Source organism: Robertmurraya sp. FSL R5-0851, assembly GCF_038002965.1.
Classification (GTDB): Bacteria; Bacillota; Bacilli; order Bacillales; family Cytobacillaceae; genus Robertmurraya_A; species Robertmurraya_A beringensis.
This window is the reverse complement of record NZ_JBBOOE010000001.1, coordinates 3,281,072-3,396,414: the sequence shown is the minus strand read 5'-3', so window position 1 is coordinate 3,396,414 and position 115,343 is coordinate 3,281,072. Positions and strand designations below refer to the sequence as shown.

116 protein-coding genes, 1 other RNA gene, 2 pseudogenes and 4 other annotated features (2 of these 123 running past the window's edge) are annotated in these 115,343 nt (G+C 38.5%); of the genes and pseudogenes, 106 read left to right on the top strand and 13 right to left on the bottom strand.

The features are described 5' to 3' along the window. On the bottom strand, nt 1-267 hold the 5' portion of the coding sequence (locus tag MKX65_RS17535; protein WP_160546707.1) for a LiaI-LiaF-like domain-containing protein. Its footprint begins 219 nt before the window's first position; the window shows 267 of its 486 coding nt (coding positions 1-267); it begins with the start codon at nt 265-267; the stop codon falls past the left edge of the window. Between the two features lie 252 nt (nt 268-519). On the opposite strand from MKX65_RS17535, the gene hemA reads away from it, so the two are divergent. The 8 genes from hemA (at nt 520) to ysxE (ending at nt 9,527) form a co-directional block, all read left to right on the top strand. Further along, the gene (gene hemA, locus MKX65_RS17530; protein WP_340904787.1) at nt 520-1,866 is read left to right on the top strand and encodes a glutamyl-tRNA reductase; all 1,347 of its coding nucleotides are present in this window, start codon (nt 520-522) and stop codon (nt 1,864-1,866) included. A 14-nt stretch (nt 1,867-1,880) separates the two neighbouring features. Continuing rightward, a complete protein-coding gene (locus tag MKX65_RS17525; RefSeq protein WP_119709290.1) occupies nt 1,881-2,714 on the top strand; it encodes a cytochrome C assembly family protein in 834 nt (277 codons plus the stop codon). Between the two features lie 23 nt (nt 2,715-2,737). After that, entirely contained in the window at nt 2,738-3,673 is a 936-nt protein-coding gene (gene hemC / locus MKX65_RS17520; RefSeq protein ID WP_160546709.1) for a hydroxymethylbilane synthase, read from the top strand. Further along, nucleotides 3,670-4,455 carry a uroporphyrinogen-III synthase gene (locus MKX65_RS17515; protein ID WP_160546710.1) on the top strand — a complete coding sequence of 262 codons (786 nt, stop codon included), beginning with the start codon at nt 3,670-3,672 and terminating at the stop codon, nt 4,453-4,455. The genes hemC and MKX65_RS17515 overlap by 4 nt, the downstream gene beginning before the upstream one ends. Further along, nucleotides 4,452-5,429, top strand: coding sequence for a porphobilinogen synthase (gene hemB, locus MKX65_RS17510; protein WP_160546711.1), 978 nt, complete (start codon nt 4,452-4,454; stop codon nt 5,427-5,429). Before MKX65_RS17515 ends, hemB begins: the two co-directional genes overlap by 4 nt. 24 nt (nt 5,430-5,453) lie before the next feature. Then, nucleotides 5,454-6,740, top strand: coding sequence for a glutamate-1-semialdehyde 2,1-aminomutase (hemL, locus tag MKX65_RS17505; protein WP_340904785.1), 1,287 nt, complete (start codon nt 5,454-5,456; stop codon nt 6,738-6,740). Nucleotides 6,741-6,885: 145 nt separating this feature from the next. Next, complete coding sequence (spoVID, locus tag MKX65_RS17500) at nt 6,886-8,406, top strand: stage VI sporulation protein D (RefSeq protein WP_340904784.1); 1,521 nt, start codon at nt 6,886-6,888, stop codon at nt 8,404-8,406. Between the two features lie 65 nt (nt 8,407-8,471). Beyond that, complete coding sequence (ysxE, locus tag MKX65_RS17495) at nt 8,472-9,527, top strand: spore coat protein YsxE (protein WP_340904783.1); 1,056 nt, start codon at nt 8,472-8,474, stop codon at nt 9,525-9,527. Between the two features lie 8 nt (nt 9,528-9,535). On the opposite strand, the gene MKX65_RS17490 is transcribed toward ysxE, so the two are convergent. Next, entirely contained in the window at nt 9,536-9,748 is a 213-nt protein-coding gene (locus MKX65_RS17490; RefSeq protein WP_119709283.1) for a hypothetical protein, read from the bottom strand. Nucleotides 9,749-9,908: 160 nt separating this feature from the next. Then, nucleotides 9,909-10,143, top strand: a binding site (T-box leader). Between the two features lie 42 nt (nt 10,144-10,185). Here MKX65_RS17490 and MKX65_RS17485 point away from each other — a divergent pair. The 23 genes and pseudogenes from MKX65_RS17485 to pheA all read left to right on the top strand — a co-directional run bounded on the left by MKX65_RS17485 (nt 10,186) and on the right by pheA (nt 32,729). Then, nucleotides 10,186-12,831 (top strand): valine--tRNA ligase, encoded by a 2,646-nt coding sequence (locus tag MKX65_RS17485; RefSeq protein WP_340904781.1) that lies wholly within the window; start codon nt 10,186-10,188, stop codon nt 12,829-12,831. Nucleotides 12,832-12,891: 60 nt separating this feature from the next. Further along, nucleotides 12,892-14,202, top strand: coding sequence for a bifunctional folylpolyglutamate synthase/dihydrofolate synthase (locus MKX65_RS17480; protein ID WP_160549790.1), 1,311 nt, complete (start codon nt 12,892-12,894; stop codon nt 14,200-14,202). An 85-nt stretch (nt 14,203-14,287) separates the two neighbouring features. Then, nucleotides 14,288-16,003, top strand: a complete 1,716-nt coding sequence (locus MKX65_RS17475; RefSeq protein ID WP_340904778.1) for a sensor domain-containing diguanylate cyclase — start codon at nt 14,288-14,290, stop codon at nt 16,001-16,003. Between the two features lie 131 nt (nt 16,004-16,134). Next, nucleotides 16,135-17,217, top strand: coding sequence for a hypothetical protein (locus tag MKX65_RS17470; protein ID WP_340904777.1), 1,083 nt, complete (start codon nt 16,135-16,137; stop codon nt 17,215-17,217). Between the two features lie 193 nt (nt 17,218-17,410). After that, a complete protein-coding gene (locus MKX65_RS17465; RefSeq protein ID WP_340904775.1) occupies nt 17,411-17,968 on the top strand; it encodes a Maf family protein in 558 nt (185 codons plus the stop codon). Nucleotides 17,969-18,013: 45 nt separating this feature from the next. Beyond that, a pseudogene (gene radC / locus MKX65_RS17460) lies at nt 18,014-18,562 on the top strand (RadC family protein); the annotation flags it as partial. A 511-nt stretch (nt 18,563-19,073) separates the two neighbouring features. After that, nucleotides 19,074-20,303: a hypothetical protein gene (locus MKX65_RS17455; protein ID WP_340904774.1), complete on the top strand. Its 1,230-nt coding sequence runs from the start codon at nt 19,074-19,076 to the stop codon at nt 20,301-20,303. Nucleotides 20,304-20,407: 104 nt separating this feature from the next. Next, a pseudogene (locus tag MKX65_RS17450) lies at nt 20,408-20,548 on the top strand (JAB domain-containing protein); the annotation flags it as partial. Nucleotides 20,549-20,725: 177 nt separating this feature from the next. Next, complete coding sequence (locus tag MKX65_RS17445; RefSeq protein ID WP_160547628.1) at nt 20,726-21,748, top strand: rod shape-determining protein; 1,023 nt, start codon at nt 20,726-20,728, stop codon at nt 21,746-21,748. Nucleotides 21,749-21,826: 78 nt separating this feature from the next. Continuing rightward, the gene (gene mreC / locus MKX65_RS17440) at nt 21,827-22,708 is read left to right on the top strand and encodes a rod shape-determining protein MreC (protein WP_160547629.1); all 882 of its coding nucleotides are present in this window, start codon (nt 21,827-21,829) and stop codon (nt 22,706-22,708) included. Continuing rightward, entirely contained in the window at nt 22,705-23,223 is a 519-nt protein-coding gene (mreD, locus tag MKX65_RS17435; RefSeq protein ID WP_340904771.1) for a rod shape-determining protein MreD, read from the top strand. Before mreC ends, mreD begins: the two co-directional genes overlap by 4 nt. Nucleotides 23,224-23,365: 142 nt before the next feature. After that, nucleotides 23,366-24,046 carry a septum site-determining protein MinC gene (gene minC, locus MKX65_RS17430; RefSeq protein ID WP_160547630.1) on the top strand — a complete coding sequence of 227 codons (681 nt, stop codon included), beginning with the start codon at nt 23,366-23,368 and terminating at the stop codon, nt 24,044-24,046. A gap of 1 nt (nt 24,047) precedes the next feature. Then, nucleotides 24,048-24,851 (top strand): septum site-determining protein MinD, encoded by an 804-nt coding sequence (gene minD / locus MKX65_RS17425; protein ID WP_119709270.1) that lies wholly within the window; start codon nt 24,048-24,050, stop codon nt 24,849-24,851. Between the two features lie 124 nt (nt 24,852-24,975). Beyond that, entirely contained in the window at nt 24,976-25,752 is a 777-nt protein-coding gene (locus MKX65_RS17420) for a M23 family metallopeptidase (protein WP_340904770.1), read from the top strand. Further along, a complete protein-coding gene (locus tag MKX65_RS17415; protein WP_340904769.1) occupies nt 25,745-26,611 on the top strand; it encodes a M50 family metallopeptidase in 867 nt (288 codons plus the stop codon). Before MKX65_RS17420 ends, MKX65_RS17415 begins: the two co-directional genes overlap by 8 nt. A gap of 45 nt (nt 26,612-26,656) precedes the next feature. Further along, nucleotides 26,657-28,102: an Rne/Rng family ribonuclease gene (locus MKX65_RS17410; RefSeq protein WP_340904767.1), complete on the top strand. Its 1,446-nt coding sequence runs from the start codon at nt 26,657-26,659 to the stop codon at nt 28,100-28,102. 69 nt (nt 28,103-28,171) lie between these two features. Next, nucleotides 28,172-28,249, top strand: a sequence feature (ribosomal protein L21 leader region). A 13-nt stretch (nt 28,250-28,262) separates the two neighbouring features. Continuing rightward, the gene (gene rplU, locus MKX65_RS17405) at nt 28,263-28,571 is read left to right on the top strand and encodes a 50S ribosomal protein L21 (RefSeq protein ID WP_340904766.1); all 309 of its coding nucleotides are present in this window, start codon (nt 28,263-28,265) and stop codon (nt 28,569-28,571) included. A gap of 11 nt (nt 28,572-28,582) precedes the next feature. Further along, nucleotides 28,583-28,915, top strand: a complete 333-nt coding sequence (locus MKX65_RS17400; protein WP_160547635.1) for a ribosomal-processing cysteine protease Prp — start codon at nt 28,583-28,585, stop codon at nt 28,913-28,915. A 13-nt stretch (nt 28,916-28,928) separates the two neighbouring features. Further along, nucleotides 28,929-29,219 (top strand): 50S ribosomal protein L27, encoded by a 291-nt coding sequence (gene rpmA / locus MKX65_RS17395; RefSeq protein WP_160547636.1) that lies wholly within the window; start codon nt 28,929-28,931, stop codon nt 29,217-29,219. A gap of 135 nt (nt 29,220-29,354) precedes the next feature. Continuing rightward, the gene (locus MKX65_RS17390) at nt 29,355-29,900 is read left to right on the top strand and encodes a Spo0B C-terminal domain-containing protein (protein ID WP_160547637.1); all 546 of its coding nucleotides are present in this window, start codon (nt 29,355-29,357) and stop codon (nt 29,898-29,900) included. A gap of 90 nt (nt 29,901-29,990) precedes the next feature. Then, nucleotides 29,991-31,283, top strand: coding sequence for a GTPase ObgE (gene obgE / locus MKX65_RS17385; protein ID WP_340904763.1), 1,293 nt, complete (start codon nt 29,991-29,993; stop codon nt 31,281-31,283). 33 nt (nt 31,284-31,316) lie between these two features. Then, the gene (locus MKX65_RS17380) at nt 31,317-31,775 is read left to right on the top strand and encodes an ACT domain-containing protein (RefSeq protein WP_160547639.1); all 459 of its coding nucleotides are present in this window, start codon (nt 31,317-31,319) and stop codon (nt 31,773-31,775) included. A 99-nt stretch (nt 31,776-31,874) separates the two neighbouring features. Next, on the top strand, nt 31,875-32,729 hold the full coding sequence (gene pheA / locus MKX65_RS17375) for a prephenate dehydratase (protein ID WP_160547640.1): 855 nt from the start codon (nt 31,875-31,877) through the stop codon (nt 32,727-32,729). A 48-nt stretch (nt 32,730-32,777) separates the two neighbouring features. Here pheA and MKX65_RS17370 read toward each other — a convergent pair whose 3' ends face one another. Beyond that, entirely contained in the window at nt 32,778-33,317 is a 540-nt protein-coding gene (locus tag MKX65_RS17370) for a transcription repressor NadR (RefSeq protein ID WP_160547641.1), read from the bottom strand. Nucleotides 33,318-33,349: 32 nt separating this feature from the next. Continuing rightward, nucleotides 33,350-34,507, bottom strand: a complete 1,158-nt coding sequence (locus tag MKX65_RS17365; protein ID WP_340904759.1) for an IscS subfamily cysteine desulfurase — start codon at nt 34,505-34,507, stop codon at nt 33,350-33,352. Between the two features lie 106 nt (nt 34,508-34,613). Between MKX65_RS17365 and nadB the strand changes: the two genes are divergently transcribed. The 13 genes from nadB (at nt 34,614) to yajC (ending at nt 46,903) form a co-directional block, all read left to right on the top strand. Next, a complete protein-coding gene (gene nadB / locus MKX65_RS17360) occupies nt 34,614-36,182 on the top strand; it encodes an L-aspartate oxidase (RefSeq protein ID WP_340904757.1) in 1,569 nt (522 codons plus the stop codon). After that, nucleotides 36,151-36,987 (top strand): carboxylating nicotinate-nucleotide diphosphorylase, encoded by an 837-nt coding sequence (gene nadC, locus MKX65_RS17355; RefSeq protein WP_160547644.1) that lies wholly within the window; start codon nt 36,151-36,153, stop codon nt 36,985-36,987. The genes nadB and nadC overlap by 32 nt, the downstream gene beginning before the upstream one ends. 19 nt (nt 36,988-37,006) lie before the next feature. Next, on the top strand, nt 37,007-38,110 hold the full coding sequence (gene nadA, locus MKX65_RS17350) for a quinolinate synthase NadA (RefSeq protein WP_340904756.1): 1,104 nt from the start codon (nt 37,007-37,009) through the stop codon (nt 38,108-38,110). Between the two features lie 159 nt (nt 38,111-38,269). Next, a complete protein-coding gene (gene safA / locus MKX65_RS17345; protein ID WP_340904755.1) occupies nt 38,270-39,949 on the top strand; it encodes a SafA/ExsA family spore coat assembly protein in 1,680 nt (559 codons plus the stop codon). Continuing rightward, entirely contained in the window at nt 39,933-40,919 is a 987-nt protein-coding gene (locus MKX65_RS17340; RefSeq protein WP_160547647.1) for a phosphotransferase, read from the top strand. The genes safA and MKX65_RS17340 overlap by 17 nt, the downstream gene beginning before the upstream one ends. Before the next feature lie 93 nt (nt 40,920-41,012). Continuing rightward, the gene (locus tag MKX65_RS17335; RefSeq protein WP_340904753.1) at nt 41,013-41,762 is read left to right on the top strand and encodes a YhcN/YlaJ family sporulation lipoprotein; all 750 of its coding nucleotides are present in this window, start codon (nt 41,013-41,015) and stop codon (nt 41,760-41,762) included. Nucleotides 41,763-41,894: 132 nt separating this feature from the next. After that, nucleotides 41,895-42,416, top strand: coding sequence for an intercompartmental signaling factor BofC (locus MKX65_RS17330; RefSeq protein WP_340904751.1), 522 nt, complete (start codon nt 41,895-41,897; stop codon nt 42,414-42,416). Between the two features lie 109 nt (nt 42,417-42,525). Next, a complete protein-coding gene (ruvA, locus tag MKX65_RS17325) occupies nt 42,526-43,137 on the top strand; it encodes a Holliday junction branch migration protein RuvA (protein ID WP_160547650.1) in 612 nt (203 codons plus the stop codon). A gap of 24 nt (nt 43,138-43,161) precedes the next feature. Further along, complete coding sequence (gene ruvB / locus MKX65_RS17320) at nt 43,162-44,163, top strand: Holliday junction branch migration DNA helicase RuvB (protein WP_160547651.1); 1,002 nt, start codon at nt 43,162-43,164, stop codon at nt 44,161-44,163. Beyond that, nucleotides 44,160-44,366 carry a DUF2905 domain-containing protein gene (locus MKX65_RS17315; protein ID WP_160547652.1) on the top strand — a complete coding sequence of 69 codons (207 nt, stop codon included), beginning with the start codon at nt 44,160-44,162 and terminating at the stop codon, nt 44,364-44,366. The genes ruvB and MKX65_RS17315 overlap by 4 nt, the downstream gene beginning before the upstream one ends. A gap of 31 nt (nt 44,367-44,397) precedes the next feature. After that, entirely contained in the window at nt 44,398-45,426 is a 1,029-nt protein-coding gene (gene queA / locus MKX65_RS17310) for a tRNA preQ1(34) S-adenosylmethionine ribosyltransferase-isomerase QueA (RefSeq protein ID WP_160547653.1), read from the top strand. A 24-nt stretch (nt 45,427-45,450) separates the two neighbouring features. Beyond that, the gene (gene tgt / locus MKX65_RS17305; protein ID WP_340904746.1) at nt 45,451-46,590 is read left to right on the top strand and encodes a tRNA guanosine(34) transglycosylase Tgt; all 1,140 of its coding nucleotides are present in this window, start codon (nt 45,451-45,453) and stop codon (nt 46,588-46,590) included. A gap of 31 nt (nt 46,591-46,621) precedes the next feature. Further along, nucleotides 46,622-46,903: a preprotein translocase subunit YajC gene (gene yajC, locus MKX65_RS17300; protein ID WP_160547655.1), complete on the top strand. Its 282-nt coding sequence runs from the start codon at nt 46,622-46,624 to the stop codon at nt 46,901-46,903. A 53-nt stretch (nt 46,904-46,956) separates the two neighbouring features. On the opposite strand, the gene MKX65_RS17295 is transcribed toward yajC, so the two are convergent. Continuing rightward, the gene (locus MKX65_RS17295; RefSeq protein WP_340904744.1) at nt 46,957-47,427 is read right to left on the bottom strand and encodes a TIGR04086 family membrane protein; all 471 of its coding nucleotides are present in this window, start codon (nt 47,425-47,427) and stop codon (nt 46,957-46,959) included. A 66-nt stretch (nt 47,428-47,493) separates the two neighbouring features. Here MKX65_RS17295 and MKX65_RS17290 point away from each other — a divergent pair, with 66 nt between their 5' ends. Then, nucleotides 47,494-48,144, top strand: a complete 651-nt coding sequence (locus MKX65_RS17290; RefSeq protein WP_160547656.1) for a YetF domain-containing protein — start codon at nt 47,494-47,496, stop codon at nt 48,142-48,144. Nucleotides 48,145-48,162: 18 nt separating this feature from the next. Here the strand turns inward: MKX65_RS17290 and spoVB are convergent, their stop codons facing one another. Then, nucleotides 48,163-49,725 carry a stage V sporulation protein B gene (gene spoVB / locus MKX65_RS17285; protein WP_340904742.1) on the bottom strand — a complete coding sequence of 521 codons (1,563 nt, stop codon included), beginning with the start codon at nt 49,723-49,725 and terminating at the stop codon, nt 48,163-48,165. A 130-nt stretch (nt 49,726-49,855) separates the two neighbouring features. On the opposite strand from spoVB, the gene MKX65_RS17280 reads away from it, so the two are divergent. From MKX65_RS17280 to dtd, 7 genes are all read left to right on the top strand, one after another. Further along, the gene (locus MKX65_RS17280) at nt 49,856-50,152 is read left to right on the top strand and encodes a post-transcriptional regulator (protein WP_160547658.1); all 297 of its coding nucleotides are present in this window, start codon (nt 49,856-49,858) and stop codon (nt 50,150-50,152) included. Between the two features lie 120 nt (nt 50,153-50,272). After that, on the top strand, nt 50,273-52,537 hold the full coding sequence (gene secDF, locus MKX65_RS17275) for a protein translocase subunit SecDF (RefSeq protein WP_340904740.1): 2,265 nt from the start codon (nt 50,273-50,275) through the stop codon (nt 52,535-52,537). 99 nt (nt 52,538-52,636) lie between these two features. After that, nucleotides 52,637-53,551 (top strand): cation diffusion facilitator family transporter, encoded by a 915-nt coding sequence (locus MKX65_RS17270; RefSeq protein WP_340904739.1) that lies wholly within the window; start codon nt 52,637-52,639, stop codon nt 53,549-53,551. Between the two features lie 108 nt (nt 53,552-53,659). Continuing rightward, nucleotides 53,660-56,014 (top strand): single-stranded-DNA-specific exonuclease RecJ, encoded by a 2,355-nt coding sequence (gene recJ, locus MKX65_RS17265; RefSeq protein WP_340904737.1) that lies wholly within the window; start codon nt 53,660-53,662, stop codon nt 56,012-56,014. Continuing rightward, complete coding sequence (locus MKX65_RS17260; RefSeq protein WP_160547662.1) at nt 56,014-56,526, top strand: adenine phosphoribosyltransferase; 513 nt, start codon at nt 56,014-56,016, stop codon at nt 56,524-56,526. Before recJ ends, MKX65_RS17260 begins: the two co-directional genes overlap by 1 nt. A 219-nt stretch (nt 56,527-56,745) precedes the next feature. Beyond that, nucleotides 56,746-58,941, top strand: a complete 2,196-nt coding sequence (locus MKX65_RS17255) for a RelA/SpoT family protein (protein WP_160547663.1) — start codon at nt 56,746-56,748, stop codon at nt 58,939-58,941. A 25-nt stretch (nt 58,942-58,966) separates the two neighbouring features. Then, nucleotides 58,967-59,407 (top strand): D-aminoacyl-tRNA deacylase, encoded by a 441-nt coding sequence (gene dtd, locus MKX65_RS17250; protein ID WP_160547664.1) that lies wholly within the window; start codon nt 58,967-58,969, stop codon nt 59,405-59,407. A 148-nt stretch (nt 59,408-59,555) separates the two neighbouring features. Here dtd and MKX65_RS17245 read toward each other — a convergent pair whose 3' ends face one another. Then, the gene (locus tag MKX65_RS17245; protein WP_340904736.1) at nt 59,556-61,310 is read right to left on the bottom strand and encodes an SH3 domain-containing protein; all 1,755 of its coding nucleotides are present in this window, start codon (nt 61,308-61,310) and stop codon (nt 59,556-59,558) included. 210 nt (nt 61,311-61,520) lie between these two features. On the opposite strand from MKX65_RS17245, the gene MKX65_RS17240 reads away from it, so the two are divergent. The 5 genes from MKX65_RS17240 (at nt 61,521) to MKX65_RS17220 (ending at nt 66,320) form a co-directional block, all read left to right on the top strand. Continuing rightward, nucleotides 61,521-61,697, top strand: coding sequence for a hypothetical protein (locus MKX65_RS17240; protein ID WP_162927792.1), 177 nt, complete (start codon nt 61,521-61,523; stop codon nt 61,695-61,697). A 64-nt stretch (nt 61,698-61,761) separates the two neighbouring features. Beyond that, nucleotides 61,762-62,004 (top strand) — a binding site (T-box leader). A gap of 79 nt (nt 62,005-62,083) precedes the next feature. Further along, nucleotides 62,084-63,364 carry a histidine--tRNA ligase gene (gene hisS / locus MKX65_RS17235; RefSeq protein ID WP_340904734.1) on the top strand — a complete coding sequence of 427 codons (1,281 nt, stop codon included), beginning with the start codon at nt 62,084-62,086 and terminating at the stop codon, nt 63,362-63,364. A 5-nt stretch (nt 63,365-63,369) separates the two neighbouring features. Next, nucleotides 63,370-65,148, top strand: coding sequence for an aspartate--tRNA ligase (aspS, locus tag MKX65_RS17230; RefSeq protein ID WP_340904733.1), 1,779 nt, complete (start codon nt 63,370-63,372; stop codon nt 65,146-65,148). 49 nt (nt 65,149-65,197) lie between these two features. After that, nucleotides 65,198-65,380: non-coding RNA, 6S RNA (ssrS, locus tag MKX65_RS17225), on the top strand. A 172-nt stretch (nt 65,381-65,552) separates the two neighbouring features. Further along, the gene (locus MKX65_RS17220; protein ID WP_119709233.1) at nt 65,553-66,320 is read left to right on the top strand and encodes a tRNA threonylcarbamoyladenosine dehydratase; all 768 of its coding nucleotides are present in this window, start codon (nt 65,553-65,555) and stop codon (nt 66,318-66,320) included. Nucleotides 66,321-66,354: 34 nt separating this feature from the next. Here the strand turns inward: MKX65_RS17220 and MKX65_RS17215 are convergent, their stop codons facing one another. Beyond that, the gene (locus MKX65_RS17215) at nt 66,355-67,623 is read right to left on the bottom strand and encodes an AAA family ATPase (protein ID WP_160547668.1); all 1,269 of its coding nucleotides are present in this window, start codon (nt 67,621-67,623) and stop codon (nt 66,355-66,357) included. Between the two features lie 150 nt (nt 67,624-67,773). On the opposite strand from MKX65_RS17215, the gene MKX65_RS17210 reads away from it, so the two are divergent. The 32 genes from MKX65_RS17210 to MKX65_RS17055 all read left to right on the top strand — a co-directional run bounded on the left by MKX65_RS17210 (nt 67,774) and on the right by MKX65_RS17055 (nt 97,099). Continuing rightward, nucleotides 67,774-68,466: a YitT family protein gene (locus MKX65_RS17210; protein ID WP_160547669.1), complete on the top strand. Its 693-nt coding sequence runs from the start codon at nt 67,774-67,776 to the stop codon at nt 68,464-68,466. Beyond that, nucleotides 68,463-68,882, top strand: a complete 420-nt coding sequence (gene cymR, locus MKX65_RS17205; RefSeq protein ID WP_160547670.1) for a cysteine metabolism transcriptional regulator CymR — start codon at nt 68,463-68,465, stop codon at nt 68,880-68,882. Before MKX65_RS17210 ends, cymR begins: the two co-directional genes overlap by 4 nt. A 51-nt stretch (nt 68,883-68,933) precedes the next feature. Then, nucleotides 68,934-70,076 (top strand): IscS subfamily cysteine desulfurase, encoded by a 1,143-nt coding sequence (locus MKX65_RS17200; protein ID WP_160547684.1) that lies wholly within the window; start codon nt 68,934-68,936, stop codon nt 70,074-70,076. A gap of 23 nt (nt 70,077-70,099) precedes the next feature. Further along, nucleotides 70,100-71,215: a tRNA 2-thiouridine(34) synthase MnmA gene (gene mnmA / locus MKX65_RS17195; RefSeq protein WP_340904728.1), complete on the top strand. Its 1,116-nt coding sequence runs from the start codon at nt 70,100-70,102 to the stop codon at nt 71,213-71,215. Between the two features lie 109 nt (nt 71,216-71,324). Beyond that, on the top strand, nt 71,325-71,975 hold the full coding sequence (locus MKX65_RS17190; RefSeq protein ID WP_160547671.1) for a tetratricopeptide repeat protein: 651 nt from the start codon (nt 71,325-71,327) through the stop codon (nt 71,973-71,975). A 40-nt stretch (nt 71,976-72,015) separates the two neighbouring features. Continuing rightward, complete coding sequence (gene recD2, locus MKX65_RS17185; protein WP_340904725.1) at nt 72,016-74,415, top strand: SF1B family DNA helicase RecD2; 2,400 nt, start codon at nt 72,016-72,018, stop codon at nt 74,413-74,415. An 84-nt stretch (nt 74,416-74,499) separates the two neighbouring features. Further along, nucleotides 74,500-74,979: a PRC-barrel domain-containing protein gene (locus MKX65_RS17180; protein ID WP_160547673.1), complete on the top strand. Its 480-nt coding sequence runs from the start codon at nt 74,500-74,502 to the stop codon at nt 74,977-74,979. A gap of 40 nt (nt 74,980-75,019) precedes the next feature. After that, complete coding sequence (locus MKX65_RS17175; protein WP_066049968.1) at nt 75,020-75,211, top strand: hypothetical protein; 192 nt, start codon at nt 75,020-75,022, stop codon at nt 75,209-75,211. 21 nt (nt 75,212-75,232) lie between these two features. Next, entirely contained in the window at nt 75,233-75,364 is a 132-nt protein-coding gene (locus tag MKX65_RS17170; protein ID WP_119709224.1) for a YrzQ family protein, read from the top strand. A gap of 87 nt (nt 75,365-75,451) precedes the next feature. Next, on the top strand, nt 75,452-76,531 hold the full coding sequence (locus MKX65_RS17165) for an AI-2E family transporter (RefSeq protein ID WP_340904719.1): 1,080 nt from the start codon (nt 75,452-75,454) through the stop codon (nt 76,529-76,531). Between the two features lie 60 nt (nt 76,532-76,591). After that, nucleotides 76,592-76,801 (top strand) — a binding site (T-box leader). 48 nt (nt 76,802-76,849) lie between these two features. Next, entirely contained in the window at nt 76,850-79,483 is a 2,634-nt protein-coding gene (gene alaS, locus MKX65_RS17160; protein ID WP_340904718.1) for an alanine--tRNA ligase, read from the top strand. A gap of 134 nt (nt 79,484-79,617) precedes the next feature. Beyond that, entirely contained in the window at nt 79,618-79,887 is a 270-nt protein-coding gene (locus MKX65_RS17155) for an IreB family regulatory phosphoprotein (protein WP_119709221.1), read from the top strand. Between the two features lie 3 nt (nt 79,888-79,890). Beyond that, nucleotides 79,891-80,307 carry a Holliday junction resolvase RuvX gene (gene ruvX, locus MKX65_RS17150; protein ID WP_119709220.1) on the top strand — a complete coding sequence of 139 codons (417 nt, stop codon included), beginning with the start codon at nt 79,891-79,893 and terminating at the stop codon, nt 80,305-80,307. Nucleotides 80,308-80,324: 17 nt separating this feature from the next. After that, nucleotides 80,325-80,612 carry a DUF1292 domain-containing protein gene (locus MKX65_RS17145; protein WP_340904716.1) on the top strand — a complete coding sequence of 96 codons (288 nt, stop codon included), beginning with the start codon at nt 80,325-80,327 and terminating at the stop codon, nt 80,610-80,612. 171 nt (nt 80,613-80,783) lie between these two features. Beyond that, nucleotides 80,784-81,908: an endolytic transglycosylase MltG gene (mltG, locus tag MKX65_RS17140; protein ID WP_340906299.1), complete on the top strand. Its 1,125-nt coding sequence runs from the start codon at nt 80,784-80,786 to the stop codon at nt 81,906-81,908. A gap of 165 nt (nt 81,909-82,073) precedes the next feature. After that, complete coding sequence (locus tag MKX65_RS17135) at nt 82,074-82,712, top strand: O-methyltransferase (RefSeq protein WP_340904715.1); 639 nt, start codon at nt 82,074-82,076, stop codon at nt 82,710-82,712. A gap of 7 nt (nt 82,713-82,719) precedes the next feature. Continuing rightward, on the top strand, nt 82,720-83,649 hold the full coding sequence (locus tag MKX65_RS17130; protein ID WP_160547677.1) for a peptidase U32 family protein: 930 nt from the start codon (nt 82,720-82,722) through the stop codon (nt 83,647-83,649). Nucleotides 83,650-83,677: 28 nt separating this feature from the next. Then, on the top strand, nt 83,678-84,949 hold the full coding sequence (locus MKX65_RS17125; RefSeq protein WP_160547678.1) for a peptidase U32 family protein: 1,272 nt from the start codon (nt 83,678-83,680) through the stop codon (nt 84,947-84,949). A 6-nt stretch (nt 84,950-84,955) separates the two neighbouring features. Beyond that, nucleotides 84,956-85,591, top strand: a complete 636-nt coding sequence (gene udk, locus MKX65_RS17120) for a uridine kinase (protein ID WP_160547679.1) — start codon at nt 84,956-84,958, stop codon at nt 85,589-85,591. A gap of 169 nt (nt 85,592-85,760) precedes the next feature. Then, complete coding sequence (greA, locus tag MKX65_RS17115; protein ID WP_160547680.1) at nt 85,761-86,237, top strand: transcription elongation factor GreA; 477 nt, start codon at nt 85,761-85,763, stop codon at nt 86,235-86,237. Nucleotides 86,238-86,289: 52 nt separating this feature from the next. Then, nucleotides 86,290-88,068, top strand: a complete 1,779-nt coding sequence (locus tag MKX65_RS17110) for a peptidoglycan D,D-transpeptidase FtsI family protein (protein WP_340904713.1) — start codon at nt 86,290-86,292, stop codon at nt 88,066-88,068. A gap of 104 nt (nt 88,069-88,172) precedes the next feature. Then, the gene (locus MKX65_RS17105) at nt 88,173-88,835 is read left to right on the top strand and encodes a YrrS family protein (protein ID WP_340904712.1); all 663 of its coding nucleotides are present in this window, start codon (nt 88,173-88,175) and stop codon (nt 88,833-88,835) included. A gap of 24 nt (nt 88,836-88,859) precedes the next feature. Beyond that, a complete protein-coding gene (gene mtnN / locus MKX65_RS17100) occupies nt 88,860-89,561 on the top strand; it encodes a 5'-methylthioadenosine/S-adenosylhomocysteine nucleosidase (RefSeq protein ID WP_340904710.1) in 702 nt (233 codons plus the stop codon). Nucleotides 89,562-89,649: 88 nt separating this feature from the next. Further along, complete coding sequence (locus tag MKX65_RS17095; protein WP_340904709.1) at nt 89,650-89,901, top strand: YrhC family protein; 252 nt, start codon at nt 89,650-89,652, stop codon at nt 89,899-89,901. Between the two features lie 339 nt (nt 89,902-90,240). After that, nucleotides 90,241-90,381: a YrzI family small protein gene (locus MKX65_RS17090; protein ID WP_340904708.1), complete on the top strand. Its 141-nt coding sequence runs from the start codon at nt 90,241-90,243 to the stop codon at nt 90,379-90,381. A 723-nt stretch (nt 90,382-91,104) separates the two neighbouring features. Then, the gene (locus MKX65_RS17085) at nt 91,105-91,620 is read left to right on the top strand and encodes a DUF6431 domain-containing protein (protein ID WP_160549921.1); all 516 of its coding nucleotides are present in this window, start codon (nt 91,105-91,107) and stop codon (nt 91,618-91,620) included. Between the two features lie 44 nt (nt 91,621-91,664). Beyond that, nucleotides 91,665-93,020, top strand: coding sequence for a DDE-type integrase/transposase/recombinase (locus MKX65_RS17080; RefSeq protein WP_160549919.1), 1,356 nt, complete (start codon nt 91,665-91,667; stop codon nt 93,018-93,020). After that, entirely contained in the window at nt 93,013-93,813 is an 801-nt protein-coding gene (locus tag MKX65_RS17075; RefSeq protein ID WP_340902837.1) for an ExeA family protein, read from the top strand. Before MKX65_RS17080 ends, MKX65_RS17075 begins: the two co-directional genes overlap by 8 nt. Then, nucleotides 93,810-94,046 (top strand): DUF5348 domain-containing protein, encoded by a 237-nt coding sequence (locus MKX65_RS17070; RefSeq protein WP_169102663.1) that lies wholly within the window; start codon nt 93,810-93,812, stop codon nt 94,044-94,046. Before MKX65_RS17075 ends, MKX65_RS17070 begins: the two co-directional genes overlap by 4 nt. Before the next feature lie 155 nt (nt 94,047-94,201). Further along, the gene (sigK, locus tag MKX65_RS17065; RefSeq protein ID WP_340904706.1) at nt 94,202-94,927 is read left to right on the top strand and encodes an RNA polymerase sporulation sigma factor SigK; all 726 of its coding nucleotides are present in this window, start codon (nt 94,202-94,204) and stop codon (nt 94,925-94,927) included. Between the two features lie 124 nt (nt 94,928-95,051). Further along, nucleotides 95,052-95,195 (top strand): hypothetical protein, encoded by a 144-nt coding sequence (locus MKX65_RS17060; protein ID WP_340904705.1) that lies wholly within the window; start codon nt 95,052-95,054, stop codon nt 95,193-95,195. Between the two features lie 107 nt (nt 95,196-95,302). After that, nucleotides 95,303-97,099: a M3 family oligoendopeptidase gene (locus MKX65_RS17055; protein ID WP_340904703.1), complete on the top strand. Its 1,797-nt coding sequence runs from the start codon at nt 95,303-95,305 to the stop codon at nt 97,097-97,099. Between the two features lie 32 nt (nt 97,100-97,131). Here the strand turns inward: MKX65_RS17055 and pssA are convergent, their stop codons facing one another. Then, entirely contained in the window at nt 97,132-97,671 is a 540-nt protein-coding gene (gene pssA / locus MKX65_RS17050) for a CDP-diacylglycerol--serine O-phosphatidyltransferase (RefSeq protein ID WP_160547471.1), read from the bottom strand. A 116-nt stretch (nt 97,672-97,787) separates the two neighbouring features. Between pssA and MKX65_RS17045 the strand changes: the two genes are divergently transcribed. Further along, nucleotides 97,788-98,573: a phosphatidylserine decarboxylase gene (locus MKX65_RS17045; protein WP_340904701.1), complete on the top strand. Its 786-nt coding sequence runs from the start codon at nt 97,788-97,790 to the stop codon at nt 98,571-98,573. Between the two features lie 44 nt (nt 98,574-98,617). Here the strand turns inward: MKX65_RS17045 and MKX65_RS17040 are convergent, their stop codons facing one another. Further along, nucleotides 98,618-98,752 (bottom strand): sporulation histidine kinase inhibitor Sda, encoded by a 135-nt coding sequence (locus MKX65_RS17040; protein WP_119709206.1) that lies wholly within the window; start codon nt 98,750-98,752, stop codon nt 98,618-98,620. Between the two features lie 279 nt (nt 98,753-99,031). On the opposite strand from MKX65_RS17040, the gene MKX65_RS17035 reads away from it, so the two are divergent. The 8 genes from MKX65_RS17035 to MKX65_RS17000 all read left to right on the top strand — a co-directional run bounded on the left by MKX65_RS17035 (nt 99,032) and on the right by MKX65_RS17000 (nt 104,111). Next, nucleotides 99,032-99,547 (top strand): YqeG family HAD IIIA-type phosphatase, encoded by a 516-nt coding sequence (locus MKX65_RS17035; protein WP_340904699.1) that lies wholly within the window; start codon nt 99,032-99,034, stop codon nt 99,545-99,547. Nucleotides 99,548-99,549: 2 nt separating this feature from the next. Beyond that, nucleotides 99,550-100,653: a ribosome biogenesis GTPase YqeH gene (yqeH, locus tag MKX65_RS17030; RefSeq protein WP_340904698.1), complete on the top strand. Its 1,104-nt coding sequence runs from the start codon at nt 99,550-99,552 to the stop codon at nt 100,651-100,653. Between the two features lie 74 nt (nt 100,654-100,727). Then, nucleotides 100,728-101,558, top strand: a complete 831-nt coding sequence (gene aroE, locus MKX65_RS17025; protein WP_160547467.1) for a shikimate dehydrogenase — start codon at nt 100,728-100,730, stop codon at nt 101,556-101,558. 2 nt (nt 101,559-101,560) lie between these two features. Further along, nucleotides 101,561-101,851: a ribosome assembly RNA-binding protein YhbY gene (gene yhbY / locus MKX65_RS17020; RefSeq protein WP_160547466.1), complete on the top strand. Its 291-nt coding sequence runs from the start codon at nt 101,561-101,563 to the stop codon at nt 101,849-101,851. 15 nt (nt 101,852-101,866) lie between these two features. Then, nucleotides 101,867-102,454, top strand: a complete 588-nt coding sequence (locus MKX65_RS17015; protein ID WP_160547465.1) for a nicotinate-nucleotide adenylyltransferase — start codon at nt 101,867-101,869, stop codon at nt 102,452-102,454. Continuing rightward, on the top strand, nt 102,423-102,989 hold the full coding sequence (gene yqeK, locus MKX65_RS17010; RefSeq protein WP_160547464.1) for a bis(5'-nucleosyl)-tetraphosphatase (symmetrical) YqeK: 567 nt from the start codon (nt 102,423-102,425) through the stop codon (nt 102,987-102,989). Before MKX65_RS17015 ends, yqeK begins: the two co-directional genes overlap by 32 nt. A gap of 4 nt (nt 102,990-102,993) precedes the next feature. Continuing rightward, nucleotides 102,994-103,350, top strand: a complete 357-nt coding sequence (rsfS, locus tag MKX65_RS17005) for a ribosome silencing factor (RefSeq protein WP_160547463.1) — start codon at nt 102,994-102,996, stop codon at nt 103,348-103,350. Further along, nucleotides 103,347-104,111 carry a class I SAM-dependent DNA methyltransferase gene (locus tag MKX65_RS17000; protein ID WP_340904695.1) on the top strand — a complete coding sequence of 255 codons (765 nt, stop codon included), beginning with the start codon at nt 103,347-103,349 and terminating at the stop codon, nt 104,109-104,111. The genes rsfS and MKX65_RS17000 overlap by 4 nt, the downstream gene beginning before the upstream one ends. A gap of 40 nt (nt 104,112-104,151) precedes the next feature. On the opposite strand, the gene comER is transcribed toward MKX65_RS17000, so the two are convergent. Beyond that, a complete protein-coding gene (comER, locus tag MKX65_RS16995; RefSeq protein ID WP_340904694.1) occupies nt 104,152-104,991 on the bottom strand; it encodes a late competence protein ComER in 840 nt (279 codons plus the stop codon). Nucleotides 104,992-105,076: 85 nt separating this feature from the next. Between comER and MKX65_RS16990 the strand changes: the two genes are divergently transcribed. The 3 genes from MKX65_RS16990 to MKX65_RS16980 all read left to right on the top strand — a co-directional run bounded on the left by MKX65_RS16990 (nt 105,077) and on the right by MKX65_RS16980 (nt 108,618). After that, nucleotides 105,077-105,709, top strand: a complete 633-nt coding sequence (locus MKX65_RS16990) for a helix-hairpin-helix domain-containing protein (RefSeq protein WP_340904693.1) — start codon at nt 105,077-105,079, stop codon at nt 105,707-105,709. A gap of 66 nt (nt 105,710-105,775) precedes the next feature. Further along, nucleotides 105,776-106,273 (top strand): ComE operon protein 2, encoded by a 498-nt coding sequence (locus tag MKX65_RS16985; protein WP_160547459.1) that lies wholly within the window; start codon nt 105,776-105,778, stop codon nt 106,271-106,273. Between the two features lie 26 nt (nt 106,274-106,299). Then, complete coding sequence (locus tag MKX65_RS16980) at nt 106,300-108,618, top strand: DNA internalization-related competence protein ComEC/Rec2 (RefSeq protein ID WP_340904692.1); 2,319 nt, start codon at nt 106,300-106,302, stop codon at nt 108,616-108,618. 47 nt (nt 108,619-108,665) lie between these two features. Here MKX65_RS16980 and MKX65_RS16975 read toward each other — a convergent pair whose 3' ends face one another. After that, on the bottom strand, nt 108,666-108,800 hold the full coding sequence (locus MKX65_RS16975) for a YqzM family protein (RefSeq protein WP_084361972.1): 135 nt from the start codon (nt 108,798-108,800) through the stop codon (nt 108,666-108,668). A gap of 300 nt (nt 108,801-109,100) precedes the next feature. Here MKX65_RS16975 and holA point away from each other — a divergent pair, with 300 nt between their 5' ends. Continuing rightward, nucleotides 109,101-110,123: a DNA polymerase III subunit delta gene (holA, locus tag MKX65_RS16970; RefSeq protein WP_340904690.1), complete on the top strand. Its 1,023-nt coding sequence runs from the start codon at nt 109,101-109,103 to the stop codon at nt 110,121-110,123. A gap of 56 nt (nt 110,124-110,179) precedes the next feature. Here holA and rpsT read toward each other — a convergent pair whose 3' ends face one another. Continuing rightward, nucleotides 110,180-110,446: a 30S ribosomal protein S20 gene (gene rpsT, locus MKX65_RS16965; protein WP_119709192.1), complete on the bottom strand. Its 267-nt coding sequence runs from the start codon at nt 110,444-110,446 to the stop codon at nt 110,180-110,182. 226 nt (nt 110,447-110,672) lie between these two features. On the opposite strand from rpsT, the gene gpr reads away from it, so the two are divergent. The 4 genes from gpr to lepA form a co-directional block, all read left to right on the top strand. Further along, entirely contained in the window at nt 110,673-111,797 is a 1,125-nt protein-coding gene (gpr, locus tag MKX65_RS16960) for a GPR endopeptidase (RefSeq protein WP_340904689.1), read from the top strand. A gap of 76 nt (nt 111,798-111,873) precedes the next feature. Continuing rightward, entirely contained in the window at nt 111,874-113,073 is a 1,200-nt protein-coding gene (gene spoIIP / locus MKX65_RS16955; RefSeq protein WP_340904687.1) for a stage II sporulation protein P, read from the top strand. A gap of 20 nt (nt 113,074-113,093) precedes the next feature. Beyond that, a complete protein-coding gene (locus MKX65_RS16950) occupies nt 113,094-113,423 on the top strand; it encodes a DUF3679 domain-containing protein (RefSeq protein WP_160547456.1) in 330 nt (109 codons plus the stop codon). Nucleotides 113,424-113,559: 136 nt separating this feature from the next. Beyond that, nucleotides 113,560-115,343, top strand: partial view of a translation elongation factor 4 gene (lepA, locus tag MKX65_RS16945; RefSeq protein ID WP_160547455.1) — the 5' portion only. It continues 52 nt past the right edge of the window; the window shows 1,784 of its 1,836 coding nt (coding positions 1-1,784); the start codon lies at nt 113,560-113,562; its stop codon lies beyond the right edge, outside the window.

Sequence of the window (115,343 nt, the reverse complement as noted above, 5' to 3'; positions counted from 1 at the left end):
GATAAATGTTCCAATATGATTTGGCCATAGTTGAAAATGGTTAATGATATGGAAATGAAGACCAAATCCGGTAAGAATGACACCAGGCAGAATAGCTTCATAATCCTTCGCCCCATACCCTTGAGAGAGAAAGGAAACGCCAACGATTACTAGCAGAGTTGGCCATGTGTAAAACTGTTGAAAAAGAGCGATGTTCGCCTGTTGTAAAAAGAAATAAACACCAAAACCAATAAGGATGATTCCAGGAAAGATTCGTTGATTTTTCATTAGCACCACTTCCAGTAAGGATTACTTGATAATCATTCTAATTTTTGTTACTGTACATATGGAGGCTTGTCATATTATGACGAGCAAGTAAGGTTTACCAATTAATTATAATAGCATATTTGCATCACAGATGATTAGATTTTGTTCACATTTTATACAAATATGGTCATAATTCATTTTCTTCTATAAAAATGGAACATGTTATAATTACTACTAGCAAACATGCAAATATTCTGGGGGATGTATTTCTGTATGCATATATTAGTGATCGGTCTTAATTATAAAACTGCCCCTGTTGAAATTCGTGAGCGTTTGACATTTAACCCTTCGCAGTTAGGGGAAGCAATGAACGCTCTTAAAGAAAAAAAGAGTGTGTTAGAGAATGTAATTGTCTCTACTTGTAACCGAACAGAAATCTATGCGGTTGTTGATCAACTACACACAGGCAGATATTATATAAAAGAATTTCTTTCAGAATGGTTTTCAATTGAGCAAAGCGAATTTTCACCATACTTATTTATATACGAACATGACGGTGCAATGGAACACTTATTTAGTGTAACTTGCGGATTGAACTCAATGGTATTAGGTGAGACACAAATCCTTGGTCAAGTTCGTACAAGCTTTTTATTAGCTCAAGAACATGCAACCGTTGGTACAGTTTTTAACCAGCTTTTTAAACAAGCAGTAACCTTAGCTAAAAAAGCACATTCAGAGACTGATATTGGTGCGAATGCGGTTTCGGTAAGTTATGCAGCGGTAGAATTAGCGAAGAAAATCTTTGGTTCCTTAAATAAAAAGAATGTGTTAATTCTTGGTGCAGGTAAGATGGGGGAACTCGCCATACAACATCTACATGCAAATGGAGCTAGTAAGGTAACGGTTATTAATCGCACGTATGAAAAGGCTCAGAATTTAGCTGATCGTTTCGAAGGTGAAGCTAAAACACTAGAAGAGCTTCAGTGTTCTTTAATCGATGCAGATATATTGATAAGTTCAACCGGTGCAAAGGAATTTGTTATTACAAAAGATATGATGACTCAAGTAGAAAAGCTGCGTAAAGGAAAGCCTTTATTCATGGTTGATATTGCGGTTCCACGTGATTTGGACCCAGCATTAGCTGAGCTTGAGAGTGTCTTCTTATATGATATAGATGATTTGGAGGGAATCGTTGAAGCGAACCTTCAAGAACGAAAACGTGCAGCTGCACAAATAATGATGATGATTGAAGAAGAAATTGTTGACTTTAAACAATGGCTAAATTTACTTGGAGTTGTCCCTATTATTTCTGCTCTACGTGAAAAGGCACTTACAATTCAGTCCGGGACAATGGAGAGCTTAGAACGAAAGCTTCCTCATCTGTCTGACCGTGATTTTAAAGTATTAAATAAACATACGAAAAGTATTATAAATCAAATGCTAAAAGATCCAATCCTTCAAGCAAAGGAATTAGCCGCTCGAAAAGATTCAGAACAAGCGTTAGATTTGTTTGTGAAAATTTTTAATATTGATGAACTTGTAAAAGAGCAACAAGTTCTGAGAGAAGCGGAACCAAATCGAGTGGTTTTAACAAACCAACAGCCTTCCTTTCAATCATAAACGAGGAGAAGCGAATGTTTGACTACTATATGACGAGGCTGCATGAGCTGACCGTTGTCCTGTATGCTTTCTGCGTGCTCTTATATTTTATTGATTTCTTACACCATAACCGGAAGGCAAATCGTGTTGCCTTCTGGTTACTTGCATTTGTGTGGTTACTTCAAACAATGTTTTTATTTTTGTACATGTTAAAAACCGGTCGTTTCCCGGTGCTTACTATATTTGAAGGGCTCTACTTTTATGCATGGGTGCTAATTACATTGTCACTAGGAATCAATCGGTTACTACGTGTGGATTTCATTGTGTTTTTTACAAATGTATTGGGGTTTATTATTCTAGCTATCCATACATTTGCACCTGTACAATTTGAATCTCATGTGATGGCCGAGCAACTCATCTCAGAGCTTTTATTGATTCATATAACACTTGCCATTCTTTCTTATGGAGCTTTTTCCCTTTCTTTTGTCTTCTCTTTTCTTTATTTGATTCAGTACAACTTACTAAAGAAAAAGAAGTGGGGAGCTAGACTGTTAAGAATTACTGATTTATCTAAGCTTGAGCATATGTCATATGTTTTAAATGTCATTGGTGTGCCTATGCTAATGCTAGCAGTGATATTAGGAATTCAATGGGCATACTTAAAAATTCCTGAGATGTTTTGGTTAGATGCAAAGGTCATTGGTTCATTTGGTGTCCTGATTGCATATAGCATTTATTTATACTTACGTGTTAGCAAGGAGCTGTACGGAAGGTCATTGGCTCTTTGGAATATTGCTTCATTCTTAATTGTTTTAATCAATTTCTTTTTAATAGGCAACTTATCATCCTTCCACTTTTGGTACACTTGAGGATACATACATAGGAGGTTTACATGCGGAAAATAATAGTTGGCTCTAGACGAAGTAAGCTTGCACTTACACAAACAAACTGGGTGATTGACCAGTTGAAGAAATTAGATCCGTCCTTTGAATTTGAGGTGAAAGAGATTGTTACGAAGGGGGATAAAATCCTTGATGTAACACTGTCTAAAGTTGGTGGGAAAGGTCTATTTGTAAAGGAAATTGAGCAGGCAATGCTCGATGAGGAAATAGATATGGCAGTACATAGTATGAAAGACATGCCAGCTGTTCTGCCGGAAGGTCTAGTGATTGGTTGTATTCCATTTCGAGAGGATCATCGAGATGCGTTAATTTCTAAAAATCACATTCCAATTAACGAATTAAAATCAGGTTCTGTTGTTGGCACGAGCAGTCTTCGTCGTAGTGCACAGCTGCTTGCGATTAGACCAGACCTTGAAATAAAGTGGATACGAGGAAATATTGATACTAGACTAGCTAAATTAGAAGCGGGAGAATATGACGCGATCATACTAGCCGCTGCGGGACTATCCAGAATGGGTTGGGCTAGCGAGGTAGTATCAGAGTTTATTGATGATGAAATATGTATCCCAGCAGTTGGTCAAGGTGCATTATCGATAGAATGCCGAGAAAGTGATGAACAGCTACTTAACTTATTATCTCGTTTTACTTGCATGAAGACCAAACAAGCAGTGACAGCTGAGAGAGTTTTTCTCCAAAAGATGGAAGGCGGCTGTCAGGTCCCGATTGCTGGTTATGCAAAAGTTGAAGAAAACGGTGATATCTCGCTTACAGGGCTGGTAGCAACTCCAGATGGGAAAACCATAATAAAGGAATCAGCAAGTGGACAAGATCCTGAAAAGTTAGGACTGCAAGTGGCAGACATGCTGATTGCAAACGGAGGAAAGGCACTAATTGACGCGGTGAAAGTGGAGCTTGATAGTGAATGAGTGATGAGTACTCTCTCAACGGAATGAAGGTTCTTATTCCTAGAGGAAAAAAGCATGCCAAACCATTTTCAGATTTAGTCAAGAAATACGGGGGGATTCCAGTGGAAATCCCTCTTATTTCCTTTCGACCCGTTGCTTCAACCAGTCTGCCTATCCTCCTGGATAAAAAACTACATAAATATGATTGGATTATTTTTACTAGTAATGTGACAGTTGAAACATTCTTTACCTTTGATATTAACCCGACCGTTCTCAACAATATAAAGATTGCTGTTATCGGTGAAAAAACAGAGGAAGCCTTAGTGAGAAAAGGGGTAACAGTTGATTTTAAGCCCAAAGAATATGTGGCTGAAGCATTTGTTGAAGAATTCTCCCCTTATATTAGTGAAGGAACGACCGTTTTCATTCCTAAAGGGAATTTAGCTAGAGAACTTATTTCTACCAACCTTGAAAAAAAGGGAGCCCATGTGGATGAACTAGTTATATACGAAACGTTTTTTCCAGACAGTAGTCGGGACGCGTTGGTGAAGGCGCTAACAGAAAAGAAGTTAGATATCATAAGTTTTACTAGCCCTTCAACAGTGGATCATTTTATGGCTGTAGTGAATGAAATGAATTTATTATCAACTATTGATCATTGTTTGATCATTTGTATTGGACCTGTTACTCTTCAACGGGCTAATGCTTTTGGGTTACGTGTAGATGCCATGCCAGATACATACACAATTGATCAGATGTTACAAAGTGTTATGAAACTAATAAGAAAGAGGGAGAACAAATGAATCAATCATTTTCTCGTCACCGTCGTTTACGATCTTCTGCAACATTACGCACAATGGTTCGCGAAAACCACTTACACCTTGAAGATTTGGTATATCCAATTTTTGTAGTAGAAGGTGAAAATATAAAAAATGCCATTCAATCTATGCCAGGGGTTTTTCAACTATCATTAGATCAATTGAAAATTGAAATGGATGAAGTAGCAGCACTTGGGATTCCAAGCGTCCTTTTATTTGGAATCCCAAATGAAAAAGATGAGTGCGGTACGGGTGCATTCCATGATCATGGAATTGTACAAGAAGCGACTAGAGTGATTAAAGAACAGTATCCTCATATCGTTGTTATTGCGGACACCTGCTTATGTGAATATACTAGTCATGGCCACTGTGGAGTGATCGAGGGTGGGAAAGTATTAAATGATCCATCACTAAAATTATTAGCTGATACCGCAGTTAGCCAAGCAAAAGCAGGAGCAGATATTATAGCTCCTTCAAATATGATGGATGGATTTGTTGCGGCCATAAGAGCAGGATTAGATGAGGCAGGGTTTGAGGATATACCTATTATGTCATATGCTGTGAAATATGCTTCTTCTTTTTATGGACCATTTCGTGAAGCGGCTGAGAGCACACCTCAATTTGGGGACCGTAAAACGTATCAAATGGATCCAGCCAATCGAATGGAAGGCTTAAGAGAAGCAAATTCAGATGTTCAGGAAGGAGCAGACTTCCTTATTGTGAAGCCTGGAATGCCATACTTGGATATTGTACGTGATATAAAAAACAATTTTCACTTGCCTGTTGTGGTTTATAATGTGAGTGGGGAGTATTCCATGGTTAAAGCTGCGGCTCAAAACGGGTGGATTGATGAAAAAAATATTGTAATGGAAATGCTAACAGGTATGAAAAGAGCAGGTGCGGACCTTATTATCACTTATCATGCCAAAGATGCAGCAAGATGGTTAAAAGAAAAATAATACTTGATGAAACGAGGGATACTTATGCGCTCTTATTCTAAATCTATTGAAGCTTTCGCTGAAGCAAAAACACTCATGCCTGGTGGAGTAAACAGTCCTGTTCGTGCGTTTAAATCCGTTAAAATGGATCCTATTTTTATGGAGAGAGGAAAAGGCTCTAAAATTTATGATATAGATGGAAACGAATATATTGACTATGTGTTGTCTTGGGGACCATTAATCTTGGGGCATGCAAATGATCGTGTTGTTGAAGCGATTAAAAAGGTCGCAGAACTTGGTACAAGCTTCGGTGCTCCTAGTTTAATTGAAACGAAATTAGCAAATTTAGTGAAAGAAAGAGTGCCGTCTATTGAAATCGTTCGTATGGTTTCCTCAGGAACGGAAGCTACCATGAGTGCATTGCGCCTAGCTCGTGGATATACGGGGAGAAATAAAATCTTAAAATTTGAAGGTTGTTACCATGGTCACGGTGATTCTTTATTAATTAAAGCAGGATCCGGTGTGGCAACTTTGGGTCTTCCTGATAGCCCTGGGGTTCCAGAAGGGGTCGCAAAAAATACCATTACAGTTCCTTATAATGATTTGGAAAGTGTTCGCTATGCGTTTGAGCAATTTGGGGATGATATTGCTGGAATCATAGTAGAACCTGTTGCAGGAAATATGGGGGTGGTTTTACCACAACCTGGATTTTTAGAGGGGCTTAGAGATATTACTACGCAATATGGAGCACTTTTGATATTTGATGAAGTAATGACTGGTTTTAGGGTGGGTTACAACTGTGCACAAGGGTATTTTGGCATCACTCCTGATTTAACATGTCTTGGAAAAGTTATCGGTGGTGGGCTACCTGTTGGAGCTTATGGAGGAAGGGCAGAAATCATGGAGCAAATTGCACCAAGTGGCCCGATCTACCAGGCTGGAACACTTTCTGGAAATCCTCTTGCCATGACTGCAGGATTAGAAACACTTAGCCAACTTACACCTGAACATTATGAGGAGTTTGCGCGTAAAGCAGCACTGCTTGAAGAAGGAATAAAAGCAGCGGCACAAAAACATGGTATTCCCCACACCATCAACCGAGTTGGATCGATGGTCGGATTTTTCTTTACTAACGAAGCGGTTACAAACTACGAACAAGCCAAAACTTCAAATCTTGATTATTTTGCTTCTTATTACCAAGAAATGGCGAATCAGGGTGTTTTCTTACCACCTTCCCAATTTGAAGGAATGTTCCTATCCACAGCACACAGTAACAAAGATATTGGAAAAACGATTCAAGCAATCGACATTGCCTTTTCAAAGCTAAAATGATTATTTTAAAAAGAGACTCAAATGAGTCTCTTTTTTATGTAAACACGCTCTTTGCGATTACTTTTATTCATAAAAATATTCACTAGTTCATAGAGTGATAATGACATAGTGATTAAACGTATAGGAAATGAAAGGAGGAGTCGCTTTGTCTCAAGGTAACGAGTCGTGTTTACGATTTTCATTGGAAGAATCGGTGTGGTTTCAAAAGGGACAGGAAGTAGAGGAGTTAGTTTCTATTTCGCTTGCTCCAAATATTACGATTCATGAAAACGAACAATATGTCACCATTCAAGGTGCATTAGAATTAACAGGTGAATATCAACGTTACAATGATGGTTCTAGTGAGGAGGAGGATTTGTTTACTGCTCCGAAGTTTGTTCATCATGTGGAGGAGAGGGAAGAGGGACTCTATGAGTTCTCACATCGTTTTCCAGTAGATATAACCATTCCTAATAACCGTATTCAAAGCATAAATGACATCTATGTAGAAGTGGAAAGCTTTGATTATCTTTTTCAAGAAAGAAGCTGTATGAAATTAACTGCCGATTTAACAATAACAGGTCTTTATGGAGATCAGCAGCATAAACCTGCACATGAAGAAACAGAAGTGGAAGAATTTCAACTTGAGGTTGCAAACCGAGAAGCAACAGTTGATGAGATAGAAGACCATATTGAATGGTCACATGAGCAACGTACAGAAGAACAAGAGGAACCAATCATATTAGATCATGAGTATGAACCTTTCGCTGTGGAAGCGAGAAAATCAGCGGATGATACAGAGGAAAAAGTGGTTTCTATAAATAAGTCAACTGAATTATTTGAAGCTCCACAACTTCCTGTAAACGAAGCAAAGGAACCTGAAATTACTTTTTCAGCAGCTCGAAGTGAAGCACCCCAAGAGGTTGTTGAAGAAGTGGTGGAAGAGGCAGCAGAGGTTGAGCTTCAGCCTGTTCCAGAAGCCGAGATACAGCCACAAGTAGAAACCCAACCAGAAGTGGAAGAATTTCAACTTGAGGTTGCAAACCGAGAAGCAACAGTTGATGAGATAGAAGACCATATTGAATGGTCACATGAGCAACGTACAGAAGAACAAGAGGAACCAATCATATTAGATCATGAGTATGAACCTTTCGCTGTGGAAGCGAGAAAATCAGCGGATGATACAGAGGAAAAAGTGGTTTCTATAAATAAGTCAACTGAATTATTTGAAGCTCCACAACTTCCTGTAAACGAAGCAAAGGAACCTGAAATTACTTTTTCAGCAGCTCGAAGTGAAGCACCCCAAGAGGTTGTTGAAGAAGTGGTGGAAGAGGCAGCAGAGGTTGAGCTTCAGCCTGTTCCAGAAGCCGAGATACAGCCACAAGTAGAAACCCAACCAGAAGTGGAAGAAGAATCTTCTTCTTCACCACCTCAGCCTAAGGTAAAGAAAAAGAAGTCTTCAAAAAAGGGAATGTCTTTAACTGAGTTTTTTGCTCGAAAAGAGGAGACGGAAGATTTAACAAAACTTCGTGTAGCCATCGTCCAAAGCGGAGAAACGATCGAACAATTAGCGTCACGTTACGAAGTACCTGTACAACAATTACTTAAGGTAAACCATCTTGAGTTAAATCAAGATATATACGAAGGGCAAGTTCTTTATATACCTATTCCTATTGCCCATAAATAGAAGAACAACCATTGGGCAGGTGAATACTCCTGCCCTTGTTGTTTTTATGGAAGGGTTGAGCCTCCTTGTCGAATATTAATTATTTGCAGCAAATGGAGCCGGTGTTAAAAAATTATGGAGTTAAGCCACACTTTATTGAGCGATTTGGGAAAATTTTTCGTATTTATAGTGATAAAGGAATTTTTGCTTTAAAAAAGATATCTCCTAAACATGGAACGGATTTTATTCGCCATATCCAATACTTATATCAGAAAGGCTACAATCGTATTGTTCCTGTTTATCCAACGGTTGATGGGCGCTATGCGGTTTTGCATAATCAAGAATTATATTACCTGATGCCTTGGTTGCCAAATGAAGAGAAAGAAAACAGAAATGAAAGAAATCAACAGCTTTTTCGGGAGCTAGCAAGGCTTCATACATTGTCCCTTCACGAAGTGACTATTGATCCTAAAGAAAAAGAAGAACATTATAGTACCATTTCTTCGCTTTGGGAAAAAGAAACGGAATTTATTGAAGGATATGTTGAGGCGTGTGAGGGGAAACAATATATGTCCCCTACCGAACTTTTGTTTTGCTTGTATTATAATAACATTCGGCTAGCGCTTACTTATTCCAAAAACAAGCTAAAAGAATGGTTTGAGCAAACAAAGGAAGAAACAAAAGCCAGGGCGGTCGTGGTTCATGGAAAGATCTCCTCTGAGCATTTTCTTTATGATGATAGAGGATATGGATATTTTACTAACCTCGAAGACAGTAGAGAAGGAGCGGCCATTCATGATATATTACCTTTCTTATCAAGACTGTTAAATACATTCCCAAAACATTGTGATGACTGCATAGACTGGTTATATGTGTATTTAAAGTACTTTCCATTAAAAGATGACGAAATACTTCTATTACTAAGTTATTTTGCCCATCCCGGTCCCATATTAAGGGTAGTGGAAGAGTATTATAAGTCAAAAGAAAGAAATGAAAGAAAGTTTGTTCAAAGACTACAGAAGCAATTTTGGTTATTAAAAAATTCTGAGTACGTCGTTACACGTATAGAGGAAATTGAAAGACAAAAAAAACAAGCTGCAGCGGCAGCCGCAGCTCAAAGTAACGAGGGAGCCCAAAGCTAATGGGCTCCCTATATAAATTCAAAGTGAAAAGCAATAGCAAGAGCAATGAGTATGGCTAGAAACAAAACATCAAATGTTGTTGGAAGAAAGATGGTTCGAATTCCTTGAAAGATACAAAAAGGGAGAATGAATTGTCTGCATACTCCTCTCACAGTCCTCAACCATGGTGGCAATGTATAAGGATTATACCTTCTTTTCACACCAATCCCTCCTAAGTTCATAATGTAAACCAAAAGAAGTTGTAAAAAAATGCTTCTTCCACTACTCTATGTATGGTAATAAAAAAATATGGGTATCCTTATTGACGTTAACGTACTTTTTTATGTAGTATATGGAGTATAAAATGAAGGCATATTTTTAGTCTTACATAAATCAATACAGAAATCTGCTTTGATAGGGAAGAGTAGATTGGTTACTCGCTTAAAGAGAGGAAAACTCGTGTCTGAAAAGTTTTCTAAGCGCTCCAATTGAAGGTCGCCCTTGAGCATCTTTTACGAACAGTTATGCTTTGTAGTGAAAGACGGGAAGTCCGTTATCTATTTTAAGAGCCAATCATGGTTTATTTATTGATTGGAAAAAAGGTGGTACCGCGAAGCAAACTCCATTCGTCCTTTTAGACGATTGGAGTTTTTTTGTATTAGCTTAGGAGGGAACATAAATGGAAACAAATGAATTAACCATGCCAACCAAATACGACCCAAATACGATTGAACGTGGTCGATACGAATGGTGGCTAAAGGGAGAATACTTTCAAGCGCTTAATGACCAAAAGAAAGAGCCATATACAATTGTTATTCCACCACCAAATGTAACCGGAAAGTTACATTTAGGGCATGCTTGGGATACCACTTTGCAGGATATTCTTACGAGAATGAAACGTATGCAAGGGTATGATGTATTGTGGTTACCAGGAATGGATCATGCGGGTATTGCCACACAAGCAAAGGTGGAAGAAAAGCTTCGTGCAGAAGGAAAGAGCCGATATGATCTTGGTCGTGAGACTTTTGTGGAAGAAACTTGGAAATGGAAAGAAGAGTATGCGAGTCATATTCGTGAGCAGTGGTCAAAGCTAGGTCTCGGTCTAGACTACAGTAGAGAGCGTTTTACGCTAGATGAAGGATTATCGAAAGCAGTAAGAGAGGTTTTCGTTTCATTATATAAAAAGGGACTTATCTATCGTGGAGAGTATATCATCAACTGGGATCCAGCTACGAAAACGGCACTTTCTGATATTGAAGTTATTTATAAGGATGTTCAAGGTGCTTTCTATCATATGAAGTATCCATTAAGTGATGGCTCAGGATTCATCGAAGTAGCAACTACGAGACCAGAAACCATGCTTGGAGACACAGCAGTTGCTGTACACCCTGAGGATGATAGATATAAGGACTTGATTGGAAAAACAGTTATATTGCCAATTGTTGGCCGTGAAATACCAATCGTTGGTGACGACTATGTAGATATGGAATTTGGTTCAGGAGCAGTTAAAATAACCCCGGCACATGACCCGAATGACTTTGAAATCGGAAATAGACATCATCTTGAACGTGTGCTTGTAATGAACGAAGACGGTACGATGAATGGAAATGCCGGTAAATATCAAGGGTTAGATCGATTTGAGTGTCGTAAGCAAATCGTTAAAGACCTACAAGCAGATGACGTATTATTCAAAATTGAAGAGCATATGCACTCGGTTGGGCACTCAGAAAGAAGTGGTGCAGTAGTTGAACCATATTTATCAACACAGTGGTTTGTTAAAATGCAACCTCTAGCTGATGAAGCAATTGCTCTACAAAAGAAAGATGAAAAAGTGAATTTTGTTCCTGACCGATTTGAGAACACGTACCTTCGCTGGATGGAAAATATTCGTGACTGGTGTATTTCTCGTCAGCTTTGGTGGGGCCACCGTATTCCAGCGTGGTATCACAAACAAACTGGAGAGGTACATGTTGATCATGAGCCTCCTGCAGATATTGAAAACTGGGAACAGGATAAGGATGTATTAGATACATGGTTTAGTTCTGCTCTTTGGCCGTTTTCGACGATGGGCTGGCCAGATATCGAATCAAGTGATTATAAGCGTTACTACCCAACCGATTGTCTTGTAACTGGTTACGATATCATCTTTTTCTGGGTTTCAAGAATGATCTTCCAAGGCTTGGAATTCACAGGACAACGTCCATTTAAAGATGTTCTTATCCACGGACTTGTTCGAGATGCTGAAGGGCGCAAAATGAGTAAGTCACTTGGCAACGGTGTTGATCCGATGGAAGTAATTGATAAGTATGGCGCAGATTCATTACGTTATTTCTTATCAACAGGAAGCTCTCCGGGACAAGATTTACGTTATAGCACGGAAAAGGTAGAAGCTACTTGGAACTTTGCTAATAAAATCTGGAATGCCTCACGCTTCGCATTAATGAATATGGACGGATTAACGTATGAACAAATTGACTTGAGTGGTGAAAAGTCTGTAGCAGATAAATGGATTTTGACAAGATTAAATGAAACCATTGAAACGGTAACAAGACTATCCGATCGATATGAGTTTGGTGAAGTTGGTCGTGTGCTATACAATTTCATTTGGGATGACTTCTGTGATTGGTATATTGAAATGGCAAAGCTTCCACTTTATGGTGAGGATGAAGCGGCAAAGTTAACAACAAGATCTATATTAGCTTACGTACTTGATCAAACGATGAGACTTCTACACCCATTCATGCCTTTTATTACAGAGGAAATTTGGCAGAACCTTCCTCATAAAGGAGAGTCAATTACGGTTGCGACATGGCCTGTAGTAAACGAGGAGTTAACTGATCATCAAGCTGCTTCCGATATGAAGCTATTGGTTGAGATTATCCGTTCTGTTCGAAATATCCGTGCAGAAGTAAATACTCCTTTAAGCAAAAAGATCAACATGATTGTAAAAGGTAAAGATGACAATATCTCTGCTGTGTTAGAAAAGAACCGTGCGTATATTGAACGTTTCTGTAATCCGGAAGAATTAGTCATTGGAACGGTAGTTGATGAGCCAGAGAAGGCGATGACAGCTGTTGTAACAGGAGCAGAAATTATTCTTCCGCTAGCTGGGCTGCTAAATATAGAGGAAGAAATTGCTCGACTAGGAAAGGAATACGCTAAGCTCACCCAGGAGGTTGAACGTGTTCAAAAGAAACTCAGCAATGAAGGCTTTGTAAAGAAGGCACCTGAAAAAGTAATTAATGAAGAGCGTGCAAAAGAGAAAGACTACATGGAAAAACGAGCGCTAGTAGAAGCGCGTTTAAATGAATTAAAAGGACTGTAATGTTAGTAGGACGAATCTACAATAGATTCGTCCTCACTCTATTATGAAAGGTGAATCATCATGTTTTTGACTTATGAAGAAGCAGTGGCATGGATTCATGCTAGATTAAGGCTCGGAATCAAGCCGGGGCTTTCAAGGATGGAATGGATGATGGACAGGCTTGGTCATCCAGAGAAACATTTTCACTCCGTACATATTGGGGGGACGAACGGAAAAGGTTCGACCGTTACTTTTTTAAGATCCATTTTAGAAGAGCAGGGTTATTCGGTTGGCACTTTTACTTCACCGTATTTTGAGCAATTTAATGAACGAATTAGTGTGAATGGTAAGCCTATATCTAATGATGATATTGTACGTTTAGTCAATGTTATAAAACCTTTAAGTGATGAACTTGAGCAAACGGAACTTGGGGGACCAACGGAGTTTGAGGTTATAACTGCTATGTCGCTCGTATTTTTTGGTCAGTTAAGCTCTGTTGATATCGTGCTATATGAAGTTGGCCTCGGTGGACGGTTTGACTCAACAAACATAATAAACCCTCTTCTGTCCATTATTACAAGTATTGGTCTTGACCATACTGCCATCTTAGGTGATACGCATGAGAAAATCGCCTTTGAAAAAGCGGGAATTATTAAATCCGGTGTTCCCATCATTACAGCTGTTCATCAATCGGAAGCGTTACAAGTAATAAAAAAGAAGGCTTCAGTAGAGAATGCAGATTGTTTTGTATTAGGGGAAGAGTTTCTTGTTTTAAATCATCAATCAATAGCAAATGGTGAAGAGTTTGATTGGAAGATGGGTGATCAAAACTGGTCTTGTATTCAAATATCGATGATAGGTAAACATCAAATCGAAAATGCGTCTTTAGCGATTATGGCCGCTCATCTATTAAATGATAAAAGCCAATTTGTTATTGACTCCACGTCCATTAGGAAGGGCATCAAAAAAGCCTATTGGCCAGGGAGATTTGAAGTGATAAATAACTACCCGACGGTTATTATTGATGGAGCTCATAACGAAGAGGGAATTCACACATTGGTCCGTGAAGTGAAAAAACGCTACCATGATAAGGAAATTCACATCGTTTTTGCCGCATTAAGAGATAAAAAACTAGATGGAATGATTCAAGAGCTTGATGCTATCGCCTCACAAATCACTTTCGTATCCTTTGATTTTCCACGCGCAGCAACTAGTAAGGAACTCTATTCGATTAGTTTGTCTGAAAATAAAACTGAAAATATGAATTGGGAGACAAGTATTGAAGAGCAATTAGTCCATCTGAGGGAAAACCAAGTACTTATCATTACAGGTTCTCTATACTTTTTAGCAGAGGTAAAACCAAAATTACTAAAACTACTAGAAACGATGTAATATAAATCTATGACAAATATCTGAATCTTTGATAAACTTAACATAAAGTAAGTCTTTTCGCCCATTAATAAAGGAGGGGGAGGAAATGGAACCAAAAGCAAAAAAAATCATATGGATATTATGGCTATCAATTGTTCCAATTGGGTTTTATTTAGCATATTCCTTTTTCCCACCATTTATAAGTGGGGTAGATTTTGATTTATTTGCCTTTTTTTTGTTAATCTCTTTCGTTGCATCCGTTCCGATGGTCGTAAATAATACGCCTATTTTTCTTATTCAATGGGTTTCATTGGCGGTGTTTTTAACTTTTGGTTTATTTTATGAAATGATTCTTGTGCAATTGGGGATCATTGTCCTATTAATTAAACTTCGTGTTACCAAACAGCAATTATATCGCTTTCCCCTTAATTCACTTATGTTTTTTGTTTGTTCGGTTCTCAGTGGAATGATTTATTATGCATTAGGTGGCGTACACGGCCTTACTTTGGTAGAGAATCCGAAGCTTTTACTGATAGCAATCATTTACGCTGTCGTAAATTATGCTCTCAATCAGTTGATTCTATCTGGTATTAGATATGCCTTGTTTAAGCAAAAACAGCAGTACTTTGGTAAGGATTTTATTTGGGAGACGATTACATCTATTCTTACTTTGCCTATAGGGCTCGTTCTCTACACGTTATATATCGAGGTTGGCGTTGTGGCTCTACTATTTGTTGGAGTGCCGTTTGCTAGTCTTTCAATCATATTAAACCTCTACTACTCCACTGAAAAGGTGAATAGTTATCTCCAAAAAGCGGCTGAGATTGGGCATGAGCTTGCGGAAAGACTTGATGTGGATGGGGTGCTGAAACTTTTTTTACAAAAATTAAAGACCCTTCTTCCAGTGGATGAAGCATATGTGTTGGATAAAGAGAATGGTCAATTGCATATTATTCGGATGGAAAGTAATCATGGTGAATTCCGAACCTTCGAAACCATGAAACCTTTAAAAAAAGAGGAAGGAATTGGTGGGAAGGTTTGGGCAGATAAAAATGCCCTTATTTTCTCGAGCAGCAAAGAATGGAAACCTATATCAAAGGAACCTTTATCCTCTGATATGGAAAGTGTACTTTGCGTTCCGATTGTTAAAAGCAACGAAGTAGTTGGGGTTTTATTGCTAGCTTCATCTGAAAAAAGGGCATACGAAAAGTCCCAGCTTATGATTCTTGAAATTTTATGCTCTTACTTAGCTGTAGCTGTGGAGAATGCGAGACATTATGAGAAGACAAAAGAAATAAGTGAGCGATGCGCACTTACCAATCTATACAACTATCGATACTTAGATAATGAGCTGCAAGCAGAGTACAAGAAGTTGATGGCTGCTGAAAGGAAGAAAATCTCTCTCATTTTATTAGATATCGACCATTTTAAGTCAGTAAACGACACATATGGTCACCAAAGTGGAAATGAAATATTAAGAGAATTAGCTACTCGATTAGAGAATTTGGTTGGAAAAAAGGGAACAGTTGCGAGATATGGTGGAGAGGAATTTACAATTCTATTACCTGATGTTGATAAGCAAGAGGCATTCAAGCTAGCTGAGATTGTACGATTAACCATTGCTAATTGGCCATTTACCCTCGAACAACATATTTCGGAGAATAATAAAAAATTGCTAGTAAACATTACAGCATCTATTGGAGTAGCTACATCCCCAGATGATGCAGACGATCCTCAATCATTAATACGACACGCGGACCGTGCGTTATATGTAGGAGCAAAGCGCGCGGGGAGAAATAGAGTAGCTCAATACGTAAAATAAAATAGAAATTACAAAAATAACCAAGAAATTTGGCGAAATCATTCCATGACAAGACGACAAAAGTCTTGTTATTTTTTTTGTACTCTATGATAGGATGAAACAAGCACTCATCTTCGAAGGAGGCAAATGTAGTGGAAAACCAGAAAAAAAATACTATCACGATAAAAATTGATGGTAAATCAAGAACGTATCAAGAGAATAAGCAGAAATCAAAACCAGAAAAAATGACTTCTAGTAAAACTTTTGTCGAAGATGATGGTCGAAAACTAGAATTCGATAGACGGCCAGTAGAAAAGCCAAGTATTAAGGAACCGAATTATGAAGAAGTAGCAGCGGCTTCTGCTGAAAAGGATGAGGAAGACTTTGACTGGATCCTACCAGACACAAGTGAGGAACCAGAACTAGAGGAGTACAAGATTGCTAGCTATACAAGCAAACCAACTAAGGGAAAGAGCGTGATCAAATCCCTTAAGAAAAATAAAAATAATCTCTCTCCTTCTATTTTCTTTGCCCTCTTTTTTGCCGTTATCATAGGGATGAGCTTTGGATTTATCCTCTTGAGACTTGTCATTACTGACCAGACCCTTGGAGGACAAGAAGTAGTTACGACGGTTCCCCCTACTGAACAACAAAGCGAACAGGCGAATGTAGTCAGTTATACATTACCGGTTGTTTCTACTTTTGTTGTCCAAGAAAGTGCTTATTCTTCAGTTGAAGCAGCAAATGAAGGCAAGAAAGTTCTAGATCAAAAAGGAATTCCCACATCAGTCGTGACAACTGATAGAAGTTATCTTCTAGTTGGCATTAGTGTTACGAAGGAAAGTGGTAAAGCAATTGGTGAGCGTTTAACGGAAAAAGGCATTGATATTTATGCAAAAGAAATACAAGTCGGTGGCATTCAACTAAACGAGATCACCAGTATGGAGCAAAAGCTACTTGAGCAGGCATCACAATTATATGCACCACTAGTGACAATTAGTACAAGTCTTACGCTGGAACAAACCATTCCTGAAGAAGCTTCAACCAATGTCACACAAATGAAAGTCGAGTGGGATAAGATTAATAATAAGGATCTTAAAAGTGAAAGAATGATTCAGATCAAAGAAGAATTAGACAAAGCTATTACTATTGCTTTAAACCCATCAAAAGAAAAGAGCACGGAGCTTCAGGAGCATTTATTAAGCTTTTTGTCCTTATACCAATCAGAAAAATAAAAATATCGACATTTTCGGATATTTTCCGGGAAATGGCGAGAAAATAGCAGAGTCTTGTCAATCCATTGACAAGCTCTGTTTTTTTATATTTTTTTAGAAAAAATGTCCATTTAAAAAATGACTGACTTCCTATTTTTTGTTACGATATAAAGGTATCTCCCCAATGATCCAAATTAAAAGGTAAGGTGATCTTATGCAAAACCTCATTTTAGCCTCTTCCTCTCCTCGACGAAAGGAACTGTTATCCATTCTTCAAATCCCGTTTGAGGTAAAAGCAAGTGATGTGGATGAAACCTTTCATTCCGAACTTGCACCACATGAAGTAGTAATTAATTTAGCAGACCGTAAGGCAAAGCATGTGTCAAAAAATCATTCTTCATCAATTGTCATTGGTGCAGACACGATTGTTGTTGCAGATGGTGAAGTTTTAGGAAAGCCTAAAACTCCAACCGAAGCTTTTGAGATGTTAAGGAAATTATCTGGAACCACACATTCTGTTTATACAGGAGTAGCGATTGTATCAGCTGCTCGTACCACGACTTTTTATGAACAGACTGATGTAACATTCTGGGAGTTATCTGACGAAGAAATTCACTCCTATATAAGTACTGGAGAACCGTTCGATAAGGCAGGTAGCTACGGTATACAGGGATTCGGTAGCACATTAGTGAAACGAATTGCAGGTGATTATTTTACGGTCGTAGGATTACCGGTAGCACGCCTTGTCCGCGAATTAAAACCTTTTAGGTGATGAAGGTTCGACGTCGACCTCCCATAAAATATTAGGAGGTACGAAATGCGAACAGAAACACTAATGATTAAGGATTATCCCCATGAAGAACGTCCCCGGGAGCGCTTTGTTCAAAGTGGTCCTGAAAGCCTTTCAAACCATGAACTACTTGCTCTTCTTTTGAGAACGGGAACAAAAGAAGAGTCCGTTCTTCAATTGGCTAATCGATTATTAAATCATTTTGAAGGACTTAGGCTCCTAAAAGAAGCAACCTTAGATGAAATGACCCAGATAAAGGGGATAGGTATGGCAAAAGCTGTTCAAGTACTTGCTGCCGTAGAAATAGGGAGGCGAATAACAAACTTGAATTATGATGATCGGTATGTCATTCGTTCACCTGAGGATGGTGCTAAGTATGTGATGCAGGATATGAGATTCCTTAGTCAAGAACATTTTGTTTGTCTCTATCTTAATACCAAAAATCAAGTCCTCCACAAAAAAACTGTCTTTATTGGGAGCTTAAATGCTTCCATCGTTCATCCTCGCGAGGTGTACAAGGAAGCATTAAAACGTTCAGCGGCTTCTGTAATTTGTGCACATAATCACCCATCAGGAGTGCGCCTGTAAGGTGCCGCATAATAGCATTCTAAAAGAATTAGAACTCCTTACATGGTTCTATGGTCAGCATCTTACCTGAAAGGGAAACCTGTAAAGGGAAAAAAGCATGATGTGAAAAGGGAAAGAGACGATTAGCTATCATATCGAGTCAGTTTCTCAGACCAAGTGGTGTATGGTAAAGGCTAGACTGCTTGAATCCTAGACGGAGGAGCGAAGGGTACGCCGTTACTTATGATAGCTAAAAGGTAACGAGGACAATATCGGAGAAGTTCTCCTGACTTTTTATGATTGTAAGGATTGTCCTTCTATACTCAGGTAAAGAGTAAAACGTCAAAAGGGGTACCTAACCATCACGCTCTATTATGCTGCATAATTCAGGGATTGCCTAAGTGCAACTAAGGTTGTATAAGGTAACGGAGTCACCATATTACTCAACGTTTGCCTGTAATGGGCTTAGCAAGGGGAAGGGTGACAGGCTACTATTCGTCCATTGAAAGGTGTCATGAACATGGCAATTAATCCATTTCAACAATTAGACGTTTTGAAAAAGGCTTTACAAAAAGGGAAACAAATTACTGATTGCTATCGTCTTATGTATAAGAGTGATTTATGGATAAAGGCTCATAAACAATTATATGATTTGAAAACTTTAAATGAAGTTCATATACAAGAAGTGGATGAAATCATTTTAAAACTTAAAAAGGGAACGTTTCGATTCGAAAATCATAGGGATAGGTTGCAGCCTCCCTCTTATAGAGAGTTAATGGTCCTCGAGGTGATTAAGGTCATTCTTACAACCATATTTAAAGAAACTCACCTTAATAAGGATGTTCTGAATCAATCTCTCAAAGAGGTAAAAAGAAATTGGAATGACCAAACCTGGTTGATTTATGGGGGTATAAATCAAAAGAAGACTTCTGTTTGGTACCATCTACTCCTGAAAAATATTGAAAATAAGGTGAGTGACCGACGTTTCTTACTCCTCCTTCATCATGCAATATTCTCCGGGATAATCGATAAAACTACTTCAAATAAAGGTGCAACTCTCATATCAATTCTTTACTCTATTTATTTTCAAGAAGTGGATTTATTTTTGAGGTTGAAGTTGAATAAAGGAAAAAAGGCAAATACTAGCATAGGAACGTTCAAGTATATACAAGAGGTTGACCATTTCTTGATGACATTTAAGGGATCTAAAGACGAAGCAGTTCATGCTTTTAATGAGATTCAACTATTTTTCAGCTCAAAACTTTTATACGCAAACAAAGAATATTCCCTTTACCTTTCCAATCTTGAGAAACCGGTTTTAGTATGTGGTTATGAGATGAAAAGGTGTAAACAGACTAACACTCTTCTTTTCAAAATACCTGACGTTACACTAAAGAGACTGTCCAAAAAATATGGAGAGATTGAAGCCTTTCTTCCTATGCCTCGCCCAGGATTGATCAACCTCTCTGAACGAAAAATCATGCGGGTCTACCATGCCGAATTAAGCAAGTTCGTTTTGGATTATCGAGGAGCAAATAATTGGCATGACTTTTCGAAACTATTCTCATTAGCTAGAGGCAGTTATATTAGGACAATAGCAATGAAAAGAAAGTGCTCCATTAACAAAGTTAGTCTTGAAATGAAATCATATAAACAAGGAGATCTTTGTATAAAAGTGAAAGCAGAAGGAGAAGTAGAAAGTTTATATCCATTTATTAAATTATCTGAGTTTTCCTTTTTGAGATATTAAGCCTTGTAGCTGGCGAGCCGTATACGCTAAAAGGTGTACGTACGGTTCTGCGGGAGGAGAGAAGAAACCGTAGCTACTTGGATGGCGCTTTTCTCCTACCCTACGATCCTACTCCTAGCAAGGAGGATATTGAGGTTACGAAAAGACTAGCGGAATGTGGAAAAATATTAGGTATTGAGATTCTTGATCATTTAATTATTGGGGAAAATAAATTTGTTAGTTTAAAGGAAAAAGGCTATTTATGACACTATGAATTTATTTGACGATGCGATATAATAAGCTTTATGATTTTTTTGCAATGAAATTACTAAGATGAATTCATAATAAATAGTTTTGACTAGAAAAAGTGAAATTCCATATTGGACAAACCATTAGACGGATGACTTTATTCGTACGATTTGGATGAGAAAGGGAGATACTTCATGTTTGGAATAGGAACAAGAGATCTTGGAATTGATTTAGGAACAGCAAATACGCTTGTGTATGTAAAGGGAAAAGGGATTGTTGTAAGAGAACCTTCTGTTGTTGCACTACAAACAGATACAAAACATATTGTAGCTGTAGGGAACGATGCGAAAAATATGATTGGTCGAACACCTGGTAATGTGGTAGCTCTTAGACCAATGAAAGACGGAGTTATTGCTGATTATGAAACAACTGCAACGATGATGAAATATTACATAAATTCGGCAAACAAAAGCAAGGGCTTCTTTTCAGGCAAACCTTATGTAATGGTATGTGTACCATCAGGGATAACGGCTGTTGAACAAAGAGCAGTAATAGATGCAACTCGTCAAGCGGGTGCTAGGGATGCATACCCAATAGAAGAACCATTTGCTGCTGCAATCGGAGCGAATCTTCCTGTATGGGAGCCTACTGGCAGCATGGTTGTCGATATCGGCGGAGGGACAACTGAAGTGGCCATTATCTCATTAGGGGGCATCGTGACAAGTCAGTCCATTCGCATTGCTGGGGATGAGATGGATGATGCCATTATTAATTATATTCGAAAAACGTACAATCTTTTGATCGGTGATCGTACAGCAGAAACGATTAAAGTGGAAATTGGAAGTGCGGGTGACCCAGAAGGAATTGAAAATATGGAAATACGCGGTCGTGATTTGTTAACGGGACTACCGAAAACGATTGAAATTAGAGCAGAGGAAATCTCGAAGGCGCTTCATGATACAGTATATGCAATCGTCGATGCAGTTAAGCTGACATTGGAAAAAACTCCACCAGAGCTTGCTGCAGATATTATGGATCGTGGGATTGTCCTTACAGGTGGAGGTGCGCTCCTTCGCAATTTAGACCGAGTAATTAGTGAAGAAACAAATATGCCAGTCCTCATTGCTGAAAACCCACTAGATTGTGTGGCAATAGGTACAGGAAAAGCTCTAGATCATATTCATCTTTTTAAAAATAAAGCTTCAGAAACACGATAAGCAATCTAACCTTCCCTCACTCCTTAAGGAGTGAGGGAATACCCCTGTGTGGGAATATTTTCACTTGAGGTGTAAGAAATGCCACAATTTTTATCAAATAAACGCCTTATCATTTTATTAGTTAGCATCATCATTCTCGTGGCATTAATCGGTTTTTCTATAAGAGAGCGAGAGAAGTTAACATGGCCTGAACAATTTATTAAAGATACGACAGGATGGGTACAATCAGCCTTTTCGCGTCCTACCAATTATGTAGCAGGTTTCTTTGAGAATGTAAGAGATTTGCAAAATACATATGAAGAGAACAAGGAATTAAAAGCTCGATTAGACGAGTTAGTGCAACTTGAGGTAGATGTTCAAACGCTAGCAAAAGAGAATAAAGAACTACGCGAGATTCTTGATAATAAGGAAGATTTAAGTGCGTTTGATCCTGTCCAAGCAATCGTTGTTGGTAGAAACCCTGAAAGATGGCATGAACTACTTGTTATTAATAAGGGGAAACAAGACGGTATCCAACAAAATATGGCGGTTATTACTGCAAATGGGCTAATTGGAAAAGTAAAAAGCACGAGTCAGTTCACTTCGACCATTCAGCTATTAAGTGCAAATGATCCAACCAATCGAATTTCTGCAAAAATTATAGGTGAAACAGAAACATACGGGACTATTGAAGGTTATGATGAGGAAAGGAAGCTCCTAAAACTAAAGAGACTACCGTATGATGCAAAAATAGAGAAAGACCAAATTGTTACTACTTCAGGACTAGGAGGAGTATTTCCACAAAACTTGCCAGTTGGAAAAGTAGTTGAAGTCGTTCCAGATGAATTTGGTTTAAATCAAACTGCTTACGTGGAGCCAGGTGCTGACTTTTATGATATCCGTCATGTTATGGTTGTCACTGTGAAAACACAAGCACCTGACTTAAGTGATATTACTAGCGAAGAGGAGGAGGAATTGTGAAAAAACTCCTTCTTCCTATTTTTGTGTTATTTTTTTTCATACTAGAGAGTCTGTTTGTTGAACTTTTTTCTCCGCAGCTTTTTAATAGTGATCGCATCATCGTCCCTCATTTTCTTTTAGTAGTTCTTTTGTTTTTAACCGTTTACGGTGGAAAGAAACAAGGGATTCTGTATGCGGCTATTTTTGGGCTGCTCTTTGATATTGTTTATACAGAAGTAATTGGGATTTATTTCTTTTTGTACCCACTTATTGCTTATTTTGTTTCAAAGACGATGCAGCTTATACATAATCATCTCGTTGTAGTTTCATTAACATCTATGGTGGGAATTATCCTACTAGAGCTTGGTGTGTATGAGTTAAACTATTTATTAAAAGTAACCGAAATGGCATTTCAAACTTTCTTACAGGAGAGGCTTTATCCGACCTTAATACTAAATTTAGTGTTTACGATTTTGGTTTCCTTTCCTCTTAAACGACAGTTTGATAAGTATGCAGAGGAACTTAGAAATGAATAAAAAATCAGTTCTATTTAAAAAGGATTTCTGGGGCTTAAGGTCGAAATAATATAAAGATATATGTCAGTTTATTTCGTTGAGCTTTTATACTTAGGTTTTTTTACATCGAGGGATGCTTTTCTATTGAGGTGACCAACTTATCATGAAGAAGACACAAAATGTGCTAATTAAAGGAACAAAGGATGGATTAACGTTACACTTAGATGATCTTTGCTCCTATGAAGAATTAAAAAAGGAATTAGATTCCAAATTAACCGAAAATTCTTTAGCTAACAAGGATCGACCTTTAATATCCGTACGAGTTCAAGTAGGTAACCGATACTTGACAGAAGAACAGCAAGAAGAAATTAAAAATTTAATACGCCAAAAAAAGAATTTAGTTGTTGAATTAATTCAATCAAATGTAATGACAAGGGAAGAGGCTGATCTAGCAATAGCGGCAAATGAGATCATCCCAGTAGCGAGAGTTATTCGGTCAGGTCAAGTACTAGAAACACCAGGTGATTTGCTTTTGGTGGGAGATGTAAATCCTGGTGGAACGGTTCGAGCCGGTGGGAATATCTTTATTATAGGAGCATTAAAGGGAATTGCTCACGCAGGATGCTTTGGAAATTCAAAGGCAGTCGTTGTTGCCTCAGTAATGAATCCTTCACAAATTAGAATAAGTCATTGCATTAACCGTGCTCCTGATTATGGAACAGACAAGGAGAGACGGGAGATGGAATGTGCCTATATTGATGAAAATGATCAAATTGTTATTGATAGATTGCAAGTATTATCTCAGCTAAGACCAAACTTAACGAAGCTGAAAGGGGGACGCTAAAATGGGACAAGCCATTGTTGTAACTTCAGGAAAAGGTGGAGTAGGGAAAACGACTACTTCTGCAAATATTGGTACTGCACTAGCCTTACAAGGGAAGCGTGTCTGCCTTGTTGATACAGATATTGGATTGAGAAACTTAGACGTTGTGATGGGACTTGAAAACCGAATTATTTACGATTTAGTTGACGTCGTGGAAGGTCGCTGTAAGATTCATCAAGCGTTAGTTAAAGATAAGAGATTTGATGATCTACTTTACCTGCTTCCAGCAGCACAAACTAGTGATAAAACGGCAGTTCAGCCTGAACAAATGAAAACATTGATTAACAATTTGAAGCAGGACTATGATTATATTATTATTGACTGTCCGGCGGGAATTGAGCAAGGTTACAAAAATGCAGTTGCAGGTGCGGATAAAGCTATTGTTGTAACTACACCTGAGGTTTCAGCTGTTCGGGATGCGGACAGAATCATCGGACTACTGGAAAAGGAAGAAAATGTGGAGGCGCCAAAGCTCGTGATTAATCGTATACGCAGCCATATGATGAAAAATGGAGATATGCTTGATGTAGACGAAATCACCGCACACCTATCTATTGATTTAATTGGAATAGTGGCAGATGATGACGAAGTGATTAAAGCGTCTAATCATGGTGAACCAATCGCACTTAATCCTAATTCAAAAGCATCAATTGCTTATCGAAATATTGCACGCCGAATACTAGGCGAATCCATACCTCTCCAACAGCTTGATGATAGTGATAAGGGTGTATTTACTAAAATTAAAAAGTTTTTTGGTGTTAAGTAAAACCGAGATTTTTCTCGGTTTTTATTTTTGGTTTCTTTGTCCTTGTAATTGAATTGTCTTGTCATAGGTTTGTCCTTTTGCACATAAACTTGTACAAAACGTAAAAAGGATTGGTGGGGAAACCATGAGGGCTAGACCGGATGAGATTCGTAAACGTATTGCAAAGCGAAAAAGGGAAAGGGACAGGCTTACACAGACCGTGGCTCATTCAAGACTGTTGCTGCCAGAAACGGAAGAAACACACGGATATGATCGGATTCCCACATATGAAAGTGGGAAAGAAGAAGAGCTTCATCCACTTTTTAAAAAGGAAGTATTTATCTTTAAAATATTAGCGTCAACTATTTTGGTGTTCTTAATCGCGATTATTTTTAGAAACAATGACGCTAGATTTGAGAGTGTTAGAGAATTTGTATCGATAAACATGGAGAAGGATTTTCAATTTACGACAGTAGCAAACTGGTACGAAGAGCAGTTTGGAAAGCCTCTTGCACTCTTACCGTTTACAAATAAAGAATCGGAAGAAGTGCAAGAGGAATCACAGCCATATGCCCTACCGGCATCAGGGAAGATTCTAGAGGAATTTGGCGAAGACGGACAAAAGGTAACCATTGAAACACCTAAAGGTGCAGCCGTTTCCGCGATGAGTGGTGGAATGGTTGAATTTGCCGGTGTAAAAGAGGGATTCGGTAAGACGGTTATTGTTCAGCACGGTGATAAGAGTGAGACTTGGTATGGGAATCTTGATGACATTTCGGTTAATCTTTATGAATATATCGAGAAAGGGAAAGAAATTGGAACAGCCAGGGATAGTGGGGATGGAGAAAAAGGTTCCTTTTACTTTGCCTTAAAAGAAGGTAATGAATTTATAGACCCTTTCCAGGTGATTCAGGTTGAATAAAATAATGGAGCTTTTTTCAAAAATTTATATTCATCCACTTTTGTGGGTAGTTGTGGCTTTGTCTGTAGTGACAGGTCATTTTTATGAACTTCTTCTCCTCTTAATCATTATCTTTACACATGAGTTAGGCCATGGGGTAGCTGCTTCCTATTTTTCATGGAGAATTAAAAAAATCACGTTGCTTCCATTCGGTGGGGTTGCAGAGATGGATGAACACGGAAACAGACCGCTTAGAGAAGAAGCGATCGTTGTATTGTCTGGACCTGTACAACATATATGGCTTGTTGCTGTTGCTTATTTACTTCATCAAGTGGGATTTGTAAATGACCATTTGTTCTCCATGTTTCTACAGTATAATCTGATGATATTTTTATTTAATTTACTACCTATATGGCCATTAGACGGTGGGAAGTTCGTTTTTTTATGGCTTTCTATCAAGAAGCCATTTCCAAAGGCATTTAAACAAACACTTCTTCTTTCTTTCATTGCTTTAGGATTATTTAGTGCGGTCATTTTAGTGACAGAGCCTTTAAATCTTAATGTTTGGATTATCATCTCGTTTCTTTTGTTTTCATTGTATTATGAATGGAAGCAAAGAAGGTATGTGTTTGTTCGATTTCTACTGGAACGCTATTACGGGAAAAAGGACACGTTTGGAACACTCATTCCATTAAACGTGGAAGAGGACGAGTTGGTTATTCATGTACTTGAAAGATTTCAAAGAGGCTGTAAGCATCCGATTATCATTGAGAATGATGCACAGGAGAAAAGATTGTTAGATGAAAACGAAGTGTTACATGCTTACTTTGCTGATAAACTTTTGATGGCAAGAATGAAGGATTTGCTTTATCAATATTGAACTATGATAATAAAGGTGATGTTTTGATAAAGTGAGGAATAGATGTTGGATAAGATCATTGTGAATTATTTAGGTAGAGAAAAACGCTATGCGATACTCAAGGATCAAAAAGTTGAGAAGCTGTATATTGAACAACCAAAGCAGCAGTCGCTCGTTGGGAATATATATGTTGGTACAGTAACTAAAGTCATGCCAGGGTTACATGCTGCTTTTGTTGATATTGGAGAAGAAAAACAAGGGTTCTTACATAGAGACAAGCTCGTTTCATTTTTATCATCAAAAGAGGATAAGACGATAAAAGAGAGCAAAGGGATTAGCTCATTTGTCCACCAAGGGGAGAGACTCCTTGTTCAGGTGGAAAAAGATGCAAGCGGCGATAAAGGACCACGTTTAACAGGTATTGTCGAGCTTAACGGAAAGAACATTGTGTATTTGCCGAATGGCTATTACGTCGCTGTATCAAGAAAAATAGAAGATCCACAGCAAAGAGAAAGCTGGCGTCAAATAGGGCATGAGCTGAAAGAAGAGCAAGAAGGGCTCATTTTTCGTACATCATGTACGGAGGCAAATAGGGAGGAAATTGAAACAGAGCTTCACCAGTTGCGAATTCAATATGATGAACTCACAAAATCTATAAAAATGGTAAAGAAACCTTTGATTGTTCACGAAAGTGAGCATTTTATTAAGGAGCTAAGAGAAGAACTAAAAAAGTTGGAGTCTGCAGCTATTGTAATTGATGATGCCAGCCTAAAGGAAAAATTATTAGCAGATTTAAATAATCAAGTATATGATATTATTTATCATCATGACAAACAAAATATATTCTCCGCTTATGGGATTGAAGAATCCGTTGAAAAAGCATTAAGACGAGTCGTCTGGCTGTCAAATGGTGCGTATATAGTCATTGATGAAACGGAAGCTCTTACCATTGTTGATGTGAATACGGGAAAGTATTCAGGGAAAAATCATCTTCAAGATACGGTTGTTAAGACGAATGAGCTAGCTGCTGAAGAGATTGCACGTCAATTAAGAATAAGAGACATTGGTGGAATTATTCTAATTGATTTTATTGATATGAAGGATGTAAATGACCGAGAAATAGTGCGGAAGAAGCTGGAAAGAGCTTTGAATAAGGATCATAAACGAACAAAAATGGTTGGATTTACACAGCTAGGTATCATGCAGCTTACTAGAAAAAAAACAAAAGTAGCACTTTCTGAAGGTTTAACAGAAAAATGTAAAGTATGCGATGGGACTGGGAGTGTACTAAGTGCAGAAACGGTCGCCTTCAAGCTGGAACGAGAGCTTTGGGAGCTAAGGGGGACCGATTATGAGTCTGTTACCATTGAAACGACGGAAGCTGTAAAAGATGTGTTTTCTGGCTTGGAAGGAAAACATTTAAAAAGAATGGAAGAATTAATTCAGGCAAACATTCGTTTTATTAACATAGCGAACAATAAACCTTTCTATAAAATAACCAAGCTCATCTAACCGTGAGCTTTTTTATATTGACAATAAGAGAAAAAATATGATAATATCGTTTATGTTATGTTTGTAGCACCCGTGCTACAACCGCGCAGATCAGGTTATAAGTCTTTCTCTAGAAAAGCGCCTGTGATGGCGAGTCTTAGTTTATAAGGAGGTGCAGTTCATGTACGCAATTATTGAAACAGGCGGAAAGCAAGTAAAGGTAGAAGAAGGACAAACTATCTACATTGAAAAGCTAAGCGCTGAAGCAGGCGAAACTGTTACATTTGACAAGGTTTTATTCGTTGGTGGAGAAAGCGTAAAGGTAGGAAACCCAGTTGTTGAGGGTGCTACTGTTACAGCTAAAGTCGAAAAGCAAGGTCGCGCTAAGAAGATCATTGTTTTCAAGTACAAGGCGAAGAAGAACCAACGCAAAAAGCAAGGTCATCGTCAACCATACACAAAAGTTGTCATTGAAAAAATCAACGCGTAAGGCGGTCTAAGATGATTCAAACGACGATTTATCGTACTGAATCTGGACACATAAAGTCGTTTACATTGAGCGGTCATGCTCTCTTTGCTAACCGAGGGGACGATATCGTCTGTGCCGGTGTCTCTGCCGTTTCATTCGGTGCTATTAACTCAGTTATTGCGTTAACAGGTGTTGAACCCGAAATTGAGCAAGGAGATGGTGGATTTCTCCGCTGTGTGTTTCCTACCAATCTCTCTAAGGACATACAGGAGAAGGTTCAGCTACTGCTAGAAGGCATGGTCGTTTCACTACAAACGATTGAGAGAGATTACGGGAAATATGTAAAAATTACCTTCAAAAAGTAGGAGGTGGACAATAATGTTAAGATTAGATCTTCAGTTTTTCGCTTCTAAAAAGGGAGTAGGTTCTACAAAGAACGGTCGTGATTCACATGCAAAGCGCCTTGGTGCTAAGCGTGCAGATGGTCAATTCGTATCTGGTGGTTCAATCCTTTACCGTCAACGTGGCACTAAGATTTACCCAGGTGTTAACGTTGGTAAGGGTGGAGATGATACTCTATTCGCGAAAGTGGACGGAGTTGTTAAATTCGAACGCCTAGGACGTGACCGTAAGCAAGTGAGCGTATACCCTGTAGCTCAAGAAGCTTAATTCTTTTAGAAAAAACTCTAACCATTAGGTTAGAGTTTTTTTAATCATAAAGCTATTACCAAGGTTTTCTTTTTTGCTATACTAAAAACAAGCAGTTTTCTGACTGATAACGAAATTGGTACAGGAGTGCATGAGATGAATAGAGATTGGACGACGGTTGAGTTGCTGAGTCACTCTCGTCACGATTGGTTAAATAAAGTACAGCTCATAAAAGGTAACTTATCTTTACATAAATACGACAGGGTAAACGAAATCATTCAGGAAATTGTTATTGAGGCACAAAATGAGGCTCGTCTCTCTCAATTACATACACCACAGCTTGCTGCCCTCCTTCTTACCTGCAACTGGAACAACTTCTCTTTTCAGGTAGATTATGAAGTGCTCGAGGCATCTACCGACAACCAAAACATAATTAATGATAGTTTGGCACTGAACTGGATAACCTCTTTTTTTGAGTGTTTACAGCAGACAGTTCAGGAGTTTGCTGAGAATCATCTCTCAATTACAATTGAAAGGCAGCAAAAGGCAGCCTGTTTCTTTTTGGATTTTAGTGGAATAATAAAAAATAGGACAGGTCTTGTAGAATTTTTCGAAAGAAAAGAAACATTAATAGAAGTAATCGTTCATGAATGTTCGGAACAGGAATTTTCGTTACAGGTATTCTTACCATATGAGGAATAATTGGATTATTCGATTCTCGTCATGTGATGACAACTTCTATCAGGCTCATTACTTTAGAGCAACAACATAGGACAGACGGGAGGATATAAGATGTTTGTAGATCAGGTAAAGATTTACGTAAAAGGTGGAGACGGTGGAAACGGAATGGTAGCATTCCGCCGTGAGAAGTATGTACCAAAGGGTGGACCTGCTGGAGGTGACGGTGGGAAAGGTGCAGATGTAGTATTTGTGGTAGAAGAAGGCTTACGAACGTTAATGGATTTTAGATACCAAAGACATTTTAAAGCTCCCCGCGGTGAGCATGGGATGTCCAAAAATCAACATGGAAAAAACTCAAAAGATATGATTGTTAAAGTTCCACCAGGGACTGTCGTAACAGACGCAGAAACAAATGAAATTATTGCAGATTTAGTTGAACATGGACAACGTGCAATTATTGCTAGAGGTGGTCGAGGCGGCCGAGGAAATTCCCGATTCGCTACACCAGCTAATCCAGCACCTGAGTTATCCGAGCATGGTGAGCCAGGACAGGAAAGGGATGTAATTCTTGAACTCAAGCTTCTTGCTGATGTTGGATTGGTTGGCTTCCCTAGTGTTGGAAAGTCTACGTTATTGTCTGTCGTTTCTTCTGCCAAACCGAAAATTGCTGAGTATCATTTTACAACAATTGTTCCAAATCTTGGAATGGTCGAGACAGAGGATGGAAGAAGCTTTGTAATGGCTGATTTGCCAGGACTAATTGAAGGCGCTCACTCCGGTGTAGGACTTGGTCATCAGTTTTTGCGACATATTGAAAGAACAAGGGTCATCGTTCATGTAATTGATATGGCTGCAACAGAAGGAAGAGATCCTTATGAGGATTACGTAACGATCAATAAGGAGCTACAGGAATATAATTTACGGTTAACTGAAAGACCACAAATCATCGTTGCCAATAAAATGGATATGCCAGATGCTGAGGAGAACTTAAAATCCTTTAAAGAAAAATTAACAGATGAATATCCGATCTTCCCTGTATCAGCGATTACGCGACAGGGACTTAGAGATTTACTTTTTGCGGTTGCTGATAAAATTGAACAAACTCCTGAATTTCCACTTCATGAGGAAGAGCTTGAGAGTACAGGAATACACCGCGTGCTTTACAAACATGAAGCGGAGCAGACAGAGTTTGTTATTACGAGAGATCCAGATGGAAGCTTTGTGGTTTCAGGACATGCAGTGGAAAGATTGTTTAAGATGACGGACTTCTCTAGAGACGAGTCGATTAAACGTTTTGCTCGCCAGCTTCGTGGCATGGGAGTCGATGAAGCGTTAAGAGAAAGAGGAGCAAAAAATGGTGATACAGTAAGACTTATGGATTATGAATTCGAATTTTTAGATTAGTATATCGCAGCGCTTTACCTGGGGGTGGGGAAAATGAGAGAAGAAGATATATTAGACAAGAAGTTTTACTTAGTACGTGAAGATGTGCTGCCGGAAGCGATGAAAAAAACACTCGATGCAAAGGAAATGATTGAACGAGGGAAAGTTGAGTCTGTGTGGGATGCTGTTCAAAAAGTTGACTTGAGCCGCAGTGCCTTTTACAAATATAGAGATACAGTCTTTCCTTTCCATACGGTTGTAAAAGAACGGTTAATTACCTTGTTTTTTCATCTTGAAGATCGTTCGGGTACTCTTTCACAGCTGCTTGGTGTGGTAGCATCATCGGGTTGTAATGTATTGACTATCCACCAGACAATCCCACTTCAAGGTAGAGCCAACGTAACGCTATCTTTAAATACGACGGATATGGCTATTGAAATTGAAGAACTGCTTGCACGATTACGCAGGATGGAATTTGTAGAGAAGGTTGAAGTACTAGGGTCAGGAGCATAATTGCTTCCGCCCTGTTTTTCATTTGTATACATATTTTGTTTAAAGTGATAAAGTGATTAAAAGAGAGATATGGATTGTGGTAACAAAGGAGAGAGAATATTGAAAGTAGCATTTTTAGGACCAAGAGCCACGTTTACTGATTTAGTGACAAGAGAAATGTTTCCTCATGAGGAGCGAATTCCTTATGCCACAATTCCGGATTGCTTAGATGCAGTAATGGAAGAAGAGGTTGACGTTACGGTTGTTCCGCTTGAAAATACACTAGAAGGATCAGTAAATATTACATTGGATTATTTAATTCATGAAATAAATTTACCGATAATTGCTGAGGTGACAACTCCTGTAAAGCAGCATTTACTTGTACATCCATCTGTGAAAGAGAGATGGCAGGAGGTCACTAAAGTATTAAGCCATCCTCATGCGATTGCTCAATGTCATAAGTTCCTTCATGGATCATTAAAAGGTGTACCTTGCGAGAATGCAACGAGCACAGCTGCTGCAGCGAAGTATATTATCGAACATCCGGATGAAACCGTAGCGGCTATTGCTAATCAGCTAGCTGCTAAAGAATATGGACTAGCGATTGCAAAAGATAATATACACGACTATGACTTTAATCATACAAGATTTATCGTACTATCAAAGAAAAACATCCCACTTCAACCAAGCACCATTGAAGTCAAAGGTTATAAAACGACTGTAATGGTTACATTGCCTACGGACCGATCAGGTGCCCTACATCAAGTGTTATCTGCTTTTGCATGGAGAAAATTAAATTTATCAAAAATTGAGTCACGTCCAATGAAGACGGGACTGGGAAATTACTTTTTTATCATTGATATTGAGGAAAAGATGGACGAGGTTCTCATTCCAGGTGCGATTGCCGAACTAGAAGCGCTCGGTTGTAGTGTATCGGTGCTTGGTAGCTATCCGTATTTTCATGAAATAAGATAAGAAATGCAGAACCGTAACCCCTAGTTGCTAACGGGCAACTAGGGGTTTTTATTTTCGATCAATAAGAAAACCTGCTTTGTCCAGTGCTTCTTCGACTTGATCAAGGATATGCTCAGATGGTGCGGAGATGGTGTGAATATGAATGCCTCCTGTTAACTCTGAGAGGTAGGAAGATTTGGTTGATTGCATCTTCTCTAAAAATTGCTTTACTTCTCTACGATTTGACACCATGATCGATGCTGTCAAATCTCCGTATATATGATGTTCAATTCTTACGTCTCTGACAGTAACTCCATGATCAACAAGCAAATTTAATTCTTCTTCTGTCTGCTCAGGGGGGTGTGAACAGGCAATGGTTCGATAAATCGGTGCATCATTCGCTTGATTGGAGAGATATAAATAGCCCTGGCTTGTTGCCATAATTGGCTCTCCTTTGGCCTTTAAAAGCGTTATGTCTCCAACAATTACTTGTCTGCTAACATTCGTTCTTGTTGAGAGTTCTCCTCCTGTTATCGGTGCAGCACTTGATTTTAGCCATTCAAGAATGAGCTCACGACGGTTTTCTCCTAATATCTTTTTCTCATTCATTTTAAACGTCTCCCTTATTGTTAACACTACAATTATTTTACCATACTTGTTATTTGATTATCACGCTGTGGCGCTTCCTGGATGATTGAAATCATTGTTCGTGCCAACCCTTTGACATCTGCTTCCGTTGTATGAACCCCAAATGATATACGAATGAACTCTTTTGCCGACTTATCATTAATACCTAGAGCTAGCATGGTTTTAGAAGGGGAAGTTCGTCCCACTTGGCAGGCACTTCCAGTAGAGATTGCGTATCCTTTGCGGTTAGCCTCTAGCATCACCCATTGGCCTTCAAGTCCTTTTATTCGGAGACCTAGTATGGATGCTAACTGAGCATTTGCATGGCCATGAACAATGATCTCATCTCTTACGTCCATTAGTTGGGTGAGAAATTGTTCGCGTAAAGATTTTATGTGTTCATCATTGTGATTCATGTTTCTTACTTGTTTATTAGCAGCTGTAACCATGCTAACAATTGCAGGAATATTCACTGTTCCTGGTCTCATTCCACGCTCATGTGATGTGTTTGGATAAAATGAATCAAATGGAATGGATGGTGAAATATATAAAGCACCGATTCCTTTGGGTCCATATATTTTATGACCTGAGATCGCAAGGCTATCTACGAATGGAGAAATCGCTTCTACATCCAACTTCCCGAAGGATTGTACACAGTCACTGTGTAGAAGAATTCCATTTTCCTTACAAAGCGTTCCAATTTCATTTAGTGGCTGTATCGTCCCAATTTCAGAATTTACATGTTGTATACAAGCAAGTACGGTATCATCACGAATAGCGGACTGAAACTGCTGTACATCAATCATTCCATTTTCCATTAAGGGCAATTCAGTAACCTCATAGCCTTTTAACATTTTTAAGGATGAATGGATAGAGGAGTGTTCAGCAATATTCGTGATAATATGCTTTCCCTTTTTTGATGATTGAGATAAAAGAGATTGAACCGCAAGAAAATTCCCTTCAGAACCTCCGCTGGTAAAATAAACTCCTTCACTCTTTACACCTAGTAATCTTGCAATCTCCTCCCTGCAGCCTTCAAGTAAGGTGGATGCACGACTCCCTATATCATGTAGGCTTTGAGAATTTCCATAATACTCAGTTGATGCTTTAACAAATGCTGAGGCAGCTTCAGGGTCCAGTGGACAAGTAGCAGCATAATCAAAATATTTCATTGTTCTCCTCCAAACGATTAGATTTCCTTCACAAAACACTTGTCATAATTGTAATTGTATGTAAATATAAGTGTCAAGACACCTGTAAAATACGGATGGTGATAAAATGATACATTCCGATGTGTTAATTATTGGAAGTGGAGTGGCAGCTTTGCAATTAGCAAGGAAGCTTAGCTGTGATATAAATGTGATTATTCTCACAAAGTTGAAAGCGACAGATGGAAATTCAAATCTCGCACAGGGTGGCATAGCGGCGGCAATAGATATCGAAGACCGTCCAGATAAACATTATCTTGATACGTTAGAGGCAGGAAGGTACACGAATGATCGTGAGCTAGTGAAAGAAATGACAGAAATGGCTCCGTCCCTAATTAAAGAAATGGTTTGTGATGGATGTACGTTTGACCGAGCGAAAGATGGAAGCTTACTACTTGGATTGGAAGGAGCACATAGTCATAACCGAATCGTTCATAGCGGTGGGGATGCAACAGGGAAAAAGGTAATGAAATTTTTATTAAAGGAAACCATGCATGCACGAATAATAGAAGAAATGGTTGTTTACGAGTTATTGGTTAAAGACGGAAGATGTATCGGGGTAAAAGGTAAAGATAAGCATGGTGAGACCAATATTTTCCTTGCAAATCATGTGGTCCTAGCAACAGGAGGTCTAGGTCAACTATATAGTTTCACTTCTAACGCGGAGACGGTAGTAGGAGACGGAATTGCACTTGCATACCGTGCGGGTGCAGAGGTAGCAGATTTAGAATTTATTCAATTCCACCCCACTCTTTTGTTTGTCGATGGGAAGTGTCAAGGATTAGTTTCAGAAGCAGTTCGAGGTGAAGGGGCATTCCTAACTTTACAGGATGGAACTAGAATAATGAAAAATGTTCATCCAATGGGAGACCTAGCACCCAGACATATTGTGTCACAAACCATATTTGATTATTTGCAAGCAGGTGAGCAAGTATTTTTAGATGTTCGTCATATAAAAGAGTTTACTAAGAAGTTCCCAACCATAACCAAAATGTGCGAGGAGAATCGAGTTAATCTTTCAAAAGGTCTTATTCCGATTGTGCCTGGCTGCCATTTTGTCATGGGGGGAGTGAAAACAGATCATTATGGTCGTACAAGTGTTAAAAACCTATATGCAATTGGTGAGGTAGCTTACACAGGAATTCACGGTGCCAACCGATTAGCTAGTAATTCCTTATTAGAAGGTCTTTTTTTCGGAAAGAGACTGGCCGAGATTTTGAATCAGACAGTCAAGCAGGCTTCATATTCCATTATCGAAACAAGTTCAAGGGAGATGGGAACAGTGTCACTCCCAGATAAGGCAGTCCTGCAGGAAAAAATGATGAAGCATGCAGGAATTGTAAGAAACAAGAAACATCTACAAGAGCATTTAGAATGGCTAGAGAGTTTCCAAATAAAAGAACTTATTAGTTGTTCCATCGATGAAAAATCAAAGGAAGATATCCAAGTGATATTTATGTTAATTACCGCTTGGTTAGTTACGAAATCAGCTCTTCTTCGAGAAGAGAGTCGTGGTGGGCATTTTCGAGGGGATTTTCCATCTGAAGATAAGGGATGGCTAGAGAAAAAAATCATTTTAAAACATGAACAGGAGCAGGGAGATTTCTATGAACAAATTAAAGCTGCGTTTGCAACTTGAACAATTTTTCCTGGAGGATATTGGGGAGCGAGATGTAACAAGTGAACTAATTTTTGGCGAAGAAGAACGAGGGGAACTTGTATTTATTGCAAAAGAGAATGGCATTTTCTGTGGAGAAGAGATCATTCGGACAGGGTTCACACTTCTAGATACTGATGTGGTTATTGATCTTGAAGTTAGGGATGGAGAACGGTTTGAACAAGGCCAGAAGTTAGTATCCATTTTAGGACATGTAACCACGTTACTGAAGGGGGAAAGAGTGGTACTTAACCTTGTTCAGCGAATGAGTGGAATCGCTACTCGAACAAGAGAGGCTGTAAATATATTAGATTCTACTTCTACTAAAATTGTAGATACACGTAAAACGACACCAGGACTTCGGATGCTTGAAAAATATGCGGTTCGATGTGGTGGAGGCTTTAATCACCGATTTGGTTTATACGATGGAGTAATGATTAAAGACAATCATATCTCTTTTGCAGGTTCCATTTCTAAAGCTGTGCAAAAAGTAAAGTCCCATTTAGGGCATATGGTAAAAATCGAAGTGGAAATTGAATCGAAGCAGCAGTTGTTAGAAGCGATTGAGGCTGAGGCAGATGTGATTATGTTTGATAATCGTACACCTGATGAAATCAAAGAGTGGATCACTTTGGTTCCAAAAGGAATCGTAACAGAGGCTTCTGGTGGTATTACGTTAGAGAACCTGGACACGTACAAGCATACAGGAGTGGATGTTATTTCATTAGGATTTTTAACACATACGATTCAGTCAATTGATATTAGTGCGAAAGTTCATGTGAAGTAAGTAAGAGAGGATGAATGAGATGAATCTATTTGAAGTGATTGAAAAAAATAAGCTTTTGCCTGACCAATACAAAGAACTAACCAAGGAAGAAATGGAAACCAGAGTTCAAGCCATTAAAGAAAGATTAGGAAACAAACTATATATTCCTGGGCATCATTATCAAAAAGATGAAGTTATACAATTTGCTGATGATACAGGAGATTCATTAAAACTTGCGCAGCTTTCTGCAGAGAATCACGAAGCAGCATATATTGTGTTTTGCGGCGTCCATTTTATGGCTGAAACGGCGGATATATTAACAAAGGATACACAAAAAGTGATACTGCCAGATATGCGAGCAGGTTGCTCAATGGCAGATATGGCCGATATATACCAAACGGAAAGAGCGTGGTCAGAGCTACAAAATGTATTTGGTGATACCATTCTTCCTTTAACCTATGTGAATTCCACTGCAGCCATAAAATCTTTTGTTGGGAGACGTGGTGGTGCAACAGTCACGTCGTCCAATGCTGAACATATGGTCACATGGGCATTTACTCAAAAGGAGCGGATATTATTTCTTCCTGACCAGCATTTAGGGAGAAATACCGCTTTCAATCTAGGGGTGCCGTTAGAAAAAATGGCGGTTTGGGATCCGATCTCTAATACTTTACAATATGAGGGGAAATTAGAAGACGTAAAGGTAATTTTATGGAAGGGACATTGCTCTGTTCATGAGAACTTTACCATTCATAACATTGCGGATATCCGGACCAGTAACCCTGATATGAAAATTATTGTTCACCCAGAGTGTAAGCGTGAGGTAGTGGAGCTATCTGATTTAGCAGGTTCGACAAATTACATTATACAGCAAATTGAGGCATCACCTGCTGGTTCTGCTTGGGCCATTGGAACGGAAATGAATTTAGTGAATCGAATTATTCAGGATCACCCAGATAAACAAATTGTATCTTTAAACCCGCATATGTGTCCGTGTCTAACCATGAACCGTATTGATCTGCCTCATTTATTATGGGCGTTGGAAAGTATAGAACAAGGGGAACTTCATAATGTTATAAAGGTCGAGGCTGAAATTGCAGAGTATGCAAAGCTTGCTCTTACAAGAATGCTTGACCAATCCTAAAAGGCTGCAGCCCTCCAATCATTTGGAGGTTTTTTTTGTGAGAAAAAAGGGGACAATTCATATTCTTTTTGAAAAATTCATAAGTTTTTATGTAGATTGTTAGCAATTTGCCCACTCCGACATACAATATATGGACTTACGCATAGGAGGGAAATCAGAGTGAAAATCCATATCGTACAGAAAGGGGATACTCTTTGGAAAATCGCCAAGAAGTACGGCGTGAATTTTGAAGAGCTGAAAAAAATGAATACGCAGCTCAGTAACCCTGATATGATCATGCCCGGTATGAAAATCAAAGTACCATCCGGTGGTGGAATGATAAAGAAAGAAGCCCCTATCACTGGAAAGCCGGAAGCGAAAATAAATATGGGTACAAAAAAAGAGATGCCTAAAGAACAGCCAATTGCTCTAGCACCAAAAGAAGCGCCTAAAAAAGAAATGCCGATTGAACAACCGCCAAAGATGGAGGAGAAAATCGAACCGATTGCAGAGGCTCCAAAGAAGCCGTTCAAGCCAAAAATGCCAGTGATTCCTGAAATTGATATTAACAACTATTATATGATGAATATGGCGAATTTATCTGTACAACCGCAACAACAAGCAAAGCCTGTACCAAAGCCACCGAAACCAGTTAAAGAAGAAATAAAGCCAAAACAATTATCACCTGCTGAAGTAAAAGCTCAACCAGCACCACAATTTCCAATGCAACCCAAACAGCTTCCTGCGGAAATGACCTTACCAGAGGTAAAACCTTTACCGGAAGTGAAGCCAATTAAAGGTGTAAAACCACTGCCAGAGGCCAATACTGACGTTCCAAACTTTACTCAAGGAGGGGGTTACGGACCCATGAATCCAATGTACCCACAAAATTTCTATCCATATCCACAAGCTAATCCAGGATTTGGTCAGCCAACAGGTTTTGCTCCTCAAGCACCATATCCACAGGTTCAAGGTGCAATGACAGGTGCGCCAACGATGCCAACGATGCCATATGGGATGATGCCTGGAGTTCCAGGAATGGGTATGCAACCGTTCGATGATGAATCTTCATCATTTATGCCGGAAATGCCAATGATGCCAGGTCAAGTGATGGGTGTACAAAATGGACAAATGCCAATGATGCCAGGTCAAGTGATGGGTGTACAAAAAGGACAAATGCCAATGATGCCAGGTCAAGTGATGGGTATACAAAATGGGCAAATGCCAATGATGCCAGGTCAAGTGATGGGTGCACAGGATGCACAAATGCCAATGATGCCAGGTCAAGTGATGGGTGCACAGGATGCACAAATGCCAATGATGCCAAATCAAGTGATGGGTGCACAGGATGCACAAATGCCATTAATGCCAACAGAAGTAGCTGGAGTTCAAGATATGCCAATGTATCAAGCTCCTATGCATCAAGCTCCTATGTATCCTTATCCACCATATCCTGCACCATTGTTTCCTTGTGGACCAATGATGCCTGGACCAGGATACTTCCCACCAGCCTATCCATCTATGGGTATGCCACAACAAATGCCATATAGTCCAATGCCACAAGTGCAAGGGGTAATGGACCAAATGGAATCACCTAGTATGGATAATTACCAAATGCCTTTAACACCTAATTATTCTGCTCCAGCCGTACAAGGAGTACAGGATGATTGTGGATGTGGCGGTCCTGCAATGACGCCGTACGGAATGGGAACAGGCTTTGCACCCGGAATGCCACCAGTCTATGCTCCACCCTACGGACAACCGATGGCGCAGTCACCTTATATGAATCCTTATGGGTACGGTCCATCAGCACAAGGAATGCCTAGAGGTCAAAATACGACTGATGAAAATGATGAATAATGCTAGTGGAGACGATTTAACTTTAAATCGTCTCTTCTCCTATTTACAGGAAGAGCTCGTCACTCCGATTGAATCGATACACCCAATAAGAAAGAACGTTTATTTGTTGCAAAAGGGTAATCAATTTGTTGTATTAAAGGGGTTTAGTCATTTAAGAAAACTGCAGATCCAAAAGGCTTTTACTTCTTCTTTAAGGCAAGAAGGGTTTAAGAATTCATATATATTTCAAAACCTCGAAAAAGAATCACCACTATACTTAGACGGTACGTATTACGGATGTCTTGAACACATACCACTATCCTCCAGCAGTCCTTTTTCTTATGAGTCCGAAAAAGAAAGAAAAGATGGGCTTCGTCTCCTTGAAGAATTTCACCAGACTACAGGTAAGCTTTCAAGAAGGTATCAAACAGTACTAAAAGAATACAATCTTATGTTGAAATGGAGAGAACGTGCAGCTCGTTTTATTAATAATTTATCCATTATTAAATTTTTTGTGCAGCAAGAAATACTAAATGAAGTAATGGAGTGGGCCGATTTTTCCTTAAAGGGGCTCGAGTTAGAGTATTCATTTTTAAATAATCATGATCAAGTGATTCTTCATGGCGATTTAGCCCACCATAACTTTATTCGTGGTATTGACTCAGAACTATATATAATTGATTTCGACTTAGTTTCAATCGGTAGTCCAGCCTGTGATTATTTACAATATTGCAATCGAATTCTGCCGAGTCTCGATTGGTCTTTACAAGATCTTACAGAATATGAGCAAATACGCCCGTTTTTAAATAATCGCGGATTTTTATATGCTTTATTATTTCCAACAGATATCTTTCGAGAATGGAATCGACTTATTAAAGATCGTCAATATTCAAGCACATTTCAAGTAAGGCAGGTTCTTGATTTAACTGTACGGCAATTTTTTAATCGACAAAGCTTTGTAGAGCAAGTAAAGCTTTTACTTGAAAATTAATTGGTTGTTAATGTCAGGATTAAAAAGCCATAACCCTCACACCCTATAAATGAGCATGATCATGCTCTCAAATAAGCGGAGGGGGTTATTCGCTTGAGTAAAAAGCTTGTATTACTTCCGATAACTGCTGCCTTAACCTTTAGTTTAGCTGGTTGTAACCAGGATGAAGCAACCAATAATAGTAAAGAAATAAGCCAACCGTTTGGATACTACTCGAATGAAAATCATGGCGGTGGTGGAAATGCAAGGATTTACAACGAAAATGATGGTCCATTGGTAGAAATAATGGATCATTCTCTAGGTGAGGAAGGACAGAAAAGCAGAGATAATCGAAGCCAGCATTTAATGCAAAAAGACGAATCAGGAAACCCTGCTAATCCAACAGTCCCTCGTGCTAAACAGGATAAAAACTTTTTTGAGAAAGATAACCGTTATAGTCATGCTGATGCCAATTATCATGGTCATTTAGATGACCAAACCCGGAAAGCAAGAAGCTCCTATTACACAGCGTATGAAGGGGATTTAGCCGAAAAAATAGGTGATGTTACAGCGAAGGTTCCCAATGTGGAAGATGTTCGTTCCGTAGTATATGGAAGCAATGTATTAATTGCAGTAGATTTAACCAACTACGATCGCGATGTAGAAACAAAGGCAGATATCACTAGAGCGGTTCAACCCTATCTTCGAGGAAGATCGGTGCAGGTAGTGACGGATGAAGGAACCTTTAGCAGAATCAGAAATATTGATAATGACTTACGTGATGGTGGTCCACGTGAGACCATTGATGCAGATATAAAAGGGATGTTTCGAACATTAAAGTCCCGATTACAAGGGAAAGATTAGGATTCGAAAGGGTTGATCAATATGATCAACTCTTTCGTGCGTTAATGGGCATAAATTTGAAAAAAATGGTCATTATATAAATGAAATCATGAATTTAGCTTTATATTGTAACTTTTAAATGAGGTGATCATTATGAGAACCAAATGTGTCGGTTGTTTAGGGCTATTGCTTCTCGTATTCGTTTTTCATACAAACTATGTCTTAGCTGAAGAATTAAAAACCACTCCAAGATTAGAACCTATTGATGTCAAGGTGATTCTTGAACGGGTATATCTAGACGGAGAAGTGAGTGAGGAGCAAATGGACGAGAAGATTTGGTCCATGGAACAGTTTTGGTCAAAATATGATCAATGGCAGGTCGTGGATATCGATGATACTTCTGTTGTATTTCGTAAGCATGTAGACGATATTTCTCCTCTGTTAAAAGCTAATGGTTACTTTGGAATTACAGATGATGGTGTGCTAACGATCTATTATGGAAAACCACAAAAATATAATATTATTCAATCCTTCTTTCAATTGGATATTGGTAAATTAGAAAGTACGAGACATGAAGAATTAAAGGAAGGAATCCCGATTAGAAATAAAGATCGGTATGTAGAAGTACTTGAAACGTTCAAAAATTACACTGTTCAGGAAAAACAAGCGAACTAGAGGAGCCGGAATCGGTTCCTTTTTGCATTTTTCATCTTACATTTAGCGGTATATACTATCATATTTGTGATACAATGAGGTACAGCAAAATTAGAGGAGTTTTAGATACATGTATGATTATATTAAAGGAACGGTCGAATTTATTGGACCCGAATATATTGTAGTAGAAGCGGGAGGGATTGGATATCAGGTATCTACACCCAACCCTTTTAGCTTTTCAAAACATATTCACCAAGCGATGCAAATTTTTACATATCACTATGTAAGAGAAGATTTAATGGCATTATACGGTTTTTCCTCAAGGGAAGAAAAAATTCTTTTTACAAAGCTCCTGAATGTATCTGGTATAGGACCAAAAGGCGCATTAGCAATATTAGCATCTGGCGTACCCGAACAAGTGGTTCAAGCGATTGAAGAAGAGGATGAAGCATTTTTAGTGAAATTCCCAGGGGTAGGAAAGAAGACAGCTAGACAAATGATCTTAGACTTGAAGGGGAAACTTCAACAAGCACTTCCCGATTATTTTCCTAACTTATTCAATGAGGAAGTACATGTGGAACAGCCGAAGAATTCAAATCTTGCACTAGAAGAAGCGATGTTAGCTTTGCTATCTCTAGGATATTCTGAAAAGGAAATAAAGAAAATTACACCGAAGCTTGAAGTGGAAACACTAGAAACAGAGCAATATATTAAAAAAGCTCTACAGTTTCTTTTAAAATAGAGTTGGAAAAAGGGTGAGTGAGGATTGGACGATCGGATTATTTCTGGTGAGGCAGATGTTCAAGATTTATCATTCGAACAAAGCTTACGCCCGTTAACATTAAAACAATATATCGGGCAAACAAAAGTAAAAGAGAATTTAGAAATATTTATTGAGGCTGCCAAAATACGGCAAGAAACGCTTGATCATGTTCTCTTATATGGGCCTCCTGGATTGGGGAAAACGACATTGGCAACCATTATTGCGAATGAAATGGGAGTTAATATCCGTACGACAGCTGGCCCAGCCATTGAGAGACCAGGAGATTTAGCAGCCATTTTAACAGCCCTTGAACCTGGTGACATATTATTTATCGATGAAATTCACCGGTTACCAAGAGCTATTGAAGAGGTTTTATATCCAGCCATGGAGGACTTTTGCCTTGACATCGTGATTGGAAAAGGGGCAACTGCTAGGTCTGTAAGACTTGATTTACCACCATTTACACTTGTTGGTGCAACAACTAGAGCAGGCTCTCTTTCAGCGCCGCTTCGGGATCGATTTGGAGTTTTAAGCAGATTAGAATATTATAAAGAAGATCAGCTTATGGATATCGTATTACGAACAGCCGAAGTGTTCCAGGTAGAAATTACAAAAGATGCCGCTTTAGAAATTGCCAAGCGTTCAAGAGGGACACCACGTATCGCGAATCGCCTGCTTAGACGAGTTCGAGATTTTGCTCAAGTAAAAGGCAATGGAATGATTGACCTTTCTTTAGCCGATCACTCCTTACAACTTCTTCAGGTAGATCCATTAGGTTTGGATCATATTGATCACAAACTATTAAAGGGTATCATTGAGAAGTTTAGAGGAGGACCTGTTGGATTAGATACAATTGCAGCAACGATTGGAGAAGAGTCCCATACGATTGAGGATGTATATGAGCCTTATTTGTTACAAATAGGATTCATACAAAGAACTCCAAGAGGCAGAATCGTCACTAATCTGGTTTATCAGCATTTTCAAATGGAGGTACCAACAGAATGACTGGTGTTCCAAAAATTCTTATGACATTAGGGGCAATCATTTTTGTCGTTGGATTTCTCATGCAGTTTATACATATCGGTAGGCTTCCAGGCGATATTATTGTGAAAAAGGGAAACACGACTGTGTATTTCCCCATTGTTACCTCCATACTTGTTAGTATTATTTTATCTGCCATTTTTTATTTTTTAGGGAAATTCCGTTAATATTTGTAGTGTTTAAGAAGGGTGAAACAGCATGAAAGTAGACTTATTTGATTTTCATTTACCAGAGGAACTCATTGCGCAAACTCCATTAGAGGAGCGAACAAGCAGTAGACTCATGGTATTAGACAAGGAAAATGGAAAGTTAGAGCATACAATATTTAAAAATATTGTAGAGTATATTAGGCCAGGTGATTGCCTTGTGTTAAATGACACGAGAGTCTTGCCTGCGAGATTATTCGGTGAAAAGAAAGAAACCGGTGCTAAGATTGAAGTATTACTTTTGAAGCAATTGGATGGAGATCGTTGGGAAACATTAGTAAAGCCAGCGAAGAGGGTTAAGGAAGGAACAATCATCTCTTTTGGAAATGGACTCTTGACGGCCGAATGTGTTGGAGAATCCGAGCACGGAGGAAGAACACTTGAATTTAGCTATGAAGGTATATTTTATGAGGTATTAGAGCAGTTAGGAGAAATGCCACTGCCCCCTTATATAAAAGAACAACTAGAAGATCGAGAACGGTATCAAACAGTGTTTGCTAAGGAACGTGGTTCCGCTGCAGCTCCTACTGCGGGGCTGCATTTCACAGAAGAGCTTTTAGAAGAAATTCGCTCACGAGGGGTTCATATTGCCTTTATTACACTTCATGTGGGACTAGGGACATTTAGACCTGTCAGTGTTGATGACATTTTGGAACATGATATGCATGCCGAGTTTTATCAGATGTCAGAAGGAACCGCTCGATTGCTAAACACTGTTAAAAAGCAAGGTGGACGAATCATTTCTGTTGGAACAACTTCAACGAGGACACTAGAGACGATTGCTTCGAAACATAATGGGGAGTTTGTAGCAGAAAGTGGATGGACCGATATTTTTATTTATCCCGGATATACATTTCAAGGAATTAATGGAATGATTACCAATTTCCATCTACCTAAATCAACATTAATTATGCTTGTAAGTGCACTTGCAGGGAGAGAAAATGTCATTCATGCATATGAAACAGCAGTAACTGAGAAGTATCGTTTCTTTAGTTTTGGCGATGCGATGCTTATTGTTTAATTACTTACTAGGAGTTGACTATTTTTGACGGCTATTCGTTACGAATTAATAAAGACATGTAAACAGACAGGAGCAAGGCTAGGCCGAGTACATACACCGCACGGTTCATTTGACACACCTGTCTTTATGCCGGTAGGAACGCTTGCAACGGTCAAAACGATGGCACCAGAAGAACTTGTTCAGATGGGAGCAGGAATTATCTTAAGTAATACCTATCATCTTTGGCTTCGACCTGGACACGAGATTATTAAAGAGGCTGGTGGGCTTCACAAGTTTATGAACTGGGATCGGGCCATTTTAACAGACTCTGGTGGATTCCAAGTATTTTCTCTTAGCAAGTTCCGCCAGATTGAGGAAGAGGGAGTTCATTTTAGAAATCATTTAAACGGGGACAAGCTCTTCTTATCACCGGAAAAAGCGATGGACATTCAAAATGCATTAGGCTCGGATATCATGATGGCCTTCGATGAATGTCCGCCATTCCCTGCTACGTATGAGTATATGCAGAAATCAGTCGAACGTACATCACGTTGGGCAGAAAGATGCTTAAGTGCTCATCAACGTCCAGAGGATCAGGGATTATTCGGAATTGTACAAGGTGGGGAATATGAGGAACTTCGGAAACAAAGTGCACGTGATCTAGTTTCTCTCGATTTCCCAGGGTATGCAGTTGGAGGATTATCTGTTGGTGAACCGAAGGATATTATGAATCGAGTTCTAGAATTCACAACTCCTCTATTACCATCGAATAAGCCAAGATACTTAATGGGAGTAGGTTCTCCAGATTCTCTGATCGATGGGGCTATTCGAGGAATTGATATGTTTGATTGTGTACTACCAACTAGAATAGCTAGAAACGGAACATTGATGACGAGTGAAGGTAGATTGGTTGTGAAAAACGCGAAGTATGCAAAAGATTTTGGACCACTTGATCCAAATTGTGATTGTTATACTTGTAAAAACTATTCTCGTGCGTATATTCGACACTTAATTCGTTGTGATGAGACGTTCGGAATAAGACTTACAACTTACCATAACTTATATTTTCTGTTAAAATTAATGGAGAATGTCAGACAAGCAATCAGAGAAGATCGCTTAGGGGACTTCCGAGAAGAATTTTTTGAACAATATGGCTTTAACCAGCCAAATGCAAAAAACTTCTAAATTCATAAAGATATTGAAAGGAGGTTAGACAATGGAAGGACTATTAGGGACATTAGGTCCATTAATCCTAATGTTTGCATTATTTTACTTCTTGTTAATTCGTCCACAGCAAAAACGTCAAAAGGCGGTTTCAAAAATGCAAAGCGACCTGGCAAAAGGGGACAAAATCGTGACGATTGGTGGCCTACACGGAACAGTCGATGCATTAGACGAAGGCAAAGTAGTGATTAAATGTGGTGATGGAAGTCGTCTTACATACGACCGCGCTGCTATCAGAGAAGTACTTGAATCAAGCTCTGTAGCAAATGCTTAAAAGCATAAAAAGAGGCTAACCCTAAGGGTGGCCTCTTTTTATATGCTTATTTTTTACGCAGCTCTTTTAGAAGTGGTACTTATATTTACACCTAAAATTCCGCCCATCATGGCAGTTAAAATATAGCAAACATGATAAACGATTTCTTCAAACGAAAATAAACTATCCATTCCTAAAAATTGGAATAAAAAAATGATTGTGGTATAAACAATACCAGTGAGTCCTCCGACTAACCAGCCTTTTTGTTTCCCTTTTCCTCCTGATACGAACCCACCTAAAAATAATGTGATAAAAGAAACACCAGTAATAACAAATTGTAATGAAGCTTCGCTAGTCGGTGTAAATCGGAGGATTAAGGAAAAAATCACCGAACTTACAATTGCAAATAAAAAGACAGTAATGACTCCGTATAGTACGGCGTTGCTAAAATTTTTCGACTCTTCGATTGGACCCCTCTCCCTTCTATCTTTTCTCAGTAATTGCTTAGTACAAGCATATTCATGAGCATTTCTAAATAGAATCACATTTTGTTCATGTTTTCAGCAGATTTGTAAACAATAAAATGAATGAACATAAAGGGAGCGTTTCTTTTGGATCAATACTTTCTAATTGTTATTCGTACAATTATTTTATACGGTGTCATTTCTATAATTTTTCGACTAATGGGGAAGAGGGAGCTTGGAGAGTTAAACGTTTTAGATTTGGTTGTTTATATAATGATTGCAGAAATAGCGGTTGTAGGCATTGAGAAGCCAGAAGAAACAATAGTAAATAATATTTTACCAATGGCTGTGCTCATGATTATTCAAATCACCTTGGCCTTTTTTTCACTAAAAAGTAAAAAGGTGAGAGATATGCTAGATGGGAAGCCTTCCATCATTATCAACAATGGAAAAATTGATGAGCATGAAATGAGAAAACAACGTTACAATTTCGATGATCTCCTTTTGCAGCTAAGAGATAAGGATATTCGTAATATTGGGGATGTTGAGTTTGCAATACTAGAAACCTCAGGAAAGCTATCTGTTTATGAAAAGAGTCCGAATCAAGGGGGAATTACGATCCCGCTAATATTAGATGGAGAGGTTCAAGAACGTAATTTACAGCGGTTAGAGAAAAATAAATTTTGGCTTCTTCAGGAACTAAAGAAACTCGGATATACTCAAGTAAAAGAAATTTCTTTTTGCAGCTTTCAAGACGGGAAATTCTTTGTAGATAGGATAGACACAAAAAAGAGGTGAGAATCAGTCACCTCTTTTTTAACGCATAATAAGTTTTGATAATACGTTTCCAATAACTGGTACTCGGATCATTTCTTCTTTTTTAATTTGTCCAGCAATGATAACAAGTAGTGTATAGCTTACAGTAATAATCACGCAACTTACAATTACGTTGAGTGATAAAGGCAAGTCCCCTTTGAAATAGTTATAGACCGATAAACCAGCCCATCCGGAAACACCCATACTAGCAAATGTTAGTAAATAATCCCAAATATAAAAGGTGAAAGAAATCTTCTTCAAAACCGTTGCGAAATGAAGGAGTGTAACCACTAAAAAGCCGAAAACGATTCCTAACGCAGCCCCTTTAATGCCGAAGCTTGGCTGACTTGCTAATAAAAATATAACAGCTGTTTTTACAACGGAACCAAAGAGAGAGTTAATCATAGCAGCCCTTGCTAAATCAAGTGCTTGCAGGGTAGCTTGTAATGGCCCTTGATAGTAGTAGAAAAGGAAGAAAGGTGCCATGATTTGAATAAAGTACGCTCCATTTGAAGATCCATACATTACTTCCATAAGTGGTTCTGCTAGAACATAGAGGATTACGACGGATAATCCACCCGTTAAAAAAGCAAAGCGTAGTGCTTGTTGTAGTCGATATTCAATCAGCTTTTTATTGTTCTGTGAATTTGCTTCACTGATTGCCGGAACGAGCGACGTGGACAGCGATAAAGTAATAAACGAGGGCAATAGTAAAAGCGGCATAGCAAACCCTGTTAATGCCCCATATTGCTTAGTTGCAGTAATGGCCGCAACACCAGCAATAGCTAAGCTATGTGAGACGACAATCGGTTCAAAAAACCACGCAATCGAACCAATCATCCGACTTCCTAACGTTGGTAAAGCAACGCCCATCAGTTCATGAAACGTTGATTTTCCTTCTTGCACATGCTTGAAAAATTTCTTTCTAACTCGAAATTGTTTCTTGAGCTTAAATGAAGTAACCAGATAAATCAATGAGATAAGCTCTCCAATTACAGATGCAACCATCGCTCCTGCTGCTGCGTATTCTACTCCATATGGCATAAACATATTTGTTAATACTGCTATCAATGTGATTCTAGCCGCTTGTTCAATCACTTGTGAAATAGCAGAAGGTCTCATATTTTGTCTGCCTTGGAAATATCCTCTTAGCACAGAAGAAAGTGCAACGATTGGAATGATTGGAGCAATCGCGAGCAATGGTAAATGTGTGCGTGGATCTGTAAAAAGAGTTTCTGATAAGTACGGTGCAAGAATAAATAGAGCAGGAGTAAAGATGAGGGATAAAGTAAAGGTTGTTGCCAAAGAAACAATAAGTATTTGTTTTATTTTCTTTGTATCACCTTGCGCCTCTGCTTCTGCAATATTTTTTGAAATAGCCACCGGTAGGCCTAGTTGTGTGAGAGTGACAACAAGAATAAGTGTCGGAAAGGCCATCATATATAATCCAACACCTTCTTCGCCTATAAACCTTGCAATCACAATCCTATTAATAAAACCAAGAACTCTTGTTACAAAGCCGGCAACTAACAAAATTATGGTTCCTTTTAAAAACTTTGACATCTCGTTACCTGCCTTCTCAAAATAGGTATAATCATATACAATTAACTATATGCACCTATGTGGACAAAGCATGACAAGGACTTATAAATTTCTCTATATTTTATACTCTAGTATTAGGAGGCGGCTCGATATGGAAATCGGCCATAATTACGATCGTTTTCGTAAAGAAGTACACCCAGCATTAATTAGTAAGATAGAAGAGTTTTCCCTTCTCGGGTATGGGACGATCAGTCAAGAAAGTCTTTGGGAGTTCTTAAGAAAGAAGAAATGGAGAAAACCAAAGGAGGACGTGAAGCTCTATGAGGTGGTCTCAGATATTCTTTCTGTAAATGTAGGAGAATATATGAACTATGCGACTGTGGAGGCATTTAAGTCCGATGAGTTTTCACTTGCGAATGATGAAGAAAGAAGGGAATTATTGAAATAAGTACATACTCGTCCATAAATTGACACTAATTCCTATCTGTTTCATAATATTAGTATAGAAAATACAGCAGGTAGTATGGTGATACTTGCTCGGTTACATTTTAAGGAGGATTTATACATAATGGTCAAACGCAGTAGAATTGTGGCCTTTTTGTTATTGCTGCTTCTCTTTGCAAGTACAATTGGGACAACTACAAATAGTATTTTAAAAAATATAAAACTAGGTTTGGACCTTCAAGGAGGATTTGAGGTTCTCTACGAAGTGAAACCTGCTAAAAAAGGCCAAGAGATTGACCAAGAAGTATTAAATAGTACGGTTGAGGCGTTAGATAATCGAATAAACGTGCTTGGGGTAAGCGAGCCGGTCATTCAAATTGAAGGTGATAATCGGATTCGTGTTCAGCTTGCCGGTGTATCTGACCAGACAAAAGCACGTGAAATTCTCTCAACAGAAGCGAATTTAACATTCCGAAATGCTAATGACGAAATCATGATGGATGGTACCGATTTAGTAGAGGGTGGTGCCAAGCAAACCTTTGATGAAAACAATAAACCGAGCATTTCTTTACAGTTAAAGAGTGCGGATAAATTTCGAGAAGTAACACAAGAAATTGTTGGAATGGCTCCTCAAAATCAATTAATCATATGGTTAGACTTTGAAGAAGGGAAAGATTCCTATCAAGCGGAACTTGCCAAGGAAGAGCCGAAATTCCTCTCTAATCCAAATGTAAATCAAGTATTTAATCAAGATACGGTTTCTATTGTAGGTAATTTTGAATTAGAAGAGGCAAAGACATTAGCTTCCTTGTTAAATGCAGGAGCCCTGCCAGTTAAGCTTACCGAAGTGTATTCAACCTCAGTTGGTGCTCAATTCGGGGAAGAAGCCTTAAATGAAACGGTGTTTGCTGGAATCGTAGGAATAAGTGTTATCTTCTTGTTCATGCTTTTCTATTATCGTTTCCCAGGATTTATTGCTGTTATTACCCTATCTCTTTATATTTACCTGATTCTTGTGATCTTCGATTGGATGAATGGAGTGTTAACTTTACCAGGAATAGCAGCTCTGATCCTCGGGGTAGGTATGGCTGTAGACGCCAATATTATTACGTATGAAAGAATTAAAGAAGAATTAAAGGTTGGAAGAACGGTTAAGTCAGCATTTGAAGTTGGAAGTAAAGGTGCATTTTGGACCATTTTTGACTCGAACATCACGACCATTATTGCGGCTGGTGTATTGTTCGCCTATGGGACAAGCTCTGTTAAAGGGTTTGCAACCATGTTAATTATCTCGATTCTAGGAAGCTTCCTCACAGCTGTTTTTGCCTCACGTCTATTGCTTGGTTTGTGGGTGAAAAGCGGTTTCTTAGATCAACGCCCTACTTGGCTTGGTGTTAGAAAGAAAGATATGAAAGATATTTCAGAGGGATACGATGCCATCGATTTACCAACCAGATTCGATCGATGGGATTTTGTGAAAAATCATAAAATCATCTTTACCATTTCAGGTGTGTTATTCTCAGTCGGACTGGTCGTTCTTATCTTGTTTAAGCTAAATCTAGGAATCGACTTTGCAAGTGGAACGAGAGTGGAAGTACCGTCCGATAAGCCAATTGAAACCGAACAATTAAAAGAAGAATTTGCAAAATTTGATCTTGAAGCTGAAAATATTGTCATGTCTGGAGACAATAATGACGTTGCTGTGGTTCGCTTTTTAGGCGTTCTAGCAAAAGAAGAAATTGCTGAGCTAAAAGCGCATTTTAAAGAATTGTACGGTTCAGAACCGAATATCAGCACGGTTTCCCCAGTGGTTGGAAAAGAGTTAGCTAAAAATGCAATGATTGCTGTAGCCATAGCATCCATTGGAATTATCCTTTATGTATCAATTCGTTTTGAGTGGAGAATGGCTCTTGCTGCAATTGTCGCCCTCTTACATGATGTTTTCTTCATTATTGTTTTGTTTAGCTTTACAAGACTAGAGGTAGACTTGACGTTTATTGCAGCCGTCTTAACCATTGTTGGTTACTCAATCAATGATACAATCGTAACATTTGACCGAATGAGAGAAAACTTAGCTAAGAAAAAGAGAATTAAAGCTTATGGAGAACTTGCTGATGTTGTTAATAGTAGTTTACGTCAAACATTAGGAAGATCAGTAAATACGGTGTTAACCGTAGTTATTGCTGTTGTTGCTTTATTACTATTCGGAAGTTCCTCCATTCTTAATTTCTCATTAGCATTGCTAATAGGATTAGTTGTTGGTGTATATTCTTCTATTTTTATCGCTGCTCAACTTTGGCTAGTGATGAAAGCAAAAGAACTTAAGCAAAAGGGAGTTCTAATTACTGAAAAAGTAAAAAGAGAAAGAACAGACGAGCCACAGGTTTAATTTTAGAACCACAGGGAATATTTCTCTGTGGTTTCTCTTTTTGAAACGGATTTTTTGGTTACACTATTGGTAGTGAATGGGTTGAAGGAGAGTTAAGTATTGGAAAATCAAGAGCGATTTAAGAAGGCTGAATTTGTAGCAATCATAGGGATTATCGGAAATTTAGTTTTAGCTATCTTTAAATGGGTAATTGGTGTGTATGCAAACAGTCGGGCTTTAGTTGCTGACGCGGTTAATTCGGCTTCAGATGTAGCGGGTTCCTTAGCCGTATTTATTGGACTGCGTGCTGCTAAACAACCACCGGATGAAGATCATCCTTACGGACATGGCAAGGCGGAGTCGATCGCGGCCATTATTGTTGCTGTATTATTGGTTTTAGTTGGGTTCGAGATTGGAAAATCTTCTTTCCAAGCGTTTTTCCAACCGATTGAAGCCCCTAAACTTATTGCTCTTGTGGCTGTTATTGTATCTATTGCCATTAAAGAGGCAATGTTCCGTTATACCTACAAGATGGGGAAGAAATTAAACAGTGATGCATTAATTGTAACCGCATATGATCACCGGTCAGATGTGTATTCGTCTTTAGCGGCATTGGTAGGGATTGGCTGCGCCATTTTAGGAGACAAGCTTGCCATTGGCTGGCTCGTGTATGCAGATCCTGTAGCTGGGTTATTTGTATCCATTCTTATTTTAAAATTAGCTTGGAAACTGGGGAGTGAATCGATTCATAATGCTCTTGATCATGTTTTACATGAAGAAGATACAATCGAGCTTCGAAAGATTGTTGAAAGCATACCAGAGGTCAAAAAAATTGATGAACTACACGCAAGGGAACACGGGCACTATGTGATTATTGATATAAAAATATCTGTCGATCCTTATATAACAGTCGAAGAAGGGCATCGAGTTGGGAAAAAGGTAAAACAAAAGCTAATGGAAGAAAGACATGTTGAAAATGTGTTTGTACATATCAATCCCTATAATCCGGATAATAGTGAAATTACATCTGATTAAAGAGCAGTCTGCTTGAAAGCAGGCTTCTTTTATTTGCTAACTGGGGAAACCATTCCATTGAAACAGTAGACTGCCTAAAGTATAATAGAAAAGCTAAGGGGTGAAGGAATGTTAAAGCCAAAATCACGCTGGAGTGTTCAACAGCATAACAGTGAAGACGAAGTGAAAGAGCTTTGTAGCGAATTGAAGATCTCTCCTCTTGTTGCTTCTTTGCTCGTACGAAGGGGATTAAATACAGCATCTCTAGCTAAAAATTTTTTGTATGAACATGTAGAGCAATGCTATGACCCTTACCTTTTAACAGGGATGGACATTGCGGTTAATAGAATTCATCAAGCAATTGAAACCCAAGAGCCGATCTTAATTTTTGGTGATTATGATGCTGATGGTGTAACGAGTACATCTGTCATGATGCTTACATTAAAGGAATTAGGCGCAGTTGTCGATTTTTATATTCCGAATCGTTTTACAGAAGGGTACGGTCCAAACGAACCGGCTTTTCGTCATGCTCACGAAAGTGGAGTGAAACTAATAATTACAGTAGATACTGGTATCTCCGCTGTACATGAGGCAAGTGTTTTAAAGGATCTTGGTGTTGATTTGATTATTACGGATCATCATGAACCAGGTCCTATTCTCCCAGAAGCATTAGCAATTATTCATCCAAAGCTACCGGGAAGTTCATATCCTTTCAAGGAGTTGGCAGGAGTAGGAGTAGCGCTTAAGCTATCCCACGCCTTACTAGGACAACTTCCAGAGCATTTACTTGAGTTCGTAGCGATTGGAACGATTGCTGATCTTGTCCCTCTGATTGATGAGAATCGCTATCTAGTAAAAAGAGGGTTAAAAAAGATAAGAAGCAGTAGTAGAGCAGGGATTAAGGCCCTGTGTAAACAAGCTGGTATTGAACAGCAAACCATAGATGAGGAAACGATTGGTTTTACAATAGGACCTCGAATCAATGCTGTAGGTCGGTTAGACTCAGCGGATCCAGCATTACATTTACTTTTATCCGAAGACCTGGATGAAGCGCAAATGCTCGCAGAAGAAATCGATTCGTACAATAAGGAACGACAACGTATTGTATCGAGCATTGCAGAGGAAGCGATCCAACAAGTGAATGATCTCTATCCTATAGAGGAAAATTCTGTCATTGTTGTTGGTCAAGAGGGCTGGAATGCTGGAGTAGTTGGAATTGTTGCATCTAGATTAGTAGAAGCCTTTTACCGTCCGACGATTGTTTTAAGCTTTGATCGTGAGAAAGGGATAGCAAAAGGCTCGGCTAGAAGCATTGAAGGATTTGATTTATTTAAAAATCTTTCCACATGTAGAGAAATTCTACCTCATTTTGGTGGACATCCTATGGCAGCAGGAATGACACTAAAACTTGAGCATGTGGATGAATTAAGATTCAGATTAAATGAGCTGGCAGTAAATCAATTGTCTGAGGAAGATTTTATCCCAATCACAGCAGTTGATTTAGAAATGTCGATAAAAGATGTTCAATTAACTGGATTAGAAGAACTACAACTTCTTGCACCATTTGGGACAAGCAATAAAAAACCAAAGATTTTGTTAAAAGATGCTAATATTTCACAAATTAAGAAAATCGGCGCCAATCAAAACCATTTAAAACTAAGTCTAGAACATGAAGGTGTGATTCTTGATGGAATCGGTTTTCATCTAGGTGAAAAAGTAGATCATATATCACCTCATTCGAAGCTTTCAGTCGTAGGGGAATTGTCTATAAACGAATGGAATAATATAAGGAAGCCCCAAATCTTTTTACATGATTTGGCCATAAATGAATGGCAATTATTTGATTATCGTGGAATAAAGCAGGTTGGCAAGCTGAAAGAAATAATTCCATCTAGCAAGTGGATTAGTTTTAATAATGATATTTCAGAGAAAATAAAACAGTCACTTTCGGAACATTTACATCTTATTGAAACGGTTGAGCAAGCTAGAAATATAGACATTGATGATCAGTATGTAGTTTTATATGATCTCCCAACATCGAAGGAATTGTTGACTTCATTACTGAAAGGGAAGAAGCCTGCTAGAATTTATGCCCATTTTTACAAAGAGGCAAGCGACTTTTTTAGTACGATACCAACACGAGATCATTTCAAATGGTATTATGCGTTTTTATCAAAAAAGGCCCCTTTTGATTTGAAAAAATACGGTGATGAGTTAGCTAAATACCGTGGCTGGTCAAGAGAAACAATTGATTTTATGTCACAGGTGTTTTTTGAATTAGATTTTGTTAAAATAAACAATGGATTTATTACACTTAACACTAGCAGTCATAAACGAGATCTAGCGAGCTCTAAAACATATCAGAAAAAACAAGAAGATTTAGCGCTTGAACAAGAATTATTATATTCCTCCTATCAGGTACTTCACTCCTGGTTGGATGAATGTATTCGCGGCTCGGTGGAAATTGAGGAGGAAGTAAAGTAATGGATTTAAAGAAGTTTGTAACGATTGTAGAAGATTGGCCAAAGCCAGGAATTAAATTTAAGGATATCACAACATTAATGGATAACGGGGAAGCGTACCGTTACGCAACCGATCGTATCGTAGATTATGCAAAACAAAGAAATATTGATATCGTAGTAGGCCCAGAAGCTCGTGGTTTTATTATTGGGTGCCCAGTAGCTTACTCTCTAGGGGTAGGATTTGCTCCAGTTAGAAAAGAAGGAAAACTACCAAGAGAAACAGTGAAAGTAAACTACGGTCTTGAGTATGGTAGTGACGTTTTAACCATCCATAAAGATGCGATTAAGCCAGGGCAACGTGTATTAATCACGGATGATTTGTTGGCAACAGGCGGAACGATTGATGCGACGATTAAACTTGTTGAGCAATTAGGTGGAGTTGTTGCAGGAATCGCCTTCTTAATTGAGTTAACTTATTTAGATGGAAGAAACAAATTAGATGGATATGATATTTTAACGTTAATGGAATACTAAAATTGACAAAAAAGCGCAGCAATCGTTGCGCTTTTTTTCATATATGTGGATCGAAATTGACATGATTCGACATTATTTTTAATTCTCCCAGAAAAATAACAGGCTTTCCCTTTACATATCGAGTTTTTTTTTCGATAATAGTAACAATATTAGTTTTATTTTTAATAAAAAAATAATCCTCACATTCATGGGGTAACATAGAAAGTTAAAGGTGATTATATGGCGAATGATCAAGTGTTGACCGCCGAACAAGTCATCGATCGAACGAAGAAATATTTAAATGATGAAAATGCTGCATATGTGAAAAAGGCATATGAATTCGCAAAGCATGCCCATCGTGAACAATATCGTAAATCCGGTGAACCGTACATTATTCATCCCATCCAAGTGGCAGGTATATTGGCTGATTTGGAAATGGACCCTGCTACGGTTGCTTCGGGTTTTCTTCATGACGTCGTTGAAGATACAGATGTAACGATTGAAGATTTAGCAAAGGAATTTGGCGAAGAAGTTGCCATGCTTGTCGACGGTGTAACAAAGCTTGGAAAGATTAAGTATAAGTCCCATGAAGAACAGCAGGCAGAAAATCATCGGAAAATGTTCGTTGCAATGGCTCAAGACATTCGAGTCATTTTAATTAAATTAGCTGACCGTCTCCATAATATGCGTACGTTAAAGCATTTGCCAGTTGAAAAGCAAAGACGTATTTCAAATGAAACATTAGAAATTTTTGCTCCATTAGCACATCGTTTAGGGATTTCTAAAATTAAGTGGGAATTAGAAGATACCGCACTGCGTTACTTAAATCCTCAGCAGTATTACCGTATTGTAAATTTAATGAAAAAAAAGCGTGCAGAACGTGAGCAATACTTAGACGATGTTATTAAGGAAATGCGAGTTAGTCTGGATGAAGTTTTAATTAAGGCAGAAATTTCAGGTCGTCCCAAACATATATATAGCATCTATAGAAAAATGGCCATACAAAACAAGCAGTTCAATGAAATTTATGATTTGCTTGCGATACGAATTGTAGTTAATTCGATAAAAGATTGTTATGCGGTTTTAGGAATCATTCATACTTGCTGGAAGCCAATGCCTGGACGATTTAAAGATTATATTGCCATGCCGAAACCTAATATGTATCAATCTCTTCATACGACCGTTATTGGACCTAAAGGTGATCCATTAGAGGTTCAGATTCGAACATTCGATATGCATGAGATTGCTGAATTTGGGATTGCTGCACACTGGGCATATAAAGAAGGGAAATCTGTTAATGAAGGATCTTCTCTTGAAGAAAAACTCACATGGTTTAGAGAGATATTAGAATTCCAAGACGATACAGCAAATGCTGAAGAGTTTATGGAGTCATTAAAAATCGATCTATTTTCAGATATGGTATTTGTATTCACTCCAAAAGGGGATGTATTTGAGCTGCCGTCGGGTTCCGTTCCAATCGACTTTGCTTATCGTGTCCACTCTGAAATCGGTAATAAAACCATTGGTGCAAAAGTGAACGGTAAGATGGTGACCCTTGACTACAAGTTGAAAACAGGGGATATCATCGAGATATTAACTTCAAAACATTCGTATGGTCCTAGTCAAGACTGGTTAAAGTTAGCTCAAACGTCACAAGCGAAAAATAAAATTCGCCAATTTTTTAAGAAGCAACGTAAAGATGAAAACGTTGAAAAGGGTCGCGAGCAGGTTGAGAAAGTGATCAAAAGCATGGATTTTGATGTAAAGGAAATCTTAACGGCTGAAAATGTAAAAAGAGTGAGTGAGAAGTTTAACTTTTTCCATGAAGATGATTTGTATGCAGCCGTTGGATATAACGGGATCACTGCCCTTCAAGTAGCCAATCGCTTGACTGAGAAATGGAGAAAGAAGAGAGACCTTGAGCAAGTGAGCACGATTTCAAATGCAGTGTCAGAATTAAAGTCATTCCCTTCGACAAAAAAGAGGGAATCAGGTGTGAGGGTAACGGGAATAGATAATCTTCTCATCCGACTTTCAAGATGCTGTAGTCCTGTTCCAGGAGACGAGATTGTTGGCTTTATAACGAAAGGTCGAGGTGTCTCAGTCCACCGTGCGGACTGTTCAAACATCGATACTGAGGATGCAAAAGCTAGATTGATACCGGTTGAATGGGAAACAGGCTTAAATAATAAAAAAGAATATAACGTAGACATTGAAATCAGTGGTTATGACCGCAGTGGATTATTAAATGAAGTCCTACAGGCAGTGAATGAAACAAAAACGAACATATCAGCGGTTGCCGGAAAGTCAGACCGAAATAAGATGGCAACAATCAATATGTCTATTGCCATTAACAACGTGAGTCATTTGCAAAAGGTCGTGGAACGTATTAAGCAAATTCCTGATATATATTCTGTTCGCAGAGTAATGAATTAGAAAGAAAGTTAAGGAGTTTACTCTTATGAGAGTGGTTGTGCAAAGAAGCAAAGAAGCTAGCGTGACAGTAGATGGTAAAACAATAGGGGAAATTACAAAAGGATTCGTTCTTCTTGTTGGTATTACTCATGGTGACACAGTAGAAGACGCGAAGTATGTCGCAGAGAAAATCGTTAATCTTCGTGTGTTTGAGGATCAGGAAGGGAAAATGAATTTATCCTTGTCTCAAGTGAAAGGTGAAATATTGTCAATTTCTCAGTTCACCTTATATGGTGATTGTCGGAAAGGGAGAAGGCCTAACTTCATGGAAGCGGCCCATCCAGACCATGCAAGCGTGATATACGATCAATTTAATCAATGGTTACGGGATCTAGGTGTAAAGGTAGAAACAGGTCAATTTGGTGCTATGATGGACGTATCTCTTATTAACGACGGACCTGTAACACTGATCGTTGAGAGCAAGTAAAAAGCGAGTTCAATTGAACTCGCTTTTTTTTATTTAAGGCTCTTTTCTTAAGAAAAGAGCCTGCTTACTACATTCTTTAGCGCAAAATGGCTATTTTCACGTTGAAATCGGCTTTAGGATTTTAACAACAATCTTTAATAAATCAGCCTTATTTAAAAAATTTTGCCAACCCTTGATAAATTCCGGTGGCTGCATTGGCTTGATAGCTCGCTGAATTGACTAATGTTTCTTCAGCAGAATTACTTAAATAGCCTAATTCTAAAAGTACGGATGCCCGTTTATTTTCTCTTAATACATGATAATCTCCGTAGCGAACACCACGATCTGTTAGCTTTGTAAAACTTGCAACCTCTTTACCTACAGTAGTAGCTAAACTTTGCTGGTAATTATGAAAATAATAAGAGGTCAGTCCTCGAACCGAGGAGTCAAGGATGCTATCAAAATGAATCGAGATGAACGCATCAGCCGCATGTGTATGTGACATACCAACACGTGAGCTTAATGATAAATATGAATCTGTATTTCGGGTCATAATGACGTTTGCACCAGCAGTCTTTAGTTTATCGTATAAAAGTTGAGCCGTTTTCAACGTCAAGTTCTTTTCATAGCTGCCTTTAATACCAGTAGCTCCTGTATCTCGACCGCCATGACCAGGGTCAATCACAATCACTTTATTTTTTAAGTATTGTTCGGCACCAGGTCTCTCTATTTGTTGAGAGGTTCCACTTACTGTTACAAGCCATCCCGCTACAAATCCCTTTGATCCATTTTTTAACTGAATCTCGTACCAGTCTTTTTTTACAGAAAGAACGGTAAAAGCGTCACCGGCATTTGCTCTACTAATGACTGAACTGTTTGTTGTGGCAGACTTTCTGATGTTTGTTCCGTTATAAAGGATCGTTGCTGTACTATTTTCATCAACATCCACTTTAGTAGTTGTTGATGACTGTTCTTTGGAAAGATACCAACTCGCCACCCAACCTAATTGACCATTTTTCAACTTGATTTTTGCCCAATTATTTTCTTCAGCTAAAATGTTAAAAGCTTGTCCTTTAGAAACTGTTCCTATGATTTTACCATTTAAGGAACTAGTGCTTCGAACATTCAGAGTAGTGGCCGTAATTGTCCCAATCACCACCCCACTAGAAGAATCCGTGTTTGTATCATTTGGAACGGAAGGTTGAGATGAAGTAGAGCTAATTTCGACAAACTCTCTACTAATCCAGGCAGCTTGTCCATTATATTGGATCTTTACCCAATTGCTTTCCACACTTTGAATGGAAACCGTGCTACCTTTTTGAAGCTTTCCGAGAATAGTCCCTGATGTGGAAGCGGTAGAACGAACATTTAAATTGTTTGTAGTTATCTTTCCAGTCTGCTGACTACTACTGCTTGAGCCTCCGGTGTCAGTCTTTATCTCCTCAATAAATTCTGCTGCTACCCATCCTGTTACACTAGAAGTTTTAATTTGATGCCAGTTTGATTCTGTTTTGTTAATCGTGACGGTAGCCCCTTGAGATAAAGTTGTTACAACCTTATAAGAGGTGCTTGGACCTGAACGAACTCGGAGTTGATTTGCTGTTACGATTCCACTTTTTGACGACGAAGATTCAATTGCGGAATGTTTTTTAACAAGCCAAGCGGCTACCCAACCCTTTTTTCCAGAGGAATTTAAGGATACTTGAATCCAATCCGATTTTTCCTCTATTACAGAAAAACGGTCGCCTCGTTTTACAACCGAAATGACCTGATAACTAAGTCCAGGTCCTTCCCTGACATTTAACGTGTCAGTTGTAATCTCAACGGTTGACCCTTCAGCAAATGCGGAGTCAGGTTTGATGGGGAATGGACTACATAAAAGAAGAAACGTCAGGAAAAACAATATGTATTTATTTTTGTACAAGTGTGAATCTCCCTCCCTGATAAATGGTAAGTAAGGGTATTGATGTATAAAGTGTTAAGTACCAACCTCTATAATAAAGGAAGAATTTACATATGTTAATACGATGAGAGTATTTTTTCCCTATAAATTAATAAACAATGTTAATCAGCTGAAACTTTTTCTAAAAAAAGGGACAAACTAAAGGGGATACAATAGACGGGGTGATAACATATGAGATATAGTGATAAGGCTTTTTCTACACATGATGGAGATAATCAAATTTTTGGTGTCGATTTTCATGACTTTATCCAAAAAGAAAAAAACTCCAATATGGTAGAGTTAGCAAGTGAGTTTGGTCTATCGATTCGAGATGTGAAAAAGCTGAAAAAAAGATTAGAGAGATCGTAAGTTTTGTAATATATCTTGACATTCTGAATACTCGAACGTAATATATAAACTAATATTAAAAGACGAATAACCGTTTGATGGAGCAAAGTAATTAAACTTCCACGTGAAAAGAGAGGAAATGTCGATAGGCTGAAAACATTTCCGCATTGTGGCTTAATGAAAGAACACTCCGTAGGCTTCGCTTCGAACGATCGTGTGATTTAGTAGGAGAGGAACGTTGACAGGCGTTAACTGTAAAAGTGGAAGTGGCTTTTTTGAGCTGCTTCAATTAGGGTGGCACCACGGGATATTAACTCTCGTCCCTTGTATGTAATAGTACAAGGGACGGGAGTTTTTTGCATTCTTACAATTAAATTTTACATAAAAATAGCTAGGAGGGGTTCCAAATGGCGTTAAAGCTACCAAGAGGAACGCAAGATATTCTCCCAGGAGAAGTTGAAAAATGGCAATTTATTGAAACGGTTGCTAGAGATTTATGCGAGAGATTTCAATATAAAGAGATTCGTACACCGATCTTTGAACATACAGAAGTGTTTACGAAGGGTGTAGGCGATACAACGGATATTGTTCAGAAGGAAATGTATACGTTTGAGGACCGTGGAGGAAGAAGTTTAACTCTTCGTCCAGAGGGAACGGCAGCTGCGGTACGATCTTTTGTTGAACATAAAATGTTTGGATATGCTATCCAACCAGTGAAACTTTTTTACATGGGGCCGATGTTCCGTTATGAAAGACCACAGGCAGGCAGATACCGTCAGTTTGTTCAGTTTGGTGTGGAAGCATTAGGGAGTGCAGATCCCGCTATTGATGCAGAGGTTATCGCTCTCGCTATGAGTATTTATCAATCTTTAGGCCTGAAAAAGCTAAAGCTAATTATCAATAGCCTTGGTGATAAGGAAAGTAGAAACGCTCACAGAGATGCTTTAATCAATCATTTTTCACCAAGAATTGATGAATTTTGTGGCGATTGTAAATCGAGATTAGAAAAAAATCCGCTTCGGATTCTTGATTGTAAAAAAGATCGTGACCACGAGCTTATGGCTACAGCACCATCTATCCTACAATACTTAAATGACGATTCTAAAAAATACTTTGATAAAGTTCAACAATTTTTAACAGACCTAGGAATTGATTTTGAAGTCGATCCAAATCTTGTAAGGGGCTTAGATTACTACAATCAAACGGCTTTTGAAATTATGAGTGATGCTGAAGGATTTGGAGCCATCACGACTCTTTGTGGCGGGGGACGTTACAATGGACTTGTAGAAGAAAGTGGTGGTCCTGAAACCCCGGGTATTGGCTTTGCCCTTAGTATTGAACGCTGTTTGGCAGCCCTTCAGGCAGAAGGAATTGAACTTCCGGTGACACAGGGAATTGATTGTTATGTCGCTTCATTAGGAGAGGCAGCCAAGGACTATACTGTAAAGCTTTTGCATGAACTCCGTAAAGCAGGTTATTCAGCAGAACGAGATTATCTTGATCGAAAAATCAAAGCTCAGTTGAAAACAGCCGATCGCTTGCAAGCCAAGTATGTAGCAGTCCTTGGAGACGATGAACTTCAAGCGAATAAAATCAGCGTGAAGGACATGGAAAGTGGAAATCAAATTGAAGTACCGTTAGATACATTTATGGAAGAATTTTCAGCAATCTTTAAAAAAGGGAGATAGGGAACATGTACGGTAGAACGTATTTTTGTGGAGAGGTAACAGAACAGCATATTGGAGAAAGTATTACATTAAAAGGATGGGTGCAAAGACGCCGTGATTTGGGTGGATTAATTTTTATTGATTTGCGTGACCGTACTGGAATTATTCAAGTGGTGTTCAATCCAGAGGTTTCACCAGAAGCTCTAGCACTAGCAGAAAAAATTCGAAATGAGTATGTTCTAAATATAGTTGGAACAGTTATTGCTAGAGAAGCTGGAACGATAAATGAAAACCTGCAAACAGGAAAAATCGAAGTACACGCAAAGCACGTTACTATAATTAACGAGGCAAAAACACCTCCATTTACAATTGCAGACCAAACAGATGTATCCGAAGATGTTCGCTTGAAATATCGATACTTAGATCTTAGAAGACCTGCCATGTTTGAAACATTTAAAATGCGTCATCAAGTTACTCAAATTGTTCGTAACTTCCTTGATCGCGAAGGGTTCTTAGATGTAGAAACTCCAATTTTAACCAAAAGTACACCGGAGGGTGCGCGTGATTATTTAGTACCTAGTCGTGTTCATCCAGGTGAGTTTTATGCCTTGCCGCAATCACCGCAAATATTTAAACAACTTCTTATGGTGGGTGGTTTTGAAAGGTATTATCAAATTGCAAGATGCTTCCGTGATGAAGATCTTCGTGCAGACAGACAGCCTGAATTTACTCAAATAGATATTGAAACGAGCTTTATGAGTCAAGATGATATCATTTCCTTAATGGAAGACATGATGAGTGAAATGATGTCAAAGGTAAAGGGATTGCAAGTGGAAACACCGTTTGCTCGTATGCCATACCAAGAGGCGATGGCACGTTTTGGTTCCGATAAGCCAGACACTCGTTTTGGTATGGAGTTAGTAGATTTATCAGAGATCGTGAAGAATTCTAGCTTTAAGGTTTTTGCAGGTGCGGTTTCATCAGGCGGCCAAGTAAAGGCTATTAATGTGAAGCAGGCTGCGACCAAGTATTCTCGTAAAGATATCGATGCTTTAACTGAATTTGTTGCTGTCTATGGAGCAAAAGGTTTGGCGTGGTTAAAAGCGGAAGAGGACGGACTAAAAGGACCAATCTCCAAATTTATTACAGAAGAAGAACAGGCGGCTTTAAAGTCTGCGTTGTCAATTGAAACGGGAGACCTACTTCTTTTTGTAGCTGATAAAAAGAGTGTGGTGGCTGATGCATTAGGTGCCCTTCGATTAAAACTTGGGAAAGAGCTTGAATTAATTGATCAAAGCAAATTCAACTTCTTATGGATTACCGATTGGCCATTACTTGAGTACGATGAGGCAGATGGTCGTTATTATGCAGCTCACCATCCATTTACGATGCCAGTGAGAGAGGACCTTCACTTATTAGATGAAAATCCAGCTCTTGTTCGTGCACAAGCGTATGATCTTGTATTGAATGGCTATGAACTTGGGGGAGGATCTCTGCGTATTTTTGAAAGAGATGTTCAGGAAAAAATGTTCAGTATTTTAGGATTTTCTCCAGAGGAAGCGAGAGCTCAGTTTGGCTTCTTACTTGAGGCTTTTGAATATGGAACGCCTCCACATGGTGGAATTGCTCTTGGGCTAGACAGACTCATCATGCTTTTAGCAGGCAGAACCAATTTAAGAGATACGATTGCGTTTCCAAAAACAGCTAGTGCAAGCTGTTTATTAACAGATGCGCCGGGTGAAGTGAGCGAGGCACAGCTTTCTGACCTTCATCTGTCATTAAAACGTAATATTACGGTACAATAGAGTCATCTTGAAACTTACCTAAAGGTGTGTTATAGTTTATTCAAACATAAGAATCCTGATGTGTTCGTGGTATTACCTAAAGTTTTGACCAACAGCTTTACTACGGGAGTTTGAGTTTTCGAGTGGCGTAAATGCCTTTGGCTTAGGACTTACAAAAGCTTGAAACAGAACACCCACCTGCTTATGCGGGCTCAAAACGAAGGCATCGAGCGACGGCACGATTGGGATTCTTAATTTATTTACATAACCTTTCACCCTTATGCTACTATCAGCATAGGGGTTTTTTTATGTTCCGTATAGATTGAACCTAGACTTGTTTTTGTTTGTGAGTATGGTATAGTCATATCGAGAAAAATAAGTTAAGAACCCTATTACATAAATATAGATGCTTGGAGTGATGAAAGATGTTGCACCAATTTTCCCGCAATGAACTTGCGATTGGAAAGGAAGGAATAGATACATTAAAAGGAAGTACGGTTGCTGTATTAGGAATCGGTGGAGTAGGTTCGTTTTCTGCTGAGGCACTAGCACGGTCTGGCGTGGGGCGTCTCATTTTAATTGATAAAGATGATGTCGACATTACAAATGTGAATCGTCAAATTATTGCCTTACTTTCTACAGTTGGGAGGCCCAAAGCCGATTTGATGAAAGAACGCATAATGGATATCAATCCTGAGTGTGAAGTCATTTCATTAAAAATGTTTTATACAGAGGAGACGTATGAAGAAATCTTTCAATACGGTCTTGATTTCGTAGTGGATGCTTCAGATACCATTTCGTACAAAATTCATCTCATGAAAGAGTGTTTAAAGCGAAATATACCAATGATCTCAAGTATGGGAGCCGCTAATAAAATGGATCCTACTCGTTTCCAAATTGCGGATATTTCAAAAACACATACGGATCCAATTGCAAAGGTTATTCGTACACGGTTACGTAAAGAAGGTATCAGAAAAGGGATACCAGTAGTTTTTTCAGATGAAAGCCCGATCGTCATTCGCGAGGATGTTCGAAAAGTAGTTGGGAAAGAGGATGCAGAGATAAGAAAGGCAAAGATGCCACCTTCTTCGAATGCCTTCGTGCCATCCGTTGCTGGTCTTATTATGGCAAGCTATGTCATCCGTGAGCTATTAAAAGACATAAAAATTTCTACGGTTAAAGATAGTGAATAGGCGAGTAAAAACGGACAAGCATACACCTTGTCCGTTAATTTTTCATCAGCTTTTCATAGATAGAAGCAAGTGCTTGCTCGAACTTGCCGGTTTTTTTCGGCTTAAAATAAATCTTCTTTTTGATTTTGTCAGGTAAGTACTGCTGTTTAACCCAGCCGTTTTCATAATCATGTGGATATAAGTAATCAATCCCTCTTCCTAGGGAGGCGGCTCCTTTATAATGGGCATCCTTCAAATGTAAGGGCACTTCACCGCTTAGACCTGCTTCAATATCGGCAATCGCAAGGTCCAATGCTTTATAGGCAGAATTAGACTTAGGAGAAAGACATAACTCAATAACAGCGTTAGCCAAAGGAATTCGAGCTTCAGGAAATCCTAGACGTTCTGCTGTTTCGATGGCAGCCAAGGTTCTCGCACCAGCCTGAGGATTGGCAAGACCAATGTCTTCATACGCTATAACGATCAATCTTCTACTGATGCTAACTAAATCACCTGCGACTACGAGTCTTCCTAAATAATGAAGTGCTGCATTTACATCACTACCTCGTATTGATTTTTGAAAAGCAGAAAGAACATCGTAATGAGCATCCCCATCGCGGTCGTGTGAAAAGCTCTTCTTTTGTAGGCATTCTTCAGCTATTTCAAGAGTAATGGTAATAACACTATGCTCATCAGGTTCCGTAGAAATAATGGCAAGTTCAAGGGCATTAAGAGAACTTCTTACATCGCCGTTTGAAGCACTTGCAAAATGTTCTTTTGCTTCATTTGATATGTGCACATTGTAATTTCCTAATCCCCGGTTTTTATCATTCAAGGCATGATTAAGTGCTTTTATTATTTCCTCAGCTGTTAATGGCTTTAGTTCAAAGATTTGGCATCGACTACGAATCGCTGGATTAATGGCATGATACGGATTGCTAGTCGTTGCCCCAATTAAGACAATGGCACCATTTTCTAAATGTGGAAGAAGAAAATCTTGCTTTGCTTTATCGAGACGGTGGACTTCATCAAGTAAAAGGATTACTTTACCTGACATTTTTGCTTCTGCAGCAACCACCTCGAGATCTTTTTTGTTATTTGTTACGGCGTTTAAGGTGCGAAAGGCATATTTTGTACTACCTGCAATCGCGCTAGCAATGGATGTTTTTCCAACACCAGGTGGTCCATAAAGAATCATGGACGAAAGCTGTTTTGCTTTTACCATACGCTGAATAATCTTTCCTTCACCGACGAGGTGCTGCTGGCCAATAATTTCATCAATTGTCCTTGGTCGCATTCGGAAGGCAAGTGGCTTCCCGTTCATATTATCGCCCCGTTTATCGTTTTACCTAAAGGTAACATACGTTCGTGTTTTTTGCATACTATTATGCTATAATGTCAAATGTCTATCAAATAAGTCAGGATTTTGTTAAGATTTACAAGAAACCATTTTGTTTAGAGGAATTGATTGGTAATGGGTTTTAAAAAGACAGGGCAAGTGGGTCCAAGATTTTTTATTTATTTTTTAGGTTTGTTAATTATGTCCCTAGGAATTGTATTATTAATCAAGGCTGATATTGGTGCTACTCCATGGGATGTTCTTCATGTGGGCCTTCATTACCAATTTGGGCTAACGATTGGTACATGGTCAATTTTAGTTGGGGTAGCCATCTTGACTTTAGCAACAATTATTTCTAAGGAATTTCCTAAAATTGGTGCGTTTTTAAATATGCTATTAGTTGGCATTTTTATTGATATGTATTTTCTGCTTCCGATCATTCAAACACCTGATGATTGGGTTGGAAAATCTCTGATGTTTGCCGCGGGTCTTCTATTAAATGGCTACGGAATGGGGTTATATATTTCTGCAACTTTCGGTGCTGGACCAAGAGACAGCCTAATGATTGTTTTAACGGGTAGAACAGGTTGGAAGGTTACATATGTTCGGGCCTGTATTGAAATTCTTGTACTGATTGTTGGGTGGCAACTCGGTGGGCCCGTATTTATTGGTACCGTCGTGTTTAGCTTTGTAATTGGACCTATCGTTGGCATTGCTTTGCCACAGTGCCAAAAACTAACAGATCATTTCCTTAGTAAATTACAATCCGCTAAAAGAATGGCAGATCATACAAAAGAAGATATTAGTAATCGAGGTGCTAGTTTATGAAAATATCAACAAAAGGCCGCTATGGATTAACAATTATGATCGAGCTTGCCAAAAAACATGGCGAAGGACCAACATCCCTTAAAACGATTGCTCAAGCAAATGATTTATCTGAGCATTATTTAGAGCAATTAATTGCTCCTCTTAGAAACGCTGGATTTGTTAAGAGCATTCGTGGGGCCTATGGTGGTTATGTGTTAGCAAAGGGACCAACAGAAATTAGCGCAGGCGATATTATCCGAGTGTTAGAAGGTCCTATAAGTCCCGTTGAAGGGATTGAAGATGAAGAGCCTGCAAAGCGTGCATTATGGATGAGAATTCGTGATGCTGTGAAAGGTGTTTTAGATAATACAACACTAGAAGATTTAGCAAGCCACACAGATGACGGAGAGTCAGATTCCTATATGTTTTACATATAGGAAAAAAGGTAAAGCTAGTTTCAAGTGGATATTTTTAAGTGGGTGAACATGTTGAATCATATATATTTGGATCATGCAGCAACCGCTCCAGTTCATGCGGATGTCATTGAAACGATGGCTGTTGTGATGAAAGAGCAATTCGGGAATCCTTCTAGTATTCATTCTTTTGGAAGGTCGGCAAGATCTATCGTAGACGAGTCTCGTTCAAAAATTGCGAAGAGCATTGGAGCAAAATCGGAAGAAATCATTTTTACAAGTGGAGGCACAGAGAGTGATAATCTTGCCATTTTAGGTGTGGCGAAAGCTTATCAAAAGAATGGTAACCATATTATTACTACCATGATCGAACATCATGCCGTTTTGCACGCTTGTAAAAGTCTTGAAAAAGAAGGTTTTGAAGTAACCTACTTACCAGTTGATGAATATGGGCAAATTTCGATCGAAGACTTTAAAAAAGCACTTCGAGATGAAACGATTCTCGTAACGATTATGTACGGTAATAACGAAGTTGGAGTGGTACAACCGATTAAAGAGATTGCCATGCTATTAGAAGATCATCAAGCGAAATTCCATACAGATGCTGTTCAAGCCTTTGGTTTAATGGATTTGGATGTAACGGAGCTTGGTGTGGACTTGTTATCCGTCTCAGCACATAAAATTAATGGACCTAAAGGAATTGGATTTTTATATGTAAAGCAAAATACAGCATTAACGCCACTTTCCTTCGGGGGAGAACAGGAACGAAAAAGACGTGCGGGAACAGAGAACGTAGCGTCTATCGCTGGTTTTGCTAAAGCGGTTGAAATAGCTTCGATTGATAGAGCGGAAAAGGTCGAGCAATTTACCGAGTTTAAAAAACTCCTGATTGAATCACTTCAATCGAAAGATATTACACTCTCAGTAAACGGATTACTTGAAAATTCCCTCCCACATGTACTAAACTTAAGCTTTCCAGGCACAGATGTCGAATCAATGCTTGTGAATATGGATATGGAAGGTGTGGCTGTATCAAGTGGTTCTGCTTGTACAGCGGGTTCGATTGATCCTTCTCATGTTTTAGTAGCAATGTTTGGTCAAGAATCAGAACGAGTGAGAAACTCTATCCGATTTAGCTTTGGCCTTTATAATACAAAAGAGCAGGTTGAACGTTCAGCTGAAGTTACGGCGAGAATAGTAAGTAGGCTGACACGGTAAAGCTTGCGAATGAGGTGAAGAAAGTGAAAAAAGACAACAAGGACATACGTGTTGTCGTAGGTATGTCTGGGGGAGTAGATTCATCTGTAGCAGCATTACTCTTAAAAGAACAAGGGTATGATGTGATCGGAATATTCATGAAAAACTGGGATGACACCGATGAATTTGGTGTTTGTACGGCTACTGAGGATTATGAGGATGTAATTCGAGTTTGTAATCAAATCGGTATACCATATTATGCAGTAAATTTTGAAAAGCAATATTGGGACAAAGTGTTTACTTACTTCCTAGAAGAATATAAAGCAGGAAGAACCCCAAATCCTGATGTGATGTGTAACAAGGAAATTAAGTTTAAAGCCTTTTTAGAGCATGCTATGAAGCTAGGTGCGGACTATTTAGCAACTGGGCATTACGCAAGAGTTGAATACCGCGATGGGGAATACAAAATGCTCCGTGGAATAGATGAAAACAAGGATCAAACGTATTTCCTAAATCAGCTTTCTCAAAACCAACTTGAAAAAGTGATGTTTCCAATAGGAGATATTGAAAAAGCAAAGGTAAGAGAGATAGCTAAAGAAGCCAATTTAGCAACTGCGACAAAAAAGGACAGTACAGGGATTTGCTTTATTGGCGAGCGTAATTTTAAAGAATTTCTCAGTAATTACTTACCAGCACAGCCTGGGAATATGGAAACACTTGAGGGAGAAGTTGTCGGTAAGCATGATGGGTTAATGTACTATACAATCGGTCAAAGACATGGTTTAGGAATCGGTGGGGCGGGTGACCCTTGGTTTGTTATCGGTAAAGACCTTGAGCGCAATGTACTTTTCGTAGGACAAGCATTTCATAATGATAAATTGTTCTCTGATTCAATCATTGCGGTTGATGTTAGTTGGGTTACGGACAAGGAAGTGATGCAGACTTTCGAGTGCACGGCTAAATTCCGCTACCGTCAGCCTGATAACAAAGTCACTGTCCACAGATTAGAAGATGGGACAGTAAAGGTGATATTTGCTGAGCCAATCCGAGCGATTACACCTGGTCAATCAGTTGTCTTTTATCAAGGGGATGAATGCCTTGGCGGAGGAACCATTGATCAAGTATTCCGTGACGAAAAGCAATTAACTTATGTAGGGTAAGGAGGAAACCTCGATTCTTATGGTCGAGGTTTTCGTATGTATAAAAAGGACAAAACTAGATGAAAAGAAGTTATAATAATAAAAGACAATAAATAATGGAGCGTGTACTATGGATAAAAATGAAAAAGGGATTCAATTGATGAAGGAGGGAAAGTGGGAAGAAGCTGCTGGATTATTTATGAAGGCAATTGAGGATAACCCGAAGGATGCGGTATCATATATAAATTTTGGAAACGTATTATCAGCAGTTGGTGAAAATGAGAAGGCACTCAAATTTTTTCAGAAAGCGATAGAAATCGATGAAAATGCGGCAACTGCTTATTATAATGCTGGAAACCTATATTTTGAAAATGAACAACTAGAAGAAGCAAAAAATATGTTTGAACTAGCAATGAGAAAGGGACTACATTCTAGTGATAATTATTTTATGCTTGGATTTACGCTTATTCAGTTAGAGCAGCCTAAGCTTGCCTTACCTTATTTGCAAAGAAGTGTGGAGCTAAATGGAGATGATGCAGAAGCTCGTTTTCAATTTGGATTATGTTTAGCAAATCAAGAACTACTTGACGAGGCGATTAAGCAATTTAACGCATGTGTAGAGTTAGATCCTTTACACGCTGATGCTTATTATAATCTTGGTGTTGCATATGGTTTTAAGGAAGATGGAAAAAAAGCACTTGATATGTTTGAAAAGGCATTGGAATTACAACCTGATCATCTTCTAGCAGGTTACGGAAAGAAATTAATCGAAAAAGAGTAATCTTCATTCGTAGCGGATTTTTTATAAGGAGGGAAGTTCTTTGGAGGGACAAGAAACGCTCGATTTATTTAAGGATCAAGGGATATTTATAAAAGGAAAGCATCTTGTCACAATCTTTCATAATGAACAAAATTTGTACACCGTTCTAAGAATTCGCGTGGAAGAAACGAATGAGAATTATGAAGATAAAGAAGCTGTAATCACCGGATATTTTCCAAAAGTTCATGAACAGGAAACGTACATATTTTATGGAGAGTTAAAGGATCATCCGAAATTCGGTCAACAATTTCACGCAACCCATTTTCGAAAGGATATACCCCAAACAAAACAAGGGGTAGTGAGCTATTTATCAAGCGAGCTTTTTAAAGGAGTCGGAAAGAAAACCGCAGAGAAAATTGTAGAAGTTTTAGGAGAGAATGCCATCTCTAAAATCATGCAACAACCGTCCGTACTTGATGAAATTCCTAAGCTTCCTCCGGATAAGGCAAAGGAAATTTATGATACCCTAATTGAGCATCAAGGACTAGAACAAGCGATGGTTGCTTTAAATCAATATGGATTTGGTCCGCAAATTTCTATGCGGATATATCAGGCGTATAAAGACCAGACAGTAGAAGTGATACAGTCCAATCCTTATAAGCTTGTTGAAGATATTCAAGGTATTGGGTTTACCAGGGCAGATGACCTAGGGTTTCAACTTGGGATTTCCGGTCATCACCCAGATCGTATCAAGGCGGCCTGCTTATATACACTTGAGGTTGAGTGTATGCAAAATGGTCATGTTTATATGGAAACAGGATTATTACTGGATAAGGTAAAGACATTATTAGAAGAAAATAAACGTGATGAAATTGACTTTTCACCGATTGGAGCAGAAGTAGTTAAGCTCGAAGAAGAAGGGAAAATCATTGTTGAAGAAATGAGGGTGTATTTACCTTCCCTATTTTTCTCCGAGAAGGGACTTGTTACAAGTATAAAAAAAATCGTCTCTCAAACACAATATGAAAATCAGTTTCCTGATTCTGAATTTTTACTCGCCCTAGGAAATCTTGAGGAACGATTAGGTGTTCAGTATGCTCCAACACAAAAAGATGCGATTCAGACGGCTCTGATGTCACCGATGCTAATCTTAACAGGTGGGCCAGGTACAGGGAAAACAACGGTTATTAAAGGGATTGTAGAGCTGTATGCTGAATTACATGGCTGCTCTTTAGATCCAAATGATTATAAAGGAGACGAGCCCTTTCCGTTTATATTGGCAGCGCCAACGGGCCGTGCAGCAAAACGAATGACGGAATCTACAGGACTTCCTGCAGTTACCATCCACAGGCTTTTAGGATGGAATGGGGTTGAAGGGTTCAGCAAAGATGAAGACAACCCGTTAGAAGGGAAAATTTTAATTGTAGATGAGACGAGCATGCTTGACATATGGCTTGCTAATCAGCTATTTAAAGCACTGCCTGAATCGATTCAAGTGATATTGGTTGGGGACGAGGATCAATTACCCTCTGTAGGTCCGGGTCAGGTCTTAAAGGACCTTCTAGAATGCGGAGTTCTCTCCGTTGTTAGGCTTACAGATATTTATCGCCAAGCGGAAGGATCCTCTATTATTGAACTTGCTCATGAAATTAAATCGGGACGGTTACCTGCCAATATAAGTATGCAACAAAAAGACCGCTCCTTTTTTAGATGTAACGCAAACCAAATTGCGGATGTAGTTGAGAAGGTCGTCCGAAATGCGAAAAGTAAGGGTTATACAGCAAAAGATATACAGGTTCTTGCACCGATGTATAAAGGACCTGCTGGTATCGATCGCTTGAACACGTTAATGCAAAACATTTTTAACCCAAACCCTGATGGGACGAGGAAAGAAATAAAGTACGGAGATGTGACCTATCGTGTCGGCGATAAAGTGTTACAGCTTGTAAATCAGCCGGAAAATAATGTGTTCAATGGTGATATAGGGGAAGTAGTATCCATTTTCTATGCAAAAGAAAATACGGAAAAAGAGGATATGATGGTTGTATCTTTTGAGGGTGCAGAAGCTACATATACAAGACAAGACCTTCAGCAAATCACCCATTCCTATTGCTGCTCCGTTCATAAGTCTCAAGGGAGTGAATTTCCGATTGTAATCCTCCCCGTAGTAAGAAGCTATTATCGAATGCTGCGAAGAAATCTTTTGTATACAGCTATTACGAGAAGTAAACAGTTTTTGATCCTTTGTGGAGAAGAAGAGGCTTTAAGGGTCGGTATTTCGAGATCGGATGAGCAAGAAAGATTGACCACCTTACGAATGAAATTGGAAAAAGACATTGGAATCCATAATGAGAGCAAAAGCGAAAAAGGTACGATACAAAATGCTGAGGAACACTTGTTGTCTATAGACCCAATGATTGGCATGGAAGGTATTACTCCATATAGCTTTATGGGAAGCTGATCAACCATTCCATTTGGAAATCGTTTCTCGTTATGATTTTTTGCTTCATCGTGAACAATAGTAATGTTCGAAAGAGGTGGTATCTTGCGGACATTTACATTGCTAAAGGGAGTTAGTGTGTACGAGAAAGAAAGCGGATCAAAGGTTGGTGAAGTCAATGACCTCATTATTTCTGCGACTAGTGACTCGGTCCAATTCTTGTTAGTAAAGCAAGGAATGCTTGTTAAAAGGACCGCACAGCTTGATATTCAAGACGTCACTTCCTTTGGCTCGGATGGAGTAATGATTGAAGACCGAACTTTGCTAAAACCAATCAAAAGGGGCAGTGATTCTTCCATTGCATTTTGTCGAAGTCTATCCGGGAATATGCTGTTATCTACTGAAGGAGAGCAGCTCGGGTTGATTGAGGATGTATATTTTATGGAAGAATTGGGCACAATCGTAGGGTATCAATGTTCGGATGGCTTTTTTTCAGACATCAAAGAAGGAAAGCGTGTCATCAAAACGGATGAACCCCTCCAGTATGGAAAAGACGCCATCATCGTGAACGTAAAAAAATCTTAGGAGCAATCCTTAAGATATACCTATACGTGAGGTGTCTACGATGTTAAAATGCCCTAACTGCCAAAGCAAAGATATCGGGAAAATTGGAATTAACCAATACTATTGCTGGAACTGCTTCATTGAACTAACTTTAGCAAAAGGAATCATTAATACTCACCAAGTTGAGGAAGACGGTACATTAAGCTCATTAGACGATCTTTTTGGAGAAGATGAACGCCGATATAGCTCATAAATCTACTAAGAGGTGAGGTAAATGAATCGAATGGTAACTTCTGCAATTGCAATTGGAGCAGGTGTTGTTGCATATAATTACGCTCGCAAAAACAAAATGATGTCAGGGCGTGGAATGAGAAAAATGCAGCGAAGAATTTCAAAAATGTTTTAATACAAAGAAAAGTCCCTGAAAAAGGGGCTTTTCTTTTTGTATAATTCTTGCTATTCCACTTTAAACTATAGACAAGGAGTGGATACAATGGACATTCGTTTAAAATGGTATTACCGGCTTGGTTTCCTGCTTTTATTATTCATTGTATTATTTGTGTTTCTGAAACTACAGCCCATCTGGTTGCCCATTTTTAAAATCACGATGATCGTCGTACTTCCATTTATGATCGCTGCATTTATTTCTTATTTAATGCACCCGGTAGTGGAAACACTTCATGAAAATTATTTACCAAGATGGTTAGCTGTTTTAATTATATATACATTGTTTTTTGGAAGTGTAAGTGTAGCACTGTATAATGGTATTCCGGCAATTATACACCAGCTACGAGATTTGACTGAAAATGCACCAAGCTTCGCCAATCAATACAGAGAGTGGATTCAAGAAATTCAGGATAAAACCTCTACTTGGCCTGTAGCTTTTCAAGAAAGGATCGATACTAGCATTGTAGGGGTAGAAAGAATGCTTGATAATGCTCTAACAAGAGCCGTTAATTTAGGGATGGGAATCATCAATTCAGCCCTTCTTTTTGCTATCGTCCCTTTTATCGCCTTTTACATGTTAAAAGATTATGAAAAGATAAAGAAGGCAGTATGGTATATTACACCGAAAAAATGGCGAAGTGGGGGAACACTGTTTTTAAGAGATGTGGACAAATCACTAGGAAGTTATATTAGGGGACAGCTTTTAGTATGCGTGATGATTGGTACCATTTCAGCTTTATCCTTCTGGTTCATCGACTTACGGTATCCGCTGCTGCTTGGATTAATTGTTGGGATAACTAATATTATCCCATATTTTGGACCTGTTATCGGTGCAGTGCCAGCTGTTATTATCGCTGCAACAATTAGTGTAAAAATGATTCTCTTCGTAGTGATTATCATCGCTCTACTCCAATTTTTAGAGGGAAATATATTATCTCCATTTATTGTTGGTAAGAGCTTGCATATGCATCCTTTAGTGATTATGTTCGCGCTTTTGGCAGGTGGTGAAATAGGTGGAATATTAGGCCTGATCTTAGCCGTACCAATTATGGCCATTCTAAAGGTGAGCCTTCTTCATGCCAAGCAACACTTTTCAAAAGATGTATCCGATAATCAATTGATGTGACAACGTTGACAAATATAAAAGCATATCAGTATAATTCGTACTATAAAGTTCAAAATTCACGAAAACATGTTGAAGGAACAAGTATGTGATAGACCGTCTGTAGAGAGGAATTTCCTTGGCTGAAAGAAATTCTAGACGAAGGATGACAGAAAGCTATTCCGGAGTGCAGCTAATTCCTGCCGTTAACCTGCGTTAAAGGTCTTTGAGAGATGAGTGCTTTTTGGCATTCATAATCAGGGTGGTACCGCGAGCAAGCTCCTCGTCCCTGTTTTGGGATGAAGGGCTTTTTTTGTTGAGAAAATGTTGGAGGGAAAATAAATGAAGAAGCTTACAGGCTCAGAAATTCGAAAAATGTATTTAGACTTTTTTAAAGAAAAAGGACATGCAGTGGAACCAAGTGCTCCACTTGTTCCTCATGATGACCCATCTTTGCTTTGGATTAACAGTGGGGTAGCGACATTAAAAAAATATTTTGATGGACGTGTCATTCCTGATAATCCTAGAATTACAAATGCACAAAAATCTATTCGTACGAACGATATTGAAAACGTTGGAAAAACAGCAAGACATCATACGTTTTTTGAGATGTTAGGGAATTTCTCGATCGGAGAATACTTTAAAGTTGAAGCCATCCATTGGGCATGGGAATTTTTAACTGATGAAAAATGGGTAGGTTTTGATAAGGAAAAACTTTCTGTTACGATTCATCCAGAAGATGACGAAGCGTTTGACATTTGGAGCAAAGAAATTGGGGTACCGGAAGAGCGAATTATTCGATTAGAGGGGAACTTCTGGGATATCGGGGAAGGCCCTAGTGGACCAAATACGGAAATTTTCTATGATCGTGGACCTGACTATGGAAATGATGAAAGTGATCCGGAGTTGTATCCTGGAGGAGAGAATGACAGATATTTAGAGGTTTGGAACTTAGTTTTCTCAGAATTTAATCATAATCCCGATGGTACATATACTCCACTACCAAAGAAAAACATTGATACCGGAATGGGACTTGAAAGAATGGCTTCGGTTGTTCAAAATGTTCCTACTAATTTTGATACCGATTTATTTATGCCGATTATTCGTGCAACAGAAGAGATTTCTGGGGCAAAGTATGGGAAAAGTAAAGAGTCTGATGTAGCATTTAAAGTCATTGCAGATCATATTCGTACTGTGGCATTTGCTATTGGTGACGGTGCACTTCCTTCCAATGAGGGACGAGGGTATGTGTTAAGAAGATTGCTTCGTAGAGCCGTACGTTTTGCCAAGCAAATTAACATCAACCGTCCATTCATGTTTGAACTGGTTCCTGTTGTTGGGGAAATTATGGTTGATTTTTATCCAGAAGTAAAGAATAAGACCGACTTTATCCAAAAGGTCATAAAGAATGAAGAAGAAAGATTCCATGAGACTCTGAATGAGGGGCTTCAAATTCTTGCAGCGGTTATCAAAAAAGAAAAGGAAGCTGGAAGTGATACGATTCAGGGTGCCGACGTTTTCCGTCTTTATGACACATACGGTTTCCCAGTTGAATTAACAGAGGAGTATGGTGAAGAAGAGGGAATGAAGGTTGACCACGCTGGTTTTGAGATCGAAATGGAGCTTCAGCGTGAGCGTGCACGTAAAGCAAGACAAGATGTAGACTCTATGCAGGTACAAGGTGGAGAACTTGGTGAGATTAAAGTAGAAAGTAAGTTTGTTGGTTACGATCAGTTAAAGGTTGAATCAAAGGTTCTTGCTATCGTACAAAATGGTGTGAAAATCGACAAGGCCAGTGAAGGGGAAGAAATCCAATTAATACTTGATGTCACGCCTTTCTATGCTGAAAGTGGTGGGCAAATAGCTGACCTTGGTACACTATTAAGCGAAGGTGTAAAAGCGGCGGTAAAAGATGTACAAAAGGCACCAAATGGACAAAATCTTCACCGCGTACTGATTGAATCTGGAGAATTACAGGTTAATGACCAGGTAGTAGCGGTTGTTGACGAGAACAATAGAGGAAAAATTATTAAGAATCATACGGCAACCCATTTATTACATCAAGCATTAAAAGATGTTCTTGGAACACATGTAAACCAAGCTGGTTCTCTAGTAGAACAAGATAGACTTCGTTTTGACTTCTCTCATTTTGGCCAAGTAAAACCAGAGGAATTAGAAGAAATAGAGAAGATTGTAAACGAAAAAATCTGGCAATCTCTAACTGTTCAAACAGACTTTAAAGCAATTGCTGAGGCAAAAGCGATGGGAGCTATGGCACTATTTGGTGAAAAATATGGTGATATCGTACGTGTGGTTCAAGTCGGAGATTACAGTTTAGAACTTTGTGGTGGTTGCCATGTTCCTAATACTTCAGTCATTGGTCTCTTTAAAATCATATCAGAAAGTGGAATTGGAGCAGGAACTCGTCGTATTGAAGCGGTGACGGGGGAAGGTGCATTTAAGCAAATGCATAGCCAAATCCAGATTTTAAAAGATGCGGCAGGAAAGTTAAAAACGAACCTAAAAGATGTACCATCTAGAATCGATGCACTGTTAAGTGAACAAAAGCAGCTTCAAAAAGAAAATGAGTCTTTAGCAGCGAAGTTAGGAAATATTGAAGCAGGCAATTTGGTTAATAATGTAAAAGAAGTGAACGGTGTTCAAGTTCTTGCTGTTCGAATTCAAGGTGCAGACATGAACGGACTACGAAACATGGTCGATGATTTGAAGCAAAAGCTAGGTTCTGCAGTAATCGTACTTGGAAGCGTAAACGACGATAAGGTAAACTTAATTGCTGGTGTAACAAAAGACTTAATTGAAAAAGGCTATCATGCCGGAAAAATTATTAAAGAAGTTGCTACTATTTGCGGAGGTAGCGGTGGTGGACGTCCAGATATGGCCCAAGCAGGAGGAAAAGATGCTGGGAAGCTGGATTCTGCTCTAAGTTTTGTAGAAGAATGGGTTAAATCCGTTTGATATTCAAGAAAAGTAGTGTAAAATGAAGGAGATTAGACTACTAAATATTTCTTCCATTGGATAGATTTGATGATAGATACTTCTATATAAGGGAAGTAAGTTAGCGATTACTAGATGAAGCGAGGTGCAAGAGAATGAGTACATTTGATAAAACAATGAGGTTTAATTTTCCAGAAGAGCCCATCGAACATGACGTGAAGGAAGTCCTTTTTCAAGTACATGAAGCTCTTCAAGAAAAAGGATATCATCCAATTAATCAAATTGTAGGTTACCTGCTTTCTGGAGATCCTGCTTATATTCCTCGTCATCGTGATGCTCGTAACATCATTCGAAAGCTTGAACGAGATGAAATTATTGAGGAGCTTGTCAAAAGCTATTTAAAAACACAACGAGAGGGCTCTTAACGTATGCGAATTCTCGGTCTTGACGTCGGCAGTAAAACGGTCGGCGTTGCGCTTAGCGATGAATTTGGCTGGACGGCGCAAGGATTAGAAACAATTAAAATTAATGAAGATGAAAGAATGTTTGGTTTTGACCAGATTGGTCAAATAATAGAAAAGTATGAAGTAGGAAAAATAGTAGTAGGGCTGCCTAAAAACATGAATGGAACCATTGGACCAAGAGGGGAAGCGAGTCAATTTTACGCTAGTGAGCTAGAAAAGAGGTTTTCCTTGCCAGTATTCCTATGGGACGAGCGCCTGACTACGGTTGCTGCGGAACGTGTCTTACTAGAAGCGGATGTTAGTAGGAAAAAACGTAAAAAAGTAATCGATAAAATGGCAGCAGCTATGATCTTACAAGGCTTTTTAGATAGTCAAAAATAACTTGAGGTGATTTTTCAATGCAACATGGAGAAAACAATATTACAGTAATTGATGAAGAAGGTAACGAGCAACTTTGTGAGGTGCTTTTTACATTTGATTCTGATGAGTTTGGTAAGTCTTATGTACTTTATTATCCAATTGGAGCAGATGAAAACGATGATGAAGAAATTGAAATTCATGCGTCTGCGTTTGTTCCAACCGAAGATAATAATGATGGTGAGTTAATGCCAATCGAAACAGACGAAGAGTGGGACCTAATTGAAGAAATGTTAAATACATTCCTAGAAGAGCAAGACGAAGAATAGGAAGATAAAACGCGGATAGCATAGGCTATCCGCTATTTTTTTGCGAAAATTCACTTCTATTGTCGAAAAATATAGTATAATGATTCGAGAATAGTTATAAGGGAATAGTAAGAATAAGCCCTGTGAATTGGAGGGGAAACTTTGTCAACCGAAGAGAAGCAAAAGGAAGAGATGACAGGTAACAGGCCTGATAAAAAAGCAATCATCCGAGAAAAGATGATTGAGAGGGAAGGCGAGGCAAGAGTTGTAAGGAAAATTGTCTTAACCATCTCAATTATATTATTCCTACTGGTAGCAATTACGGCTGGTGGAGGATATTTTTATATTAAATCAGCACTAAAGCCCGTAGACCCAGAGAATAAAAAAGAAATGACAGTAGAAATACCAATTGGATCTTCAGTTACTGGTATTGCAAACATATTAGAGGAACATGGAATTATTAAAGATGCACGTGTATTTAAATACTTTGTTAAGTTTAAGAACGAGTCAGGGTTTATGGCCGGTAACTATGAACTTTCACCTTCTATGACCTTGCCAAGTATCATTGAAAGCTTAAAGACAGGTAAGGTAGAGCAAGATGTGGTGTTTCAAATTACCATTCCTGAAGGAAAACAGTTAAAAGAAATCGCAAAAATCATCGCAGAAAAAACAAACCAGTCAGAAGCAGATGTTTTTGCAAAATTAAATGACCGTGAATTTATACAAGCTCTTATGAATAAATACCCAGATTTATTAACCGAGGAAATTCTCGCGGAAAATGTCAAGTATCCATTAGAAGGCTACTTGTTCCCTGCAACTTATCCTTTTTATAAAGAAGATACAAAAGTGGAAGAAATTATCATGGTTATGTTAGATCAGACGGAAAAGGTTATTAGTGAGTATGAGGGAGATATGGCTGAGAGACAGTATACTGCACACCAATTACTAACGTTTGCCTCCTTGGTAGAAGAGGAAGCTACTGAAAAACTTGAACGTGATCAAATTGCAAGTGTCTTTTATAATCGTATAGAAACAGGAATGCCTTTACAAACAGATCCTACCGTTTTATATGCTCATGGAGAACATAAGGATAGGGTGTTGTATAAGGATTTGGAGATTGACGACCCATATAATACTTACAAATACCAAGGCTTAACACCAGGCCCAATAGCTAATGCAGGTACTGTATCAATTGAAGCTGTTTTACATCCTGCCCAGACGGATTTCCTATACTTTTTAGCAACTGCATCTGGTGATGTATTATTCTCAAAAACTCTTGACGAGCATAATGCAAAAAAGGCCGAGCACATCAATTAATCTGTTTCAAGGAGAAATGTTCGCATTTCTCCTTCTATTATGATAGAATAGTTCAAGTGTTTTTAAATAGCGTCAACCACAGAAGACCATATTTAGCTGTGCTGAATCCCTGTGAATTGCTGTGAACGCTATTTTTTCATGTCTAAACAAAAGAGGTGACGCAGCTTGGAAACGGAGAAGCTGCATTCTTATATAGAAGAGCTCATTCAAAATAGATCGGATTTATTCGAAGAAATGGAGCAATACGCGAAAACTCATCAAGTTCCTATCATGGAACTGTCAGGAATCGAAACGATACTCCAAATACTAAGGATTGCCCAACCGAAACAGATTTTAGAGGTTGGTACTGCTATTGGATATTCTGCCTTACGAATGGCGACTGTTCTTCCAGAAACGAACATCGTCACCATTGAACGGGACAGTGAGCGCTATACGGTCGCTGAGGATTTTATTAAACGTGCAAACAAAGAACACCAAATTTCGATTATCAAAGGTGATGCGCTAGAAGTAGAATCACTAATAGAAAAATTTGGTTTATTCGATGCCATTTTTATCGATGCAGCTAAAGGGCAATATACGAAGTTCTTTGAAATATATTCAAAGTATTTAGGTGACAAAGGGATCATCATAACTGACAACGTTCTGTTTAAAGGACTAGTCTGTGAGGATACAATTGAGAGTAAACGAGTAAGAAGTATGGTTTCAAAAATTAAAGATTTTAACAAATGGCTAATGGAACATGGAGAATACGATTCGGTCATTATTCCTGTAGGCGATGGAGTAGCAATTAGTAAAAAGAGGTGAAGAGATCATGAAAAAACCAGAACTATTAGTTACACCTAAGACGATTAAAGATATAGAAGCATTATGTAAAGTTGGAGCGGATGCTCTTGTAATCGGAGAGGAACGATTTGGTCTTCGTTTGGCTGGAGAATTTTCAAGAGAAGATGTAAAGAAGGCCGTAGAAATTGCCCATTCTTTTCAGAAAAAAGTGTATGTAGCGATGAATGCGATCTTCCACAATGAAAGCATTGAAGCATTATATGATTATGTAAGATTTGTAAAAGAAGCAAACGTAGATGCAATCATTTTCGGTGATCCAGCGGTTTTAATGGTAGCAAAAGAAGCTGCACCTGATTTACCGCTTCATTGGAATACAGAAACAACTGCCACGAACTGGTATACATGTAATTATTGGGGTAGAAAAGGGGCTAAGCGCTCTGTCCTTGCCAGAGAAATCAATATGGATGCGATTGTAGAAATGAAAGAGCATGCCGAGGTGGAGATTGAGGTACAAGTCCACGGGATGACCGCCATGTTCCAGTCTAAGCGTTCACTCTTGGGGAATTATTATGAGTACCAAGGAAAAGCACTAGTGGTAGAAAACCGTGCTCAAAATGCCAACATGTTCCTTCACGATAAGGAAAGAGAAAATAAATATCCAATTTTTGAAGATGCGAACGGCACACATATTATGAGTCCAAATGACATGTGTATGATTGATGAGTTAACAGAGCTTATTGAAGCAGAAGTTGATTCTCTTAAGATTGATGGTATTTTGCAAACATCAGAATACATTCTAAAAGTAACAGAACTATATCGAAAAGCAATTGATCTATGTGCAGAAAATCCTGATCAGTACGAAGAAGTAAAGGATGACTTATTACAGGAAGTAGAAGAGATTCAACCAAAGAATCGTCCTTTAGATACTGGATTTTTCTTCAAAGAGACCGTTTATTAATAAAAACATGTGTTAAGGAGGGAAAAAGATGTCTATCGTAGTAAACGATAAAATCTCACAGATTGTGAATGGAAAGCGAGTAATAGTAAAAAAACCAGAATTACTTGCACCTGCTGGGAATCTTGAGAAACTAAAAATTGCTGTCCAATACGGGGCAGATGCTGTATTTATCGGTGGACAAGAATACGGACTTCGCTCAAACGCAGGGAACTTTACTTTTGATGAAATGAAAGAGGGAGTAGAGTTTGCTAAAAAATATGGTGCGAAGATCTATGTAACAACAAATATTTTTGCTCATAATGAAAATATAGATGGATTAGAAGATTATATTCTTGGGTTAAAAGAGGCAGGTATTGCAGGTATTATTGTTGCTGATCCTCTTATCATAGAAACATGTCGTCGATTAGCACCTGAAATTGAGGTGCATTTAAGTACACAACAATCTTTATCCAATTGGAAAGCAGTCCAATTCTGGAAGGAAGAAGGATTAGAGCGTGTGGTACTTGCACGTGAAACTAGTGCGGAAGAAATAAGAGAAATGAAAGAGAAAGTCGATATCGAAATTGAAACATTCATCCATGGTGCAATGTGTATCGCGTACTCTGGACGCTGTACATTAAGTAATCATATGACCGCTCGTGACTCAAACCGCGGTGGATGCTGCCAGTCTTGCCGATGGGATTATGACTTGTATCAGCTTGACCAACAAGATGAAGTCGCTCAATTTAGCGAAGGTGATGCACCATTTGCAATGAGCCCTAAGGATCTTAAGCTAATTGAGTCAATTCCACAAATGATTGAGCTTGGCATTGATAGTTTGAAAATTGAAGGTCGTATGAAGTCCATTCACTATGTGGCAACAGTAGTTAGTGTGTACCGTAAAGTAATTGATGCTTATTGTGCGGACCCAGAGAACTTTGTTATCCAAAAAGAATGGTTAGAAGAACTTGATAAATGTGCAAACCGTGATACGGCTCCTGCATTCTTTGAAGGAATTCCTGGGTATAAAGAGCAGATGTTTGGAAATCATAGCAAAAAGACAACTTTTGACTTTGCTGGATTGGTGTTAGACTATGATGCTGAAAATCAAATGGTCACACTTCAGCAGCGCAACTACTTTAAACCTGGTCAAGAAGTAGAGTTTTTTGGACCTGAAATTGAGAACTTTACAACTGTTGTTGAAAAAATTTGGGATGAGGATGGCAATGAGCTGGATACAGCAAGACATCCAATGCAAATTGTAAAGTTCAAATTAGACAAACCGGTTTACCCGAACAACATGATGCGGAAGGAGATTTAAACTAGCATGAAACGCAAACCCGTTGTTATTGGTGTAGCCGGTGGGTCCGGCTCCGGGAAAACGAGTGTAACAAAATCGATTTACGAGACATTTAAAGGGCATTCGATTTTAATGCTCGAGCAAGATTTTTATTATAAAGACCAGTCACATTTACCTTTCGAAGAGCGTCTAAAGACAAATTATGATCATCCATTAGCATTTGACAATGACTTACTGATTGAGCATATTGAGAGTCTTCTCAGCTACGAAGCGATTGAGAAGCCTGTGTATGACTACAGTGTTCATACCCGTTCAAGTGATGTCATCCATGTGGAGCCTAAGGATGTAATTATCCTTGAAGGAATCCTCATATTAGAAGATGAAAGACTTCGTAACTTAATGGATATTAAGTTATATGTAGATACAGATGCGGACCTTCGTATTATTAGACGATTGGTAAGAGATATAAAAGAACGTGAGCGCTCAATGGATTCAGTCATTGACCAGTATGTAAATGTGGTGCGCCCAATGCATAATCAATTTATTGAACCAACGAAACGCTATGCAGATATTATTATTCCAGAAGGTGGCCATAATTTTGTGGCAATTGATTTGATGGTCACAAAAATTCAAACAATTCTTGAACAAAAATCATTTTTATGAAACAATAAAAAGCAGTAATGCAAATGTTTCCCAAAATAAGTCCAGGTGGACGTTTCATGCGCGCCCTTTTCATAAGGACGCGCTCCTATGCATTTACCGTTAGAAATATCTACATAAGAAAAATACACAATCTATTTGGGGGTTGTGAAACTAGAAGGAGTGAAGGGTTTTGGCTACAGAAAAGGTTTTCCCGATGACTTTAGCTGGTAAAGAAAAATTAGAGCAAGAATTAGAACATTTAAAATCAGTAAAACGTAAAGAAGTCGTAGAGCGTATTAAAATTGCTCGAAGCTTCGGAGACTTATCTGAGAACTCAGAGTATGATTCAGCTAAAGAAGAACAAGCATTTGTTGAAGGTCGTATAACAACGCTTGAAAATATGATAAGAAACGCAAAGATTATTAAAGAGGATGAGCTAGCTACCGATGCGGTCGCTTTAGGCCGTTCTGTTACGTTTATTGAGCTTCCAGGAGGCGACGAGGAAACGTATTCGATCGTTGGAAGTGCAGAAGCAGATCCGTTTGAAGGTAAAATCTCAAACGATTCACCTATTGCGAAAAGCTTGATGGGTAAGAAGGTTGGAGACGAAGTAACGGTTCAAACTCCAGGTGGAGAAATGAATGTGCGTATTACAAATATTAAGTAAATTGGTTTGAAATAAGAAAACCTCGTCAACACTTTTGACGAGGTGTTTTTTTATGTGGAGAAAACGGGCAGTGGTATGGTTAATTATTTGTATAACAGTAATTAGTCTCTTAATAGGAAGACTTGTTCAAGTACAGCTCGTATCAACAGAAAACTTTACAAATCATAACATTAATCTTCTTGAAGCAAGTGTCGTTCAACGCTCACAGCAAATGGTGATTGATAATGGGCGAGGAGGGTTTCTTGATCGCAATGGAGAGTCACTTGTTCACCGTAAGATTCCGGTCCTCATTCTTTTTCCTTTTTTGAAGAATATGGAGTGGGATAGTGAACAGGTCGCAGACATTATAAATGTACCTGTGGAATCAATTATATACAGAGTGAAGCAAGCGGAAGACCCATTTGCTTATGGTGATCCAAATCCGCTGAAACTAACAGATGCACAAATGGAGCAAATTAATGCTCTGAAAATACCAGGAGTGTTTGCTGTAGAGAGGAAATATTCGCTAAATGAGTATCCAGCTGAGCAACTTATTGGTATTACGGGACAAAATACAGTTGAATTACAAAAACGATACCCTGAGAAAGACTTGCTAGAACAGACCGTGATTGGGTTAACCGGATTAGAAAAAAGCTTTGATGAATTTTTGCTTCCTGATGGGAATTCCAAGCTTATCTACCATGTTGATGCAAAGGGTGGGCCACTGTTTGGGATTGATGTGAAATATGTCGAACCAGCCAATCCTTTTTATCCGGTTAATATTAAAACAACGATAGATAAAGACATTCAGGAAATGGCTGAAAATTTAGTTGATCAATACCAAATAAGTAAAGGGGGACTTGTGCTTTTAGACTTAGAGACGAATTCTGTCCTTGCCATGGTATCAAGACCCACTATCAACAAGGAAAAGCCGTTTGAAGATGCTTCGAGTGGTCTGAAGAACATGATGATTTCTGAGCAAATTGTTGGGTCTGTTTTTAAAACGGTAGTGGCTGGAGCCGCCATTGACTTTGAACTAGACAACCCCACTCAAATGTATGATTGTAGTAAAAAAATTAATGGACAACCTGACTTAGTGTATGATCATGGAATGTTAAACTTTACGGATAGCTTTGCAAGGAGCTGTAACAATACTTTTGGAACGATTGCAAAAGAATTAAAGGAAATTGATCCCAATATACTTGAGGAGTATGCAAATAAATTATCTCTTGTCGGTTCTGTTGGATGGAATGGTGATATCTATCATTTCTCTAATTTTAGGCAACTTCAAGAAGAACAAAAGGGCCGTGTGTTTTTATCAGAAGATGCTAAAAATGATAAGAATTTTGTTGCTTTGACAGGTATCGGTCAGCATGAGGTTCGTGCCACACCATTGGCCGTTGCCAATATGATGGGGACAATTGCCAAAGGTGGCGTCAGAGAGAGTGTCAGAGTGGTTTCAGAAGTGGAATACAAAAACGGGAACTCCCTACTACCATTCGAAAAGCAAGCTCTGCCTGGTGAATCTATTTCTCCTTATACCGCAATGAAGCTTCAAAAATTATTGCGTGAAGTGGTTGTAAATGAAAATGGAACGGGAAGATGGTTTCAAGAGCTGCCATATGAGGTTGCTGGGAAGTCAGGAACAGCTGAAACGGGAATCTTTAAAGAGGAGAAACAATTGCATAATAAATGGTTTGCTGGTTATTTTCCATACGATAACCCTAGATACGCTCTAGTAACGGTAAATTTAGGGGTTTATGGGGATGAAGGAGGAGTGAACGGATTATTTGCTGATATGGTTAAAAACGTATATAACTTGGATCATAATGAGCCTCTGTCGAAACGTTAATGTATTTGTAACGTGATTGTCCTTTTCGAATTTCTAGTAAAGTGGTAGAATGTATAGCGAGTTCGCTCTTAAAAGGATATTCAAAAGAGGTCTAGGAGGTTCGTATGATGCAAGATGATTTTCAGCAATCAAGATTTAATCAAAGGTCGAAGCGTCGTAAAACAAATCTGATTTTAAATGGTCTCATTGGAATAGTATTGGTTTTAATTATTGTTGTTTCCGGAGTGATTTTTTTAGGAAACGATGATAAAGCTACGACAGAAAAAGAGCAGGAACAAAGTATAGAAGCTTCAAATGATGTGAATGAAGAAGAAGAGTCTTCGGAGGAAGTAACAGAAGGAGCTGACTCAGAAATGGATGAGGGAGATTCGTCTTCAGACTCTTCGTCCTTAAGTGAAGAGTCGAGCGAGGAAGCTAGCTCTAATGATAACGAAGAAACAATTGTGACAGAAGGCGGCGCGGATTCTAATGTAGTTAGAACCATTGTTAACCCAAATTGGGAGCCAGTCGGAACGAGCCAAACAGGTGAACATACAAGCGTGTATAGTGGTGTGGATTGGGATGAAATGGTTTCTGCCATTGAATATGCCACTGGGTTGTCAGAGGATAATATGACGATCAAGTTCCTTGGAAATGATGGTCATAATAAATCAAAAGGAACCGTCTTTTCAAAGGACAGAACCCAAATTTATCGTGTTTCCATTGAGTGGGTGGATGGGGAAGGTTGGAAGCCTACATTAGTGGAAGAACTAGCGTCGATCGAATAAAACAATAGAGAGAGGTCTTTATAAGTGAAAATCGCAATTATTGGTGCAATGGAAGAAGAAGTAGCTTTATTACGAGAAAAAATCAGCAACCCGGAACAACAAACAATTGCAGGATGTGAGTTTACAACAGGTAGTATGGATGGGGCTGAGGTAATCCTATTGCGCTCAGGAATAGGGAAAGTAAACGCAGCAATGTCCACAACGATTCTATTAGATAGATTCAAACCTGATTATGTGATTAACACAGGATCAGCTGGAGGCTTTCATCCTGATTTAAATGTAGGAGATGTTGTTATCTCTTCTGAAGTTCGCCATCATGATGTAGACGTTACAGCATTTGGATATGAATATGGTCAAGTACCACAGCTTCCTGCAGCGTTTGAGGCTAATTCCGAGCTTGTTGAGATAGCAGAAACAGCGGCAAAGGAAATTGGTAGTGTGCAAGTTGTGAAAGGGTTAATCGCAACAGGTGATTCTTTTATGAATGATCCGAAGCGTGTGGATGCTATCCGTGATAAATTTCTTGATTTACAGGCGGTCGAAATGGAAGCAGCTGCAATTGCCCAAGTTTCCTATCAATTTGGGATTCCATTCGTTATTATACGTTCATTGTCTGATATCGCTGGGAAAGAATCAGATGTTTCCTTCGAACAATATTTAGAAAAAGCAGCACTTCATTCAGCCTCTTTGGTTATGAAAATCGTTGAGAAGCTAAAGGCTGATTAAACTATCCGGAAAAATTGCTATTAATTACATCCTCACTAACCAAGCGTTCTATGATAAAGTAGTTTCATAGAACAAGAGAAGGTTGCAGGTGAGTATAGTGAAAGATAGCAATGCAGGGAAAATGCTTGAAGAGAAAATGATTGACTATAAGAGGTTTGCGGTTGTTCTACTTGCCGTAGGCAGCTTCTTTTACCTAGGTGTTATCATTCCATCAGGTGAAAAAGTGCTAATCGATCTATATATGATGATGTGCTCATCTATGCTGTTTTTAGCGGGTTCTATTTACTTTTTTACTTTATCGAAGCAAATAAAAACAAAGCTTGATGACATAAATGAATAGGAAGATAGCTCTCAGCCTGCCTGAGGGCTATTTTTTTTTAGAAAATCTTTGAAAAAGGGGTTTACATAAATGGTAATAGTGGATATAATTACCACTGTAAGCAATAATTTCTAAAAAGGAGGTCGAGTGAAATGATTAAATTATCTGTAGCTATTGAAAAGAAGACAACTAAATATTTCACGCATTCGACCAATAGGAATGAATTGCTTAAGTAAATGTGAACATAACTTATGCCATTTCAAGCCGCTTGGAGAATGTACTCTTGCGGCTTTTTATATGCCTAAAAGTCGCAGGGGCTCTCTGCGGCTTTTTTGTGTGCAAAATAAGGAGGTGATAGATATGACCCTGAATATATTATTCTTAACAGTTACAATTAAAAAACGTAATGTGTCAGCTGCTGAATACGAACGAGCAGAAATGGCAAAAAAGCAATATGAAGCTACTCGCGATCGTATGCTTTCCATTCAACGATTATTTTAAGGCTAGAATAACAACAAAAAAATAAAGAAAGGTGGGAATGAAGATGATTTATTTCATGCAAGATCGTAAGGCAGTTTTATGGGTGGAGAAGGATACCACCTAACGAATTTATGGTGAGGAGGGGAAATAGATGTTCCTCCGTGTATTGTTGCTATCTCTAGAAATGTATCGTTTAAGAAAACTAAAGTAGAGTTCTTCCCCCGGAGATCTCTGGATTTAAGTGACTTAGCGCATTATGTAGGCTTCATAAGTAACAAAATGTTCACATCCTTTCTCCATTTTGCTCTGAATAATATGGTACATTCGAAGTAACAAAAGGAAGAATAGGGGTGGTAACATGTTCGCAATCGTTATGGGTTTAATTATATGCGGATCTGTAGGTTGTATTATTGCTGCCGAAGTTTCCGTAGAATAGAAGCTTGAAACACCGACCACCATGTCGGTGTTTTTTTTAATAGTCTTTTTCTATTTAAATATAATTAAGTGGGACAGACAAATACGACCACCTCGCTTCATAGGTTGTTTTTGACACTCTTAAATTACCGAAAGTTGACGGTATTGCCTGTCCGGAAGTGGTCGAGTATAATGTCCATGAATATATTCCGGAGAAAGGAAAAGACGACTCCCATAATGTATAACTGCGCCAACAGTTATACGGGAGACGTCCCACCAAAAAGTATATGGTTATTGTATCAGATTATAAGCTGATTGAAAACAATCTAACTGGAGTTTTTCGTTAGAGGTGCGGGGAGGATTCCTTCTCCATGTTGTGGGAAAGACATGTTGGTAATAGGATCTAAGAATCGTAAATCTATTGATCATTCAGGGCAGAGTAAGACCTATAACATCCGAAGACTAAGGTGCACTTGTTGCTGTACGATACATCATGAACTGCCGGATATATTAATCCCTTATAAGCGCTATGAAGCTGAATGTATTGAAAGCGTTCTCTCGAATCCATCCGACCATACTGTTCCAGCCGATGATTCTACTCTTTCGAGATGGCATGGCTGGATTCATGAATTTGTGGATTATTGGTTGGGGTGTTTAACATCCATCATGATCAGAACCAATCAAGGAAACATCCCTCTGGATTTCTCGTCCGAAAGTTCAGGGACTGCACTTCAAAGGATAGGGCGCTTGGCAGGAGATGCCAATGGATGGCTGACAAGAATTGTCCGGCCCATTGTAAATATTAATTTTTGGATACATACCCGTTCTGCATTCATTGTCCAATAACCCCTGATTTACACTCATGATAGACACAGAGAGGAGAGTGTATCATGAGGAATCATAAGAAATCAGAAGAATTGGCAGTGCAGCGTTTTCAGCTGATATCCCCTTTATTGGCAGAAGGACTTGATGCTGGAAAATTAAAAGAGTTAAAAGAACAGATTGCGAAAGCCAATGGCCTTTCAGAAAGAACTATTAGGCGATATTTAGCTCAATTTCGTGAGGATGGATTTGGGGGATTGAAGCCACAAGGAAGAAAAGGTTCTCAAAAGTCAGAAGCTATCCCTCCTCATATATTGGAACAGGCTATTCTTCTTCGAAAAGAAGTGCCAAGCCGTAGTGTGGCACAGATTATCCAGATTCTTGAATGGGAAGAATTAGCTGAACCAGGACAAATTAAAAGATCCACACTGCAGGAAAAGCTGACTGAAAAAGGATATAGTTCGCGACATATGCGCCTATATTCTCAAACTGGAGTTGCCGCCCGACGATTTCAGAAACGGCATCGGAACCAACTTTGGCAATCAGATATCAAATATGGCCCATATTTACCTATTGGTCCAAATGGAATCAAGAAACAAGTATATCTTGTCGCTTTTATCGACGATGCCACAAGGTTAGTGGTTCATGCAGCCTTTTATCCTACTCTAGATTCAAGAATCATTGAAGATGCATTCCGACAAGCAATCCAAAAATATGGTGTTCCGGAAGCAGTGTATTTTGATAATGGAAAGCAATATAGAACCAAGTGGATGTCACGCACATGTTCCAAAATTGGCACTCGTCTTACTTACACAAGGCCTTATTCTGCCGAATCAAAAGGAAAAATTGAAAGATTTAATAGAGTTATAGATTCATTTATTAGTGAAGCTGTCATCGAAAAGCCCAATACTCTAGATCGACTGAATGAACTTTTTCAGGTGTGGTTGACAGAGTGTTATCAGAATAAGCCTCACTCTGCACTTGGGGAGAAAATTAGTCCGGAAACAGCTTTTCGTTCGGACAGGAAAGCAATTCGCTTTATCGATCCTGATACTTTAAGCAATGCCTTTCTTCATTGCGAAACAAGAAAAGTTGATAAGTCAGGATGCATCAGTTTCATGGATCACAAATATGAGGTGGGTTTAACATTTATTGGACGACAGGTTGATGTTGTCTATGATCCTGCGAATATCGAGGAACTTACCATTGAGTTCGAGGGTTATACTCCTTGGAAAGCTAGAAAGCTTGTCATTGGGGAAAGAGCTGGAAAACGGCCTGAATTACCTGAGCACCTGAAGGTGCAGAGTGTTGACTCTTCAAGACTATTAAAGGCAGCTGAACGAAAGAATCAGGAACGTCAAATCGAACAAAAACCTGCCGTAACCTTCCGTGCTGTCTGGAAGGAGGATGATTCTCGTGTTTGAAACCTTTTATGAAATGGACAATACACCTTTTACCAGAGATCTACCAACAGACCAACTTTATGATTCTTCCATGATGCAAGAAATCCTTGGAAGGCTAAAATATGCAGCCGATAGACAGCTTTTTGCGGTCCTAAGTGGAGATAGTGGTACAGGAAAGACTACGACAATCCGTAAGTTTGTGAATAGATTAGATAAAGGAAAATTTCATGTCCTTTATCTATCAGATTCAAAATTAACCCCGCGCCATTTTTATAAAGGGCTATTGGAACAACTAGGCTCTGAAGCGAAGTTTTATCGAGGAGATGCGAAACGGCAGCTTCACCGAGAGATAGAATTGATGAAAGGTATACGAGGACTCCAGCCAGTTGTAGTAGTGGATGAAGCTCACCTTCTGGACCGGGAAATGCTTGAAGAAGTTCGTTTTCTATTAAACTTCAAAATGGATTCGCAAAGTCCGATGGCGCTTATTCTCGTCGGTCAAAGCGAGCTATGGGATCGACTTCGACTGCAATCATATGCAGCCATACGCCAAAGAATCGATATCCAATTCCAGCTAGGCCATCTCGATCGTGCTCAAGTTGAAGAATATGTATCTAGGCATCTTCGTTATGCCGGAGTTGATCAACCTATCTTTTCTGATGGGGCGCTTGATGAAATTCATCAGTTCTCTGGTGGTGCCGCAAGGCTCATTAATAAACTTTGTACACATAGTCTTTTATATGGCTCACAAAATGGTCGAAGAATCATTGATGATCATATGATTAAGCAAGTTATCCAGGGGGAACTTTCATGAAAAGCCGCTGGAAAGAAATGAACTACAACGCTGAGTTGGATTGTTGGGTTGTGTTTTGGGGAGATAATACAGGTTATAAAATGCGTTGCGGTGAATGGTTTGATCTCCATCTAGGAAATGGAAAGATTCTATCTTGCCGTTTGGAACTGGGTAGAGACTGGTACATCATTACTGGCAGAAATGAGATTAGGTTCTACCTTAAGAATAATGAAACGTATCACGTTGATTTGTAAGATTCTAGGGGAAGCATAAAGGTGCTTCCCCTTCATTTTGGACAGTGAATCCGTCAGTGTTGGGACAATTAGTAACGTCAATTTCGGGACATAATAAAACGCCATTAACAATAGGTATTAACATGGGGGAAAGTCCTGAAAGTGGGGTGGAATAAATGTCAGGTATATTGACTGCACTTAGCTATTTAGTTAAGGAAATGGTGTTTTTAGTTTCCTATGTTAAAAATAATGCATTTCCACAACCATTATCATCGGCAGATGAAAAGAAATATTTACGATTAATGGCAGATGGTGATGCTCATGCTCGTAATATGCTTATTGAACATAATCTCCGTCTCGTCGCTCATATCGTCAAAAAGTTTGAGAATACGGGAGAAGATTCAGAGGATTTAATCTCCATAGGAACCATTGGATTAATTAAAGCCATTGAAAGCTATTCTGAAGGGAAAGGAACAAAACTTGCTACGTATGCGGCTCGTTGTATAGAAAACGAAATCCTCATGCATTTACGGGCTTTAAAGAAGACCAAAAAAGATGTGTCCCTTCACGATCCAATTGGTCAGGATAAAGAAGGAAATGAGATATCATTAATCGATGTGTTGAAGTCAGAATCGGAGGATGTCATTGAAACCATTCAACTTAATATGGAGCTTGAAAAGGTAAAAGAATTTATAGACGTGCTCGATGACAGGGAAAAGGAAGTAATCGTCGGTCGATTTGGTCTCGATTTAAAAAAGGAAAAAACACAACGAGAGATTGCCAAAGAGTTAGGCATATCAAGAAGCTATGTTTCAAGAATTGAAAAGAGAGCATTAATGAAGATGTTTCATGAATTTTATCGAGCGGAGAAGGAAAAGAGAAAGCGTGATTCTCAAAGTTAGAAGGAAGCAGGCATAGAACAATCTATGCCTATTTGAATGCAGAGAAAGTCCGCATTTGCCTACACCAATATGGACAATGATCATACATTGATTAGTAGGATATAAGTGTAAAGGAGGGTGAAAAATGCCATACGGTTATCCTTATCCATATGCTTATCAAGCACCATATTATGGTGGTGGTGGAGTAGCTTTAGCACTGCTTATCGTTTTGTTTGTCCTGTTACTCATTTTCGGTGGTTGGTGGTATTTTGCTGGTTATCGATATTAATTTTTGGACCCATCATTCTGGTGGGTCTTTCGGTATTCGAAACTTTTCGTAGAGTTTTCGGAAAAATAAATTTATAATAAAATAGACAATGATTAGGAGGGGTATGGATGACGAAAAGAAGTACTTATTATGATGTATGGGACCTTGACGTGTTTTTTTCAGGGGGAAGTTCTTCTCAAGCATTTATTAATCACATACATAGCTCAAAGGAAGATGTTGAAAGGTTTCGAAGCAGGGTAGGAGATTGGCAACCTTCAAATAAAATAACCGATCAAGAACAAATTGCAGAAATGGTTGAATTCTTTCAAACAGTTGCGAAACAGATCCGCCAGGCAGGGGCATTTGTTAGCTGTTTACATGCACAAAATACAAACGATAAGAAAGTTAGCGCACTTCGTGGGCAAGTAACTGAGCTTAGTGCGAGTTTACAAAATGCGCTCACGGTTTTTGATCAAAAATTAACTACCTACGACAATCAAATTTGGGAAGAATTGCTTCAGGGAGAATCTCTTCATCCCTTGCAGTTTGTGTTACATGAAAGACGTATGAATGCATTAGAGAGACTTTCTCAGGAAGAAGAAACAATCATTAATGCATTAAGCATTGATGGCTATCATGGATGGGGGCAATTATATGATACCATCGTGGGTACGATTAAAGTTCCATTTAAAGAAGGAAATGAAACAAAGGAGTTATCGGTTGGGCAAGCAGCCAATAAGTTCTCACATCCAATTCAAGTGGTAAGAAAATCAATCTTTGAAGGTTGGGAGGAAGCTTGGTCTGAAAAAGCAGAGTATTTGTCAAAAACGCTCAATCACCTTGCCGGATTTCGATTAAACACGTATAAGCTTCGTGGATGGGAAGATGTTTTAAAGGAGCCATTACAAATAAATCGTATGCAGAAGAAAACTTTAGACACGATGTGGCAGGTGATTTCCGATGCCAAAGCTCCTTTTGTAACATTTTTAGAGAAAAAAGCGAACTTACTAGGGAAGGATCGGTTAAGTTGGTATGACTTAGATGCACCCATCGGTCAGGTAGAATCAAAGGTTTCTTATCAAGAAGGTGCTGAATTTATTATTGAGCATTTTTCTCGCTTTGGAAAAGAAATGACTGATTTTGCGAGAAAGGCCTTTGAACAGAAATGGATTGAAGCGGAAGATCGTCCTGGAAAAGCACCTGGTGGTTTTCATACCTTTTTCCCTGAGAGTAATCAGTCAAGAATATTTATGACGTTCTCGGGAACACCATCAAATGTTTCAACTCTTGCACATGAATTAGGTCACGGCTTCCATACATATGCAATGAGAGATCAACATTATTTAAATAGAAATTATGCGATGAATGTAGCAGAAACAGCCTCGACCTTTGCAGAAATGATCGTAGCTGATGCTGCAGTCAAGCAAGCGAGGAACCCTGAGGAAAAGCTAGCGTTATTAGAGGATAAAATACAGCGTTCAGTAGCATTATTAATGAATATACACGCTCGCTTTCTATTTGAAACACGCTTCTATGAGGAAAGAAAAAATGGAGTCGTAGGAACAGAACGTTTAAATCAATTAATGAAAGAAGCACAGGAAGAGGCGTATGGGGGGGCATTAGATGAGTATCATCCATTGTTCTGGGCCTCTAAACTACATTTCTTTATCACAGGCGTTCCTTTTTATAATTTCCCTTACACATTTGGTTATTTATTTTCACTAGGAATTTATGCAAAGGCACAAGAAGAAGGGGAAGGCTACGAGGAAAAGTACGTTGCGCTGTTAAAAGATACAGCCTCTATGACTGTAGAGGAATTAGCTTGGAAGCATTTGAATGTTGATTTAACAAAGCCGGATTTTTGGGAAAAAGCTGTACAGCTATGTGTAGCTGATGTTGAGGAATTTTTATCGTTAACGAAATGAGAAATATAGACACGGGCTTTTTAAGACTGTGTCTATATTTTTTTTAATTTGAACGGACTAACCATGAAAAAAGAAAGAATAATAATGAAAAAGAGGAACATTTCAGGAAGTAGAAACGGAAGCAATAGATAGCTAAAGGTCAATAAGCAGCCAGCAGCTGTAATCGGTAAACCGGTAAAATAGCTTTGATCCTCGCTAATATTAAAGCGAGCAAGACGAAACGCCCCACACGCGATATAAAAAATCGTAAAAAACGTTCCAGGAAAGTCAAACTCAAATAATATTCCTTGATAAATCAATAGTGCAGGTGCGACACCAAATGATATAATATCACTCATGGAATCTAATTGTTTGCCAAGTTCTGATTCAATATGAAGTTTTCGGGCAACCATTCCATCAAATCGGTCAACGAATGCAGCAATAAAAATTAATAAAAGGCTCAAATCTAAATTCCCTTTAAGGCTCTCAATCACTGCAAACCCACCAAGAAAGAGATTGATGAATGTTAAAAGATTGGCCGTTTGAATTCTTAATTTTTTGAGTGTTTGATCGAGTACGTTTAATAAAAACAAATATGCCTCACCCCTATATGGAAATGGTAAAAAACATCCTAATTATAAGTAATGATTGGTGTTCTTGTTTTATTCGTTTATTGCATGAGAATTTTCCCATAACGGAGGTCAATACATTGTTTCAAACCATTTATCGTTTCATGATTGAATTAACCAATGGCAGATGGTCTTCCTCGCTGTTGAAGAGATTTGCTACATCAAATATGAGTCGTTATGTTGTTCCTCACTTTTCAAGAATCTATCAAATCGATACGGAGGAAATGGAAGGAGATCTCAAGGAATTCTCCACACTCCATGATTTCTTTATCCGAAAGCTGAGGAAAGGGAGTAGGCCGATTAATCAGGACGCACAAGCTGTTACTAGTCCAGTTGATGCCGTACTTGAGGAAGTTGGACCTATTTCAGAACAGAAATTGATTGAGGTGAAGGGGAAAACATACTCAATTGAAGAAATGTTAGGTAATGATGCGCTTTTACAAAAATATATAAATGGAACCTTCATGGTTTTGTACTTAAGCCCGAGTCATTACCATCGTATTCATAGTCCCATTACTGGAAGGGTTACAGCCAGTTGGACACTCGGAAAGAAATCATATCCAGTCAACTCTCTTGGATTAAAATATGGGAAAAGTACACTCTCGAAAAATTATCGGACAGTGACCGAAATTAAGCATCAGACGGGTCATATAGCAGTGGTGAAGGTAGGGGCCATGTTTGTGAACTCCATTGAAGTTACACATGAGAATGAACATGTAGAAAAGGGCCAGGAACTCGCGTATTTTACATTTGGATCAACGGTCGTCCTATTGTTTGAAAAAGACTCTATCCAATCAACTTTAGAAAAATCGCTTCCATTTCCTATCAAAGTGGGAGAAAGAATTGCGTTATTAAAAGAGACATGATATTGTTTTGTGAGCGTAATGAAAAAAGCCCAACTATGGGCTATTTACACAATGATTTTGTGAGTTAATGAACGACGGTGAATTTCTGTCTCAATTAAATAAATAAAATCTTTGCTTAGTTGTAGTTCTCTCGCTTTAAAATAAGATTCAACAAGTAAGTCATCCGATAATTTACGCAATGGAAATCACACCTTTCTTTTCTTGTGAATGGTTCTACTGCATGGTGATTCATCATATAATGTAGGCTATGTAGCTGTACTCCTACTCTATCAAAATTAATAAAACAGAACAATCGTTCTGTTATCCACAAGTTATGGTGGATAACTTGTGATTAATTTGTTTATAAAAGTGTAATTCCTTTTTATGACAGTGTGAGTTTTGTGTATAAAGTTATCCACAGTGTTGAAGGACCGTGAAATTTGTCGAAAAATTTTCATTAATTTAATGAGGTGTAAGAAATGCTTAAGAAGTTTTTGCCGGATCAGCATGTCAAAAGTATTTTTGAAATTACTCCTGAAAGTTTAAAGGAAAAAGGAGTTAAGGCGATTATTACCGATTTAGATAATACTCTTGTCGAATGGGATCGTCCAAATGCAACACCGAACCTTATCAAATGGTTTGAGGAAATGAAAAAACATAATATTATTGTGACGATCGTGTCTAATAATAATGAAGGAAGAGTGAAAGCTTTTTCTGATCCACTAAATATACCTTTTATTTTTCAAGCTCGTAAGCCTTTGGCAAGAGCCTTTAAAAAGGCTATGAAGCAAATGGGAACATCTAAGGATGAAACGGTGGTTATCGGAGACCAGCTACTTACTGATGTTCTAGGTGGTAACCGTAGCGGGTTACATACCATTCTTGTTGTACCTGTAGCCTCAACAGATGGATTTGTGACAAAGTTTAATCGATTAGTTGAGCGAAGAATACTGAATTGGTTCCGTAAAAAAGGAATGATTGTATGGGAGGATTAAGTTTGAGTGAACAGTTTTCGTGTATAGGCTGTGGGGTAGATATCCAAACAGTGGATAAGGAGGCTTTAGGCTATGCGCCTCCATCCGCACTTGAAAAGGAAGTCATTATTTGCCAACGCTGTTTTCGTTTAAAACACTATAATGAGATCCAGGATGTTAGTTTAACAGATGATGACTTTTTAAAAATACTGAATGGTTTATCCCAAACGGATGCGCTTATTGTAAAAATTGTCGATATTTTTGATTTTAACGGTAGCTGGTTACCTGGTCTACACCGTTTTGTAGGGAAGAACAAAATCCTGCTTGTTGGTAATAAAGTGGACCTTCTTCCGCACTCAATAAAGCCAAATAAGGTCATTCAATGGATGAAGCGGGAAGCAAAAAAACTCGGTTTGCATCCAGAAGATGTGTTTTTAGTGAGTGCACATAAAGGTCATTTTGTTCGTGAAGTAGCTGAAGCAATCGACGAGTATCGAAATGGCAAGGATGTGTATGTAGTAGGTTGTACAAATGTCGGAAAATCCACATTTATTAACCGGATCCTAAAGGAAGTCTCGGGAGAAGGGGATGTGATAACGACTTCCCATTTTCCAGGTACGACTCTGGATATTATTGAGATTCCACTTTCCGACGGTAAGCATCTTATAGATACGCCAGGAATCATCAATCACCATCAAATGGCTCATTTTGTGAGTAAGCAGGATTTGAAAATTATCACTCCAAAAAAGGAAATAAAGCCAAAAGTCTTCCAATTGAACGAAGGACAAACTTTATTTTTCGGAGGACTTGCCCGATTTGATTTTATTAGTGGAGGAAGACAATCATTTGTTTGTCATTTTTCTAATGAAATTAATATTCATCGTACAAAACTTGATCATGCTGATGAGTTATACGAAAAGCATGTGGGTGACATGCTCTCACCTCCAAGAACAGATGAATTGGAAGAATTTCCACCACTCATTCGTCAGGAATTTATGATTAAAGAAGAGAAGACAGACATCGTGTTTTCCGGTCTGGGTTGGATCACGGTAAACGAACCTGGAGTGAAAATTGCAGCGTATGTTCCTAAGGGTGTTCATGCAATGATTAGAAAATCGCTTATATAATTTAGCTTTTTAGAGTAAATCAGCTTGATCAACCTCATGAAGTACTCAAGGCTACAACAAGGGAGAGGATTTTTTTGAAAAAGCTGTATGCGGTAATTGGGGATCCGATCGCTCATTCTATGTCGCCTGCCATGCACAATGATTTATTTGGCTTTTATGATATAGATGCTCATTATCATGCGCTTCATGTAAGAAAAGGAGACTTACAGAAAGCGATCATAGGATTAAAAGCGATACAAATTAGTGGGTTTAATGTGACTGTTCCACATAAGGTCGATATCCTTCCGATGCTTGATCGCTTAGATCCTTTAGCCGAAGCGATCGGTGCAGTAAACACAGTCGTAAATGAGGATGGTGAGCTCGTTGGATACAACACTGATGGCGAAGGATCAGTGAAAGGAATTATGAATATTATTCCAGATCTTTTCAACCATCGAATTCTCATTGTTGGGGCTGGAGGGGCTGCAAGAGCCATTTATTTTACTTTAGCTTCCATGGGGATTAAAAACATTGATGTTACCAATCGTACAAGTGAAAAAGCAGCTGAATTAATTGCTCAATGTCCATATACGGTCAACTCCAGTGTATTACTGCGTGAAGATGCTGAGAATGATTTGGACGAGTATGATATTATTATACAAACAACATCGATTGGTATGGCACCAAATGTAGAATGCCAACCGCTCTCTTTACATAACTTAAAAGAAAATAGTTTTGTAAGTGATATTATATACAACCCTCTTGAAACTTTATTTTTACGTTCTGCAAAGGATAAAGGGGCTCGCACGCAAAATGGAATCGATATGTTCGTTCTTCAAGGGGCATTAGCATTTAAAAAATGGACCGGAATTTTCCCGGACCAAAAGAGAATGGAAAAATTGGTTTTAAACCGATTAGGAGGATAAGAATGTTAACTGGTAAGCAGAAAAGATTTTTACGTTCAAAAGCTCATCATCTAAACCCTATTTTTCAAGTAGGAAAAGGTGGAGTGAACGATAACATGATTAAACAAATCAATGAGGCATTAGAGGTTAGGGAACTTCTGAAGGTAAGTGTGTTACAAAATTGTGATGAGGACAAGGACGAAGTAGCAGTTAAGTTATCGTCAGGCTGTAAGGCGGAACTTGTTCAAGTAATTGGATCTACCATTGTTTTATATAAAGAGTCTGAGGAAAATAAACAATTACAGCTTCCTTAATCCGAGGAGGTCCTTATGAGGAAAATTGGAATTTTAGGGGGAACCTTTGACCCACCCCACAATGGACATCTACTTATTGCAAACGAGGTATTAGATTCCTTAGGGCTAGATGAAATATGGTTTTTGCCTAATTCGAAACCACCGCATAAATCAACAAGTGGGACAAGCACGATCGATCGAGTGACCATGCTTGAAAAGGCAATAAGTAATCATGCCGATTTCAAAGTTGAAAAAATAGAGTTGGAGCGGAGTGGTCCGTCTTATACGTATGACACGATGAAGCTTCTGCATCAGAAAAATGAGGGTACAGAGTTTTATTTTATTATCGGGGCAGACATGGTTGAATATTTACCCAAATGGTACAAGATTGATGATTTATTGAACCTTGTTACTTTTGTCGGAGTGCAAAGACCAGAACACGTATTGCAGACAAGTTATCCGGTTATCTATATAGATATTCCGGAATTTGCCGTCTCTTCTAGTTTAATAAGAGAAAGAGTAAAGAATGGGAATACTATTCATTATCTTACCCCTGACTCCGTCATACAATATATAAAGGAGCATCAGTTATATGGATCGAGCGAAAGCGTTAGAGATTGTTAGAGAGCAATTAACCGACCATCGTTATCAGCATACACTAGGGGTAGAACAAACAGCTGTAAAGCTAGCCAAAAAATATGGAGCAAATGAGAAACAAGCGGAGTTGGCAGCAATCTTTCATGATTATGCAAAGTTTCGTCCTAAAGAAGAGATGAAACAAATCATTCTTCAAGAAAAAATGCCTGAGGAACTGCTTTCCTATAATAGTGAACTTTGGCATGCTCCAGTAGGCGCTTATTTAGTGGAGAATGAAGTTGGTATTCATGATCGTGATGTGCTACAGGCAATTCGTTACCACACTTCTGGTAGACCGCATATGTCATTGCTTGAAAAAATTATTTATGTGGCTGATTACATTGAACCGGGGAGGCAATTTCCAGGTGTCGATGAGGTCAGAGAGGTAGCTGATAATGATTTGAATGAAGCGTTATTGCTTTCTATTCAGAATTCAATTATTTTCTTAGTAAAAAAGAAACGAGCGGTTTTTCCGTTGACGCTCCAAACGTATAACTATTTCATTCATTTAAAGGAGGACTGATTGGATGACCAATCGTCAATTATTAGAAACATCAGTAAAGGCTGCTGATGATAAGCGTGCAGAGGATATTGTTGTATTAAATATGCAAGGCATTTCACTCATCTCTGATTACTTTATTATATGCCACGGAAACTCTGATAAGCAGGTTCAAGCGATTGCCAGAGAAATGAAGGAAAAGGCATTGGAAAATGGCAATATGGTTAAGAGAATGGAAGGCTTTGATGAGGCAAGATGGATCCTCCTTGATTTAGGGGATGTGGTTGCCCATATATTCCATAAAGACGAAAGAAGTTATTATAACCTCGAGCGTTTATGGGGTGATGCACCAATAGAAAACATGGAAAGTGTTCTTACTCAATGACGTATGGGAAATTTGCCTACCTTTATGATGAATTAATGAAGGATGTACCGTATGATGAATGGGTATCTATCGTAACGGAAAAATGGAGCAAATACCAGTGTAAGGGAAAGAAACTATTAGACCTAGCCTGTGGTACAGGTGAGTTATCAGTACGCTTTGCAAAAGCTGGTTTCGAAGTGACAGGTGTCGATTTATCAGCGGACATGCTTACAGTCGCTCACATGAAAGCTGAGACCAATGGGCTGAAGCTTCCTTTTTATCAACAAAATATGGTTGAACTTGACTTGTATGAGAGATTCGACATTATCGGTATATTTTGTGACTCCTTAAATTACCTACAGACGGAAGAAGAAGTATTAGAAACGTTTGAAAAGGTCTATAACTTACTTGATGAAGATGGACTTCTATTATTTGATGTTCATTCCGTTCATAAAATCATGAATATTTTTATGAATCAAACATTTACCCATGATGATGAGGATATTTGTTATATTTGGAATTGCTTCCAAGGAGAGTATCCAATTAGTATTGAACATGAACTTACCTTTTTTGTTCATGATGATGAGTCTGGGAAGTATGACCGCTATGATGAATTTCATAGCCAGAGAACCTTTCCGGTAGATGTTTATAAAAATTGGTTAGAAGCAAGTGGTTTTTATGTACTAGAGACTTTCTCTGATTTTAGGGACGATCACATAACTTCTGAGGCAGAAAGAATTTTTTTCTTAGCTAAAAAGCAGACAGAAAAATCGGCTGATTAAAATAAACAGCCGATTTTTTTTTATTCATTTGCAGGAATTATTATTTCTTTAGAGAATTATTTATTGGAAACTGTTTTTGTGTTTCAAAAACATCCTCTTCGAATTTTGTATGAGTGGCTTGAAAGAGGTGCTCAAATACGTCTCCAAGCTCTGCATCCAACACTTTAATTCCTTCCCAAGTTACTCCGCCCTTTACACAAACTTTTTGCTGTAGGGTTGGAAGTGTGTAAAATCCTTTTCGAAGCAATTCTCCAAGCCCTATTAACATTTCGCTAGCAAGTGTCGTTGCAGTTGCTTCATCAATTTTTGTTTCTGCTACAGCTGCATTAATAAATCTTTGCGTTAAGTAGCTAAAAAATGCTGGTCCACAACTTACGATATCTGATCCTACCCTTGTAATATCCTCATTTATGGACACCGGTGTGGAAATCGCATCAAACAGCTGAAGTAGTTTATCTTTCCATTCCCCCGTACAGCTATTGCCAAACGTTAGTAAAGATACACCTGCTAGTGCCCGGTTGGTAATACTAGGTATAGCTCTCGCCACCGAACAGTCTACCACTGACTCAATTTGATTAACACTGATAGGACTAGTGATGGATACAACACATTTCTCTGAGTGTAAAAACGGCTTAATATCCATTAGTACGCTATGAATGTCTTTGGGTTTTATGCATAAGAACAAGACATCTGATACTCTTGCTACGCTTCTAGCATCAGAAAGTACGGCGATGTCATTATACACTTCTTTTATATTCATTGCTTTACTAAGCGTTCGATTTGTCACATTCATAAAAGAAGGGGAAATGGCGTTTCCATCAATTAGTGCCTCAATTAATATCCTCCCCATATTCCCTGTACCAATCACTCCGATTTTCAATGTACTTCCCTCCTTCAAAAAGCAAGCATTCTCATATAAAAGTATGTAATTAAATTAGTGAATATGCCTAGAAAGGAGTAACAAGATGATTGACTCTGTAAAGAAGTATAAATGGTTTATTGTTGCCTCTTTTGTTATCGTCGTTGGAATGCTAATTTTTGCTCGCAATCTTGTAAACGAAACAGAAGTGGAAAATGAATGGACGATTCCAAGTGAAGAAGAACAAGATACGGAAGTTCACGAAGAGACGCTTGTACAGGAACCTGATGTAAAGAATTTGGTGGATGTTAAAGGAGCAGTAGAGAATCCAGGTGTTTATGAAGTGATGCTAGATGAAAGGGTAATCGATGTGATTGAAAAAGCTGGAGGATTAAAGGAAGGAGCGGATGAGACAAAAATTAACTTTGCTCAGCGGGTGACAGATGAAATGGTTTTATATATACCTTTAATAGGAGAAGAAGGGGAAAATATGATTGTGACTGCCGGTGCTGGGTCTACCTCTATTTCTACAAGTCAAGAAGCAGGCAAAATCAACATTAATACTGCCACATCCGATGATTTGCAAAATCTCCCTGGAATTGGACCGTCTAAAGCGGAAGCAATCATAGCCTATCGTGAAGATAGTGGATTATTTCAAACAATTGATGATTTAAAGCTTGTTACCGGAATTGGTGATAAGACATTTGAAAAGTTGCAGAATCTCATCATCGTAAAATAACAGCATTGACTAAAATCGACAATTTCCCTTAGACTAGTAGAAAATGAGAAATCGGGAGTGGGGAATATGAGCAACCCTCGTTTAACTTGGGATCAATACTTTATGCTAAATGCGCATCTGATAAGTATGAGAAGCACCTGTAATCGACTGAATGTTGGTTCGGTTTTGGTAAAGAATAATCGAATCATTTCAACTGGCTATAATGGGGGAATTAGTGGAGATGATCACTGCCTAGATGCGGGCTGTTACGTCGTTGATAATCACTGTCTTCGTTGTTTGCATGCCGAAGAAAATGCGATTCTTCAGTGTGCTCTTGAAGGAGTTTCCACAAAAGGAAGTCAAATTTATGTCACTCATTTTCCATGTATACATTGCATGAAAAAGATACTACAAGCAGGTATTACAAAAATCTATTACACGCATGATTATAAAAATCACGAATATTGTTACCATCTACTTCGCATAAGCAATGTGGAAGCGATAAAGCTAGAAATGGATATTGAAAATGAGCTTAACAATAAAAACGATAATTCAGGCCGATTAAGTTGGAATTTTCAAGAATAATATAATATTTTTCAGGGGGTGATATCTTGCAAGGAAGAGGGATCTATTTTGCCATTGCTTCTTTACTTGCTTTGATTATTGCTTTTCAGCCCCAAATTATGGTCAAGCTCTCACTCTTTTTATTTTTGATTTTATTTTTGTTTTATAAGAAATTCTCAAAAAGACAAATTTATATCATCTTGATGATTGTCCTTGTTTTCTATTCGAAGGCAAGGATTGATATCAACAGAAATGAATCTGGTTTTCATGGGAGTGAGACACAGTTTACTGTTTTGTTCGAAGATGAAGTATCGCTTAATGGCAGTCTCCTAAGTGGTTTTGCAAAGGATTCAACAGGAGAAAAGCTATTAATTAAATACCGAATGAAATCTGAAGAGGAAAAGTCCAGTTTAAATAAGGAAAGGCTCCTTGGATTTTCTTGTCAGATAAAAGGTAGTTTAAAAACAGTGAATGGACAAACCAACCCTAATGCCTTTGATTACCAATCTTATCTAACTCATCAACACATTCATTGGCAGTTAGTTGTTGATCAATGGGGCAATTGTAAAGAGCTTAATGGACCTATTCTTATTATCAAAAAGCAAAGGCAACAGGCAATTCGGTTATTGGAAACGTATTTTCCGAATTCCGTCGCTTCCTTAGCTAGCGCGTTGTTGTTTGGAGAAAGACAGATACTTGATCCATCCTTAGAGAAAGCGTACCAAAAACTCGGAATCATACATTTATTAGCTATTTCTGGGGCGAATGTCGCTCTTTACGTAAGTATGATTCATTATATCGGGGTGCGCTTAGGAGTAACAAGGGAACGCATGATCATTGTTCTTCTCCTCTACCTACCCATTTTTACTTATCTGTCAGGTGCCTCTCCTCCTGTGTTTCGAGCAGCGATGATGATGTTTCTATTTTTGTTCGTTAAGCTCGTATCACAGTCAAGATTAGCCACACTTGATATTTGCAGTATCGTATTCATGGTTTATGCATTTCTTTCACCTTATCTCCTATTTGATGTAGGGTTTCAGCTCTCCTTTAGTGTGACCTTCACATTACTTCTTTCCACCAAAGGATTATTAAAGCCATCAAAATTCCTCTTAATAAAAGCGTCATTTATTTCTCAGTTAGCTTCTCTCCCTATCGTTCTCTATCATTTTTATGAATTTTCTCTGTTGTCATTGTTGGCAAACCTCATTTATATTCCCATTTTCACAATAATCATAAACCCTAGTTTTATCACTCTGTTTTTTCTGTTATTCATCTTTGGAGAGCCTATCTCAATTATGGTAAAGCCAGTGGATTTTGCCATTACCTTAATGAACCAATTAACTGTACGTATAGCTTCTTTCCCGTACCAGACAGTCACTATTGGCCGTCCTTCCGTATGGATGATACTTCTCCTAATAGGCTCTATTGTCTATTTACTCTGCAAATGGGAGACCGGGAAGACAAGAAAAAGCCAACTGATTTCAATCCTTCCTTGTGTTTTTACCCTCACTTTCTCCTACTGCTTATCCCATTATTCATTCTCAGGACAAATCACGTTTGTTGATGTTGGTCAAGGAGATAGTATTGTAGTACAGAACGGTTTTCATAAAAAAACTTATGTGATAGATACTGGAGGGACTATTTCTTTCAATGAGGAGGAATGGGAAAGGCCGAGAAATCCTTTTGAAGTTGGAAATGATATTCTCGTCCCATTTTTAAAAGGGAAAGGGATAAGCACAATCGATAAACTAATATTAACGCATGGTGATATGGACCATATTGGTGGAGCAAAGTCTGTTCTCGAAACAATGAAAGTGAAAGAATTAATCCTTCCTTATGTTTCGAATCGTTCTAGCTTGGAAAATGAAATGATTCAACTAGCGAAAGAAAGGAAAACAAGCATCATATTTGTGAAGAACGGTATGAGTTGGGAAGAAAAGGGATCGACCTTTAAAATCGTGAGTCCCATTATTGAACTAGAGGATCGAAACGATAATTCAGTGGTTATTCATGTTCAATTAGGAGGTTTATTTTGGTTGTTTACAGGTGATTTAGGAGAACAAGGAGAAGAAAGACTATTGAGTGAGTATCCTAGCTTACCGGTGGATGTATTAAAAATCGGACATCATGGTAGTAAAAGCTCTACATCTGCTACTCTTCTTCAAGCCTATCAGCCGAAGGTCGCGGTAATATCTGTTGGGAAGAACAATCGATTTGGGCATCCACATCAAGATGTTTTGGATCGGTTAAAGGAAAGAAATATAAAAATTTTCCGTACTGACACAGATGGTGCAATTACTTACACTTTTCAGAATGGGACAGGAACCTTTTCTAGACATATCCCATATGATGTAACAAACCCATAAAAAAGAGACTGCAGCAGCAGTCTCCTTATGTTTTATGTAGCAGAACTTTATGCCCCTACGAGTTTAATGACAGTTGCAATGATAAATAAAGTTGCAAAAAAACCGAAGGAAACGATGAACCCTACACCAGAATCAACAGCGTCATTACGTTTACTTTGCACATTTTTCTCAAATTCGTTCACAACTACCCCTCCTAATCAATCTTAGTATAAGCGATTTCATAAAAAAAATCTACCGATCCTCTTGTTTCTTTTCCTAGCTTGTCAGTGATTGTCACAAATACTTTTTAGATGTACGGTAACAATAATGTATACAATGGGGGTTATCGCTGTAAAAGGAGTATCCTAGGCCTCTTTTTTCAGCGTTTCTATAGATGGGAATTGGTCAGGAGATTGATCAATTCCCTTTAAAATGCTTGTCAAATCCTTGATCCTTCATTAGGATAATTAAGTAACCTATTTTCCTGAACGGAGCGAGGAAAAGTGATTTTTGATTTATGGAAGCAAATTAAGAGGAAAGAATTTTCCCCAATTTACGTTTTGTATGGAACAGAATCGTTTTTAGTAAATGAAACAAAGCAGCTTTTTATTCAAAATGTATTGGGTGAAGATGAAAGTGATTTTAATCTATCCACCTATGATTTAGATGAAATCCCGATTGAAGTAGCATTAGAGGATGCCGAAACCATTCCATTCTTAGGGGATAAAAGGCTGATATTTTTAAATAATCCAGGGTTCTTAACGGCTGAAAAAACGAAGGACAAAGTGGAACATCAGCTAGGAAGATTAGAACAGTACATGAAGGAGCCGTCCCCATATTCGATTGTTGTGATGGTAGCGCCCTATGAAAAGCTGGATGAACGAAAAAAGCTAACAAAGGAATTAAAAAGAACAGCTGTTGTGGCGGAAGCAAAGAAACTTGGGGAACACGAACTAAAGAATTGGATTGTCCAAAGAGCAAAAGCGAATGGTACAATCATAGACAACGAGGCAGTAGAGCGGATGCTTGCATTAGCGGGGACTAATCTATTTTTATTAACCTCAGAGGTGGACAAGCTTAGCTTATATTGCAATGAGACAAAACAAATTGATGCTGAAACAGTAGAAAAGCTCGTGTCACGCTCACTGGAACAAAATATTTTTACTCTCGTTGATAAAGTGGTGCACCGAAAAGTAGACGAGGCATTACGTATTTATTATGATTTGTTAAGACAAAATGAAGAACCGCTAAAAATATTAGCGATTATTGCAGGTCAGTTCCGGTTAATTTACCAGGTAAAGGAATTAGCAAGACGTGGATACGGTCAACAGCAAATGGGAGGGTATTTAAAAGTACATCCATTCCGTGTGAAACTAGCTGCAGGCCAAGCCGTGAAATTTAGTGATGAAGAGCTAACGAGAATTATGAAAATGTTAGCGGACTCTGATTATCAAGCGAAAACAGGTGGAATGAACAAGGAGCTTCTAATTGAAATGTTCTTATTTCATTTACATTCTGGTTCATAAATCAAAAAAAGCTAGATCCGATAAGGATCTAGCTTTTTATCTATGATTAGCAAAAATTAAGAGTTTAATGAGTTTAATTTCTTCATTAAACGAGACTTTTTGCGAGCAGCAGCATTTTTATGGATAAGACCCTTCGCTGCAGCTTTGTCAAGTTTACTTGCAGCAAGAGCATAGCTCTCTTGTGCAGTAGTAGCGTCACCGTTTACGATAGCTGATTCTACTTTCTTAACAGCCGTACGTGTTGCAGATTTCACCATCGTGTTACGTGCATTACGCTCTTCGCTTGTTTTCACGCGCTTGATTGCAGATTTAATATTTGGCATTCTTTTCACCTCCTACAAAGCATCGAGATTATATACTCGACTATCACCATTCATTAATTTACGTAAATTAAGAACAAAACACATTTTATCATTCGGTGAATACTATTGCAATACTTTTCAATGGAAATATATTCGCTGATATCCATGGATTTGAATGGTTTCATATAGAAAAGGAAATAATAGTTGCTAGTTTCTTATCTAATTTAACGAAAGAGAGGGGCATATGATGAAAGAATCAATAGATTTAAGTAGATATTCCATCCGCACTGATTTGGCAGTGGAGGCAAGGGAGATGGTGATTGCAAGCAGGGGGAAAAATGTTACAGATGAACAAGATCTCTCGAATATAAACGGTGTGGTTATTAAAGAAAAAGAGGAGAACGGGATCAAGCTTTCGTTAGTAGAAGTGTCGAGTGAAGGAGAGAAAGAGTTAAATAAAAAAGCTGGAAAATATTTAACCATCGAAGTGCAAGGGATTAGACAACAGGACACAGATTTACAAAAAAAGGTTGAAGAAACGTTTGCGAGAGAATTCTCCCATTTTATAAGTGGACTAGGAATAAATAAAGATGCTTCCTGTCTTGTTGTTGGTTTAGGGAATTGGAACGTTACTCCTGATGCCCTTGGACCACAAGTGTGTGAAAATCTATTAGTTACGCGACATTTATATCAATTAAGTCCTGAGAGCGTGGACGAAGGTTATCGTCCAGTGAGTGCGTTAGCTCCTGGTGTAATGGGTTTAACTGGCATAGAAACAAGTGACATTATTAGGGGAGTGGTTGAAAAAACGAAGCCTGACTTTGTTATAGCTATTGACGCATTAGCTTCGCGATCCATTGAAAGGGTCAATTCAACAGTTCAAATATCAAATACAGGAATTCATCTAGGATCTGGTGTAGGAAATAAGCGTAAGGAGCTAAGTGAAGAAACCTTAGGAATACCAGTTATCGCAGTGGGTGTACCAACGGTAGTTGACGCGGTTTCCATTACAAGTGATACGATTGATTTTATTTTAAAGCATTTTGGACGGGAGCTAAAAGAAGGAAATCGCCCTTCTAGAGCTTTAGCGCCAGCAGGAATGACGTTTGGTGAGAAGAAAAAATTGACTGACGAAGATATGCCTGAAGAACATCACCGAAATACATTTCTTGGAATGATTGGCACTTTAGAAGAAGATGAAAAAAGAAGATTGATTCATGAAGTTTTGTCCCCGCTTGGACATAACTTAATGGTAACGCCAAAGGAAGTAGATGTATTTATTGAAGATATGTCTAATTTAATTGCAAATGGATTAAATGCTGCTTTGCATGATGCTGTAAATCAAGATAATGCAGGTTTCTATACAAGATAGACTTCAGCAAAATTTATTGTTCTACCTTCTCTAGTAAGTACATATCATTTACTAGACTAGGCTAAGAGGTGGAATAATGAAACTGCAAAAAACCCCCTATGTTGTAACTATTCAAGGGACAAGCATTTTAAAGCTCATTTTATCGTGTTTGTTGTTGATTTTCCTACTCTTTTCTGTGAGCGGACTATTAACTTCTTTAAATCCACAATATCAGCTTAGGTCATCGAGTGTGAACAAAGCGACTACGAATGTGAGCGGAAATGTACTCTTTCAGTTGATGGCTAGAGAAAACCATTATTTTATGAGTGGATTAGTAGAAAGAGATGAAGTTCCGAGTATGTCGAGTGTCTTGTTTAAAGCCTCCACCAATGTGAATCTTGATGATCCGCGGAGCTTACTAGGTAGAGAACTTCCGGGTTTTTCCTTATTTGATGGAAAGATTCTTGTTGCTGGGGAAGGAACCAACTATACAAATATGCCAATTGAATCTGCACCAGCAGAAGAAGCGTTAAAGAAAGAAAATGAGGCAAGCTTGCAAAATGTGGATGACATAAAAGAGGATGAATCGAAACCAAGCGCTCCACCTTCTTTAACGACAGGGGATAAAAAGGTGGCGTACATTTATTTCTCTCATACAAGAGAATCATATCTCCCATATTTAGAAGGGGTAACCAATGCCAATAGTGCACAACACTCTGAAATCAATGTGACAAAAATTGGCGATCGACTTCAAGAAAAACTAGAAGGTTATGGGGTTGGTACGATTTTAGATAAAACAGATGTCACGGATCGATTGCATGCAAATGGCTGGACATATGGTCGCTCATACGATGCATCAAGACAGATGGTTCAAGAGGCAATGGCTAGTAACTCAAATCTTTCGTATTTAATAGATATTCACCGTGATTCTAAAAGAAAAGAAGATACGACAAAAGTAATTAATGGTAAGTCCTATGCAAAGCTAGCTTTTGTTGTTGGAGCTGAACACCCAAATTATGAGAAGAACCTTAAGCTCGCAACAGAAATTCATTATAAGCTCGAGGAAAAATATCCTGGTATAAGCAGAGGAATTATCCAAAAAAGCGGAGCTAGTACAAATGGCCGTTTCAATCAGGACCTTTCTGGAAATGCTCTATTAATAGAATTTGGTGGAGTGGATAACAACTTTGACGAGCTTAATCTTTCAGCAGATGCATTTGCAGATGTATTTAGCGAGATTTTCTGGGAAGCAGAAAAGGTAAATTACCCAGTAACCGTTCCTTCTGAGGAGCAATAATGTAAATTTAGGTGATAGTTATGAAAATGTTTATGTTTAAAAGCATATTGCTAATGTCTCTCATGTTTCTATCCGTATTATTTGGAATGCAAATTGCAAACAATGGGATCGTAAACATGAAGGGATTTGATGATCCTAATTTTAAAGGTGCATTCACTATTAACGAACAAGAAGAAAATGTCCAAGTATCGGTTTTAGGAAATAATGTAGATAGTCACGATATTAATAAAAAAAGAGAACAGCTAGAAGAAATGGAAGCCTATAACTTCTTCTCAGACTTGGGCAAAACACTAGCAGACATTGTAACGGGTATAGTAGATATTACGATTGATCTGATTAGAAATAGCTAGAAATGCGGCAATCTCAGGATTGCTGTTTTTTCTTTATATGGCTAGCTCCCTCCGCTTTTCTCTATTGAATCTTATTTTACCTACTGCTATAATCAAAAATAGTGTATACGTGCGAAGTATAGTAGGAGTGAACCGAATGAACAGACAAGACAGACTAAATAGACAAGAAAAAATCAGGAATTTTTCTATTATTGCACATATTGACCATGGAAAATCCACATTAGCTGACCGTATCCTTGAAAAAACGAATGCGTTAACAGCTAGAGAAATGAAGGACCAGCTACTAGATTCAATGGACCTTGAAAGAGAACGTGGAATCACCATTAAATTAAACTCTGTGCAATTAAAATATCAAGCAAAGGATGGAGAGATTTACACTTTCCATTTAATCGATACACCTGGGCACGTCGACTTCACTTATGAAGTATCACGGAGCTTAGCAGCTTGTGAAGGAGCTGTTCTTGTGGTGGATGCGGCACAGGGAATTGAAGCTCAAACATTAGCAAATGTTTACTTAGCGCTTGATAATGACCTTGAAATTGTGCCTGTAATCAACAAAATTGACTTACCAAGTGCAGATCCAGAACGAGTACGTAATGAGATTGAAGAAGTAATTGGACTAGATGCATCTGAGGCGGTTTTAGCAAGTGCGAAAGCCGGAATTGGAATCGAAGACATACTAGAGCAAGTAGTAGAAAAAGTGCCAGCGCCAACTGGCGATCCAGATGCACCGTTAAAAGCGCTCATTTTTGACTCTCTCTATGATGCTTACCGTGGAGTAGTAGCTTATATTCGTGTTGTTGATGGAACGGTAAAAGTAGGCGACAAAATCCGCATGATGGCAACAGGAAAAGAATTCGAAGTAACAGAAGTGGGAGTATTTACACCAAAGTCGACTCCGTGTGCAGAACTAACTGTTGGTGATGTTGGATTCTTAACTGCAGCTATTAAAAACGTTGGGGATACACGAGTGGGGGATACGATTACTAGTGTGAAAAATGGAGCGACAGAAGCTCTTCCAGGTTACCGCCGTTTAAACCCAATGGTATATTGTGGTTTATATCCAATTGATAGTGCAAAGTTCAATGATTTACGAGAAGCATTAGAAAAGTTAGAACTAAATGATTCAGCACTTCAATTTGAGCCAGAAACTTCTCAGGCGCTCGGTTTTGGTTTCCGTTGTGGATTCCTAGGATTACTCCATATGGAAATTATTCAAGAGCGTATTGAAAGAGAGTTCAAAATTGACTTGATTACAACTGCACCAAGCGTTATTTATCATGTGATTATGACGGATGGTACGGAAATTAAAGTTGATAATCCTTCAAACATGCCAGATCCACAAAAAATTGCACGCGTTGAAGAGCCATACGTAAAAGCTACAATGATGGCTCCTAATGACTATGTTGGTGCGATTATGGAACTTTGTCAGGAAAAACGAGGAATCTTTATTGATATGCAATATATGGATGAGACTCGTGTAAACATTGTATATGAGATTCCGCTATCGGAAATTGTATATGATTTCTTTGATCAATTAAAGTCAAGTACAAAAGGCTATGCGTCATTTGATTACGAGTTAATTGGCTACAAAGAATCAAAACTTGTTAAGATGGATATTCTTCTTAATGCTGAAAAGGTTGATGCATTAAGCTTTATTGTTCATAAAGACTTCGCGTACGAACGTGGAAAGGTCATAGTTGAAAAGCTCAAGGAATTAATACCAAGACAACAGTTCGAGGTTCCTATTCAAGCAGCGGTTGGGCAAAAAATTGTGGCGCGTTCTACCATTAAAGCAATGCGTAAAAACGTATTAGCAAAATGTTATGGTGGAGATATCTCGCGTAAGCGAAAGCTACTTGAAAAGCAAAAAGAAGGTAAAAAGCGAATGAAGCAGGTAGGTTCCGTAGAGGTACCTCA

Excerpts from the sequence above, each read along its gene's own strand:
- MKX65_RS17390 (WP_160547637.1), top strand. The coding sequence starts at position 29,355 with ATGAATAGAGATTGGACGACGGTTGAGTTGCTGAGTCACTCTCGTCAC.
- spoIIP (WP_340904687.1), top strand. The coding sequence starts at position 111,874 with ATGAAACTGCAAAAAACCCCCTATGTTGTAACTATTCAAGGGACAAGC.
- MKX65_RS17490 (WP_119709283.1), bottom strand. The coding sequence starts at position 9,748 with ATGAACTTAGGAGGGATTGGTGTGAAAAGAAGGTATAATCCTTATACA.
- MKX65_RS17255 (WP_160547663.1), top strand. The coding sequence starts at position 56,746 with ATGGCGAATGATCAAGTGTTGACCGCCGAACAAGTCATCGATCGAACG.
- MKX65_RS17210 (WP_160547669.1), top strand. The coding sequence starts at position 67,774 with ATGGGTTTTAAAAAGACAGGGCAAGTGGGTCCAAGATTTTTTATTTAT.
- mreC (WP_160547629.1), top strand. The coding sequence starts at position 21,827 with ATGCCACAATTTTTATCAAATAAACGCCTTATCATTTTATTAGTTAGC.
- nadB (WP_340904757.1), top strand. The coding sequence starts at position 34,614 with ATGATACATTCCGATGTGTTAATTATTGGAAGTGGAGTGGCAGCTTTG.
- MKX65_RS17465 (WP_340904775.1), top strand. The coding sequence starts at position 17,411 with ATGCAAAACCTCATTTTAGCCTCTTCCTCTCCTCGACGAAAGGAACTG.
- spoVB (WP_340904742.1), bottom strand. The coding sequence starts at position 49,725 with ATGTCAAAGTTTTTAAAAGGAACCATAATTTTGTTAGTTGCCGGCTTT.
- hemC (WP_160546709.1), top strand. The coding sequence starts at position 2,738 with ATGCGGAAAATAATAGTTGGCTCTAGACGAAGTAAGCTTGCACTTACA.
- MKX65_RS17480 (WP_160549790.1), top strand. The coding sequence starts at position 12,892 with ATGTTTTTGACTTATGAAGAAGCAGTGGCATGGATTCATGCTAGATTA.
- MKX65_RS17365 (WP_340904759.1), bottom strand. The coding sequence starts at position 34,507 with ATGAAATATTTTGATTATGCTGCTACTTGTCCACTGGACCCTGAAGCT.
- hemB (WP_160546711.1), top strand. The coding sequence starts at position 4,452 with ATGAATCAATCATTTTCTCGTCACCGTCGTTTACGATCTTCTGCAACA.
- MKX65_RS17070 (WP_169102663.1), top strand. The coding sequence starts at position 93,810 with ATGAAAAGCCGCTGGAAAGAAATGAACTACAACGCTGAGTTGGATTGT.
- MKX65_RS17315 (WP_160547652.1), top strand. The coding sequence starts at position 44,160 with ATGACTGGTGTTCCAAAAATTCTTATGACATTAGGGGCAATCATTTTT.
- hisS (WP_340904734.1), top strand. The coding sequence starts at position 62,084 with ATGGCGTTAAAGCTACCAAGAGGAACGCAAGATATTCTCCCAGGAGAA.
- queA (WP_160547653.1), top strand. The coding sequence starts at position 44,398 with ATGAAAGTAGACTTATTTGATTTTCATTTACCAGAGGAACTCATTGCG.
- MKX65_RS17060 (WP_340904705.1), top strand. The coding sequence starts at position 95,052 with ATGCCATACGGTTATCCTTATCCATATGCTTATCAAGCACCATATTAT.
- yajC (WP_160547655.1), top strand. The coding sequence starts at position 46,622 with ATGGAAGGACTATTAGGGACATTAGGTCCATTAATCCTAATGTTTGCA.
- rpsT (WP_119709192.1), bottom strand. The coding sequence starts at position 110,446 with ATGCCAAATATTAAATCTGCAATCAAGCGCGTGAAAACAAGCGAAGAG.
- alaS (WP_340904718.1), top strand. The coding sequence starts at position 76,850 with ATGAAGAAGCTTACAGGCTCAGAAATTCGAAAAATGTATTTAGACTTT.
- MKX65_RS17035 (WP_340904699.1), top strand. The coding sequence starts at position 99,032 with ATGCTTAAGAAGTTTTTGCCGGATCAGCATGTCAAAAGTATTTTTGAA.
- mltG (WP_340906299.1), top strand. The coding sequence starts at position 80,784 with ATGACAGGTAACAGGCCTGATAAAAAAGCAATCATCCGAGAAAAGATG.
- yqeK (WP_160547464.1), top strand. The coding sequence starts at position 102,423 with ATGGATCGAGCGAAAGCGTTAGAGATTGTTAGAGAGCAATTAACCGAC.
- hemL (WP_340904785.1), top strand. The coding sequence starts at position 5,454 with ATGCGCTCTTATTCTAAATCTATTGAAGCTTTCGCTGAAGCAAAAACA.
- rpmA (WP_160547636.1), top strand. The coding sequence starts at position 28,929 with ATGTTAAGATTAGATCTTCAGTTTTTCGCTTCTAAAAAGGGAGTAGGT.
- MKX65_RS17240 (WP_162927792.1), top strand. The coding sequence starts at position 61,521 with ATGAGATATAGTGATAAGGCTTTTTCTACACATGATGGAGATAATCAA.
- MKX65_RS17260 (WP_160547662.1), top strand. The coding sequence starts at position 56,014 with ATGGATTTAAAGAAGTTTGTAACGATTGTAGAAGATTGGCCAAAGCCA.
- MKX65_RS17175 (WP_066049968.1), top strand. The coding sequence starts at position 75,020 with ATGTTAAAATGCCCTAACTGCCAAAGCAAAGATATCGGGAAAATTGGA.
- aspS (WP_340904733.1), top strand. The coding sequence starts at position 63,370 with ATGTACGGTAGAACGTATTTTTGTGGAGAGGTAACAGAACAGCATATT.
- yhbY (WP_160547466.1), top strand. The coding sequence starts at position 101,561 with ATGTTAACTGGTAAGCAGAAAAGATTTTTACGTTCAAAAGCTCATCAT.
- MKX65_RS17475 (WP_340904778.1), top strand. The coding sequence starts at position 14,288 with ATGGAACCAAAAGCAAAAAAAATCATATGGATATTATGGCTATCAATT.
- dtd (WP_160547664.1), top strand. The coding sequence starts at position 58,967 with ATGAGAGTGGTTGTGCAAAGAAGCAAAGAAGCTAGCGTGACAGTAGAT.
- MKX65_RS17370 (WP_160547641.1), bottom strand. The coding sequence starts at position 33,317 with ATGAATGAGAAAAAGATATTAGGAGAAAACCGTCGTGAGCTCATTCTT.
- nadC (WP_160547644.1), top strand. The coding sequence starts at position 36,151 with ATGAACAAATTAAAGCTGCGTTTGCAACTTGAACAATTTTTCCTGGAG.
- MKX65_RS17420 (WP_340904770.1), top strand. The coding sequence starts at position 24,976 with ATGAGGGCTAGACCGGATGAGATTCGTAAACGTATTGCAAAGCGAAAA.
- MKX65_RS17090 (WP_340904708.1), top strand. The coding sequence starts at position 90,241 with ATGACCCTGAATATATTATTCTTAACAGTTACAATTAAAAAACGTAAT.
- rsfS (WP_160547463.1), top strand. The coding sequence starts at position 102,994 with ATGACCAATCGTCAATTATTAGAAACATCAGTAAAGGCTGCTGATGAT.
- sigK (WP_340904706.1), top strand. The coding sequence starts at position 94,202 with ATGTCAGGTATATTGACTGCACTTAGCTATTTAGTTAAGGAAATGGTG.
- MKX65_RS17105 (WP_340904712.1), top strand. The coding sequence starts at position 88,173 with ATGATGCAAGATGATTTTCAGCAATCAAGATTTAATCAAAGGTCGAAG.
- obgE (WP_340904763.1), top strand. The coding sequence starts at position 29,991 with ATGTTTGTAGATCAGGTAAAGATTTACGTAAAAGGTGGAGACGGTGGA.
- MKX65_RS17170 (WP_119709224.1), top strand. The coding sequence starts at position 75,233 with ATGAATCGAATGGTAACTTCTGCAATTGCAATTGGAGCAGGTGTTGTT.
- MKX65_RS16985 (WP_160547459.1), top strand. The coding sequence starts at position 105,776 with ATGAGCAACCCTCGTTTAACTTGGGATCAATACTTTATGCTAAATGCG.
- MKX65_RS17380 (WP_160547639.1), top strand. The coding sequence starts at position 31,317 with ATGAGAGAAGAAGATATATTAGACAAGAAGTTTTACTTAGTACGTGAA.
- MKX65_RS16950 (WP_160547456.1), top strand. The coding sequence starts at position 113,094 with ATGAAAATGTTTATGTTTAAAAGCATATTGCTAATGTCTCTCATGTTT.
- MKX65_RS17055 (WP_340904703.1), top strand. The coding sequence starts at position 95,303 with ATGACGAAAAGAAGTACTTATTATGATGTATGGGACCTTGACGTGTTT.
- MKX65_RS17190 (WP_160547671.1), top strand. The coding sequence starts at position 71,325 with ATGGATAAAAATGAAAAAGGGATTCAATTGATGAAGGAGGGAAAGTGG.
- MKX65_RS17455 (WP_340904774.1), top strand. The coding sequence starts at position 19,074 with ATGGCAATTAATCCATTTCAACAATTAGACGTTTTGAAAAAGGCTTTA.
- hemA (WP_340904787.1), top strand. The coding sequence starts at position 520 with ATGCATATATTAGTGATCGGTCTTAATTATAAAACTGCCCCTGTTGAA.
- MKX65_RS17330 (WP_340904751.1), top strand. The coding sequence starts at position 41,895 with ATGAGAACCAAATGTGTCGGTTGTTTAGGGCTATTGCTTCTCGTATTC.
- ruvX (WP_119709220.1), top strand. The coding sequence starts at position 79,891 with ATGCGAATTCTCGGTCTTGACGTCGGCAGTAAAACGGTCGGCGTTGCG.
- secDF (WP_340904740.1), top strand. The coding sequence starts at position 50,273 with ATGGTCAAACGCAGTAGAATTGTGGCCTTTTTGTTATTGCTGCTTCTC.
- MKX65_RS17445 (WP_160547628.1), top strand. The coding sequence starts at position 20,726 with ATGTTTGGAATAGGAACAAGAGATCTTGGAATTGATTTAGGAACAGCA.
- MKX65_RS17155 (WP_119709221.1), top strand. The coding sequence starts at position 79,618 with ATGAGTACATTTGATAAAACAATGAGGTTTAATTTTCCAGAAGAGCCC.
- MKX65_RS17220 (WP_119709233.1), top strand. The coding sequence starts at position 65,553 with ATGTTGCACCAATTTTCCCGCAATGAACTTGCGATTGGAAAGGAAGGA.
- MKX65_RS17525 (WP_119709290.1), top strand. The coding sequence starts at position 1,881 with ATGTTTGACTACTATATGACGAGGCTGCATGAGCTGACCGTTGTCCTG.
- cymR (WP_160547670.1), top strand. The coding sequence starts at position 68,463 with ATGAAAATATCAACAAAAGGCCGCTATGGATTAACAATTATGATCGAG.
- minD (WP_119709270.1), top strand. The coding sequence starts at position 24,048 with ATGGGACAAGCCATTGTTGTAACTTCAGGAAAAGGTGGAGTAGGGAAA.
- MKX65_RS17125 (WP_160547678.1), top strand. The coding sequence starts at position 83,678 with ATGTCTATCGTAGTAAACGATAAAATCTCACAGATTGTGAATGGAAAG.
- minC (WP_160547630.1), top strand. The coding sequence starts at position 23,366 with ATGAAGAAGACACAAAATGTGCTAATTAAAGGAACAAAGGATGGATTA.
- nadA (WP_340904756.1), top strand. The coding sequence starts at position 37,007 with ATGAATCTATTTGAAGTGATTGAAAAAAATAAGCTTTTGCCTGACCAA.
- MKX65_RS17515 (WP_160546710.1), top strand. The coding sequence starts at position 3,670 with ATGAGTGATGAGTACTCTCTCAACGGAATGAAGGTTCTTATTCCTAGA.
- rplU (WP_340904766.1), top strand. The coding sequence starts at position 28,263 with ATGTACGCAATTATTGAAACAGGCGGAAAGCAAGTAAAGGTAGAAGAA.
- MKX65_RS17400 (WP_160547635.1), top strand. The coding sequence starts at position 28,583 with ATGATTCAAACGACGATTTATCGTACTGAATCTGGACACATAAAGTCG.
- MKX65_RS17080 (WP_160549919.1), top strand. The coding sequence starts at position 91,665 with ATGAGGAATCATAAGAAATCAGAAGAATTGGCAGTGCAGCGTTTTCAG.
- MKX65_RS17145 (WP_340904716.1), top strand. The coding sequence starts at position 80,325 with ATGCAACATGGAGAAAACAATATTACAGTAATTGATGAAGAAGGTAAC.
- MKX65_RS17280 (WP_160547658.1), top strand. The coding sequence starts at position 49,856 with ATGGAAATCGGCCATAATTACGATCGTTTTCGTAAAGAAGTACACCCA.
- MKX65_RS16990 (WP_340904693.1), top strand. The coding sequence starts at position 105,077 with ATGATTGACTCTGTAAAGAAGTATAAATGGTTTATTGTTGCCTCTTTT.
- MKX65_RS17165 (WP_340904719.1), top strand. The coding sequence starts at position 75,452 with ATGGACATTCGTTTAAAATGGTATTACCGGCTTGGTTTCCTGCTTTTA.
- MKX65_RS17485 (WP_340904781.1), top strand. The coding sequence starts at position 10,186 with ATGGAAACAAATGAATTAACCATGCCAACCAAATACGACCCAAATACG.
- MKX65_RS17340 (WP_160547647.1), top strand. The coding sequence starts at position 39,933 with ATGAAAATGATGAATAATGCTAGTGGAGACGATTTAACTTTAAATCGT.
- recJ (WP_340904737.1), top strand. The coding sequence starts at position 53,660 with ATGTTAAAGCCAAAATCACGCTGGAGTGTTCAACAGCATAACAGTGAA.
- MKX65_RS17215 (WP_160547668.1), bottom strand. The coding sequence starts at position 67,623 with ATGAACGGGAAGCCACTTGCCTTCCGAATGCGACCAAGGACAATTGAT.
- MKX65_RS17000 (WP_340904695.1), top strand. The coding sequence starts at position 103,347 with ATGACGTATGGGAAATTTGCCTACCTTTATGATGAATTAATGAAGGAT.
- gpr (WP_340904689.1), top strand. The coding sequence starts at position 110,673 with ATGAAAGAATCAATAGATTTAAGTAGATATTCCATCCGCACTGATTTG.
- MKX65_RS17015 (WP_160547465.1), top strand. The coding sequence starts at position 101,867 with ATGAGGAAAATTGGAATTTTAGGGGGAACCTTTGACCCACCCCACAAT.
- MKX65_RS17130 (WP_160547677.1), top strand. The coding sequence starts at position 82,720 with ATGAAAAAACCAGAACTATTAGTTACACCTAAGACGATTAAAGATATA.
- ruvA (WP_160547650.1), top strand. The coding sequence starts at position 42,526 with ATGTATGATTATATTAAAGGAACGGTCGAATTTATTGGACCCGAATAT.
- udk (WP_160547679.1), top strand. The coding sequence starts at position 84,956 with ATGAAACGCAAACCCGTTGTTATTGGTGTAGCCGGTGGGTCCGGCTCC.
- MKX65_RS17110 (WP_340904713.1), top strand. The coding sequence starts at position 86,290 with ATGTGGAGAAAACGGGCAGTGGTATGGTTAATTATTTGTATAACAGTA.